General features: G+C 63.2%; 105 protein-coding genes and 2 tRNA genes (2 of these 107 cut by a window edge). 53 read left to right on the top strand and 54 right to left on the bottom strand.

What is annotated here, in order from left to right:
* Positions 1–759, top strand: partial view of an MBOAT family O-acyltransferase gene (locus tag BMZ70_RS14515; RefSeq protein WP_092275477.1) — the 3' portion only. The gene continues 654 nt to the left of window position 1, outside the view; only the last 759 of its 1,413 coding nucleotides appear in the window; its start codon lies beyond the left edge, outside the window; the stop codon is at positions 757–759.
* On the opposite strand, the gene BMZ70_RS14520 is transcribed toward BMZ70_RS14515, so the two are convergent.
* The 3 genes from BMZ70_RS14520 to BMZ70_RS14530 are packed head-to-tail and all read right to left on the bottom strand — an operon-like array spanning position 740 to position 3,748.
* Positions 740–2,398: a glycosyltransferase 87 family protein gene (locus tag BMZ70_RS14520; RefSeq protein WP_092275480.1), complete on the bottom strand. Its 1,659-nt coding sequence runs from the start codon at positions 2,396–2,398 to the stop codon at positions 740–742. The genes BMZ70_RS14515 and BMZ70_RS14520 overlap by 20 nt on opposite strands.
* A gap of 8 nt (positions 2,399–2,406) precedes the next feature.
* Positions 2,407–2,811: a GtrA family protein gene (locus BMZ70_RS14525; protein ID WP_092275483.1), complete on the bottom strand. Its 405-nt coding sequence runs from the start codon at positions 2,809–2,811 to the stop codon at positions 2,407–2,409.
* Positions 2,804–3,748, bottom strand: coding sequence for a glycosyltransferase family 2 protein (locus tag BMZ70_RS14530; protein ID WP_373922493.1), 945 nt, complete (start codon positions 3,746–3,748; stop codon positions 2,804–2,806). Before BMZ70_RS14530 ends, BMZ70_RS14525 begins: the two co-directional genes overlap by 8 nt.
* A 126-nt stretch (positions 3,749–3,874) precedes the next feature.
* On the opposite strand from BMZ70_RS14530, the gene BMZ70_RS14535 reads away from it, so the two are divergent.
* A complete protein-coding gene (locus tag BMZ70_RS14535; RefSeq protein WP_092275489.1) occupies positions 3,875–5,617 on the top strand; it encodes a radical SAM/SPASM domain-containing protein in 1,743 nt (580 codons plus the stop codon).
* A 55-nt stretch (positions 5,618–5,672) separates the two neighbouring features.
* Here BMZ70_RS14535 and BMZ70_RS14540 read toward each other — a convergent pair whose 3' ends face one another.
* Positions 5,673–7,151 carry a DEAD/DEAH box helicase gene (locus BMZ70_RS14540; RefSeq protein ID WP_092275492.1) on the bottom strand — a complete coding sequence of 493 codons (1,479 nt, stop codon included), beginning with the start codon at positions 7,149–7,151 and terminating at the stop codon, positions 5,673–5,675.
* A gap of 149 nt (positions 7,152–7,300) precedes the next feature.
* On the opposite strand from BMZ70_RS14540, the gene BMZ70_RS14545 reads away from it, so the two are divergent.
* The gene (locus tag BMZ70_RS14545) at positions 7,301–10,363 is read left to right on the top strand and encodes a ligand-binding sensor domain-containing diguanylate cyclase (protein ID WP_092275494.1); all 3,063 of its coding nucleotides are present in this window, start codon (positions 7,301–7,303) and stop codon (positions 10,361–10,363) included.
* Between the two features lie 15 nt (positions 10,364–10,378).
* Positions 10,379–10,540, top strand: a complete 162-nt coding sequence (locus BMZ70_RS14550; protein WP_092275497.1) for an oxidoreductase-like domain-containing protein — start codon at positions 10,379–10,381, stop codon at positions 10,538–10,540.
* A 32-nt stretch (positions 10,541–10,572) separates the two neighbouring features.
* On the opposite strand, the gene BMZ70_RS14555 is transcribed toward BMZ70_RS14550, so the two are convergent.
* Both BMZ70_RS14555 and BMZ70_RS14560 read right to left on the bottom strand, forming a co-directional pair.
* Positions 10,573–12,276, bottom strand: coding sequence for a methyl-accepting chemotaxis protein (locus BMZ70_RS14555; protein ID WP_092275500.1), 1,704 nt, complete (start codon positions 12,274–12,276; stop codon positions 10,573–10,575).
* Positions 12,277–12,481: 205 nt separating this feature from the next.
* Entirely contained in the window at positions 12,482–14,734 is a 2,253-nt protein-coding gene (locus tag BMZ70_RS14560; protein WP_092275503.1) for a TonB-dependent receptor, read from the bottom strand.
* 119 nt (positions 14,735–14,853) lie between these two features.
* Here BMZ70_RS14560 and BMZ70_RS14565 point away from each other — a divergent pair, with 119 nt between their 5' ends.
* Entirely contained in the window at positions 14,854–15,171 is a 318-nt protein-coding gene (locus tag BMZ70_RS14565) for a hypothetical protein (protein WP_092275506.1), read from the top strand.
* An 8-nt stretch (positions 15,172–15,179) separates the two neighbouring features.
* Here BMZ70_RS14565 and BMZ70_RS14570 read toward each other — a convergent pair whose 3' ends face one another.
* Both BMZ70_RS14570 and BMZ70_RS14575 read right to left on the bottom strand, forming a co-directional pair.
* The gene (locus BMZ70_RS14570) at positions 15,180–17,033 is read right to left on the bottom strand and encodes a putative bifunctional diguanylate cyclase/phosphodiesterase (RefSeq protein ID WP_229205412.1); all 1,854 of its coding nucleotides are present in this window, start codon (positions 17,031–17,033) and stop codon (positions 15,180–15,182) included.
* A gap of 533 nt (positions 17,034–17,566) precedes the next feature.
* The gene (locus BMZ70_RS14575) at positions 17,567–18,172 is read right to left on the bottom strand and encodes a LysE/ArgO family amino acid transporter (RefSeq protein WP_092275509.1); all 606 of its coding nucleotides are present in this window, start codon (positions 18,170–18,172) and stop codon (positions 17,567–17,569) included.
* An 87-nt stretch (positions 18,173–18,259) separates the two neighbouring features.
* Between BMZ70_RS14575 and BMZ70_RS14580 the strand changes: the two genes are divergently transcribed.
* A complete protein-coding gene (locus BMZ70_RS14580) occupies positions 18,260–19,150 on the top strand; it encodes a LysR family transcriptional regulator ArgP (RefSeq protein WP_092275512.1) in 891 nt (296 codons plus the stop codon).
* On the opposite strand, the gene BMZ70_RS14585 is transcribed toward BMZ70_RS14580, so the two are convergent.
* The 3 genes from BMZ70_RS14585 to BMZ70_RS14595 are packed head-to-tail and all read right to left on the bottom strand — an operon-like array spanning position 19,119 to position 21,253.
* A complete protein-coding gene (locus tag BMZ70_RS14585; RefSeq protein WP_092275515.1) occupies positions 19,119–19,775 on the bottom strand; it encodes a lysoplasmalogenase in 657 nt (218 codons plus the stop codon). The genes BMZ70_RS14580 and BMZ70_RS14585 overlap by 32 nt on opposite strands.
* Complete coding sequence (locus BMZ70_RS14590; protein WP_092275518.1) at positions 19,772–20,866, bottom strand: class I SAM-dependent methyltransferase; 1,095 nt, start codon at positions 20,864–20,866, stop codon at positions 19,772–19,774. Before BMZ70_RS14590 ends, BMZ70_RS14585 begins: the two co-directional genes overlap by 4 nt.
* 21 nt (positions 20,867–20,887) lie before the next feature.
* Positions 20,888–21,253 (bottom strand): DUF5710 domain-containing protein, encoded by a 366-nt coding sequence (locus BMZ70_RS14595; RefSeq protein ID WP_092275521.1) that lies wholly within the window; start codon positions 21,251–21,253, stop codon positions 20,888–20,890.
* Between the two features lie 48 nt (positions 21,254–21,301).
* Between BMZ70_RS14595 and BMZ70_RS14600 the strand changes: the two genes are divergently transcribed.
* A complete protein-coding gene (locus BMZ70_RS14600; protein WP_092275524.1) occupies positions 21,302–21,934 on the top strand; it encodes a hypothetical protein in 633 nt (210 codons plus the stop codon).
* Here BMZ70_RS14600 and BMZ70_RS14605 read toward each other — a convergent pair.
* The 3 genes from BMZ70_RS14605 to BMZ70_RS14615 form a co-directional block, all read right to left on the bottom strand.
* Complete coding sequence (locus tag BMZ70_RS14605) at positions 21,931–23,037, bottom strand: Gfo/Idh/MocA family protein (protein WP_092275527.1); 1,107 nt, start codon at positions 23,035–23,037, stop codon at positions 21,931–21,933. The two genes, BMZ70_RS14600 and BMZ70_RS14605, sit on opposite strands and share 4 nt — an antisense overlap.
* An 88-nt stretch (positions 23,038–23,125) precedes the next feature.
* Complete coding sequence (locus tag BMZ70_RS14610) at positions 23,126–23,872, bottom strand: anti-sigma factor family protein (protein WP_092275530.1); 747 nt, start codon at positions 23,870–23,872, stop codon at positions 23,126–23,128.
* Positions 23,872–24,357: an RNA polymerase sigma factor gene (locus BMZ70_RS14615; protein WP_092275533.1), complete on the bottom strand. Its 486-nt coding sequence runs from the start codon at positions 24,355–24,357 to the stop codon at positions 23,872–23,874. Before BMZ70_RS14615 ends, BMZ70_RS14610 begins: the two co-directional genes overlap by 1 nt.
* 89 nt (positions 24,358–24,446) lie before the next feature.
* On the opposite strand from BMZ70_RS14615, the gene BMZ70_RS14620 reads away from it, so the two are divergent.
* On the top strand, positions 24,447–25,724 hold the full coding sequence (locus BMZ70_RS14620) for a S8 family serine peptidase (RefSeq protein WP_229205413.1): 1,278 nt from the start codon (positions 24,447–24,449) through the stop codon (positions 25,722–25,724).
* A 100-nt stretch (positions 25,725–25,824) separates the two neighbouring features.
* On the top strand, positions 25,825–26,499 hold the full coding sequence (locus tag BMZ70_RS14625) for a hypothetical protein (RefSeq protein ID WP_092275536.1): 675 nt from the start codon (positions 25,825–25,827) through the stop codon (positions 26,497–26,499).
* Between the two features lie 61 nt (positions 26,500–26,560).
* Here BMZ70_RS14625 and BMZ70_RS14630 read toward each other — a convergent pair.
* The 7 genes from BMZ70_RS14630 to ybiB all read right to left on the bottom strand — a co-directional run bounded on the left by BMZ70_RS14630 (position 26,561) and on the right by ybiB (position 34,482).
* Positions 26,561–26,639 (bottom strand) — tRNA-Ile (locus BMZ70_RS14630).
* Positions 26,640–26,683: 44 nt separating this feature from the next.
* On the bottom strand, positions 26,684–28,927 hold the full coding sequence (rpoD, locus tag BMZ70_RS14635) for an RNA polymerase sigma factor RpoD (RefSeq protein ID WP_092275539.1): 2,244 nt from the start codon (positions 28,925–28,927) through the stop codon (positions 26,684–26,686).
* A gap of 432 nt (positions 28,928–29,359) precedes the next feature.
* Positions 29,360–31,156, bottom strand: a complete 1,797-nt coding sequence (gene dnaG, locus BMZ70_RS14640) for a DNA primase (protein ID WP_092275542.1) — start codon at positions 31,154–31,156, stop codon at positions 29,360–29,362.
* 87 nt (positions 31,157–31,243) lie between these two features.
* Positions 31,244–31,696 carry a GatB/YqeY domain-containing protein gene (locus BMZ70_RS14645; RefSeq protein WP_092275545.1) on the bottom strand — a complete coding sequence of 151 codons (453 nt, stop codon included), beginning with the start codon at positions 31,694–31,696 and terminating at the stop codon, positions 31,244–31,246.
* Positions 31,697–31,825: 129 nt separating this feature from the next.
* The gene (rpsU, locus tag BMZ70_RS14650) at positions 31,826–32,038 is read right to left on the bottom strand and encodes a 30S ribosomal protein S21 (RefSeq protein ID WP_008451879.1); all 213 of its coding nucleotides are present in this window, start codon (positions 32,036–32,038) and stop codon (positions 31,826–31,828) included.
* A gap of 139 nt (positions 32,039–32,177) precedes the next feature.
* A complete protein-coding gene (locus tag BMZ70_RS14655) occupies positions 32,178–33,383 on the bottom strand; it encodes a BaiN/RdsA family NAD(P)/FAD-dependent oxidoreductase (protein WP_092275547.1) in 1,206 nt (401 codons plus the stop codon).
* Between the two features lie 115 nt (positions 33,384–33,498).
* Positions 33,499–34,482: a DNA-binding protein YbiB gene (gene ybiB, locus BMZ70_RS14660; RefSeq protein WP_092275550.1), complete on the bottom strand. Its 984-nt coding sequence runs from the start codon at positions 34,480–34,482 to the stop codon at positions 33,499–33,501.
* A 76-nt stretch (positions 34,483–34,558) separates the two neighbouring features.
* Here ybiB and BMZ70_RS14665 point away from each other — a divergent pair, with 76 nt between their 5' ends.
* On the top strand, positions 34,559–35,617 hold the full coding sequence (locus tag BMZ70_RS14665) for a 3-deoxy-7-phosphoheptulonate synthase (protein ID WP_092275553.1): 1,059 nt from the start codon (positions 34,559–34,561) through the stop codon (positions 35,615–35,617).
* A gap of 8 nt (positions 35,618–35,625) precedes the next feature.
* Here BMZ70_RS14665 and BMZ70_RS14670 read toward each other — a convergent pair whose 3' ends face one another.
* On the bottom strand, positions 35,626–35,895 hold the full coding sequence (locus BMZ70_RS14670; RefSeq protein ID WP_229205414.1) for a hypothetical protein: 270 nt from the start codon (positions 35,893–35,895) through the stop codon (positions 35,626–35,628).
* A gap of 208 nt (positions 35,896–36,103) precedes the next feature.
* On the opposite strand from BMZ70_RS14670, the gene tsaD reads away from it, so the two are divergent.
* Positions 36,104–37,144: a tRNA (adenosine(37)-N6)-threonylcarbamoyltransferase complex transferase subunit TsaD gene (gene tsaD / locus BMZ70_RS14675; RefSeq protein ID WP_092275556.1), complete on the top strand. Its 1,041-nt coding sequence runs from the start codon at positions 36,104–36,106 to the stop codon at positions 37,142–37,144.
* Here the strand turns inward: tsaD and BMZ70_RS14680 are convergent.
* Both BMZ70_RS14680 and BMZ70_RS14685 read right to left on the bottom strand, forming a co-directional pair.
* On the bottom strand, positions 37,141–37,326 hold the full coding sequence (locus tag BMZ70_RS14680; RefSeq protein ID WP_092275559.1) for a hypothetical protein: 186 nt from the start codon (positions 37,324–37,326) through the stop codon (positions 37,141–37,143). The genes tsaD and BMZ70_RS14680 overlap by 4 nt on opposite strands.
* Positions 37,327–37,494: 168 nt before the next feature.
* Positions 37,495–38,439 carry a LysR family transcriptional regulator gene (locus BMZ70_RS14685; RefSeq protein WP_092275562.1) on the bottom strand — a complete coding sequence of 315 codons (945 nt, stop codon included), beginning with the start codon at positions 38,437–38,439 and terminating at the stop codon, positions 37,495–37,497.
* Between the two features lie 109 nt (positions 38,440–38,548).
* Between BMZ70_RS14685 and BMZ70_RS14690 the strand changes: the two genes are divergently transcribed.
* Complete coding sequence (locus BMZ70_RS14690; protein WP_092275565.1) at positions 38,549–39,400, top strand: oxidoreductase; 852 nt, start codon at positions 38,549–38,551, stop codon at positions 39,398–39,400.
* Here the strand turns inward: BMZ70_RS14690 and BMZ70_RS14695 are convergent.
* The 6 genes from BMZ70_RS14695 to ybaK all read right to left on the bottom strand — a co-directional run bounded on the left by BMZ70_RS14695 (position 39,397) and on the right by ybaK (position 43,905).
* Complete coding sequence (locus tag BMZ70_RS14695; protein WP_092275568.1) at positions 39,397–40,572, bottom strand: metal-dependent hydrolase; 1,176 nt, start codon at positions 40,570–40,572, stop codon at positions 39,397–39,399. The two genes, BMZ70_RS14690 and BMZ70_RS14695, sit on opposite strands and share 4 nt — an antisense overlap.
* Positions 40,573–40,863: a DUF427 domain-containing protein gene (locus tag BMZ70_RS14700; protein WP_092275571.1), complete on the bottom strand. Its 291-nt coding sequence runs from the start codon at positions 40,861–40,863 to the stop codon at positions 40,573–40,575.
* A 12-nt stretch (positions 40,864–40,875) separates the two neighbouring features.
* Positions 40,876–41,928 carry a sensor domain-containing diguanylate cyclase gene (locus tag BMZ70_RS14705; protein WP_092275574.1) on the bottom strand — a complete coding sequence of 351 codons (1,053 nt, stop codon included), beginning with the start codon at positions 41,926–41,928 and terminating at the stop codon, positions 40,876–40,878.
* A 95-nt stretch (positions 41,929–42,023) separates the two neighbouring features.
* Positions 42,024–42,671, bottom strand: a complete 648-nt coding sequence (locus BMZ70_RS14710; protein ID WP_092275577.1) for a DsbA family oxidoreductase — start codon at positions 42,669–42,671, stop codon at positions 42,024–42,026.
* A gap of 5 nt (positions 42,672–42,676) precedes the next feature.
* On the bottom strand, positions 42,677–43,288 hold the full coding sequence (plsY, locus tag BMZ70_RS14715; protein ID WP_092275579.1) for a glycerol-3-phosphate 1-O-acyltransferase PlsY: 612 nt from the start codon (positions 43,286–43,288) through the stop codon (positions 42,677–42,679).
* A 125-nt stretch (positions 43,289–43,413) separates the two neighbouring features.
* Entirely contained in the window at positions 43,414–43,905 is a 492-nt protein-coding gene (ybaK, locus tag BMZ70_RS14720) for a Cys-tRNA(Pro) deacylase (protein WP_092275582.1), read from the bottom strand.
* A 24-nt stretch (positions 43,906–43,929) separates the two neighbouring features.
* On the opposite strand from ybaK, the gene BMZ70_RS14725 reads away from it, so the two are divergent.
* The 3 genes from BMZ70_RS14725 to BMZ70_RS14735 all read left to right on the top strand — a co-directional run bounded on the left by BMZ70_RS14725 (position 43,930) and on the right by BMZ70_RS14735 (position 49,404).
* Entirely contained in the window at positions 43,930–44,904 is a 975-nt protein-coding gene (locus BMZ70_RS14725; protein WP_092275585.1) for an endonuclease/exonuclease/phosphatase family protein, read from the top strand.
* Positions 44,905–45,040: 136 nt separating this feature from the next.
* Positions 45,041–46,276, top strand: a complete 1,236-nt coding sequence (locus BMZ70_RS14730) for an efflux RND transporter periplasmic adaptor subunit (RefSeq protein WP_092275588.1) — start codon at positions 45,041–45,043, stop codon at positions 46,274–46,276.
* Positions 46,277–46,278: 2 nt separating this feature from the next.
* Positions 46,279–49,404 (top strand): efflux RND transporter permease subunit, encoded by a 3,126-nt coding sequence (locus BMZ70_RS14735; protein WP_092275591.1) that lies wholly within the window; start codon positions 46,279–46,281, stop codon positions 49,402–49,404.
* On the opposite strand, the gene BMZ70_RS14740 is transcribed toward BMZ70_RS14735, so the two are convergent.
* From BMZ70_RS14740 to BMZ70_RS14750, 3 genes are read right to left on the bottom strand one after another with little or no spacing between them, the layout of a single operon-like run.
* Positions 49,405–49,593, bottom strand: coding sequence for a hypothetical protein (locus tag BMZ70_RS14740; RefSeq protein WP_092275594.1), 189 nt, complete (start codon positions 49,591–49,593; stop codon positions 49,405–49,407).
* A 53-nt stretch (positions 49,594–49,646) separates the two neighbouring features.
* Complete coding sequence (xerD, locus tag BMZ70_RS14745) at positions 49,647–50,549, bottom strand: site-specific tyrosine recombinase XerD (protein ID WP_092275597.1); 903 nt, start codon at positions 50,547–50,549, stop codon at positions 49,647–49,649.
* Complete coding sequence (locus tag BMZ70_RS14750) at positions 50,525–50,989, bottom strand: methylated-DNA--[protein]-cysteine S-methyltransferase (RefSeq protein WP_229205476.1); 465 nt, start codon at positions 50,987–50,989, stop codon at positions 50,525–50,527. Before BMZ70_RS14750 ends, xerD begins: the two co-directional genes overlap by 25 nt.
* Positions 50,990–51,595: 606 nt before the next feature.
* Between BMZ70_RS14750 and BMZ70_RS14755 the strand changes: the two genes are divergently transcribed.
* Both BMZ70_RS14755 and BMZ70_RS14760 read left to right on the top strand, forming a co-directional pair.
* On the top strand, positions 51,596–52,240 hold the full coding sequence (locus tag BMZ70_RS14755; RefSeq protein WP_207231504.1) for a TRAP transporter small permease: 645 nt from the start codon (positions 51,596–51,598) through the stop codon (positions 52,238–52,240).
* Complete coding sequence (locus tag BMZ70_RS14760) at positions 52,237–53,628, top strand: TRAP transporter large permease (RefSeq protein WP_092275602.1); 1,392 nt, start codon at positions 52,237–52,239, stop codon at positions 53,626–53,628. Before BMZ70_RS14755 ends, BMZ70_RS14760 begins: the two co-directional genes overlap by 4 nt.
* A 95-nt stretch (positions 53,629–53,723) precedes the next feature.
* Here the strand turns inward: BMZ70_RS14760 and BMZ70_RS14765 are convergent, their stop codons facing one another.
* On the bottom strand, positions 53,724–54,710 hold the full coding sequence (locus tag BMZ70_RS14765) for a TRAP transporter substrate-binding protein (RefSeq protein ID WP_092275605.1): 987 nt from the start codon (positions 54,708–54,710) through the stop codon (positions 53,724–53,726).
* 129 nt (positions 54,711–54,839) lie between these two features.
* On the opposite strand from BMZ70_RS14765, the gene BMZ70_RS14770 reads away from it, so the two are divergent.
* From BMZ70_RS14770 to BMZ70_RS14790, 5 genes are all read left to right on the top strand, one after another.
* Positions 54,840–56,861 (top strand): PAS domain S-box protein, encoded by a 2,022-nt coding sequence (locus BMZ70_RS14770; RefSeq protein WP_092275608.1) that lies wholly within the window; start codon positions 54,840–54,842, stop codon positions 56,859–56,861.
* The gene (locus tag BMZ70_RS14775; protein WP_092275611.1) at positions 56,862–57,449 is read left to right on the top strand and encodes a response regulator transcription factor; all 588 of its coding nucleotides are present in this window, start codon (positions 56,862–56,864) and stop codon (positions 57,447–57,449) included.
* Positions 57,450–57,471: 22 nt separating this feature from the next.
* Positions 57,472–58,308, top strand: a complete 837-nt coding sequence (locus BMZ70_RS14780) for a CPBP family intramembrane glutamic endopeptidase (RefSeq protein ID WP_092275613.1) — start codon at positions 57,472–57,474, stop codon at positions 58,306–58,308.
* Between the two features lie 175 nt (positions 58,309–58,483).
* Positions 58,484–58,996, top strand: a complete 513-nt coding sequence (locus tag BMZ70_RS14785; RefSeq protein WP_092275615.1) for a DUF4142 domain-containing protein — start codon at positions 58,484–58,486, stop codon at positions 58,994–58,996.
* Between the two features lie 15 nt (positions 58,997–59,011).
* The gene (locus BMZ70_RS14790) at positions 59,012–59,479 is read left to right on the top strand and encodes a DUF421 domain-containing protein (RefSeq protein ID WP_092275617.1); all 468 of its coding nucleotides are present in this window, start codon (positions 59,012–59,014) and stop codon (positions 59,477–59,479) included.
* 474 nt (positions 59,480–59,953) lie between these two features.
* Here BMZ70_RS14790 and BMZ70_RS14795 read toward each other — a convergent pair whose 3' ends face one another.
* The 5 genes from BMZ70_RS14795 to queG are packed head-to-tail and all read right to left on the bottom strand — an operon-like array spanning position 59,954 to position 65,248.
* Positions 59,954–60,421, bottom strand: a complete 468-nt coding sequence (locus BMZ70_RS14795; protein WP_130300768.1) for a TFIIB-type zinc ribbon-containing protein — start codon at positions 60,419–60,421, stop codon at positions 59,954–59,956.
* A 2-nt stretch (positions 60,422–60,423) separates the two neighbouring features.
* The gene (arr, locus tag BMZ70_RS14800) at positions 60,424–60,879 is read right to left on the bottom strand and encodes an NAD(+)--rifampin ADP-ribosyltransferase (protein WP_092275623.1); all 456 of its coding nucleotides are present in this window, start codon (positions 60,877–60,879) and stop codon (positions 60,424–60,426) included.
* 14 nt (positions 60,880–60,893) lie between these two features.
* A complete protein-coding gene (locus tag BMZ70_RS14805; RefSeq protein WP_092275626.1) occupies positions 60,894–62,651 on the bottom strand; it encodes a DUF885 domain-containing protein in 1,758 nt (585 codons plus the stop codon).
* Between the two features lie 44 nt (positions 62,652–62,695).
* Positions 62,696–64,114, bottom strand: coding sequence for a GGDEF domain-containing protein (locus BMZ70_RS14810; RefSeq protein ID WP_092275629.1), 1,419 nt, complete (start codon positions 64,112–64,114; stop codon positions 62,696–62,698).
* A 42-nt stretch (positions 64,115–64,156) separates the two neighbouring features.
* Positions 64,157–65,248, bottom strand: coding sequence for a tRNA epoxyqueuosine(34) reductase QueG (queG, locus tag BMZ70_RS14815; RefSeq protein ID WP_092275631.1), 1,092 nt, complete (start codon positions 65,246–65,248; stop codon positions 64,157–64,159).
* Positions 65,249–65,305: 57 nt separating this feature from the next.
* On the opposite strand from queG, the gene tsaE reads away from it, so the two are divergent.
* The 3 genes from tsaE to BMZ70_RS14830 are packed head-to-tail and all read left to right on the top strand — an operon-like array spanning position 65,306 to position 67,971.
* On the top strand, positions 65,306–65,791 hold the full coding sequence (tsaE, locus tag BMZ70_RS14820; protein ID WP_092275634.1) for a tRNA (adenosine(37)-N6)-threonylcarbamoyltransferase complex ATPase subunit type 1 TsaE: 486 nt from the start codon (positions 65,306–65,308) through the stop codon (positions 65,789–65,791).
* Positions 65,755–67,119 (top strand): N-acetylmuramoyl-L-alanine amidase, encoded by a 1,365-nt coding sequence (locus tag BMZ70_RS14825; RefSeq protein WP_092275637.1) that lies wholly within the window; start codon positions 65,755–65,757, stop codon positions 67,117–67,119. The genes tsaE and BMZ70_RS14825 overlap by 37 nt, the downstream gene beginning before the upstream one ends.
* A 12-nt stretch (positions 67,120–67,131) precedes the next feature.
* Entirely contained in the window at positions 67,132–67,971 is an 840-nt protein-coding gene (locus tag BMZ70_RS14830) for a D-hexose-6-phosphate mutarotase (RefSeq protein ID WP_092275640.1), read from the top strand.
* Here BMZ70_RS14830 and BMZ70_RS14835 read toward each other — a convergent pair.
* The gene (locus tag BMZ70_RS14835) at positions 67,968–68,984 is read right to left on the bottom strand and encodes a carbonic anhydrase (protein WP_092275643.1); all 1,017 of its coding nucleotides are present in this window, start codon (positions 68,982–68,984) and stop codon (positions 67,968–67,970) included. The two genes, BMZ70_RS14830 and BMZ70_RS14835, sit on opposite strands and share 4 nt — an antisense overlap.
* A 138-nt stretch (positions 68,985–69,122) precedes the next feature.
* Complete coding sequence (locus BMZ70_RS14840; protein ID WP_092275646.1) at positions 69,123–69,767, bottom strand: VTT domain-containing protein; 645 nt, start codon at positions 69,765–69,767, stop codon at positions 69,123–69,125.
* A gap of 91 nt (positions 69,768–69,858) precedes the next feature.
* On the opposite strand from BMZ70_RS14840, the gene BMZ70_RS14845 reads away from it, so the two are divergent.
* Genes BMZ70_RS14845 through miaA form a run of 3 tightly spaced genes read left to right on the top strand, consistent with a single transcriptional unit; the run spans position 69,859 to position 73,685 of the window.
* Positions 69,859–70,770: a peptidylprolyl isomerase gene (locus BMZ70_RS14845; RefSeq protein WP_092275649.1), complete on the top strand. Its 912-nt coding sequence runs from the start codon at positions 69,859–69,861 to the stop codon at positions 70,768–70,770.
* Between the two features lie 7 nt (positions 70,771–70,777).
* Positions 70,778–72,736 carry a DNA mismatch repair endonuclease MutL gene (gene mutL / locus BMZ70_RS14850; protein WP_092275652.1) on the top strand — a complete coding sequence of 653 codons (1,959 nt, stop codon included), beginning with the start codon at positions 70,778–70,780 and terminating at the stop codon, positions 72,734–72,736.
* Between the two features lies 1 nt (position 72,737).
* Positions 72,738–73,685, top strand: a complete 948-nt coding sequence (gene miaA / locus BMZ70_RS14855; RefSeq protein ID WP_092275655.1) for a tRNA (adenosine(37)-N6)-dimethylallyltransferase MiaA — start codon at positions 72,738–72,740, stop codon at positions 73,683–73,685.
* Positions 73,686–73,692: 7 nt separating this feature from the next.
* Here the strand turns inward: miaA and BMZ70_RS14860 are convergent, their stop codons facing one another.
* Positions 73,693–74,097, bottom strand: a complete 405-nt coding sequence (locus BMZ70_RS14860; RefSeq protein WP_092275658.1) for a VOC family protein — start codon at positions 74,095–74,097, stop codon at positions 73,693–73,695.
* A gap of 150 nt (positions 74,098–74,247) precedes the next feature.
* On the opposite strand from BMZ70_RS14860, the gene BMZ70_RS14865 reads away from it, so the two are divergent.
* The 7 genes from BMZ70_RS14865 (at position 74,248) to BMZ70_RS14895 (ending at position 83,333) form a co-directional block, all read left to right on the top strand.
* Positions 74,248–74,324, top strand: a tRNA-Met gene (locus BMZ70_RS14865).
* A gap of 432 nt (positions 74,325–74,756) precedes the next feature.
* A complete protein-coding gene (locus BMZ70_RS14870) occupies positions 74,757–74,990 on the top strand; it encodes a hypothetical protein (protein WP_092275661.1) in 234 nt (77 codons plus the stop codon).
* Positions 74,981–75,409, top strand: a complete 429-nt coding sequence (locus BMZ70_RS14875; RefSeq protein ID WP_092275664.1) for a PIN domain-containing protein — start codon at positions 74,981–74,983, stop codon at positions 75,407–75,409. The genes BMZ70_RS14870 and BMZ70_RS14875 overlap by 10 nt, the downstream gene beginning before the upstream one ends.
* Before the next feature lie 282 nt (positions 75,410–75,691).
* Complete coding sequence (locus BMZ70_RS14880) at positions 75,692–78,544, top strand: TonB-dependent receptor (RefSeq protein ID WP_092275667.1); 2,853 nt, start codon at positions 75,692–75,694, stop codon at positions 78,542–78,544.
* Between the two features lie 3 nt (positions 78,545–78,547).
* Positions 78,548–79,678, top strand: coding sequence for a glycoside hydrolase family 88/105 protein (locus BMZ70_RS14885; protein ID WP_229205415.1), 1,131 nt, complete (start codon positions 78,548–78,550; stop codon positions 79,676–79,678).
* Between the two features lie 13 nt (positions 79,679–79,691).
* On the top strand, positions 79,692–80,981 hold the full coding sequence (locus BMZ70_RS14890) for a DUF2264 domain-containing protein (RefSeq protein ID WP_092275670.1): 1,290 nt from the start codon (positions 79,692–79,694) through the stop codon (positions 80,979–80,981).
* Positions 80,982–83,333 (top strand): beta-galactosidase, encoded by a 2,352-nt coding sequence (locus BMZ70_RS14895; protein ID WP_092275672.1) that lies wholly within the window; start codon positions 80,982–80,984, stop codon positions 83,331–83,333. It abuts the gene before it with no gap.
* Here BMZ70_RS14895 and BMZ70_RS14900 read toward each other — a convergent pair.
* Positions 83,330–84,091 (bottom strand): AraC family transcriptional regulator, encoded by a 762-nt coding sequence (locus BMZ70_RS14900; protein ID WP_092275675.1) that lies wholly within the window; start codon positions 84,089–84,091, stop codon positions 83,330–83,332. The genes BMZ70_RS14895 and BMZ70_RS14900 overlap by 4 nt on opposite strands.
* Positions 84,092–84,183: 92 nt before the next feature.
* Here BMZ70_RS14900 and BMZ70_RS14905 point away from each other — a divergent pair, with 92 nt between their 5' ends.
* The 6 genes from BMZ70_RS14905 (at position 84,184) to BMZ70_RS14930 (ending at position 91,830) form a co-directional block, all read left to right on the top strand.
* Positions 84,184–85,116, top strand: coding sequence for a 4-hydroxyproline epimerase (locus BMZ70_RS14905; protein ID WP_092275678.1), 933 nt, complete (start codon positions 84,184–84,186; stop codon positions 85,114–85,116).
* Entirely contained in the window at positions 85,116–86,222 is a 1,107-nt protein-coding gene (locus tag BMZ70_RS14910; RefSeq protein WP_092275681.1) for an NAD(P)/FAD-dependent oxidoreductase, read from the top strand. Before BMZ70_RS14905 ends, BMZ70_RS14910 begins: the two co-directional genes overlap by 1 nt.
* Entirely contained in the window at positions 86,215–86,478 is a 264-nt protein-coding gene (locus BMZ70_RS14915; protein WP_092275684.1) for a (2Fe-2S)-binding protein, read from the top strand. The genes BMZ70_RS14910 and BMZ70_RS14915 overlap by 8 nt, the downstream gene beginning before the upstream one ends.
* The gene (locus tag BMZ70_RS14920; protein ID WP_092275687.1) at positions 86,475–87,737 is read left to right on the top strand and encodes an NAD(P)/FAD-dependent oxidoreductase; all 1,263 of its coding nucleotides are present in this window, start codon (positions 86,475–86,477) and stop codon (positions 87,735–87,737) included. Before BMZ70_RS14915 ends, BMZ70_RS14920 begins: the two co-directional genes overlap by 4 nt.
* Before the next feature lie 86 nt (positions 87,738–87,823).
* Complete coding sequence (locus BMZ70_RS14925; RefSeq protein ID WP_092275690.1) at positions 87,824–90,574, top strand: DUF3857 domain-containing protein; 2,751 nt, start codon at positions 87,824–87,826, stop codon at positions 90,572–90,574.
* 20 nt (positions 90,575–90,594) lie between these two features.
* Positions 90,595–91,830 carry a DUF2059 domain-containing protein gene (locus BMZ70_RS14930; RefSeq protein ID WP_130300766.1) on the top strand — a complete coding sequence of 412 codons (1,236 nt, stop codon included), beginning with the start codon at positions 90,595–90,597 and terminating at the stop codon, positions 91,828–91,830.
* Position 91,831: 1 nt separating this feature from the next.
* Here the strand turns inward: BMZ70_RS14930 and BMZ70_RS14935 are convergent, their stop codons facing one another.
* The 6 genes from BMZ70_RS14935 to BMZ70_RS14960 form a co-directional block, all read right to left on the bottom strand.
* Complete coding sequence (locus tag BMZ70_RS14935) at positions 91,832–92,824, bottom strand: LacI family DNA-binding transcriptional regulator (RefSeq protein WP_092275696.1); 993 nt, start codon at positions 92,822–92,824, stop codon at positions 91,832–91,834.
* Positions 92,825–92,895: 71 nt separating this feature from the next.
* Positions 92,896–93,966 (bottom strand): aldose epimerase family protein, encoded by a 1,071-nt coding sequence (locus BMZ70_RS14940; RefSeq protein ID WP_092275699.1) that lies wholly within the window; start codon positions 93,964–93,966, stop codon positions 92,896–92,898.
* A complete protein-coding gene (locus BMZ70_RS14945; RefSeq protein ID WP_092275702.1) occupies positions 93,966–95,360 on the bottom strand; it encodes an MFS transporter in 1,395 nt (464 codons plus the stop codon). The genes BMZ70_RS14940 and BMZ70_RS14945 overlap by 1 nt, the downstream gene beginning before the upstream one ends.
* Positions 95,361–95,510: 150 nt before the next feature.
* Positions 95,511–96,770 carry an MFS transporter gene (locus tag BMZ70_RS14950; protein ID WP_092275705.1) on the bottom strand — a complete coding sequence of 420 codons (1,260 nt, stop codon included), beginning with the start codon at positions 96,768–96,770 and terminating at the stop codon, positions 95,511–95,513.
* Positions 96,771–96,840: 70 nt separating this feature from the next.
* Positions 96,841–97,161 carry a thioredoxin family protein gene (locus BMZ70_RS14955; protein ID WP_092275708.1) on the bottom strand — a complete coding sequence of 107 codons (321 nt, stop codon included), beginning with the start codon at positions 97,159–97,161 and terminating at the stop codon, positions 96,841–96,843.
* Positions 97,158–97,976, bottom strand: coding sequence for a ChaN family lipoprotein (locus BMZ70_RS14960; RefSeq protein WP_229205416.1), 819 nt, complete (start codon positions 97,974–97,976; stop codon positions 97,158–97,160). The genes BMZ70_RS14955 and BMZ70_RS14960 overlap by 4 nt, the downstream gene beginning before the upstream one ends.
* A 285-nt stretch (positions 97,977–98,261) precedes the next feature.
* Here BMZ70_RS14960 and BMZ70_RS14965 point away from each other — a divergent pair, with 285 nt between their 5' ends.
* Complete coding sequence (locus BMZ70_RS14965) at positions 98,262–98,621, top strand: PEP-CTERM sorting domain-containing protein (RefSeq protein ID WP_092275714.1); 360 nt, start codon at positions 98,262–98,264, stop codon at positions 98,619–98,621.
* Between the two features lie 56 nt (positions 98,622–98,677).
* Here the strand turns inward: BMZ70_RS14965 and BMZ70_RS28355 are convergent, their stop codons facing one another.
* Complete coding sequence (locus BMZ70_RS28355) at positions 98,678–98,845, bottom strand: hypothetical protein (protein ID WP_165403470.1); 168 nt, start codon at positions 98,843–98,845, stop codon at positions 98,678–98,680.
* A 17-nt stretch (positions 98,846–98,862) separates the two neighbouring features.
* The gene (locus BMZ70_RS14970; RefSeq protein ID WP_092275717.1) at positions 98,863–100,443 is read right to left on the bottom strand and encodes a sensor histidine kinase; all 1,581 of its coding nucleotides are present in this window, start codon (positions 100,441–100,443) and stop codon (positions 98,863–98,865) included.
* Positions 100,444–100,563: 120 nt separating this feature from the next.
* Here BMZ70_RS14970 and BMZ70_RS14975 point away from each other — a divergent pair, with 120 nt between their 5' ends.
* Together BMZ70_RS14975 and BMZ70_RS14980 are read left to right on the top strand one after the other, a co-directional pair.
* Entirely contained in the window at positions 100,564–100,911 is a 348-nt protein-coding gene (locus tag BMZ70_RS14975; RefSeq protein ID WP_092275720.1) for a hypothetical protein, read from the top strand.
* A complete protein-coding gene (locus BMZ70_RS14980; RefSeq protein WP_092275723.1) occupies positions 100,904–101,761 on the top strand; it encodes an HDOD domain-containing protein in 858 nt (285 codons plus the stop codon). The genes BMZ70_RS14975 and BMZ70_RS14980 overlap by 8 nt, the downstream gene beginning before the upstream one ends.
* Before the next feature lie 61 nt (positions 101,762–101,822).
* On the opposite strand, the gene BMZ70_RS14985 is transcribed toward BMZ70_RS14980, so the two are convergent.
* Positions 101,823–102,158: a hypothetical protein gene (locus tag BMZ70_RS14985; RefSeq protein WP_092275726.1), complete on the bottom strand. Its 336-nt coding sequence runs from the start codon at positions 102,156–102,158 to the stop codon at positions 101,823–101,825.
* A gap of 216 nt (positions 102,159–102,374) precedes the next feature.
* On the bottom strand, positions 102,375–102,698 hold the full coding sequence (locus BMZ70_RS14990) for a hypothetical protein (RefSeq protein ID WP_092275728.1): 324 nt from the start codon (positions 102,696–102,698) through the stop codon (positions 102,375–102,377).
* Between the two features lie 93 nt (positions 102,699–102,791).
* On the opposite strand from BMZ70_RS14990, the gene BMZ70_RS14995 reads away from it, so the two are divergent.
* The 9 genes from BMZ70_RS14995 to BMZ70_RS15035 all read left to right on the top strand — a co-directional run bounded on the left by BMZ70_RS14995 (position 102,792) and on the right by BMZ70_RS15035 (position 112,297).
* Positions 102,792–103,907 (top strand): PhoH family protein, encoded by a 1,116-nt coding sequence (locus tag BMZ70_RS14995; RefSeq protein WP_092275731.1) that lies wholly within the window; start codon positions 102,792–102,794, stop codon positions 103,905–103,907.
* The gene (ybeY, locus tag BMZ70_RS15000; RefSeq protein WP_092275734.1) at positions 103,891–104,358 is read left to right on the top strand and encodes an rRNA maturation RNase YbeY; all 468 of its coding nucleotides are present in this window, start codon (positions 103,891–103,893) and stop codon (positions 104,356–104,358) included. The genes BMZ70_RS14995 and ybeY overlap by 17 nt, the downstream gene beginning before the upstream one ends.
* A 93-nt stretch (positions 104,359–104,451) precedes the next feature.
* A complete protein-coding gene (locus BMZ70_RS15005) occupies positions 104,452–105,336 on the top strand; it encodes a CorC family transporter (protein ID WP_092275737.1) in 885 nt (294 codons plus the stop codon).
* On the top strand, positions 105,336–106,907 hold the full coding sequence (gene lnt, locus BMZ70_RS15010; protein ID WP_092275740.1) for an apolipoprotein N-acyltransferase: 1,572 nt from the start codon (positions 105,336–105,338) through the stop codon (positions 106,905–106,907). The genes BMZ70_RS15005 and lnt overlap by 1 nt, the downstream gene beginning before the upstream one ends.
* Positions 106,908–106,987: 80 nt before the next feature.
* Positions 106,988–107,893 carry a glycine--tRNA ligase subunit alpha gene (glyQ, locus tag BMZ70_RS15015; protein ID WP_092275743.1) on the top strand — a complete coding sequence of 302 codons (906 nt, stop codon included), beginning with the start codon at positions 106,988–106,990 and terminating at the stop codon, positions 107,891–107,893.
* A 15-nt stretch (positions 107,894–107,908) separates the two neighbouring features.
* Positions 107,909–110,017: a glycine--tRNA ligase subunit beta gene (gene glyS, locus BMZ70_RS15020; RefSeq protein ID WP_092275746.1), complete on the top strand. Its 2,109-nt coding sequence runs from the start codon at positions 107,909–107,911 to the stop codon at positions 110,015–110,017.
* A gap of 15 nt (positions 110,018–110,032) precedes the next feature.
* Positions 110,033–110,599 carry a D-glycero-beta-D-manno-heptose 1,7-bisphosphate 7-phosphatase gene (gene gmhB / locus BMZ70_RS15025; protein ID WP_092277871.1) on the top strand — a complete coding sequence of 189 codons (567 nt, stop codon included), beginning with the start codon at positions 110,033–110,035 and terminating at the stop codon, positions 110,597–110,599.
* 52 nt (positions 110,600–110,651) lie between these two features.
* On the top strand, positions 110,652–111,344 hold the full coding sequence (locus tag BMZ70_RS15030; protein ID WP_092277872.1) for a lysophospholipid acyltransferase family protein: 693 nt from the start codon (positions 110,652–110,654) through the stop codon (positions 111,342–111,344).
* 5 nt (positions 111,345–111,349) lie between these two features.
* The gene (locus BMZ70_RS15035) at positions 111,350–112,297 is read left to right on the top strand and encodes a YgjP-like metallopeptidase domain-containing protein (RefSeq protein WP_373922516.1); all 948 of its coding nucleotides are present in this window, start codon (positions 111,350–111,352) and stop codon (positions 112,295–112,297) included.
* Positions 112,298–112,486: 189 nt separating this feature from the next.
* On the opposite strand, the gene waaA is transcribed toward BMZ70_RS15035, so the two are convergent.
* Positions 112,487–113,326, bottom strand: the 3' portion of a protein-coding gene (gene waaA, locus BMZ70_RS15040) for a lipid IV(A) 3-deoxy-D-manno-octulosonic acid transferase (RefSeq protein ID WP_092275749.1). It continues 441 nt past the right edge of the window; 840 of the gene's 1,281 nt are visible here — the last part of the coding sequence; the start codon falls outside the window, past its right edge; its stop codon occupies positions 112,487–112,489.

Genomic DNA, 113,326 nt, shown 5'->3' on the forward strand with positions numbered 1-113,326 from the left:
GGCATCTACCGTCCCGGCGCTGAACTGAGCGCCTACTCGGCGTGGCTGGGCGCGGCCTGCTATTCGTTCCAGATCTATTTCGATTTCTCCGGCTACACCGACATGGCGATCGGGCTGGCGCGCATCATGGGCTTCCGCTTCCCGCGCAACTTCAACCGTCCGTACGCGGCCGCCAGCATCACCGAATTCTGGCAGCGCTGGCACATGACGCTGTCGCGCTTCTTCCGCGACTACGTCTACATCCCGCTGGGCGGCAACCGTGGCAGCGCCTGGCGCACGTATCGCAACCTGATGGTGGTGTTTGTGCTGTGCGCACTGTGGCACGGCGCCGCCTACACCTTCCTGGCGTGGGGCGTCGGCCACGGCCTGCTGCTGGTGCTGGAACGCGCCGGCTGGCTCAAGCTGGACAAGCTGCGCCTCGGCAGCCTGCCGGTGTTCGTGCTGGCGACCTTGCTGTGGGTGCCGTTCCGCGCGCCGACGCTGGCGCAGGCCGGCCAGGTGCTGCACGCGATGTTCGGCGGCGCACCGGCGTGGCTGCCGCACGACCGCATGCTGGCCGATCCGAAGGTGATGTTTGTGCTGGCGCTGGCGGCGCTGGTCTGCCTGCTGCCGGACCGTAGCGCGCTGCGCACTTACCAGGCCAGCTTCCGCCTTGGCGCCACGCCGCTGATGACGGTGTACTGCCTGGCGCTGTACGTGCTGTCCTGCATGGCCGTGGTCGAAGGCGGCTTCAACCCGTTTATTTACTTCCAGTTCTAGGCGGCTGCACCGGGCACAACTGGTAAGGATGCTGGTTGGTGCCCACGGCGGCCTGATACTTCACGCAGTCGGCCGGATCGAAAGTGATGCCGTAGCGGCCCAGCACTTCCTGCGCGGCCGGCCAGATCTTCTGGTTGTCGCCCTCGGCCTGCAGCATCACGTAGAACGGGCCGCGGCGCGCGGCCATCATCTCCAGCGCCTTGGCGCCATAGGCGGCCGACTCGGGGAAGCCGCCACCCAAGGCGACAAACGCCAGGCGGTCCGGGAACAGCGGCACCAGCCAGCTCATCGGCGGATCGCCGTGCACGGTGAAGATCATGTTTTGTTCAGGCTCGGGCAGCGGCGGCAATTGGGCCGTGGTCGGCGTGCGGGTCCAGCCGCCGTGGCCCCAGGAGGCGCCGGGGAAGGTCGCCACCGTGGCCAGCAGCAAGGCCCAGGCCGCCACATGGCGGCCGATGGCGGCAGGCATCAGGCGCTGCAGCGCCAGCCACAGCGCCAGCGGCGCCAGCAGTTCCAGCGGCACCAGGTAGCGGTAGATGCCGAACAGGTTCAGCCAGACCAGGTAGGACAGGCCGAAGAACAGCAGCGCATAGCCGGCCGGGCGTTCCAGCTTGCCGGCCGGGCGCTGGCCGGCGATAACGTCGCGCAGCAGGCGCACTGCCAGCGCCACGCCGGCCAGGTAGACCATCGGCCAGATCAGCTGGGTCAGCGCGATCTCGATCACGCGCTTGGAGTTGTAGCTGAAGATGAACGGCCACAGCAGCTTTTCAGCGATGCCCTTCGGAATCCAGCCGGTATCGCCGATGCCGATCGGCGCGGCCAGCGGCGCCTTGAAGATGTTGTTAAATTGCGGGAACAGCGGATTGCCGAAGGTGTGCCACATGCGCCAGTACCAGTGGCCGGCGCTGACGGCGATGCCGGCCAGCGTGCCCAGGCCGAACACGAACGCCAGCCGGAAGCGCAGCCAGAACGCCGCCGGCACGCCGAACAGCGCCAGGCACAGCGCCAGCGCATACATGGCGTTGGTCAGCTTGAGGCCGGTGCCGAAGCCGGCCAGCAGCCCGGCCAGCGCCACCGCGCGCCAGGCCGGCGCCCCGCCCTGCAGCAGCAGCGGCCAGGCGCGCAGCACCAGCAACAGCGCGCCCAGCACGGTCAGCGCGATCAGGTTGTCGCCCATCGTGTTGCCGAGTTCGGACAGGAAGCCGGGACCCAGCGTGCCAGCCAGCGCCAGCAGCAACGCCGCGCGGTGCGACTGCGGCGGCAGCAGGCGGCGTGCGATGGCGGCCAGCAGCACGAAGTTCAGGCCGTGCAGCCAGCCCATCACGAAGCCGGTCGCCGGCGCCGGCAGCACGGCGTTAAGGCCGTAGTACAGCAGGTCGATGGTGGGGTTGAAATAACTCTGCCACTGGCCAGGCGCGAGGTCGTAGCCGATCTTGCCGTGCACCAGCGCGAACGGGTTGTACAGGTGGTAGTTGTGCAAGTCCCAGTTGTCGTCCTGGCCGTACAGCAGGGACAGCAGGCCAAACAGCACAGGCACCAGCAACAGCGCGCGCGCCAGCACCGCCGGGCGGTCCAGGGCGCGCCAGGCCGATGCAACGGTGCGCTCGAAGGAAAGCAGGGAGCGTCGTAGCAGCATCATGAGAGCAATCAGGTTCGTTGGAAGACCAGCAGCTTGGCGCTGACGAAGTTGAGCAGCATGCCGGCCAGCGAGCCGGCCGCCACCGCCAGCAGCGGCGTCACGCGCCACGGCGGCAACATCAGCACGCACAGCACCGACACCGCATAGTTAATGGCGCCGCCGCCCAGCATGGCGCCGAGGTAGCGGACAAATTCACGCAGGCTGGGCGCAGGCGGCGGATGGCCGGCGCTGGCAAAGGTGTAGCGGCGGTTGATCAGCCAGGTCAGGGTGACCGCGCACAGGAAGGACAGCAGGCGCGCCGGATACAGCGACAGGCCGGCGGCCAGTGCCAGGTAAAACGCCAGCGCGTCGCACGCCAGGCCGGCAACGCCGGCCACAGCAAAGCGCAACAGCTCGCGGCGGGTTTTACTCATGGTGCGGCGCCGGGCCCGGAATGGCGAGGTAGGCGAAGCGTTTTTGCTCGATGCGGCCCTTGGTCACGGTGTCGAGGATCAGGCCGCAGGACAGCAGCACCACCCCGAACAACGACAAGCCGGTGCACAGCACGGCGGTCGGCAGGCGCGGCACCAGCCCGGTCTGCAGGAAGGTCTCCAGCAGCGGCAGCGCCAGGCCGGCGGCGGCCAGCATGCACAGGCCGGCCAGCAGCGAGAAGAAGTGCAGCGGCTTTTCGTTCTTGAACAGCTTGGTGATCATCCACAGGATGCGGATGCCGTCGCGGTAGGTATTGAGCTTGCTGACCGAGCCTTCCGGGCGGGCGCCATAGCGCGTCGCCACTTCCGCCACCGGCATGCGCAGTTCCAGCGCGTGCACGGTCAGCTCGGTTTCGGTCTCGAAGCCGGCCGCGTGGGCGGCAAACGACTTGGCGTAGCGGCGCGAGAAGATGCGGTAGCCGGACAGCATGTCGGTGAAGGTATTGCCAAACACCACGCTGACGCAGCCGGTCAGCAGCTTGTTGCCGAAGCGGTGGCCGAAACGGTAGGCTTCCTGCTCGTCGGTAACGCGGGTGCCGACCACCATGTCCAGGCCTTCGGCCACCAGCTTCTCGGCCAGTTGCGGCGCCACGCTGGCGTCATAGGTGTCGTCGCCGTCGACCATGATGTAGATGTCGGCGTCGACATCGGCGAACATACGGCGGATCACATTGCCCTTGCCCTGCAGTGGCACGCTGCGCACGATGGCGCCGGCCTGGCGCGCGGCGGCGATGGTGGCGTCGCTGGAATTGTTGTCGAACACGTAGACGGCGGCCTGCGGCAGGCAGGTGTTGAAATCACGAACGATATTGCCAATGGTCAGGGCTTCGTTATAGCACGGCACGATGACCGCGATGCGCTGGTTGCTAAGTATGCTCACTTGAATATGCCGTACCGTAAAATGGAGGAAAACCAAAGCGCGCATTATACCTTGCCGGCCCCTGGCTTATAATGTCGATAAGTAACCATCGGTAACCACCGTCCCTCGATCCCATCCGCACGCTCCATGATTAAAATCCATCCGCAATCCGAGGCCGCCGCGCCCGAGGCCCTGCCCGTCACGCCGCGCCAGCCGGTGTTCATTCCGCCGCAGGCCTACGACATTGTGCCGCAGGTGTTTTTCCTGGAGCTGACCAACCACTGCAATATGCACTGCACCTTCTGCCCGTCCGACTACCTGAAAAAGGACCGGGCGATGGCCGACGACACGCAGGCGGTCCAGTTCATCGAGCAGGTGCGCGACCTCGACATGAAGCGGCCGATCCAGTTCAGCGTGCTGGGCGAGCCGCTGCTCAACAAGAAGATCTACAAATACATCGACCTGTGCGAGCAATACGAGATCGAGGTTTACCTGATCAGCAATTTCGCCATCCTCGACGCCGAGCGCGCGCGCAAGGTGTTCCATCACCATAACGTGGCGCTGGTGCTGAGCCTGCAAACCCCGACCGAGGACAGCTACCAGCGCCTGCGCGGCTACGACAAGCTGACCTTCGACCAGTACTTCGACCGCATCTACCCGGCGCTGCGCGAAAAATTCATCCAGGGCAGCCGCTCGCGGGTGGAGATCCACGTCACCTCGACCTCGAACATGCGCGCCGACGCCGCCATCCAGTCGGACTTCGAGCTCGATATGTGGGACGCCTTCTCGCCCGACGAGAAGACCGCCTTCGTCACCGGCCTGCTGGACCGCTTCGACGGTTTCGCCGCCGAACTGCGCGCCGAATTCCCGGAGCAGTTCGAGGCCGAGCACGCGCGCAGCCTGCAGCAGTACGCCGAACAAATCGGCAGCGGCCACCTGGCCGCCACCCGCGCCACCGTGCCGCCCGACGCCGCCGACCTGATCGAGGAGCGCTTCTGGGGCTATATGTTCGCCCCCAACTGCTTCATCCGCTTCAAGACCTTCGGCATGTGGACCAAGGAACCGTCGTTCATGCAGACCTTCCTGCCCAAGCAGTCGCTGACCTACGTGGAGGAACGCACCGAAGCGCTGGACTGCGCGATGGCGCACAATGTGGCGATGCTGGCCGACGGCCAGCTGTCGCTGTGCTGCCTCGACTACGAAGGCGAAATGGGCCTGCCGAATCTGCGCGAGATGCCGCTGGTGGAGCTGCTGACCGACAGCAAGCGCACCGCCATCGCCAAGGATGCGATGCAGACCGAGGTCTGCCGCCGCTGCCAGGGCACCATGTTTGTGTTCGACACCGAGCCGAACCAGGACACCCAGGCGCCCGTCACCAAGTTCGGGCGCGGCTGGCATGCGTACGAAGCGGAACTGGGCGGCGCCGGCGGCCGCTGGTCCAGCGGCCACGCGCTGTCCTACTTCTACGCCCGCGCCGGCGCCGACACGCTGGCGCTGCGCTTCCTCAGCGTGCACGACTCGGCCCTGCCCTGCCGCGCCGAACTGCGCCGCTACGATCCGGCGACCAAGGAATTCGGCGCGGTCGAACAAACCTTGCCGTTCTTCGGCAAGCAAAACGAAATCATCGAGGTGGCGCTGGCGGCCGCGTTTGAAGCCGGCCAGTTGTACCGTATCGACCTGCACGCGCCGACCTTCGTGCCGGCCCAGCAGAACGGCGGCGGCGACCAGCGCGAGCTGGGCCTGGCGGTGCTGTCGACGCGGGTGCTGCAACGGCCTGCGCCGGCAGTGCAGGCCGCACCGCCAGCGCCAGTCGCCGAGGTGGTGGAAAACGCGCCCGCCCCGGCCAGCCGCAGCCGCTTGCGCAGCTGGCTGGGCAAATACCTGGGCTAAAACGCAAGCCCGGGCCCCCAAAAAAAAAGCAGCCGCAAGGCTGCTTTTTTTCTGCTTACTGCTTGGGCGCGCCGCCCAGCAGGAAGGCCAGCTTGGGCTTGGCCTTGGTGATGCCGCCGCCAACGGCAGGCGCGGCCGCCACCGGCGCGGCGGCCTTGGTCGGTTCATACGGCTTGAGGAACCACGGGTCGACTTTCTCGCGGCGCGGCGGGCCGCCTGCGCCCAGCGAGCGCGGTGGACGCTCGGCCGAACGGCCGGCCGGGCCACGGCCCATGTCTTCGGCGCGGCGCGGACGGCGTTCGCCGCGCTCGTCGGCGAAGGTCGGCGCCGGGCTGAAGCCTTCCGGCTCGACGCGCTTGATGGTTTGCTTGATCAGTTTCTCGATGTCGACCAGCAGGCGCTCGTCCTTGTCCGAGTACAGCGAGATGGCGTCGCCCGAGGCGCCGGCACGGCCGGTGCGGCCGATGCGGTGCACATAGTCTTCGGCGTTGTACGGCAGGTCGTAGTTGATCACGCACGGCAGGTCCGAGATGTCGAGGCCACGGGCCGCGACGTCGGTCGCCACCAGGATGTCGATCTCGTTTTTCTTGAAGGCGTCCAGCGCCGCCATGCGCTCTTGCTGGCTGCGGTCGCCGTGGATGGCGACCGCCTTCATGCCTTCGCGCTCCAGTTCGCGCGCCAGGCGCGAGGCGCCGAGCTTGGTGTTGGAGAACACGATCACCTGCTTCAGCTCGCGCTGGCGCAGCAGGTGCGCGATCAGCGCGTGCTTCTGGTTCTCGGCGACTTTGTACACCACCTGGGTGACAGTGTCGGCGGTCTTGTTGGCGCGCGCCACTTCGATCGTGACCGGGTCGTTCAGGAAGGTGTTGGCCAGTTTCTTGATCTCTGGCGAGAAGGTGGCCGAGAACATCAGGTTCTGGCGCTTCTTCGGCAGCAGGTTGATGATGCGCTGCAGGTCCGGCAGGAAGCCCATGTCGAGCATGCGGTCGGCTTCGTCCATGACCAGCATCTGCACCTGGCCCAGGCTGATGTTCTTTTGCTCGACGTGGTCCAGCAGGCGGCCCGGGGTGGCGATGACGATTTCCACGCCGGCCTTCAGGATCACGGTCTGCGGCTTCATGTCCATGCCGCCGAACACTTCGGTGGCGCGCAGCGGCGTGTGCTTGCAGTAGGCTTTGACGTTCTCGGCCACCTGCACCGCCAGTTCGCGGGTCGGCGCCAGGATCAGCGCGCGCACCGGGTGGCGCGCCGGCGAGGTGCTGGCGCTGGCGTGCGGCAGCAGCATCTGGATGATGGGCAGCGAGAAGCTGGCGGTCTTGCCGGTACCGGTCTGCGCCGCGCCCATGACGTCGCGGCCTTGCAGCAGCACCGGAATGGCCTGAGCCTGGATCGGCGTCGGGTGCTCGTAGCCTTGCTCGGTCAACGCACGCAGGATGTTCGGCGACAGGCCGAAATCGGCGAAACGGACTTGTGCGGGCGCTTCGGCGGCGGCCTGCTCTGGAATGGTCGGGGTGATGATCTCGGTATCGGACATAATGTGGACGGATGGTGAAGCGCCGTAAACTATACCCTAATTTCTGGCAACTGCGCTAAAAAACGGCAGCCCAACCCCAGCTTTTATCACGAAACCCTTGCATCAATGGCATGTATAATAGTTTTTTTGATTAGAAACAAGATGAATCCGTGCGCCGTTTTTTGTTGCTATGCCTGCTGCTGGCGGTAAGCCTCGCCAGCGCCGCCCCCGCCCCCTCGCTGCGCTTTAAAAAACTCGGCCCGCTGGGCGGCGACGAGCCGTCCATGCTGTCGCTGATCCAGGACCGCAAGGGTTTTGTCTGGGTCGGCACCCACACCAACGGCCTGTACCGCTACAACGGCTACCAGTCGGTCAAGTACATCAACAACCCGGCCGATCCCACCAGTCTGCCGCACGACCGCGTGTCGGCCATCTTCGAGGACAACAAGGGCCGCATCTGGGCCGCCACCCAGAACGGGCTGGCGCGCTTCAATCCCGAGACCAACAACTTCACCACCTTCAGCACCGAGCAGGCGCCCAAGAACCACCGCATCGTCAAGAACATCATCAGCGACGGCAAGGACGGCTTGTGGATCGGCACCTGGGGCGGCCTGCAGCACTTCGATCCCAACAGCGGCCGCTTCGACGCCGTCTACTTCCACGACGAGAAAAACCCGGACAGCCTGGCCAGCAACGACCTGAACGCGCTGGCGCTCGACGCCAAAGGCGGCCTGTGGATCGGCACCTGGCCGGGCGGCATGGATTACCTGGCGCCCGGCGCGAAAGTGTTCAAGCACCACCAGGTCGACCCGGCCGCCAAGCCGGACGCCCGCGTCAACATCGTGCGCGCGCTGCAGTTCGATCACAGCGGCGCGCTGTGGATCGGCACCGAGTCCGGCGTGATCCGCTGGGACGGCAAGAGCGACTGGGACACGCGCAAGGCCATCCCCTCGCCCTACAGCCGCATCACCAATTTCGGCATCGACAACAAGGGCGTGCTGTGGTGTACCACGCTGTCGGCCGGCCTGCTGCGCTGGAACGAGCCCAACGGCGAGTTCGACCAGTTCGTGCACGCCGCCGACGATCCCTACAGCCTGCCCGGCGACAATCTGCGCGCGGTGATGCAGGACCGCGGCGGCATGCTGTGGATCGCCTCCTTCACCGACGGCATCGCGATGGCCAACCTGAGCAGCGAAGGCTTTACCCGCCACGTGCCGTTCCGCATCGACACCCGTTCGGCGCCGGCCAGCAATGCGCTGCTGAGCCTGGCGCGTGCGCCCAACGGCAAGATCTGGCTGGGCGGGAATGTGGGCATGAGCTTGTACGATCCGGTCACCAGCAGCGTGCTGCGCAGCTACCGCGCCGACGACAAGACGCCGGGCAAGCTGTCGCACTCCATCGTCTACAGCATGTACCAGGACGAGGACGGCAAAGGCCCGCTGTGGCTGGGCACTTCGAACGGCCTGAACCGCCTTGACACGCCGGACAGCCCGTTCCAGGCCATCCACTTCGGCAATACCGCATCCGACTACATCAACGCCATCGCGCCCGGCGCCGGCGGCGTGCTGTGGCTGGCCACCGGCAACAGCCTGATCCGCTACGAGATCAAGACCGACGCCCGCAAGATTTACTACAACGATCCGCAGGACCCGAGCTCGCGCAGCGTCAACGGCACTTCGGCGGTGCTGGAAGACCGCCAGGGCCGCGTGTGGGCCGGCTCGGAATGGAATGGCGGCGGCCTCGACCTGCTCGACCCGGCCAGCGGCAAGTTCCGCCACTTCCGCCACTCGACCAAGACCACCGGCAGCCTGAGCGACGACAACATCGTCAGCCTGCATGAAGACCCGCAGGGCCGCATCTGGGTCGGCACCGCCAAGGGCCTGGACCTGGTGGTGTTCAAGCCGGACGGTTCAATCAGCTTCAAGTCCTACGCGGCGGCCGTGCGCGCCGCCAAGATCCTCGCCATCCAGCACGACAGCGACGGCAAGATCTGGTGCTCCACCCTCGCCGGCCTGTACCGGCTGGATCCGGACAGCGGCAAGGTCACGCTGTTCACCGCCTCCGACGGCCTGACCGAAGGCTTCACCGTCAACTCGTCGGCGCTGGGCGCGGACGGCACGCTGTACTTCGGCGGCGTGCACGGCATGACCGCCGTGGTGCCGGCCAAGGTCAAGACCAGTTCGGTGCCGCCGCAAGTGGCGATCACCGACATCACCGTGTTCAACCACTCGCTGCAAAACGGCCAGCCGGCCGAGAACGTCAAGGCCGAGGGGCCGGTCACCTCGCCGACCGCGCTGACCTTGTCCTCGCAGGCGTCGGTGTTTGCGCTGGAATTCGCGGCGCTGCACTACACCGAGCCGTCGGGCAACCGTTACTCCTACCAGCTGCAGGGTTTCGACCGCGACTGGGTGGAGACCGACGCCAGCCACCGCACCGCCAGCTACACCAACCTGAATCCGGGCAAGTACGTGTTCCGCGTCAAGGCGGCCAACCATCTGGGCGTGTGGAACGAGCAGCCGGCCACCTTGCACATCACGATTACGCCGCCGTTCTGGCAGCGCTGGTGGTTCCGTTCCGGGCTGGCGGCGCTGGTGGTCGGCTCGCTGGCACTGGCGTACAAGACCCGCATCAACCGCCTGACGCGTCACCAGACCGAGCTGGAACAGACGGTGGCGGCGCGCACGGCGGAACTGGAAGAATCCAACCGCAAGCTGGCCGCGCTCAGCACCACCGACGGCCTGACCGGCGTCAGCAACCGCCGTGGTTTCGACCTGGCGCTGGAAGCGGAATGGCGCCGTGCCGCGCGCACCGGCCAGACCCTGGCGTTGGCCATGCTGGATGTGGATTACTTCAAGAAGTACAACGACCACTACGGCCACCTGGCCGGCGATGCGGCCTTGCGCACGGTGGCGGAGTTGATCACCACGCATGGGCGGCGCACCAGCGACATCGTGGCGCGTTATGGCGGCGAAGAGTTCGCGCTGCTGGCGGCGGCCACCGATGCGGCCGATGCGTTCGGGGTGGCGGAAGAGATTTGCGCCGAGCTGGCGCGGCGGGCGCTGCCGCATGAGCAGTCGCCGTTTGGTATCATGACGATCAGTATTGGCGTGGCGGTGCTGGTGCCGACCGAGGACACCTCGCCGCAAGACCTGGTGCAGCTGGCCGACCGCGCCCTGTACCGCGCCAAGGAAAAAGGGCGGAACATGGCGCTGTTGGCCATGCCGCCGATGTGAGAATGTAAGAATGGTATGAACGACGACGATCCAAAACCGCAACCGCCGGAGCCGCCCGGTCCGGACGATTGCTGCCACAGTGGCTGCACTTTTTGCGTAGATGACCTGTATCAGGAAGCGCTGGACAAATACCGCGCCGACCTCGCGGCGTGGCAAGCGCGCAACCCCGCCCCATGAACCACGTCATTCCGGCGAAGGCCGGAATGACGCTAGAAGGCTTCCCACTCGTCGCCGCCGACGGTTTCTTTCACCGGTTTCTTCAAGGCTGGCCGCGCTGCGGCCGGCGCTTTCACGCTGGCCACCACGGCCTTCGGCACCGATGGCTTGCGTGGCGCGGCTGGACGCGGTGCAGATGCTTGCGCTGACGCCAGCAGCTTGAATACACTCACCACCTGGCTCAGTTGCGCGGCCTGATCCTGCATCGACTCGGCCGCCGCAGCCGCCTCTTCCACCAGCGCCGCATTCTGTTGCGTCACCTGGTCCATCTGCACAATCGCGGTATTGACCTGCTCAATCCCTGCGCTCTGCTCCACGCTGGCCGACGTAATCTCGCTCATGATGTCGGTCACCCGCGTGATGCTGGTGACTATCTCGTTCATAGTCTCGCCAGCCTGATTGACCAGCACCGATCCATTCTCCACCTTCTCCACCGAATCGCTGATCAACAGCTTGATATCCTTGGCCGCCGCCGCCGAGCGATGCGCCAGGTTGCGCACCTCGCTGGCCACCACCGCAAAGCCCCGGCCCTGCTCGCCGGCACGCGCAGCTTCCACCGCCGCATTCAGCGCCAGGATATTGGTCTGGAACGCAATCCCGTCGATCACCGAAATAATGTCCACAATCTTGCGCGACGATTCATTGATCGACGCCATCGTGCCCACCACCTGCCCCACCACATCACCGCCCTTGAGCGCGATGCCGGACGCCGATTGCGCCAGCTGGTTGGCTTGCCGCGCATTGTCGGCATTCTGCTTGACGGTGCTGGTCAACTCCTCCATTGAGGACGCGGTCTCTTCCAGCGAGCTGGCCTGCTGCTCGGTGCGTGAAGACAAATCCTGATTACCGCTGGCGATCTCCGAGGAAGCCGTGGCGATGGTATCCGTGCCATGCCGCACCTGGCTCACCAGATTCTGCAGGTTGCCGGTCATGTCCTTGAGCGCCTGCATCAGCTGCCCGGTTTCGCAGGCGCTTTTCACATCAATCGACAGCGTCAGATCGCCGTCCGCCACATTGCGCGCCAGGGACACCGCCTCCTGCAACGGCGCCGCCACAATCTTCGCCACCCACATCGCCAGCACCATGCCGATGCCAATATTGATCGCCAACAGCACGATCGACGTCATGCGCGCACTGCTGTAAATCTCCGACGCCGCATCGCTGGCGGCATCGCCGCCGTCCACATTGAGTTTGACCAGCTTGTTCACCGCCTCGTTGATGACACCCAGCGCCTTGGCCGAGGTGCCGCTGGCCACGTCGCGCGCTTCGACTTTCTTGTTGGCGCGCGACAGCTCGATCATCTTGGCGTGATCCACCATGAAAGCCTGAAAGCCTTTGTCAAAATCGGCGGCAACGACTTTCTCTTCCGGGCTGGAAATCAGTTTTTCGTAGGTGTCGCGGGTCTTTTTGAGGATGATCAGCGTATCGTCCATACGCTTTTCGTAGTCGGCCATCTGGGCCGCGTCCTCGTTGAGCAAATGCGCCAGTTCCCAGCGCCGCATGTCGCCCACGGTGGCGCGCAATTCCAGCACCGCGCGCACGCTCGGCATCCAGTTCTCAGCCAGGTCGGTGGAGGCTTGGTTGACCCGGTTCATCGACATCATGTTGCTGACGCCCAGTACCAGGGTCAACAGCAACACGGCGCCGAAAGACACGATCAGTTTGGTGGCTATTTTCAGATCGTAAAACCATTTCATGGCTCATCTCCTGATAGCTGCAGCTGGTCGTCCAGTATGCAACTATCAGGAGCGCCATGCCAGCGCCACGCTGTTGCTGTGTTGTCCGAGCAACAGCGCACTTCCGTCATTCGGCGAAGGCGGACGGTCCGCCGCTGCGGTCCATGCTGAGTATGTTCCTGGCCAGCGTTCTATGGACCCCGGCCTTCGCCGGGGCGACGGCAACTTACAGCTTGCCGTTCAGCGTGATAAACACCTGGCGCGGGGCGCCGGTCAGCAGGGTTTGCGCGGTGCCGTTCGGGTCGCTGGCCTGGAAGCCGTTGGTGCCGATCGAGCTGATGTACTGCTTGTCGAACAGGTTGGTGACGTTGACTTGCAGCGACAAATCTTTCACGAAGCCCAGCGATTTCAGCTTGTAGCCCGCCGACAGGTTGGCCAGCCAGAACGATGGCACGCCGCCGTCATTCAGGTAGGTGTAGTAGCGCTTGCCGGTGTACTTGCCGCCGGCGCGCGCGAACCATGCACCGCCTTCATACGACAGCTCGGTGTTGAACAGCTGGCGCGGCGCGTCGACCACGGTCTTGCCGCTGACCGCCACCAGCGTGGTGCCGTCCATGTAGTTCGACTTGCACTTGGAATCGTTGAAGGTGGCCGAGTTGAACCAGCTGATTTCGCGGTTGAACTTCCACACTGCAATCGCCTCCACGCCCTTGGTGTCGACCTTGCCGACGTTGACCAGGGTCGACGGGCAACCGAGGATGCCGGCGCAGGTGGCCACGCTCAGCTGGCGGTCGTCGAAGCGCGCGCTGTACACGGCCAGCGAGCCTTGCAGGCTGTCGCGCTTGAAGCGGTAGCCGAGGTCGACGTTGACCGAGGTTTCCGGTTTCAGGTTGGCGATGCCGGCGTTGTAGGCCGCCTGCGTCTGCGAGAACGGGCCGGTCACGCCCGGCTGGTGCGCGCGCATGTTTTTCGAGGCCGAGCCAAACACTTCATCGTCGCTGCTGACGGCGTAGTTGAAGCCCGCTTGCGGCAGGAAGTTTTTCTTGGCGCTCAGGCTGCCGGCGGCGCGGCTGCCGACCAGGTTGCGCGCCTGGATGTCCACTTCCAGCGACTTGAAGCCGGCGTTCAGTTTCAGCTTGCCATCCATCAGCGACAGCGCATCCTGCAGGTAGTACTGCGAGGTGGTGGTGATGAAGTTCTGCTTCCAGTCGGTGGCGAACGGCTTGGACAGGTAGTACATGGTGTCGGCCGGGCCGGTCACGCCGTAGTAGTTGCGGCTGGCCGTGTGGTTGTTACGCTCGCCCCACAGGCCGGCGCTGATGGTGTGGTCGCCGATGTCCCAGGTGACATCGCTGGTGACGCCGTCGCGGCCGATGCTGTACTCGGTGGTGCGCAGCGAGATCGGGTTGCTGGCGTCGGTCTTCACGTACGGCGTGTACCAGTGGCCCTGGCCTTCGTTGTCGTGGTGGTAGATGGTGGTTTTCAGGTCCACGTTCGGGGTCAGGCGCAGGTCCAGCGTCAGGCCGCCGATGGTGTCCTTGCGCAGGCCGCCGGCCGAGTAGTAAGCATCGTCCAGGCTGTTGACGCCGCCGGTGAAGATGCCCTTGGCGGCATTGACGGCACGCTGCCAGTCAGGCTGGTAGTTGTCCCAGTCGTAGCCCAGGCGGCGCACCATTTCCAGCGACACGTCCTGATAGTCGACTTCGCGGCGGTCGGAGTAGTTGACGAAGCCGGTCAGGCTGTTGTCGCCGAAGTTGAAGACAAAGCGCGAGTTCAGCTGGTCCTGGTTCTGGTCGCCTTCGCCCTTGGTTTTTTCGGTGCGCTGGCGGGTGCCGCTGATGTAGGCCTTGAACACGCCGTTGATCAGGCCGGTATCGACGCGGGCAAAAGTGCGCGAGGTCGAATCGCTGCCGAAGGTTTGCGCGAAAGTCAGGCCGCGCTCGTTGGCCGGGGCCAGCGTGAAGAATTGCACCGTGCCGCCGAGGTTGCTCGACGAAGCAGTACCCAGCGCGCCCGCGCCTTGCGACACCGACACGCTGCCGATGTTTTCCGACGAGATGGCGCGGCTGATGTGCAGGCCGTTGTTGTTACCGTAGGTCATATCGCCAAGCGGGATGCCGTCCAGCGTGAAGCCCAGCTGGTTCTGGTTGAAGCCGCGAATGCTGAAGCGGGTCGACCACTCGTACGCGCCGAACGGATCGGCCGACTGGAAGTTCACGCCCGGCAGTTTTTCCAGCACCTTCAGCGGGCTGGTGCCCGGCAGCGATTCGGCCAGGTCGGCCTTGTTGATGTTTTGCACCTGGCGCGACTGGCCGCGACCGGTAATCTCGATCGATTGCACAGGACCGGCCATCGCGCCGATGGCGGCGCTGTCGTCTGCTGCCGTAGCAGCAGCGGCCGGATCGGCGGCGTAGGCGTGGCAGGCCAGTGCTTGCAGGATCAGCAGGCACAAAGGTTTGAGGAGTGGACGCTGTGGCATGGCAGTTGTTCTTTCTTGCTGGGTTAGTGGAAAATCAACTCGCAAGATTGTAGGAACAACATGTGACGATGCGATGACGCCGCCGTGACATCTTGATGACACTGCAGTAAGATGCCAGCATGATGCGATCAATTTCACTGATATTGGCCGCAGCGCTGGCCCTGCCGGCGCTGGCGATCGACCGCCCCTTCCCCGCCAATATCTTGCGCGGGAAATTCACGCCCGGCTATTTCCCCGATATCACGCTGGATGGCAAAGCGCGCCAGTTGTCGCCCGCTGCGCGCATTTTCAACGAAGATAACCGCATCGAGATGCCGGCCGCCGTGCGCGGCAAGGATCTGGTGGTGAACTACACCGTGGACAGCATGGGCCATATCGACCGCATCTGGATCCTCACCGCCGAAGAAGCGGCGCAGAAAGTGCCCTCGGCTAAATAGCCAGGTAACTAAATCGCGAAGTCGCTGTAGGGCGCCGGCGCGATACTGGCCCGCGCGCCGGCAAAGCGCAGCAATTCGTCCGGCGCGACTGGCCGGGCGATGTGGTAGCCCTGCAGGTAATGGCAGCCCATCTTCTCAAGAATCGCCGCCTGCCCCGCCGTCTCCACCCCTTCCGCCACCAGTTGCAACCCGAGGCTGTGGCCCATCGCGATGATGGCGTGCACCAGACTGTTGCTGCGCTCGCTGTGCTCGATGTCCATCACGAAGGCGCGGTCGATCTTCAGCGTGTTGAGATGGAACTGGGTCAGGTAGCTGAGCGAGGAATAGCCGGTACCGAAGTCGTCCAGCGAAATGCCCACGCCAAGCGCACGCAGCTGGGCCAGCACGGCTTGTACATTGGCCGCGTCCTCGATCAGCACGCGCTCGGTCAGTTCCAGCTCCAGCTGGTGCGGCGACAGCTGATTGCGGATCAGCGCCTGCGACACCAGCGTGACGAAATCCGGCGCCGCCAGCTGCCAGGCCGAGACATTGATGCTGATGGTGGCATCGTCCAGCGCACTCTGCTTCCACTCGCCCATCTGGCGGCACGCCTGTTCCAGCACCCAGGTGCCGAGCGCGATAATCATGCCGCTGTCTTCCGCTACCGGGATGAAGCGGTCCGGCGGCACCGGGCCCAGCAGCGAACTATTCCAGCGCAGCAGCGCTTCGACCTTGGTCAACTTGCCGGTGTGGGAGTTGGTAATGGCCTGATAAACCAGATGAAACTCGCCGGCCTCGATAGCGCCGCGCAGGGCGCCGTCGATCACCAGGCCATCCTTGGCGGCGGCATTCATGGCGTCGTTGAACACGCGCTGCTCGCCACGGCCGGCTTTCTTGGCCTCGTACATGGCGATGTCGGCGTTGCGAACGAGGCTTTCGCTATCGCTGCCGTGCAATGGATAGTAGGCGATGCCGACGCTGGCCGTGACGCTGATGGCGTGATACGACAGCTCGAAGCCCCGGCCCATCGAGGCGATGATGGCGCTGGCGCAATCCGCCGCCATCTGCGCGGCGGTTCCGGGCGACAGGTCGGGAATGACCACGATGAACTCGTCGCCGCCGAAACGCGCCAGCACGTCGTCCGGACGCAGCAGTCCGTGCAGGCGGCTGGCGGCGGTACGCAGCAGTTCGTCGCCGGCGGCATGGCCGAAGGAATCATTCACGCGTTTGAATTTGTCCAGGTCAATGAACAGGATGGCGCATTCGCGACCGTCTTTGTCGGCCCGGACCAACTCCTGCTCCAGCCGGGCCGTCAGCGCGTGACGGTTGTAGAAACCGGTAACCGGGTCGATGCGGGCGGCCTGGTACAGCAAATCGTCTTTCTTTTTGCGCTCGGTGATATCCAGTAACTGGACCAGCGCGAACAACTGGCCGCGCTCGAAGTAAGGCGAACCCAGCATCTCAACCGGCAGACTGTTGCCATTACACAATTTCACCACAGCGGTATCGGACAACGGGAACTGCGTGCCTACGGCTTCGAAGCGGCGGAAATAATGGTCGGCCATGTCGCGCGTCAGGTTCGGCAACAAATCGCAGACATGCAGGCCGATGAGCTCTTGAGCATTATTAAAGCCGAGCAATTTTGCACAACGTTCATTAGCGATCTGCACAAATCCGCGCCGGTCGCGGATCAGGAAACCGTGGCTGAGGCTGTCGATGGTGCGACCATAACGTTGCTGGATTTCGTCCAGAACGGCGTAGGCCAGGCCCAGCATCGACAATACTTTCAGGAAGCTAGTGACGTTGAACCAGATGATGAACCAGTCCGGACTAAAATTGGCAGCGCTTAATAAATTAAATCCTCCGCGCAGAATCAACGTCACGCCAAGTACACGGTAATGATTTTGCACGCTGACCAGCTTCCAGCCGGCCCAAACCATCACCAGGCCTAACGCGCTGACACTGCCTGGAATTAACCAGGCATTATTCCAACTCCACAGAATATAGAATATCCCGCTGCCGAATAAAATACCCGGCGCCAGCCAGCGAATTTGATAGGCGCGTAATTGACCAATAAAGAACCGGGTGCCGGCCCAATAACCTGCCATGCCAATGGCGAGCGATAAAGCGCAGAAATAAACGCGCCAAGGCAGAGTGAATAAATCGGCGCCAACCAGCCATAACGCACTGCCGCAAATAACCGAAAATTGTGCTACGCCCCAGCAAAGCGCGTGCTTTTCCTTGCGCTGCATTAGCCAAAGGAAAATGAGTATGGCACTCAACATGGCGTCGGCGGAAAACTCCACCACCATCGGTATGAAATAGCCTGGATCTGCGTTCATGGCTCCATTGTACGGCGGATCCCGGCTTTTCATGCTAAAAATTGGCACGTACTTGCCACTTTTTAGCTTGTGCGCTACAGAAACAGCGAGATTGCAAGCGTCCACATGACCACAGCGATAATCGCGTCGAGGATTTGCCAGGCGCGCGGGCGGGAGAATACCGGCGTCAAATAACGTGCGCCAAGACCGAGGCTGCTAAACCATATCGCCGATGCCAACATTGCGCCCAAGGCAAAATACAGACGGCCATTTCCGGCTTGCTGCCCGCCGATCGAACCTAATAACACCACGGTATCCAGATAAACATGGGGATTTAATAAACTGAATGCCAGCATGGCGGCGATCACGGCACGGCGATCCGGCGCGGCATTATTCTCCCCGGCCACCATCGCCGACGGATTAAATGCCGAACGCGCTGCGCGCAAGCCGTACCAGAATAAGAAGCCGGCGCCGGCGATTTTAATCCAGAATAACAACGATGGAGCTTCAGTGATTAACTGGCCCATGCCGGCTACACCGGCGGCAATTAAAACCACGTCGCACAAAATACAAATCGCAATACAAGTGAGCACGAACTCGCGCTTCAATGCCTGCCGCAGCAAATACGCATTTTGTGAACCAATGGCAACTATCAAACTGCCGCCGAGGCCGATGCCTTTCAAAAAAGCGCTGACTTCCATGACCTTCTCCGTGCGAAAAAACGCCAGATTACGGCCTGCGCATAGATAAGTATAATTAATCTTATTTGCCAAATATTAGGTGCGCTAATGAGTCGCGTGGACTACCGGGGACTGGCGGCGCTCGACGCCGTGATCGATTATGGCAGTTTTGACAAAGCCGCCGCCGCGCTGGCGATCACTCAATCGGCGGTGTCGCAGCGCATCCGCATGCTGGAAAACAGCGCCGGCGAGTTGCTCATCGTGCGCAGCCAACCGCCCTCCCCGACCGAAGCCGGGCAGCGTTTGATCGCCCATTACCGGCAGGTGCGGCTACTGGAATCGGCGCTGGACAAGCGTCCCGGCGACGCCGAATCACGGCCGGAAATCGCCATCGCGGTCAACGCCGACAGCGCCGCGACCTGGCTGCAGGAAGCCGTCACCCCGTTAATGGCGAACGGCGACTGCATGCTGCAGATCCGCCTCGACGACCAGGACCACACGCTAAGCATGCTGCGCGAAGGCCGGGTTTTCGGCTGCGTGACCAGCGAAACCGCCCAGGTGGCCGGCACCACCGTCACGCCGCTGGGCAAGATGCGCTATTTTTGCGTGGCCAGCCCGGCGTTTGCCGCGCGCTGGTTCCCCGACGGCGTCACCGCGCAAGCCGTCCAGCACGCCCCGGCCATGAATTTCGACCGCAAGGACATGCTGCAAACCCGCTTCATCGCCCAGCGTACCGGCTACACCGGGCGCTACCCGCACCATGCTTTGTCCAGTTCAGACGGCTATGTGCGTTTTATCGAGGCGGGATTGGGCTATGGCATGTTGCCGATCCAGCAATGCGAGCGGCAATTACGCGATGGCACGCTGATCGACCTCGCGCCGGGCGACTGGCTGGACGTGCCGCTGGTCTGGCATATGTGGGATATCCAGACCCCGTTCACGCGCGCATTGTCCGACAACTTGATCGCTACTGCGCGTAAGTGGCTGATTTCGACCTGACCGACAGTGCAATCAGATACAGCGCCGCGTAATAGGTGCCCAGCACCAGCAGCGCCGAGGCCGGCACCGGGGCGTGGAATTTGTTATAGGCCAGCGTGGTGTCGGAAATCAGAAATGCGATGCCGCCGCCGGCCGCCAGCTTGCCGTCCGCCGTGCCGAGGCTGAGGCCGCGCGACACGGCTTGCGCCGTCATCGCCACCAGGCACAGCATGTAAGCCACGACCGGGATCTGCAAGCCCTTGCCCACGCCCGGCCACAGCACCACCAGATTGGCCAGGCTTAGCGCCAGCAGCAGGATCAGCGGCAAACGTTTGCCGAACAGGGGCGCATCGCGCGTGAACGCACGCAAAAAGAACAAATGCGCGATCAGGAAACTGGCCAGGCCCAGCTCGAAGCCCAGCGTCATCGGCAACATCAGGAACACATCGCCAAACAGCGACAGCAGCAACGCCGCCAGAATGGCCTTGCGGTATAGCGGCTGGCCGTCGCCTGTGGCGCGCCATACCATGCCCCACACCAGTATGGTGGTCAGCGGCTTGAACAGGTAGTGCAGCCAGATCGCCTCGCCGCCCAGCGCCGAACCCGTTATCGCCAGCAGCGCCGACGCCAGAATTGCCCAACTCATGTACCGCCTCCTGTCATTGCCGCCAAATCTTCCCGCACGCGGGCCTCCCACGCGTCCGCGTCCGGCTGGTGCAGATAACGTGCTTCCGACGCCGGCTCCGTCATCGGCGGACCGACGCGCTGGTAAATCATCACGCTGGTCCAAGACAGGGTGCCCGGCGCATGCGATTGCAGCAGCCGGAACGCCGGGTGCTTGATCGGATAAGTGGTGGTGCTGACCAGCGCGCCCTCCGGCAACTCGCGCGCCAGCTTGTCGCTGATAGCGTCCATCAGCGGCCCGAAACAGGTGCTGTACAGGAACACCAGACTGGCGCCGCGCACATCGACCTTGAACATATCGTTTTCCAGGAACAGGATGCGCGAGCCGAGTTCCAGCAGGTGGCTGCCAGTCGCCATCACGCCGGACGGCAGGCGCAGCGGGGTTTCCAGCTTCAATTGCTCGGGCAAGGCGGCCAGTCCCTGACGGGCCAGCGTCAACAGGCGCACCAGCCGCTCCTGCGCCAGCCGATGGCGGTAGTTCAGCAATTCCACGCCAATGCAGCGCACGAACGGCAGGGTCAGCGCGGCCGTCATCACCACCTTGCCGAGGCCGCTGCCGAGGTCGACCATGACGCCGCCGGGCGGCAGGAACGGTTTGACGGCATCGAAGTAGTTGTCCAGCTCGAAGCGCTGCATTTCGCCGTAGATCAGACCGCCCTCCTGGATCAGCCAGTCGCGGATCTCGGCGTCGCCGATCTCGTCCAGCTGGCGGAAGCCGGGCAGCGGCGCCAGCTTGGGCAGCATGCCCATCGGCATGATACTGGCGGGCAGGTTGCCGATCATCACGCTCAGGTGCGGACGCAGGCGCTGCAGCAGGTAATCGTGGCGCGCCGGTTTTTCCAGGCAGGCGCGCAGCGCGAAGCCGATTTCAAGGAAAGGCAGGAAAGGTGAATCCGGCGTCAGGTCCAGCGTGGGGCGGGCGTGCGATTCGCCGCCCTGCACACTCTGCAACAGCGCCTCGAAAATATCGGCCGGCTGACGGAAGCGCTGCACCGCCACGGTCGGGCGATCCTCGGTGCGAAAGATGGGGGGCTGCAGGGTAGAGCTATCCATCTGCACGAGGATAAAGGAAGCCTATGCGGGCCGCAATGGCTTTAGCATCTTTGCAACATCGTCGTAATGCGCCTGCCAGCCGGAACTGGCCAGCTTGGGCGCACACACCGGGCAGGCGGCGAACGGATCGCAGTCGTGCTCCAGCTCGAGATAGTAGCGGCCGATGACCGGTTTGCCGGCGTAGGAATCCGTCATCACCGGGCGCGACTTGAGCGAGGGCTTGGCCACGGCTGGCACGAAATCGGCGCCGCCCGGCGGCAGCCAGCGCTCGAACGCTTCGACCGGCTTGCCATCCGGCACATACCACGACTTGCGCTCACTGTTCCAGCGCGCGCCGAGCGCCTTGGCTTCTTCTTTTTCCGCGAACGGCACTTTTAAAAACATCATCTTGGATCACTCCTTGCTGCGAGAGTGCCATTATCGGACAATATCGCCATGCCTACCATAGAACCACTGACCCTCACGCTGGCCGAACTGGCCGAGCGCTGGAACATGAGCCCGCAGCAAGTGCTGGAATCCCCGCACGCGCTGCCCATGTATTTTTACTTTGACGGACTGGTGTTCGACTTCAACGACAAATGGCACCGCGCCAACGGCGACGCCAGCGTGCTGCAAGCGCTGGAGCAGCACAAGACACGCCTGTCGACGCTGGAAATCGACCTGCAGCGACAGACCATGCACAAGCGCGGCCTGCTCAAGCTGACCCAATGGGAAGAAGCGCTGAGCGATGAAGAACTGCAAAGCCAGCAGACGGAAGCGGACCGGCTGACGGAAGAAATCCCGCAACTGACCGAGCAGCTCAAGCAGCGCCGCGAGGAACGCCAGCGCCGCGTGCGCAACGGCCTGCTGCGCGCAGCGCCGCGCACTGTGGCCGAAATCGCCAAGCGCGGCCAGGTGCGCTTCCCGCAATTCGCCTACATGCCGCATCCGGCTGAAGGCGAGCACGGCATCGCCGCCGGCGCCGTGGTGGCGCTGGAAGATGGCTTCCCGCTGAAGGAATTCCTCGGCGTGGCGGACCTGGTGGCGTCGATGGCCGATGTGCGCCTGGCCGAGGACAGCGCGACTTAAACCAGCGCGATACGTTTCTGCTCGCGCGCCGAGCGATACACCGCCTCGATGATGCGGATATCGCGCAAGCCCTCTTCGCCCGCCACGATCGGCTCCTTGTTGTTGATGATGCACAGCGACAGGTGGTCGAGCTGGCCGGCCCACTGGGTGGCGCCCGGTCCCGGCGGCGGCGTCACCGGATTGCTGCGGTCCTGGCCGACCCATAGCTTGTTGCCGTCGTAGCGCGTGCCCGGCTCCATATCGATGCGGCCCTTGTCGCCCACCAGCAGCACGTGGTTCTGGTTGGCGCTGTACATCGACATGCAGGAGCCGATTACGCCGGACGGGAATTCCAGCTGGAACTCGATCATGTCTTCCACTTCGCGGAAGCGCGGGTCGTTGCGGTCGGTGGTTTCCTTGGCGTAGACCGCGATCGGCTCCTCGCCCGTCATGTAACGTGCTGCGTTCAGCGCGTAAATGCCGATATCCATCAGCGAACCGCCGCCGGACAGGGCTTTCTTCAGACGCCAGGCATTCGGGTTGCCGGCCGTGAAGCCATGCTCAGAGCGGAAATAGCGCAGCTTGCCGATCGCGCCGGAACGCGCCAGGCGCACCGCTTCCAGGTTGTAGGCTTCAAAGTGGCAGCGGTAGCCGATCATCAGCTTCTTGCCGGCCTTTTTGCAGGCGGCAATCATGGCTTCGCACTCGGCCGACGACACCGCCATCGGCTTCTCGCACATCACGTGCTTGCCGGCGGCGGCGGCGCGGATGGTGTACTCGGCGTGCATCGACACCGGCAGGCAGACGTAGACGATATCGATGTCCGGATTGTCCTTGATGCTGTCGAAATTCTGGTAATTGTAGATGCTGCGCTCCGGCACGCCGTACTCGGCGGCCACGCGCTTGGCTTTGACCGGATCGCCGCTGACCAGCGCCACCAACTTGCTGTGCTGGCAATTCTTAAACTGCGGAATGATCACGCCCAGGCCATACACGCCCAGCCCGACAATCGCATAGCCCAGCTTGCGCCCCGGCGTGGCGGCCCTCGCCGGCAAGCCCACCGCCGCCATTGTGATAGCGCTACCAGTGGCAATTGCCAGATCCCGTCGATTTTTATTGATCATTCCTGTCTCCTTTGGTTTGTCATGCTAATACCGGCAATTTTAATGTATCTGCAAACAAAAAACCGCGACGCGCAATCAGAATGATGAATCAATGCGCAGGCTTGGCCTGCCAGTCACGCCGCAAGGCGTCCTGCTCGCCTTGTGCATCGAGCGCCTGGCCGGCGATCCGGGCATCGATCGCGTCGAGCACCGCTGGCGGCATGGCGCTGCCGGCCTGCCGGTATTCGCCTGTGGTGGCACTCGCCGCCTCGGCGATCACCGGCACCTGCCAGGCATTGCCGTTGCGGCAGGCCAGGCCGGCCGTGTCGTTCATGATGAAGCTGCGGCACAACGAACCATCCTTGGCGGCAAAGCTGACGCCGATGCGCACCGCGCCTTCGCTGGCTGCCGGTTGCTGCGACAGCGCCGTCGCCAGCGCCCCCTGGGCCACCAGCTTGCCACCTGCGCCTTGCGCCACCGTCAAGGCCGCATCGCCACCGGCACCGTCTGCCATGCTGCCAACCAGGACGCCGACCGCCAGCGTGGCCGCGATCGCGCCCCACTCCGGCCACGACCAGCGGCGCGGCGGCGCCGCAACCCGCTCCGTGCGCGCGGCGCGCGCCGCATTCAAATCGGCTACCTTGCCCGGCAAAGCCGCCGCCGTCAGCGCCGGCGGCACCGGTTCATCGAGGACGGGGGCGAACGCCGCAAACACATCCGAGCGCAAGGCCTGATGCTCTGCCACACGTTCGGCCAGCGCCGGATCGGCATCGACGGCGCGTTCGATCTCGGCGCGCTCGGCGTCGTCCAGCTCGCCGTCGGCGTAGGCCATCAGGGTTTCATCGGAAAATTTCATCACACCTTCCTTGCTTGATCGGATAACAGTTCCTGCAGCGCCGTACGGGCCCGCACCAGGCGGCTGGTCAACGTGCCGATGGGAATCTCCAGCACTCCGGCAGCCTCCTTGTAAGGCAAGCCGTCGACCAGCACCAGCGCCACCACCATGCGATGCTCGTCCGACAGGCGGCTGACCGCCTGCTGGATCGCCATGCGCTGCTGGTGTGCCTCGGCGAAATCATCGCCCACATGCTCACCCGCTTCCTCCGGCGCGAACACCGCGTCGCGCCGCATGCGCGAACGCACCTCGTCTATCCACGCATTCTTCATGATGCGGAACAGCCAGCTGTCCAGCCGTGTGCCCGGCTGCCATTGCTCGCTACGTTCCAGGCCCCGCTCCACTGCGATCTGCACCAGGTCGTCCGCATCCTCACGGTTGTACGTGATGGTGCGGGCGAAGCGGCGCAGGCGCGGCAGCAAGGCGGCTATCTCTTGTTGGATCATGGTTATCCAGTAAACGACACAGCGAGGGATTTTAATCCCTGTCCCAAACGTTTATTCGTCATACAGTCTCTTGCTTATACTATCTCATCATGCCGATACGATCGTTACTTGTTGCCACCATCTGCCTGCTGGGCACCGCCGACGCCAGCGCCCAGCTGCGCCTGCCAAATCTGCCGCTACCGCAACTGCCGCTCAATACGCCGCTGCTGCGCGATACCGGCCGGCTGCTGGACCGCACCGACGTTGGCAACCTGGTCACCTCGCGTCTGGAACAGGTCGCCGGTCTGCTACGCCAGCACCGCGATCTGCTGGAAGCCGATCCACGCGGCGAAGCTGTGGTGCGGCATGAAATACTGGCGTGGTCGCCCAGCGAGGCGGGTCTGGCCGCCGCCCGTGCCGCCGGGCTGGTCATCGTCGACGCGCAAGCGGGAGCCTCCACCGTGGTAATGCGCGTACCCGGCCAGCTGGATACCGCCGCCATGCTGGCACGCTTGCGCGAGCTGGATCCAGATGGCGTCTACGACTTCAACCATATCTATACGGGCAGCGCTGCGCAGCCGGCGGAGCAGCCAGCCGGTGGCGCGCAGGCCTTGCCGCACGCGGCCAACGCCCTCAAGGTCGGGCTGGTCGACAGCGGCATCGCGCGCGAACATGAAGTTTTTGAACGTGCCCGCATCCTGCCGTGGGGCTGCGACGGCAAGGATCATCCCAGCGCCCACGGCACGGCGGTGGCCGCGTTGATGGTCGGGCGCTCCGATCGTTTTCGCGGCGTGGCGCCGCAAGCAGCCTTGTATGCGGCGGACATTTATTGCGACAGCGCGACCGGCGGTTCGGCCTCACGCATCGCGGCGGCGCTGGACTGGCTGGCGCGGGAACAGGTGGCGGTAATCAATCTGAGCCTGGTGGGACCGCCCAACCAGATCCTCGAGCGGGTGGTGGCCGGCATGATCAAGCGCGGGCACCTGCTGGTCGCGGCGGTCGGCAACGATGGCCCGGCGGCGGCGCCGCTGTATCCGGCCAGCTATCCGGGCGTGGTGGGCGTCAGCGGTGTCGACAAGCGCGGCCAGCCGCTGCCGGAAGCGGCGCGCGGGCCGCAAGTGATGTTTGCGGCGCCGGGCAATCAAATGGTCAGTGCCGCCATCGGCAGCCAGCCATACCGCACCGTGCGCGGCACCTCGTTCGCGTCGCCTATCGTGGCGGCATTGCTGGCCGATGGCTTGCGCCAGCCCTCGCCTGCCGGCGCCGCGCAGGCGCTGGCCACAGCAATGAAAAGCGCAGCCGGCAACGCGTCCGGCGTGCCAAATCCCGAGGTCGGCTATGGCGTGCTGGGTGCGGCGCATCGCGTCGATCCGTCGGCCTTCCGATAATTTTTAAAAAATTTTCAGGGCCGTGGATTAAACCGTTGAGCCCAGGCGTTTTCCTTGTAAGCGCTGCAGATGGTCTGCGGCGGACATTGAGGAGAACATCATGAAAAACGTCACCATCGCCAAACAATTGCTGATCGCCCTGTCCATCGGTGTAGCCTGCTCGGCCCACGCCCAATTGCTGGGGCGCGGCGGCCCGGTTGGCGGCATGATCGGCGGCGCCGGCAACTTCGGCGGACAACTGAGCGGCATGGGCAACATCGGCGGCAACGGCGCACTGCTGGACCGCAGCCGCTCCGCCAGCAACCTGATCAACACCGACGAACTGCGCCCCAATCGCAACGCTGACAAGGCAAACAGCAACGCCCAGTCCGTCACGCCGACGCCGGCGCCTAAGCAAAATGGCCTGCTGAGCGGCGTCACGGGCAGTGGTAGCGGCAGCGGCAACGCCCAGGCCTCGGCCGGCGCTGATAGCGGCGATATCAGCCAGGTAGCAGGCAGCGCCCTGCAAGGCGCACGCAGCAGTGCGGCCCCGGTCCGCGATGGCGCCCAAGCCCAGGTGGATAACACCCGCAGCTATGCCCAGTCGAGCATGGCAAACGCATCCGGCGCCGCCAAGGGCAGCAAACAGGCTGCCACCAGCGGCGCGCGCAGCACCACAGAGGCGGCAACCGCGCTGCAGCCGGCGGTCAATGCCAGCGGTTCGGCATCGGGCAACGGTTCAGCCAATGGCGCCGCCAAGGGTACGGCGACCGGCAACAGCTCGCAGCCAATCTGAACAGCTCTCGGCCAAGCAACAAAAAAGGACTTAGGTTTTCACCTAAGTCCTTGATTTGTATTGGTAGGCCCTCGCGGAGTCGAACCGCGCACCAAAGGATTATGAGTCCTCTGCTCTAACCAAGCATGAGCTAAGGGCCCGAAGAACACGGGAGCATATAGGCTCCCCCTACCCCAGTCAAGCCTTAGTTGCCTTCGAGGAAACTCTTCAGCTTGTCGGAACGGCTCGGGTGACGCAGCTTGCGCAAGGCTTTGGCTTCGATCTGGCGGATGCGCTCGCGCGTCACGTCAAACTGCTTGCCCACCTCTTCCAGCGTATGGTCGGTTGACATTTCGATACCGAAACGCATGCGCAGCACTTTGGCTTCGCGCGGGGTCAATGAATCGAGCACGTCCTTGACCACGCCGCGCATCGAGGCGTGCAGGGCCGCGTCGGACGGCGCCAGGGTGTTGTTGTCCTCGATGAAGTCGCCCAGATGCGAATCGTCGTCGTCGCCGATTGGCGTCTCCATCGATATCGGCTCTTTGGCGATCTTCATGATCTTGCGGATCTTGTCCTCTGGCATTTCCATCTTGATGGCCAGCGTGGCTGGATCCGGCTCCGCGCCCGTCTCTTGCAGGATCTGGCGCGAGATGCGGTTCATCTTGTTGATGGTCTCGATCATGTGCACCGGAATCCGGATGGTGCGCGCCTGGTCGGCGATCGAGCGCGTGATGGCCTGACGGATCCACCACGTCGCATAGGTCGAGAATTTGTAGCCGCGACGGTATTCAAACTTGTCCACCGCCTTCATCAGGCCGATGTTGCCTTCCTGAATCAAGTCGAGGAACTGCAGGCCGCGATTGGTGTATTTCTTGGCGATCGAAATCACCAGGCGCAAGTTGGCCTCGGTCATTTCGCGCTTGGCCTTGCGCGCCTTCATTTCACCGGCCGCCATCTGGCGGTTGATGTTGCGCAGGTCCGGCAGCGGCAGCACCACGCGCGCTTGCAGGTCGATCAGACGCTGTTGCAGCTCTTTAATGGTCGGGATGTTGCGGCCCAGGATCGCGCTGTAGGCGTGACCGGCAGCCACTTCGCCATCCACCCAGTCCAGATTGGTTTCATTGCCCGGGAAGACTTTGATGAAGTGGGCGCGCGGCATGCCGCACTTGTTCACCGCTACGTCCAGGATTTGCTTCTCGATGTGGCGCACTTCGTCCACCTGGCCGCGCAGGGTGTCGCACAGCTTTTCGACCACCTTGGCGGTGAAGCGGATGCCCAGCAGCTCTGCCGAGATCGCTTCCTGCGCTTTCACGTAGGCTTTCGAGTTGTAGCCTTCCTTCTCAAAGGCGCGGCGCATTTTGTCGAATTGCAGGGAGATGACGTCGAATTTCTCCAGCGAGGCGTTTTTCATCGCCTCCAGCTGTTCGGCCGAGTAGCCGGCCGCAGCGCCGGATGGGCTGGCTTCTTCCTCTTCCTCTTCTTCCTCTTCTTCCTCGTCTTCTTCTTCCTCGTCGTCGTCGGACGAAGCGGCGGCCGGCGCCGGCGCGGCGTCTTCGTTCTCGTCGACCAGGCCGTCGACGATTTCATCGATCTTGATTTCGTCGGCGCGGATGCGGTCGGAGGCGGCAATGATTTCGGCAATCGTCACCGGGCAGGCGGAAATCGCCTGGATCATGTCTTTCAGGCCGTCTTCGATGCGCTTGGCAATTTCGATCTCGCCCTCGCGCGTCAGCAGTTCGACCGAACCCATTTCACGCATGTACATGCGGACCGGGTCGGTGGTACGGCCGAAATCGGAGTCGACGGTGGACAGCGCCGCTTCGGCAGCGGCCTCGGCTTCGTCATCGCTGGTAACGGTGGCAACATTGTCGGACAGCAGCAACGTTTCGGCATCGGGCGCGTGCTCGTAGACGGCAATGCCCATGTCGTTGAAGGTGCCGATGATGCCTTCGATCGCTTCCGGATCAACGATGTTGTCCGGCAAGTGGTCGTTGATTTCGGCATAGGTCAGGAAACCGCGTTCCTTGCCGAACTTGATCAGGGTCTTGAGTTTCTGGCGGCGACGCTCGAGTTCTTCCTCGGTCGCTTCCGTATCGGACGAGAAGGCGTCCTTGAGCAGGGCCTTTTCCTTGGCCTTGCGGTCCTTGGCCTTGGCCTTGTCGACCGCCTTGAGCTCGGCGCGTTCGACCGCGTTCAGCGCGGCGACTTCGTCGTTTTCAGGCTGGAATTCTTTCGGTTTGCGCCCGCGCCGGCCCGGCACTTTGACCGAAGGCAGCACATAACCCGAGGTGTCGATCGCGGCCAATGCAGCCGCATCCGTGGTCTGATTGACCGCTGGCGGTTGGCTGGCGACGCGCGTCTCCGGCTTGTCCGCCGTCTTCGCGGATTTTGCGCTTACTTTAGTCGGCTTTGCAGCCGCTTTGGATTCAGGTTTCTTGATTGGCACAGGCGCTTTCGATTACGGATAAAGTTTCGATCCCTCGGGGATCACTACGTCTTCGAACTTGCCGACTACACAAGTCCGACAATACTACGACTTACTTATACCTAGGTCAGGCCGACCAAGCCTACAGCGAATTCGAAAGAATTCTACTGCATCAGACACGTGCGTGGGGGCAAGAAACCGTGACTCGGTTAGGAAGCAAACAGACTCGTTGCTTAACCAAAGCTGGCCCTGGCCGCCGACACCCGTCCATCCGCGTCGATCAAGAGCCTAACTCACTGAAAACAAACACACTCTGAACAGAAAAACGATGCCAAAAATTACAACACTTAGCGTTTTATTATAGCACGTCACTTTTCAATTTCCAGAGGGAAGACCGGCGCCTCTCCCTCTGGAATAGTGACAGAAACATTACGTCACAAACCCGCGACAACTTTAGCGGTTCGGCAACTCCGTCTGCGCCTCGCGCAACAGCTGATCTTGCTGCGCCGTCAACTCACGGTAGCGCACACCGATCTCGTCCGAGGTCAGGCCCGAAGCGAACAACTGGCTCAACTCCTGCTTGAGCGCATCGGTCTTGACCTGGCGGATCGCCGCCCGCAGCACCAGCCGCTCGGTATCGCGCTCGGACTCCGGTTCCTTGACGATTTCGCTGATGATGCCGTCGTACTCGTCACCCTGCGACTTCAAATGCTGCGCAAATGCTGCGAAAGTGCCGCTTTCACCCAGCATCTGCGCCGAAGCGACCAGCTGCGCCAGACGCTCGGCGGCTTCGGCGCCGAAGAACTGGAACGCCGCCAGCGCAGACGCGTCGACTTCCAGCGCCAGCGCCGGGTGCGCCACCAGCAGGCGCACGATCTGCAATTCCAGCCCTTTCGGCTGCGGCCGGCCGCTTTTCGGCGGCGCGATCTTGGCCGGCGCGGTCGGCCTCGACAGCTCGAACAGGGACTCGATCTCGTAAGTCGAGGTCAGGCTCACCTGCGCCAGCGCGTGCACGATTTGCAGGCGCAGCGCGGTCGGCGTCATCGCCTGCAGCATCGGCTTGGCGTCGAACTGGGCGCGCGCCCGGCCTTCCGGGCTGCTCATATCGTGCTCGCCGACCGCTTCCTTGATCAGGAATTGCGACAGCGGCATGGCCTCGTGAATCTCTTGCTCGAACGCTTCCTTGCCGTAAGCGCGTACATAGCTGTCCGGATCGTGCTCGGTCGGCAAGAACAGGAACTTGATGGTCTTGTTGTCCGTCACATGCGGCAGGCAGGCTTCCAGCGCGCGCCGTGCAGCGCGGCGGCCGGCCTTGTCGCCGTCGAAACTGAAGATCACCGTGTCGGTCTGGCGCAACAGTTTTTGCACGTGATTGGTGGTGCAAGCCGTACCCAGCGTCGCCACCGCCTGCGGGAAGCCCATCTGCGCCAGCGCCACCACGTCCATATAGCCTTCCGTCACCAGCACATAACCCGCATCGCGGATGGCCTGGCGCGCCTCGAACAAGCCATACAGCTCGTGACCCTTTGAAAATAAAGGCGTTTCCGGGGAATTCAAGTATTTCGGCTCGCCGTGATCGAGTACCCGGCCGCCGAAGGCGATCACCTGCCCCTTGGTGTTTTTGATCGGGAACATGACGCGTTCGCGGAAGCGGTCGTAGCGTTTCTTGTTGCCGCCGTCCTCGTCCACCTTGTCGATCACCAGGCCGGACTCGGCCAGCACCACGGCATCGTAGTCGGGAAATACGGAACGCAGGTTGTCCCAGCCGGCCGGCGCGTAGCCCAGGCCGAAGCGGGCGGCGATTTCGCCGGTCAGGCCGCGGTTTTTCAGGTAGGCGATAGCGTTGGGCGCGCTGCGCAGTTGCAGCTTGAAGAAATCGCTGGCGCGCGTCATCGCGTCGGTCAGCGCCATCGTCTGGGCCTGCATCTGGGCGCGCTGCGCCGGCGGAATCTTGTCATCCTGCTCGGGCACCACCATGCCGACGTTTTGCGCCAGTTCTTTGACGGCATCGACAAAGCCCATGCCGGAATATTCGATCATGAAGCCGATCGAGGTGCCGTGCGCGCCGCAGCCGAAGCAGTGGTAGAACTGCTTGGTCGGGCTGACCGTGAAGCTGGGCGACTTTTCATTGTGGAACGGGCACAGGCCCATGAAGTTCGCGCCGCCTTTTTTCAGCTGCACATAACGTCCGACCACGTCGACGATATCGACGCGGTTCAGCAAATCGGCGATAAAAGATTGTGGGATCACTGGGCTGGACGGTCTTGTTATTAATCAGACTATACCGCCGCAGCCGATGCGTTTTGACGCACATCAAACTGCGGCGGCGGGACTTGCTTAGGCTGCTGGCGACAGCGCTTTTTTGACCAGCGCGGACACCACTGTCATGTCGGCGCGGCCGGCCAGTTTCGGCTTGACGATGCCCATCACCTTGCCCATGTCCTGCGGACCAGCGGCGCCCGAGGCGGCCACGGCGGCAGCCACTTCGGCGGCGATTTCCTCGTCCGACAGGCCGGCAGGCATGTAGGCTGCCAGCACCGCCAGTTCGGCTTTTTCAATGTCGGCCAGGTCGGCGCGGCCGCCGGCTTCGAACTGGGTGATCGAATCCTTGCGCTGCTTGATCATTTTTTCCACGATGGCCACGGTTTGCTCATCGCTGACTTCGATCTGCTCATCCACTTCCTTGCGCTTGATTTCAGCCAGGATCAGGCGGATGGTCGCCAGACGGCCTGCTTCCTTGGCGCGCATGGCGGTTTTCATGTCTTCGGTGATTTGTGCTTTCAAGCCCATGACGTTTCTTTCGGAAAATAGTGGAGTAAAAATGCGAAAACCCGCACGGGCTCGAAAGCCGGAGCGGGTATTCTCTTAGATGCCGCTAAACACAACCGGCGTGCGCCAGGTTGGCCTGCGTAAGCAATCTTAGAAGAGTTTTTTCGGCAGCTGTTGGCTGCGGATGCGCTTGTAGTGACGCTTAACAGCAGCAGCCAGCTTGCGCTTGCGCTCTGCGGTTGGCTTCTCGTAGAACTCGCGTGCGCGCAGTTCGGTCAGCAGGCCGGTTTTTTCGATGGTGCGCTTGAAGCGACGCATTGCGACTTCGAACGGCTCGTTTTCTTTAAGGCGAATAGTGGTCATGTAAATTCAAACCGTTGGAGGTTATAGGGAGACAGAGACTATAGCAGCTTTTTCCGGAAAATGGAAGCCCGTGGCCGCTGAACACAGCCTGTTATGCGGCTTTCCTAGGAAAAACAACAACGTGCAGGCCGCCAGTATATCAAACTGCCTGGCCCGCCGCCACACCTGAAGCCCAAGCCCACTGGAAGTTGTAGCCGCCCAGCCACCCGGTCACATCGACAGTTTCACCGATGAAATACAGGCCCGGGACCTTGTTTGCCATCATGGTTTGCTGCGACAGCTCGCGGGTGTCGATGCCGCCGCGTGTGACTTCGGCCTTGCGGTAGCCTTCGGAACCGTTGGGGATCAGGCTCCACTGGTTGATGGCGGCGCCCAGCTTGCGCAGTTGCGCATCCGGCATGTCGGCCAGGCGGACGTCCAGCGCGAAGCCGTGCGCCAGCAACAAGCCTTCGGCCAGGCGCGCCGGCAGCCATTGCGCCAGCACATTGCCCAACTGCTTCTTGATGGTGCCCTTGCCTTCGATCAGGGTTTGCGCCAGATCCAGCTCCGGCAGCAGGTTGATGATGATCGGCGTACCGGGCTGCCAGTACGAGGAAATTTGCAGGATCGCCGGACCGGACAGGCCGCGATGGGTGAACAGCAAGTCTTCGCGGAAGCGCGCGCCGGTCGGGTTGCGGCCTTTCAGCGAGCCGGTTTCCACATCCACTTCCAGCGCGATGCCGGACATTTCAACGAAGGGCGCCCACTGTTCGGCGTCGAAGGTCAGCGGCACCAGCGCCGGGCGCGGCTCGACCATGCGCAGGCCGAACTGGGCGGCAATGCGGTAGCCAAAGTCGGTGGCGCCGATTTTCGGGATCGACAGGCCGCCGGTGGCAATCACCACGCTGCTTGCTTCGATCGGGCCGCTGTCGGTTTCCAGCACGAAGCCTTCGTCGGCTTGCGCCAGCGATTCCACCTTGCACGGCATGCGCCAGTGGACGTCGCCGCCGGCGCACTCGTCTTTCAGCATCTCGATGATCTGTTCGGCGGAATCGTCGCAGAACAATTGGCCGCGATGTTTCTCGTGGTAGCCGATGCGGTGTTTCTTCACCAGCGCGACGAAGTCCTGCGGCGTGTAGCGCGACAAGGCGCTCTTGCAGAAGTGCGGGTTCTCCGACAGGAAGTTGGCCGGGCCGGCGTTGATGTTGGTGAAGTTGCAGCGGCCGCCGCCCGAGATGCGGATCTTCTCGGCCAGCTTGGCGGCGTGGTCGATCAGGACCACGCGCAGGCCGCGCTGGGCGGCCGTGGCCGCACACATCATCCCGGCCGCACCCGCGCCGATTACCGCTACATCAAACTTTGCCATGTCATTCCCGTCAGTTAGCTACCCGTCGTCCCGGCGCAGGCCGGGACCCATAGAACCTATGCACACGCATAATTGGGCCCCGGCCTGCGCCGGGGCGACGCGAAAGGGCGAGATTTTACGCTATCGGCTCGCTCACATGCTGGCGCGAGGCCACGGTGCGCGAAACCAGCAGGCACTGCGCCACCTGTTCGGCGATCGGCGGCGGCACCGGCACCGCGCCGTCCAGCACCGACTTGATCCACGCAGCGGTAGTAGCCGCATCCTTGTTTTCCGGCAGCAGCGGCAGCTCACCGACCAGCGTCTGCTTGGGTACCAGCGTGGTGCGCAGGCCGCCGTGGAACCAGTCGATCTGCTGCGCCTTGTTGGCATTGGCCACCGTCTCGCCTTCGGTGCCGCGCATCAGGAAAGCATCGCCGCGCTCGTGCGGAGCCGCAGTGGTGAAATATTCGCCCAGCATTTCCAGGTATTCCGGATGCGTGTACGACACCAGCCGCAACGCCGGCCCGGCAAACGGCTGCATAATTTTGACTAACGTATGCGTCGAATTGCGCACCCCGAGGATGCGGCGCAAGGACAGCATATGCGCCAGCTTGGGCGCCATCGTCTCGATGGTGATGAAGGCCGGCTTGCCCTGCGACATAGACTCCTCCGCCTCCGAGCGGTGGCGCGCCGCCGGCACGCCCAGCTCGGCAAACACCTCCGCCGTCGCCACGCGGCCGAGGTCGGTCGCCACGCCGTGCACCAGCACCGGCACGCCCTCGCGCGCCAACAGCATGGCCAGCAACGGCGTCAGGTTGGCCATCTTGCGTGCGCCGTTGTAGGTCGGGATCACCACCGGGGCGAACTGGCCGGGCGGCGCGTTGAACGGCTCGAACGCCGCCTCGGCCGCGTCGAGGAAACCGGCGATTTCCTCCACCGACTCGCCCTTGATGCGCATCGACAGCAAAATGCCGCCCAGCTCCAGATCGGACACGCGGCCGTCCAGCATGGCTTGGTACAGGTCATGGGCGTCGTCGCGGGTCATGCTGCGCGCGCCGTTCTTGCCGCGACCAATTTCTTTGATGAAACGTGCGGCTGGGAAGGGTTCAAATGTGGTCATGGCGCCAAGCTTAAACCACCGGGGCGCATTTCGGCTACACTATCTGGCTCCCGAAAATGAAACTACTGTAGAGATCATGATTTCCCCAGACATTGAAAACGTCAACGTCACCTCGTTTGGCGCGATGCCGTCGCCGGAAGCCTTGCACAGCAAGCTGCCGCTGACCGACCTCGCCTCCGAGACCGTGATGCAAGGCCGCGAAGCCCTGCGCAACATCATCGACCGCAAGGACAAGCGCCTGTTCGTGGTGGTCGGCCCCTGCTCGATCCACGACCCGGTGGCCGGCCTGGACTATGCGCGCCGCTTGAAGGCGCTGCAGGCCGAAGTGGCCGACACCATGCTGCTGGTGATGCGCGTGTATTTCGAAAAGCCGCGCACCACCACCGGCTGGAAGGGCTATATCAATGATCCGGACATGGACGATTCGTTCCGCGTCAACGTTGGCATGGAAAAGGCGCGCCAGTTCCTGCTGGACGTGTGCGAGCTGGGCCTGCCAACCGCCACCGAAGCGCTGGACCCGATCTCGCCGCAGTACCTGGGCGACCTGATCGCCTGGACCGCCATCGGCGCCCGTACCACCGAATCGCAGACCCACCGCGAAATGTCGTCCGGCCTGTCGACTCCGGTCGGCTTCAAGAACGGCACCGATGGCGACATCAGCATCGCCATCAACGCCATCCTGTCGTCGGCGCACCCGCACTCCTTCCTGGGCATCAACGCACAGGGCAATGTGTCGATCGTGCGTACCCGTGGCAATGCCTACGGCCACGTGGTGCTGCGCGGCGGCGACGGCCGTCCGAACTACGATTCGGTGTCGATCGCGATTGCCGAACAGGCGCTGGCCAAGGCCAAGCTGCCGGCCAATCTGGTAGTCGACTGCTCGCATGCCAACAGCTACAAGAAGCCGGAGCTGCAACCGCTGGTGATGGCCGACGTCATCCACCAGATCGTGCAGGGCAACAAGTCGCTAGTGGGCGTGATGATTGAATCGAATATCGTTGGCGGCAACCAGAAGATCCCGGCGGACCTGAGCCAGCTGGTGTACGGCTGCTCGGTGACCGACGGCTGCATCGACTGGGACACCACCGAAAAGATGCTGCGCGACGCGCACCAGCAGCTGAAGAACCGCCCATAATCAGTAACTCAGTAGCAGTAAGCCACCAGACTGGTGGCCACGCCAAACTGCCCCGCCAGCGCCGCCTCGGCCCTGCTGGCGGGCGCACTCAGTTCATCCAGGTCGAGATAGACCTTCGTCCCCTCCACCTTCACCGAGTAACGCCGCGCGCGATCACTTTCGAGCACCGCATGCACGCTCTCTTCGCCGGTGCGGAACAGCGCCACACCCGGCAGCTCTTGCCACGCCAGCCCGCGCGGAATGAGGCGCACGCCATCGCCCAGCGGTACATCCTTCAATTTGCATATCAGCTTCCAGTGTCTGTCCATCGCCATACCCTCCCCTGCCCGCAGAGAAGCAAAAGCGATGCCACTCAAAACACGTGAAAATCCTGTCCATTTGGCAAAAAATCGCACCCGGCCAGTGCATGCCGGCGCGGCGCTGGTGCATGCTTGCACGCCATTTCCATTACAATGGCGGATTCCCCTTTTGATTTCTGCTGCTTCCATGATCGTTCTTGGCGTTGAATCCTCCTGCGACGAAACCGGCCTGGCCCTGTACGACACGCAACACGGCCTGCTGTCCCACGCCCTGCATTCGCAGGTCGCCATGCACGAGGAATACGGTGGTGTGGTGCCCGAGCTGGCCTCGCGCGACCACATCCGCCGCGCCATCCCGCTGCTGACGCAGACGCTGGAAAGCGCCGGCAAATCGCTCACCGACATCGACGCCATCGCCTACACCCAAGGCCCTGGCCTGGCCGGCGCGCTGCTGGTCGGCTCGTCGGTGGCGTGCAGCCTGGGGCTGGCGCTGGACAAGCCAGTGCTGGGCGTGCACCACCTCGAAGGCCACCTGCTGTCGCCGCTGCTGGCGTCGGAGCCGCCGGAATTCCCGTTCATCGCCCTGCTGGTGTCGGGCGGCCATACCCAGCTGATGCGGGTGGACGGCGTCGGCCAGTACACCCTGCTGGGCGAAACGCTGGACGATGCGGCCGGCGAAGCATTCGACAAGTCGGCCAAGCTGCTGGGCCTCGGTTATCCGGGCGGCCCGGCGATTTCGCGCCTGGCGGAATTCGGCGATCCGGCCGCCTACAAGCTGCCGCGCCCGATGATGCACACCAAGGATTTCAATTTCAGCTTCTCCGGCCTGAAAACGGCGGTGCTGACCGTGGTGAAGAACCACGAGGAAAAAATCATCGCCAACATCTGCGAGCAGGACAAAGCCAACATCGCGCGCGGCTTCGTCGACGCGATTGTGGAAGTACTGACCGCGAAATGCGTGTCCGCGCTCAAGCACACCGGCCTGAAGCGGCTGGTGATCGCGGGCGGCGTGGGCGCGAACGCCCAGCTGCGCGCCTCGTTGAACGCGGCGGCAGCCAAGAAGAAGTTCAAGGTCTATTACCCGGAACTGGAGTTTTGCACCGATAACGGCGCAATGATCGCCTTCGCCGGGGCCATGCGTTTGATGATTAACCCGGACGCGGCGAAGAAAGATTACTCGTTCAATGTGCGGCCACGCTGGCCGCTGGACGAGCTCAGAGTGATCTAACTCTGGGCGAACGCCATCCCGGCGAGGACGGCCAGGCCGACCAGCGGGATCAGGTATTTGGCCTTGCCCTTGCCCAGGCTGATACCTTGAGCGGCAATGCGTTCGCTACGCAGGCGATGTTCATCGGCCGGCGATTCGTGTTGTACTGCGGTCTTGTTGTCTTTTTCAGTTACGGTATTCATAACAGCCTCCATAGTCATCGATCTTCTTCCTTTCTGGAGAGCAATGCAATTGTTGTGCCAACCAATTAGGCGGAAAGTGGCCTATACAGCTTGATTTTAGGTGCTTTTGTGGCGAAGTAGCCACACAGTACAACGCATCAGGCACCAATTCCGTGCACACACGCACCTTCATGTGGTTGATTTTTTCTTGCTAGTATAGACAGCCTGGCGCTGCGCCTGAAGCAGCACCGGCGCCCGCTCGGCCATGAAATCGATGAAATGGCGCACCCGCAGCGGCATCTGCGTGCGTTGCTGGTAGTACATGAAAACGCCGTTGTTGGCGGTGATGGTGGGCGTCAGCAGCGGCACCAGCGTGCCGCTGGCCAGCGCGTCTTCGATCATGAACACCGGCATCTGGCCGATCCCCAGTCCGCTCAGCACCGCCGTCAACTCCCCCTCCACCGTATTGAAACTGGCCACCACCGGCACGTCCTGATAGACCGTGGCGCCGTCGATGTGGAATTCCCACGGCATCAGGCGCCCGGTGCTGGGCCGGCGGAAACCGGTGCAGCGGTGCGCGGCCAGATCGCTCACCTTCTTCGGCGTGCCATGCCGCTCAAGATAAGACGGCGCGGCACAGGTCAGCAGCGCAATGTCGCCCAGCTTGCGCGAAATGAGATTGCGCTCGGGCGGACTGCCGGCGCGGAAGCCGACGTCGATCTTGTTCTCCACCAGATCGGTGAAATGGTCGTCCAGCTGCATGTCGAAATGGGCGCCGGGGTAGCGCTGCTGGAACGCCGGCAGCAACGGCACGATGATGGCGGTGCCGATCGACATGGGCGCAGCCACGCGGATCAGGCCGTCCACCTCGAGCCGGCTGCCCTGGATCTGGTCAAGCGCATCATCCAGCAGGCGCATGCCGGGCTGGGCCAGCTCGAACAAGCGCGTGCCCTCGTCGGTCAGGCTGAGGCTGCGTGTGGTGCGGTGGAACAGGCGCACGCCGAGGTGATCCTCCAGCTGCCGCACCGCCTTGCTGACCGCTTGCGGCGTCAGGCCGGCATCCACCGCCGCCTGGCTGAAACTCCTGGCGCGCACCACGCCGATGAACAAACTGACGACCCGGGCTTTATCCATGTTATTTACAACCAAAAGGTGAAAATCAAACAGCTTTCGTATGGCTAGTGTAGCAGGTGATGGAAGCCTAAACTGGGCTCCATCAACTCACCTCGAAAGGAAAAGCATCATGAACAAAGTATGGTTTATCACCGGTGCATCGCGCGGCTTCGGCGTACTGACGGCACAAAAAGCACTGGAACGTGGCGACTTCGTGGTGGCCACCGCACGCGATCCGCAAACCGTCATCGCCGCGCTGGGCGAGCATCCCAACCTGCTGGCGTTGCGCCTGGACGTGAAGCTGGAAGCCCAAGCCATCACCGCCGCGCAGCAAGCGGTGGCGCGCTTCGGCCGCATCGACGTGTTGGTCAACAATGCCGGCTACGGCCTGCTGGGCGCGGTGGAAGAAGCCAGCGCCGAGGAAGTGCGCGCGCTGTACGAGACCAACGTGTTCGGCCTGCTCAACGTCAGCCGCGCCGTGCTGCCAGTGATGCGCAAACAAGGCAGCGGCCACGTGATGAACATCTCGTCAGTGGGCGGCTATTCTTCCTATGCCGGCTGGGGCGTGTACGGCTCGACCAAGTTTGCGGTGGAAGGGCTGAGCGAGGCGATGGCGATTGAACTGGAACCGCTGGGCATCAAGGTGACAGTGGTAGAGCCGGGATTCTTCCGCACCGACTTCCTCGACGCTTCGTCGCTGGTGGCCACGCGCGACCGCATTGATTCTTACGCCGCCACGGTCGGCGTGATGCGTGACTTCGCGGCCGGCGTCAACCACGCGCAGCCGGGCGATCCGCTCAAGCTGGCCGGCGCTCTGCTGCAACTGGCCGACAGCGCCACGCCGCCGACCCGCCTGCAACTGGGCTCGGACACGGTGCAGCGCGTGCGCGCCAAAAACCAGTTCGTGGAAAAAGAGATGGCCGAATGGCTGGACGTCGCGCTCTCCACCGATCACGACGACGTTTTGAAACAGGCCGCCTAAAACAGGTCGGCGCGCGGGTAACTCCATGCCGGCACACCTTGCGGGCATGGAGTTTTTTCGTCCACGTGCAGCGAGGTGAAGTTCCCGCGCGGGGTGGTGGCAAAGCGGTAGTCGGACAGTACGCCATCGGCCAATATAGGCATGCGGCCGAAGCGCAGCCAGGCATCGACGTGGCAACTGTTGGCTTTCAGCGCGCGCAGTTCCTGCAAGCTGCCGCTGACACTCTGCGTCCGCTCGCGCAGGCCCGCCGGGCAAGCTTCCGCAGCCAGCCACGCCGGCGCTGCGCTGGCCACACCGCGCTGCAAGCGGTACTGCGTGCCATTGCTCTGCATGCTGACGTAGGCCCAGCACAGCGGCTGCGACGGGAATGCCGTCATCGCCACATCCAGCACCCGCGCGGATGGATCGATGCGCTGCAAGTCCGCCGTCACGAGCGCCCTGCCTGCATGCGAGGCCACGCCCTGCACCGCGATGAACGCCACGCTGACGCCCAGCGCCAGCAGCAAACCCGCGCGTCCCTGCTCGCCAGCACGCCACTGCGCGAAGCCGCAAGCCGCAGCAATCAGCAACAGCGCCGCAAACGACATCCATCCGAGATATTCGCGCGCAGCAAAGAACACCAACGCCGCGAACAAAGCCAGCAGCCCGGCCATGCGCAACCAGCGCCAGCGCATGATGAGCGCCATCGGCACACCAATCGCCACCCAGAATAGCGGCTCGATGATGAACACCATGTCGCCATATAACCAGCGCCCATCGAACGGATACCACGGATGCACGCCATACGAATTGGTGAAGTCCATCAGCAGGTGCAGCGCCAGGCCGAGGCCTATGCTCAGCGTCAGCCCAAGCCGCGCCGGGCGACTGGCACGCAGCAATGAGCGCGCCGACGGCCAGCAAAGCCACAGCAGCGCCGCCAGCAGCAAGGCCTGCGGCACGGCCCACAGCACCGTATGTGTATGCCCGCGATGGTTAAGCAGATAGCCCAAAGGATCAGGCAGCAGCTTGGTCAGGAACAGATCGAGGTCAGGAAAATTGCTGGCCAGCGCGCACGCCACCAGCAGCAAGCGATGCCGCACACGCTGCGACAGCGCGTCCGCCTCCGCAGGCAGGCTGCGGTGCACCACTTCGCCAACACCAAATCCGATAATGCTGTGGGTGATGTTATCCAACTAGCGCTGCACCTCGACGCCGCGCCAGAAGGCCACGTGGTCCTTGATCTGCGCCGCCTTCTCGGAAGGCTCCGAGTAGTACCACGCGGCGTTCTCGTTGATCTTGCCATCCACGTTCAGCGAGTAGTAGCTGGCCAGGCCTTTCCACGGACAGCGCGAGGTATGGCTGCTGGCCTGCAGGTATTCCCGCTTGACGCTGGCAGGCGGGAAGTAGACGTTGTTTTCCACGATTTGAACCTGGTCGTCGCTCGCCTGCGCGATGACGACCCCATTCCAGATAGCAGTAGGCATGACCACTCTCCTTTATTCGGACCCGCACTCCACACGATTACGGCCTGCGTGCTTGGCGCGGTACAACGCGGCATCGGCCTGTTGCAGCAGGCTGTCCGCATCGTTGATTTCCATATGATTGAACGCACCCACGCCGATGCTGGCCGTCACCTGGAACTGGCGCGCGCCGGCGCTGTGCAGCAACGCTTCAATTTTAACGCGTAGATTTTCCGCCAGCTTGCACGCGCCGTCCACCGGGGTGTTCGGCAAGACGATGCACAGCTCTTCGCCGCCGTAGCGGCTCGGCAGGTCGATCACGCGCAGGCTCTCGCGCAGCATGCGGCCGATGTTGGCCAGCACCTGGTCGCCCACCATGTGGCCGTATTCATCGTTGACCTTCTTGAAGTGATCGACATCGATCATCAGCGCGGACAGCGGTGAGCGGAAACGGCGCGCGCGCGCCACTTCAAACTTCAGCCGGTGCTGCAGCGAGCGCCGGTTGTGCAAACCCGTCAGATCATCGGTGGTGGCCAGCAGTTCCAGCTCGCGCACCGCCGCTTCCAGGCTGCGCTCATTGGCGCGCAGTTCGATCAACGCCATCACCTGGCGCGCCAGCCTGGCCAGCGTGGTGCGCTGCGCCTCGCTCAGGCGGCCCGGCTTGGTGTCCAGCACGCACAGGGTGCCGATGGCATGGCCGTCCGACGACGACAGCGCCACGCTGCTGTACATGCGCATGTGCGGCGCGTTGACCGTCAGCGTCATGTGCGCGGTGCGCGGGTCTTCGGCGAGATCGGGAATTTCAGTAACGGCATCGCCCAGCACGGCCAGCGAGCAATAGCTCTCGCCGCGCGGCAGTTCGCCCAGCTGCATGCCGGCGCAGGACTTGATCCAGACGCGCTCGGCGTCGACCAGCGAGATGAAAGCGTAGGGGACTTCGCAGACTTGCGCCGCCAGCTCGGTGAGGAAGCTGAAATCTTCGCAGGCGGGGGTGTCGAGGATGTGATAACGATGCAGCGCAGCTAAACGGAACTGGTCAGCCTGCGGACGAGCGGTAATCAGCGTGTGAACTTTTTCTACGGCCAGCATGGGCCTCCCTGAGTAATTGACAAGATTCTTATCATTTTTACCCAAGGAGTGTATAGCAAAACAAGATCGCGCAAGGCGACTTTTTACGCTGCTTTTTACGTTTTCGTCATAATCTCGCGCAGCGCGCGTTCAAACACTTCCGCCGGCTGGCCGCCGGAAATCAGGTGGCGCTCGTTGATGATCACGGCCGGCACCGAGTTGATGCCGTGGCGCTGGAAGAACTGCTCGGCCTCGCGCACTTCCGGGCCATACTCGCCCGTATGCAGCACCTGGCGCGCCGCGTCCTTGTCCAGCCCCACTTCGCCGGCAAGGTAGATCAGCACTTCATGCGCGCTCGGATCCAGGCCTTGGGTAAAGTAAGCCTTGAACAGCGCCTGCTTCAATTCCTTCTGCTTGCCCTGCAAGCCGGCCCAATGCAGCAGGCGGTGGGCGTCGAAGGTGTTGTAGATACGGCCGCGCTTGTCCATCGCGAAATCGAAGCCGACTTCGGCGCCGCGCGCGCGGATCATCTCGCGCGCCTGCTGTTGCTGTTCGGCGGTCGAACCGTATTTCTCGGTCAGGTGCTCGCCGATGTCCTGCCCTTCCGGCGGCATGTTGGCGTTCAGCTCGAATGGCTGGAAGTGGATGCTCACTTCGGCGTCAGCGCCGATGTTGGCCAGCGCCTTGTCCAGCGAGCTCAGGCCGATGGCGCACCACGGGCAGGAGACGTCGGAGACGAAATCGATTTTGAGAGGAGTTGCCATTTTATTTACTTGCCTTTCGCTTTGCTGCCGATGCGGCTCTCCTTGCCTGCGATCAGGTTGGAGATATTTTTGCTGTGACGGAACACCAGCAGCGCGCTCATGGCAAACACGGCGAACAGCTGCGGCTCCACGCCAAACAACAATCCATAATAGAACGGCGCAAACACTGCCGCCACCAAAGCTGCCAGCGACGAATAACGGAATGCAAACGCCACGGCCAGCCACGTCACCAAGGTGGCGACGCCCAGCCAAGGATTCAAGCCCAGCAGTACACCGGCCGCCGTCGCCACACCCTTGCCGCCGACAAAGCGGAAGAATACCGGCCACAGGTGGCCCAGGAACACGGCGATCGCCACCAGCGCGATGGTCGCATCGCCGATATTCAGCTGCGGCGCAAAATGGATCGCCAGCCACACCGCCAGCCAGCCTTTGACGGCATCGCCGATCAGGGTAGCGATGGCTGCGCCTTTGTTGCCGCTTCGCAACACATTGGTGGCGCCCGGGTTTTTCGAACCATAGGTGCGGGGATCGGCCAGGCCGAACAGCTTGCTGCTGACGACGGCAAACGAGATCGAGCCGATCAGGTAGGCGGCCACGGTCATCCAAACAGTATTCATCTTTTCCTCAAATTATTGTTATCTAAATTCGGGGTCAGAGCCGACAATCGGACATTCGCGCACGAAATGTCCGATTGTCGGCTCTGACCCCGAATTTGCAGCCGACGAATATACACTGCCGCGCCTTACTCGGCCAGAGCGCAGTGTACCGCCTTGGCGTTGAGCAGCTCGGTCAGCACCTGGGGCTTGATGCCCACCAGGTAGCCGCGCCTGCCCCCATTGATATAAATCGTTTCCAGCGCAAGGATGCTATCCTCCACATACACCGGCATGGTCTTCTTGGTGCCGAACGGCGAAGTCCCGCCGATCATGTAGCCGCTGTGGCGCGACGCCACTTCCGGCTTGCACGGTTCAACGGACTTGCAGCCGATGTTGCGGGCGAGATTCTTGGTCGAGACCTTGCAATCGCCGTGCATCAGCACAATTAAGGGTTTAGCGGCTTCGTCCTGCATCACCAGCGTCTTGACCACGTGGTGCTCGTCGACGCCCAGTTCGCGCGAAGACACGCCGGTGCCGCCGTGCTCCTCGTAATCGTAGGGGTGCTCGGTGAAGGCCACCTTGTGCTTGCGCAGCAGCTGGGTGGCCGGGGTTTCGGAGATGTGCTCTTTTTTCGCCATGATCGGTTCGGGGAGTTGTCCATTATGCAGCAGGAAATTCGCTTTGCTACTTTCAATGTATGCAATCTTTCCCAGCCTGGGGCGAAATTGTACGACAATCTGGCGCCCCTGACCGAGGCCGAGTACGAAGCGAAAGTCGCCTGGACCGCGCAACAGCTCGATGCGCTCGATGCCGATGTGATCGGCCTGCAGGAAATCTTCTCCCTGCCCGCGTTGCGCGAGGTGCTGGCCAAAACCACCCGCTACCGGGAAGCCACCCTGGCCGGCTTCGAACCGCCGCCCGATCCCGTCACCGGCGCACCGCGCCTGACGCCGGAAGTGGCGCTCATTACACGCCTGCCGCTGGCGGCGCCGCCGCAAGCCTACATCGTCTTCCCCGACGGCGTGGCCCTGCCCGAAGGCAGCCGCGACGCCGACCGCTTCGCGCGCGCGCCGCTGCATGTGCAGGTGGTGCTGCCGAACCAGCAGATTGCCGACGTGATCGTGATCCACCTCAAATCCAAGCGCCCCGACTACCGCAACGGCGACGTCGGCGACGACCCGATGCTGCATGCGCAAGCCAACCTGCGCTCACTGATCCGGCGCGGCACCGAGGCGGTGGCCTTGCGCGCCCTGCTCAGCGCGCTGGACAAGGAACAGCACCGCCCGCGCGTGGTGCTGGGCGATTTCAACGACACGGTGGACGCCGTCACCACCCACATCGTGATGGGCGCCGGCAAGGCCTGCGAGCCGGGCGAGGAATTGCGCGGCCAGCTGTTCGACAGCCGCCAGCTCCAGCCCGGCGGCGACGGCGGCTACACCGACGGCGGCTACACCATCACCCACGACAGCCGCCTGATGACCATCGACCATGTGCTGGTGTCGGAGGAATTCCACCCGGCCTCGCCCCGCGCGGTGGGTGAAGTGCTACAGGTCAGCTACCTGAACGCCCACCTGCAGCCGCAGCTGCCGGAGGCGTCCGACCACGGCCAGGTGCTGGTAACCTTGTCCATGTACTAAGCATGTACTAAGTTTCATCCCATCTCGTTTTTCTGCATTTCAGGCGTGTTTTTACACCGCCTATCGCATTTCGCTGGCTGTCGCCCTTGCAACATCCTAAAGTGACACCATGCGCAATCCACACTAGAAAAACGATATGAAACTTGAAACCCTTCCCCCGTACACCCAGCCTACCGTGCGCAGCAAACGCTGGCGCAAGCCGGTAGCCGTTCTGATTGTGGTTGCGCTGGCCGGCGGCGGCTGGACCGTCTGGCACGGCAAGCAAGCCGCACCTGCCCAGGCCGCTGCGCCCGCCGCGCCTGCGGCTGCAGCCAAAGAGAAGAAAGACGTTTTCGAATTGTCGACCGGCGATATCGCGGCGGTCGACGCCCGTTCACTGGCGGTCAGCTTGCCCCTCTCGGGCTCGCTGGCGCCACTGAGTTCGGCCACCATCAAGTCCAAGGTTTCGGGCGTGGTGGAAGCCACCACGCTGCAGGAAGGCATGGCGGTGCACGCCGGCCAGGTGCTGGCCCGCATCGACCAGGCCGACCTGCGCGCGCGCCTGCAACAGCAGCAAGCCATGCTCGATGAAGCGCAGGCCAAGCTGGCGATGGCGACCAAGAACGAAGCCAACAGCCAGGCCCTGCTCAAGCAGAAATACATTTCGCAAAACGCCTATGACTCGACCCAGAACTCGGTTGACCTGGCGCGCGCGGCGGTGAAGTCGGCGGCAGCGATGGTGGAAATCGCCCGCATCGCCCTCAACGACGGCGTGATCAAGGCGCCGATCGATGGCGTGATCAGCAAACGCCACGTGCAGGCCGGCGAAAAGCTGGCGCCGGACATGGCGGTGTACAGCATCGTCAACCTGTCCGAGCTGACCCTGGAAGCGCAGGTGCCGGCGTCCGAAGTGCCGCGCGTGAAAGTCGGGCAGGATGTGAAATTCCGCGTCGACGGTTTCGCCCAGCGCGAATTCCACGGCAAGGTGGCGCGCATCAATCCAGCCACCGAAACCGGCTCGCGCGCGATGCTGGTCTACATCGCCGTCAAGAACGATGACAGCGCGCTGCGCGCCGGCATGTTCGCCAAGGGCAGCATCGTCACCGACCGCTCGGCGGTGGCGCCGGTGGTGCCGCTGGCAGCAATCCGCAGCGACAAGGATGGCAAACAGATCGTCTACAAGGTAGAACAAGGCAAGCTGCTGGCGCAGCCGGTCAAGATCGGCCTGCGCAATGAAGAGGAAGGTTACGCCGAAGTGCAGGAAGGCTTGCAGCAAGGCGCGCACGTCATCATCTCGCGCCTGGACAGCCTGAAGCCCGGCGCTGCGGTCAAACTGCCGGCCGCGCCGCCACCATCGGCGCAAGCGATGACCGCTGAACCGGCGAAGGGCTGATCATGTGGATCACTAAAGTCAGCATTCAGAACCCGGTGTTCGCCACGATGGTAATGGTGGCGCTGATGGTGCTGGGCCTGTTCTCGTATCGCGGCCTGGGCCTGGAAGCGATGCCGAACGTCGAGATTCCCGGCGCCGCCATTGAGGTGCAGTATCCGGGCGCCTCGCCGGAAGCGGTGGAAAACGATATCACCCGTCCGATCGAGGAAGCGGTCAACACCGTCAGCGGCATCAAGACGCTGCGCTCCAACTCGTGGGAAGGCCGCGCCGGCGTCTACATCGACTTCGAACTGTCGGCCGACATGGACCGCGCCATGCAGGACTTGCGCGACAAAGTGGCGCAAGTGCGGCCGCGCTTCCCGCGTGAGGCCAAGGACCCGTTCATCATCCGCTTCGAAGGCGAGAACGCGCGTCCGATCGCGCAGATCGGCCTGACCGCCAGCGAACACTCGCTGCGCGAACTGTCGACGCTGGCCGACCAGATCATCGCCAAACGCTTCCAGGGCGTGGCCGGCGTTGGCCAGGTGCGCGTCAACGGCATGACGGCGCGCCAGATCCTGATCCAGCTGCGCCCTAACGACCTGACGGCGCAAGCGGTCGGCGTGGACGAAGTGCTGAACGCGATCCAGAACACCAACACCAACCTGCCGGCCGGCTTCATCAGCTACGGCGCCAGCGAACGGCTGGTGCGCGTCGAAGGCAAGATGAAGGATCCGCGCGACTTCAACAAGATCATCGTGGCGCGCCGCGCCAACGGGCCAGTCTATCTGGAGCAAGTGGCCACGGTGGAAGACGGCGCGCAGGAAGAGCTGTCGATCTCGCGCATCAACGGCAACCGCGCCGTCACGCTCGACATCACCAAGGTGCAGGACGCCAACGTGGTGGAAGTGGGCCGCCGCATCCAGCAGGTCGCCGCCGACCTGAAGAAAACCCTGCCGTCCGATATCAAGGTCGAAGTGCTGAATGACGAATCGCTGAAGGTGCAGGCGCAGCTGGACAACGTCAAGAAAACCATCATCGAAGGCGCGGTGCTGACGATGGTGATCGTGTTCTTCTTCCTGCACTCGTGGCGCTCGACCATCATCACCGGCCTGACGCTGCCGATCTCGGTGCTGGCCAGCTTCATCGCCATGAAGGCGTTCGGCTTCACGCTCAACTTCCTGACCCTGATGGCGCTGTCGCTGTGTATTGGCCTGCTGATTGACGATGCGATTGTGGTGCGCGAGAACATCGTGCGCCACCTCGGCATGGGCAAGAAGCACCGCCAGGCGGCCGAAGACGGCACCAACGAAATCGGCCTGGCCGTGATGGCCACCACCTTTGCGATTGTGGCCGTGTTCATTCCGGTGGCATTCATGGACGGCATCATCGGCCGCTTCTTCCTGCAATTCGGGATTACCGTGGCGGTGGCGGTGCTGGTGTCCTTGTTTGTCTCGTTCACGCTGGACCCGATGCTGTCGTCGGTGTGGCCGGACCCGGTGCAGGACCGCTTCAAATACCTGCCGTGGCTGGGCCGCTTCATGCACTGGCTGGAAGGCGGCGTGGAGTGGCTGCACAAAGTGTACGGCAAGGTGCTGGCACTGGCGCTGCGCTGGAAGAAGTCGACGCTGCTACTGGCCTTTGCGCTGTTCGCCGGCAGCATCCTGCTGGTGCCGCGCATCGGCGGCGAGATGATGCCGGAGCAGGATAACGGCTGGGTCAACTTCCTGGTCAAGACCCCGGTCGGCTCCAGCCTGGACTACACCAACAACAAGGTGCATCAGGTGGAAGCGGCGCTCAAGGCCTTCCCTGAAATCGACAGCGTCATCGCCGTGGTCGGCACCTGGGACGGCCGCAACACCGCGCAGATCGACATCAAGCTAAAGGACCGCAAGTTCCACGCTCGCCGCACGCAGCAGCAGATGGAGGCAGCGATCCGCGCCCGCCTGAACCAGATCGCCGGCATCACGCTGACGGCCGGCATGAAGCCGATCTTCATCGCCATCCTCGGCACCGACGAAGCCAAGCTGGACGACGTCGCCCATCGCCTGATGGAGAAGATGCGCAAGATCAAAGGCCTGGTCGATCTGGAATACAGCCAGGAAGGCGCCAACCCGTCGACCAACATCAAGATCAACAACGAGCTGGCCAGCGACCTTGGCCTGACTACGCAGCAGATCGGCGCCGCCCTGCGGCCGTTCGTGGCGGGTGACACCACCTCGCACTTCCTGGCCGCTGATGGCCAGAACTACGAAGTCAACGTGCAACTGCCGAAATCGGGCCGCCAGAAAGTGACCGACCTGGCCGACCTGTCGCTGGCGTCGAGCAAGCTGGGGCCTGACGGCCGTCCGGTGATGGTGCCGCTGCGCCAGGTGGTGGACTTCGTGCCGGCCTTCAGCCCGCAAGTGCTGAAGCGCCAGGCGCTGCAACGCCGCGTGGCGGTGTACGCCAGCACCGAAGGCCGTCCCGGCGGCGACGTCGACAGCGACGTGAAGAAGGCCATGAAGGAAATCGAACTGCCGTCCGGCGTGCGCTTCGACGTCGGCGGCAATGCGCAGGAGATGGAACAGTCGATGACCTCGGCCATGATCGCGCTGGGCATCGCGGTGATCTTCATCTACCTGGTGCTGGCTTCGCAGTTCGGCAGCTTCCTGCAGCCGGTGGCCATCATGATGTCCTTGCCGCTGTCGCTGATCGGCGTGCTGGTGGCGCTGCTGGTGACTGGCAGCACGCTCAACATCTTCTCGGTGATTGGCTTCATCATGCTGATGGGCCTGGTGACCAAGAACGCCATCCTGCTGGTGGACTTCACCAACCACGCGCAGAAGGAAGGCCAGAGCCAGCACGAAGCGCTGATGACGGCCGGCCAGGTGCGCCTGCGCCCTATCCTGATGACGACGCTGGCGATGGTGTTCGGTATGCTGCCAATGGCGATCGGCATGGGTGAAGGCGGCGAGACGCAGGCCCCGATGGGCCGCGCGGTGATCGGCGGGGTGCTGACCTCAACCCTGCTGACGCTGGTGGTGGTGCCGGTGGCCTATACCTACCTGGACAGCCTCGGCAAACGCTGCGCGCGCTTCTTCAAGCGTCATCACGAAGAAGAGCACGGGCTGCACGAAGTGAAAAAAGAAGAAGCCGAAGTGGCTTAATCAGTTCTCGTCATCATCATCGTTGCGGGCGAGGCCGGAAACCTCGCCCTCGGCGAGATCCTCCTCGCCCTCCTGGGCCAGCCCGGGATTGTTCTTCAACTCGGCCTTGCGCCGGGCTTTCTCTTCCTGCTTTTTCTTCTTTTCCAACTCCCGCTGCCGCTTTTCATACGCGAAGTTCGTTTTGGCCATTTGCCCACTCCTCTTTAAAAGCGTTGCCCTGCCTTCATTATGACGCAAGTTCCTCAACCACGAGGATGATGTTGCGCATGCAAATGCTTCAAACGCTCGCGCGCGACGTGGGTGTAGATTTGCGTAGTTGAAATATCGGAATGCCCCAATAACAATTGCACAACACGCAAGTCAGCGCCGTGGTTGAGCAAATGTGTGGCAAACGCGTGGCGCAGGGTGTGCGGTGACAGCGGCGCTGTGATGCCGGCCTTCAGGGCATGTTTTTTAATCAAGACCCAGAACATCTGCCGCGTCATGCCGGAACCGCGCCCGGTGACGAACAGGGCGTCGTCCTGCTGGCCGTTGAGGATGACGCCGCGCGCCTCCTTCAAATAGCGCTCCAGCCACGATCGCGCCTGCGCGCCGAACGGCACCAGCCGCGTCTTGGCGCCCTTGCCGGTGACGCGCAACACGCCATCGTTCAGGCTCAGCTCCAGCAGCTTGAGCTCGACCAGCTCGGACACCCGCAGGCCGCTGGCGTACATCAATTCCAGCATGGTGCGCTCGCGCAGGCCTAATGGGGTATTGACGTCCGGCGCGGCCAGTAAAGCCTCCACCTGCGCCTCGCTCAGGGTGTGCACGAAACGCTGCGGCTGCTTGGCGGAAGCCAGTTTCAGGCTGGGATCAGCCTCGATGCGCCGCTGCCGCAGCAGCATCTGATAAAAGCGCTTGATCACCGACAGGCGCCGGTTGGACGAGGTGGCCTTGCCCTGCTCGTGGCGCGCCGCGATATAGCTTTCGATATCGTGCGCCTGCACCGCCAGCAAGCCATCGACCTGCGTGCGCTTTTGCTCCAGCCACTGCACGAACAGGCGCATGTCGCGCCGGTAGGCTTCCAGCGTGTTCTTGGACAGCCCGTCCTCCAGCCACAGGCTGTCGCAGAACTCGTCGATCAGAGCAAGGTTGTCTGCTGCCATGCGTACTCGCTCGAACCTTCATGCGCCAGCAGCCAGCGCTTGATGCCCAGCAGGTAGCCGTTGGGATCGTCGCTGTTGGAGAAGCCGCCCAGGCCGCCTGCTGCCGTCACCCGGTGGCACGGCACCACGATCGGGAACCAATTGGCGCCACAGGCCTGCCCCACCGCGCGCGGCGCCGAGCCGATGTGTTTGGCCAGCTCGCCGTAGGTGCGCATGCTGCCGCGCGGGATCGAGCTGATCGCCGCCCACACTTTTTGCTGGAACTCGGTACCGGCGCGCTTGAGCGGCAAGGTAAATTGGTAATCGGCATTGGCGCAGTATTGCTCGACCTGGTAGGCCGCCAGTTCGGCGGTCGCATCCTGCGGCGCCTTTGCCTCAAAATGGGGCGGCAGGTAGCACATCTCGGTTACCACGCCGGCGGCCGTCCGTATCCCTAGCATGCCGAAAGGCAGGGCGAGAATGGCGGAAAACAGCTCGCTGCCTTGTTGTATTTTGTTCACAGTTGCTTGCACCAAAAAGTTGTCTCTATGCACCATTATGTTGCATCCCTGCTACAGCAAAAATGCCACAGTGTTTCTATTGTAATTGGCGCGGGCAAAAAAAAAACGCACCATCTGGTGCGTTCTCAAATCCTGCTTCACGTTCCCGGTCGCTTGCCTGGTTCCGTAGCACGCTTGTGGCGGCTTGCAGACCCTATAACAGCGACATTCTGTAAAACGTGTGTCTCCTCAATCTAGTGCCGGTATTGGTTACCGTTTCTATACACACTCCCCACTTACAATTCTTTGCTACCGGGCTGCATATCGTTATGCACGTTTCCCTGAGAGCGACGCCATCATAACGCAACCCCTCCGGTTTTTCGCAAATTTTTTGAGTTCGACGGACGGACTATTTGAGGCATAAACAAAATACTCGGCAAACCAAAAAAGTTGTGGTAAGCCCCTGGCATGCGACTTAGTAGTACCCCTTATTGCCACATTGTCACCACGCGGATAAGTTATCTAGAATGCTGGATTTCCCAGTGCCAATAAAACCTAGAGACACCTATGCTGACCAAACTACTAGATCATCTGGAGGAGTGGATCATCACCTTCCTGATGGGCGGCGCGACGCTCATCATCTTCCTCTCCGTGGTGCACCGCTACGGCACCGGCCTGCCAATACCCTACGTCCAGGATTACCTGCTGTCGCTGCACTTTGAGTGGGCACAGGAACTGGCCATCATCATGTTCGTGTGGATGGCCAAGTTCGGCGCCGCCTACGGCGTGCGCAAAGGCGTGCACGTGGGCGTGGACGTGCTGGTCAACCGCATGCCGCCGGAGTGGCGCCGCTTCACGGTGCTGCTGGCGATCGGCTGCGGCACCCTGTTCACCGGCATCGTCGGCACGCTGGGCCTGACCTTCGTGTGGGAGAACGGCATGCACCACGCCACCTACACCCTGCTCGGCTGGGACGCCTCCGACGTACCGGAAGGCCCGACCACGCCGGACCTGGAATGGCCAACGTGGTTCATCTACTCGGCTGTGCCGCTGGGCTCCTACCTGATGTGCTTCCGTTTCCTGCAAGTGGGCTGGACCTTCCTGCGCCACGGCGAGTTGCCGCATCATGACGAATCGCACGTCGAAGGCCTCGATGACGACGACCACGACGAACTGTTTGCCGCCGCCCCGGCGCATGGAGGTGCACGATGAGCGGCGCCGTCACCATGCAGGGCATCGAGCCCTGGAGCAAAAAGAAAGCCGGCACTATCATCAGCGTGATCGCCGGCATCCTGCTGGCCGTGTGCATATTAGGCGGCAAGGTCGGCATCGTGTTCGCGCTGCTGATCCTGCTAATGCTGACCGGGATCCCGGTCTCCATCGCGCTCGGCCTGACGGTGCTGATGTTTATGTACCTGCTGACGCAAGTGCCGGTGGAAGCGGTGGCGCTGAAACTCTTCAGCGGCATCGAGAAGTTCGAGATCATGGCCATCCCGCTGTTTATTTTGGCCGGTAACTTCCTGACCCACGGCGGCGTCGCCAAGCGCATGATCGCCTTTGCCACCAGCCTGATAGGCCACTGGCACGGCGGCCTGGCGCTGGCCGGCATCATCGCCTGCGCCATGTTCGCGCTGGTGTGCGGCTCCTCGGTGGCGACGGTGGTGGCGATCGGCTCCATCATCCTGCCGGCGATGGTCAAGCAGGGTTACCCGAAACACTTCGGCGCGGGCGTCATCATCACCGCCGGCTCGCTGGGTATCCTGATGCTGCCGTCGATCCCGAAAGTCATCTACGCAATTTCGACCAACACCTCGATCGGCGCGCTGTTCCTGGCCGGCCTGTTCCCCGGCATCCTGCTGACCGTGATGTTGTGTGGTACCACCTGGGTGCTGGCCAAAAAGAACGGCTACCCGCGCATGCGCAAGGCCGGCTGGAAGCAGCGCTGGACCGCGTTCCGCAAGAGCGTGTGGGGCCTGATGCTGGTGGTGATTATCATCGGCGGTATCACCAAAGGCATCTTCACGCCGACCGAAGCGGCGGCCATGAGCGCGGTGTATGCGTTCCTGATTTCGGTGTTCGTCTACCGCGACATGCCGCTGTCGAAAACGCCGGAGGTGCTGAAGAAATCGGCGGCGCTGTCGGCCATGCTGTTGTACATCATCACCAACGCCGTACTGTTCTCGTTCCTGATGGCGCACGAGAATATCCCGCAGGCGATGGCGGACTGGATCCTGAACAAGGATCTTGGCCAGGCCGGTTTCCTGTTCTTCACCAACATCCTGCTGCTGTTGGCCGGTAACGTGATGGAGCCTTCGTCGATCATCCTGGTGATGGCGCCGATCCTGCACCCTGCCGCGATTCGTCTGGGGATTGACGCCGTCCACTTCGGCATCATGATCGATGCGAACATGGAAGTGGGCCTGTGCCACCCGCCGGTGGGCCTGAACCTGTATGTCGCGAGCGGTATCTCGAAGATGAGCATCTCGGAACTGACCGTGGCAGTGATGCCGTGGCTGATTACGATGCTGGTGTTCCTGGTGATCGTGACCTACTGGCCGGGACTGTCGCTCTGGCTGCCCAAGGCGATGGGCCTGATGTAGCACGCTCGTCGTCCCGGCGAAAGCCGGGACCCATACTGAGTGTGCCTTGCTGCGAACGTTCTATGGGTCCCGGCCTGCGCCGGGACGACAACCGATTATTTAGCTGCTTCCTTGTTGATCGCCGAGATCAGCTCCTTACCAATACGGCCTTCCATCTGCTGGTGCACCGGCAGCAGTGCCTTGCGCCAGTCGGCTTGCTCTTTCACGCTGAGGGTGTAGATCTCAGTCTTGCCGGCTTTCTTGATCGCTTCCAGCGCCAGGTCGTTGTCGCGTTGAGCAATCGCCTTCTCGAAGGTGGTGGCATCCTTCATCGCCTTATCCAGCGCGGTGCGGATATCGGCTGGCAGGCCGTCCCAGAACTTCTTGTTGACGATCACCGCATAGCCCAGGTAACCGTGATTCGACACGGTCACATACTTCTGCACCTCGTGCATCTTCTGGGTGTACATATTCGACGGCGGATTCTCGGTGCCATCCACCACGCCGGTTTGCAGCGCCTGATACACCTCGGAGAACGCCAGCACCTGCGGGTTCGCACCCAGCGCGCGCATCTGCGCGTCCAGCACCTTGGACGACTGGATACGCATCTTCAGGCCTTTGAAGTCGGTCGGATTGCGCAGCGGCTTATTCGCCGACATCACCTTGAAGCCGTTATCCCAGAACGCCAGGCCGGTGATGCCCTTCGGTTCCAGCTTCTTCAGCAGCGACTTGCCGATTTCGCCTTCGGTCACGTTGTACAGCGCCGTCTTCGACGGGAAGATGTACGGCAGGTCGAAGGCTTCAAACTCCTTCACGCCCAGCGGGCCGAATTTGGCCAGCGATGGCGCCAGCATCTGCACCGCGCCCAGCTGCAGCGCTTCCAGTTCTTCCTTGTCCTTGTAAAGCTGGCTATTTGGATACACCTCGACCTTCACGCGGCCATTGGTGGCCTTTTCCGCCAGTTGTTTGAAACGCTCTGCGGCCTGGCCCTTCGGCGTATCGGTGGCCACCACGTGGCTGAATTTGATGACGATAGGCGCTTGCGCGTATGCGTTGAAGCTCAGGGCCGCGCTCAGGACGAGCAGGACGGGTTTCAGTTTCATGAAGTCTCCTGGTGGGTTTAAAGTTACACTATTCTTCTATTCTGAACGATTGTTATAAATAGCTGCAAGGGCGGCAAGTGTGGATAACCACAATGGCCGCCCCATCACGACAAGCTACCCTGATCGCCCATGACATCTGCCCATTCTACCGCGCCTGTTGCCTCTGCCGCGCGCCGCCGCCCGCACTCCAGCACCTCGCTGCGCTGGCTGCTGCCTATCGTGCTGGTGTTGTTTTTCCTGGCCATCCTGATCTGGCTACCGTGGCAGGCGCGCCAGATGGAGAGCAACGAGCGCCAGGAGCAGCTGATCGCCGATACGCTGTGGGTCGAGCAAACCATCCGCTTCCAGCTCGGGCGCGATGAAGAGAGCCTGCGCGCGCTGGGCGTGGAAATCGCCACCGGCCACCTGACGCCGGCGCAGCTGCACGAGCGCATGGCGCGCCTGCTGAAGAATGGCCACGAATTGCTGCGCGTGGTGTGGCTCAAGCCGGACGGCCAGTTAGTGGGCAGCAGCGATCCGCTGGCCGCGCCGGTGGAACTGTCGCCGGCCTCCAAAGCCACCGCCGAAATCACGCGCAAGACGCGCCGGCCGATGTATACCCAGCCGGAGGCGCAAACCCACATTTCGGCAGCCGCGCCGTCCGCCGTGCTGATGGACTACCACGTGCCGCTGTTCCGTGGCGACGAATATCTGGGCGACCTGGTTGCCACCTACCAGACCAGCGCCCTGCTCGAGGAAATGGTGCCGTGGTGGTTCGCCCAGGATAATCAGGTGTCGCTGGTGGATCGCGACGACAAGGTGCTGGCGCGGCGCGCGGCGGCCGGTCCGGGCCACGGCGTCTACACTCACAAGCGCGCGCTCGACCTGCCCGGCGCCTCGGTCACGCTGGTGACGGACAGCGTAAAGAGCGAACCGCAATTGCTGCCCAACCTGCTGGTCGGTTCGGTAATCGTGCTATCGCTTGGCTTGTTATGGAGCCTGCTCGCGCTGTGGGGCCACATCTCGAAACGCCTTGCGGCGGAAGGCGCGCTGCGCCAGCAAATGTCGTTCCGCACCGCGATGGAAAATTCGCTGGTGACCGGCTTGCGCGCGCGCGACCTTGAAGGCCGCATCACCTATGTGAATCCGGCGTTCTGCCAGATCGTCGGCTATCCGGCCGAGGAAATCGTCGGCAAGCTGCCGCCCATGCCCTACTGGGCGCCGGAAGCGATGGCGGAATACCAGACGCGCTTTGCCAACGTCCTGGCGGGCAAGGTCACACCGCAGTTCGAAACCTTCTTCCTGCGTCCGGATGGCGAGCGCGTGCCGGTGCTGGTTTTCGAAGCGCCACTGGTCGACAACGACGGCAAGCAGACCGGCTGGATGGGCTCCATCCTCGACATCTCGGACCGCAAGCGCATCGAAGAACTGAACCGCCAGCAGCAGGAAAAGCTGCAAGCCTCGGCGCGCATGGCAACGATGGGGGAAATCGCCTCCATGCTGGCGCATGAACTGAACCAGCCACTGGCCGCGATTTCCAGCTACACCACCGGCGCACTCAATGTGCTGGAGCGCGAAGGCCCGGTCGACTGCGCCATCCTCAAGCCGGCGCTGGAACAGGCAGGCGCGCAGGCGCAGCGGGCCGGCCAGATCATCCGCAGCGTGCACGAATTCGTGAAGAAGCGCGAACCGCTGCGGCAGCAAGTGGGCATCGCCTCGCTGCTGGACAGCATCCGCGCGCTGATCGAACTGCAGGCGCGCCAGAGCTACGTCTCGTTCCGCGCCGAGATCCCGGCCGACCTGCCGCCGGTGCGTGCCGACCGCGTGATGATCGAGCAGGTGCTGCTCAACCTCACCCGCAACGGCATCGAGGCGATGCAGCACGTGCAGCCGCAGCGCCGCGTCCTCAACGTGGTGGCGTCCTACGACGAAGCCACCGCGCAAGTCAGCGTGGCGGTGATCGATCATGGCCACGGCATCCCGGACGAAGTGGCGCAGCGCTTGTTCTCGCCGTTCTTCTCGACCAAGGCGGAAGGCATGGGCATGGGACTCAACATCTGCCGGACTGCGATAGAATTCCACGGCGGCGCGCTGACCTTCCGCGCCAACCCCGAAGGCGGGACCATATTTACGTTCGTGCTGCCGGCGGCAACGAACCTGGAGACACTATAAATGCTGCATATCGTTGACGATGAAGCGGTCGTGCGCGACTCACTGAGCTGGCTGGCCACGTCGCGGGCGATTCCCGCGCGCGCCTACGAATCGGGCCTGCACTTCCTCGCGCAGATCGGCAACGGCGCCTTCGACGTCGATGGCGACTGCGTGCTGCTCGACGTGCGCATGCCGGACATGAACGGCGTGGCGGTATTCGACCAGCTGCTGGCGCGCGGCGTGGCGCAGCGCATGCCGGTGATCTTCCTGACCGGCCACGGCGACGTGCCGATGGCGGTGGATACGCTCAAGCGCGGCGCCTTCGACTTCTTCGAAAAACCGTTCAACGACAACCAGCTGATGGACCGCGTACAGGAAGCCCTGGCGACTTCGCGCCGCGCTGGCGAAACCGCCGCCGTGCATGCGCGCCTGGCCACGCTGTCGGTGCGCGAGCGCGAAGTGCTAGACCTGATCCTGGCCGGCAAAATGAACAAGGTGGTGGCCGACCAGTTGGGCATCAGCATGCGCACGGTGGAAGTCCACCGCGCCCACATCTTCGACAAGATGCAAGTTAAAACTGCCGTGGAGCTTGCCGGTTTGCTAAAATAACAAAAAAGCAACTGGAGAGCACATGAGCAGCACGCAGCACGTCATTCCGACCGTCCCAAGCTTCCGCAATCGTTTCTTCTCGCATCCCATCACGCGCATGGTCTTCGGCGTCATCGCCGTGCTGGCGCCGATTACCATCACCATGATCCTGGCCGACATCCTCGTGCCCAAGCCGCTGCGCGTGGGCGGCTGGCCGTTCCTGCTGGCGGCGGCCATCAGCGTGTTGAGCTATCGCTGGTTCGTGCGCCGCACCGAATCCGGCCGCGCGCTGACCGAACTGGCGCTGCCTGGCGCGGCGCGTGAAGCGGGCCTCGGCGTGGCGCTCGGTGCCGGGTTGGGACTGGCCGTGGCCGGCCTGCTGGCGATGGCCGGCGCCTTCCACATCACCGGCAGCAACGACTGGCACATCATGCTCAAGACCCTGCCGGAGCAAATGATGGTGGCGATGTTTGAAGAACTGATCTTCCGCGCGGTGCTGTTCCGCCTGATCGAGCAGCGCTGGGGAACGCGCGCGGCGCTGGTGTCATCGTTCGTACTGTTCGCGCTGGCACACATGTCCAACGAGGGCGTGAGCGTACTGGCCGTGGTCATCACCGGCGTGGCCGGCGTGGCGCATAGCGCCGCCTACCTGTTGACGCGCCGTCTGTGGCTGCCGATCGGCCTGCACCTCGGCTGGAACTACCTGTACGACGGCTTGTTTGTGGTACCGGTGTCCGGCCACGCCGCGCGCGGCTGGCTGCAAGTCAGCATGCCCGGCCCCGAATGGCTGAACGGCGGCGCCTACGGCGTCGAAGCCTCCGCCGCCACGCTGCTGATCTGGACCGCCGCCGCCCTCTTCCTCCTGCGCCGCAAACAATAAATCCCACCTGCGCCCGCTTGAGTTACCTCAAGCGGCGTGACGTGCTGATTTTTTGCCAGTGATCGAGCGTTATGCCAAAAATCGGTACGCTGGCACACGGTGCTGCTGGCGCGCCAGCGTTACAGTCACTGCAGACTTCCGTTAAACACCTTTACGCCAAATTGGAGATAACGACATGAAGACTGCACACGTTGCCACCGCATTGATCGTCGGCGCCATTGCCGCGCCATTCGCTTCCGCCCAGACCGCGATCAGCAAGGCCGACTCTGATCGCCTAATCGCCATCGCCCAGGCCAACATCGCCGAAATCGCCACCGGCAAACTGGCCGTCGAGAAAAGCAGCAATAGCGACATCAAACAATTCGCCCAGATGATGATCGACGATCACAGCAAGGGATTGGCCGATACCCAGAAACTGGCCGCCGCCGAGAACGTCACCCTGCCAACTGAGCCAGACGACGCCCACAAGCAAATCGCCGCCGAACTGAAGCAGCTGTCGGGATCAGCATTCGATAAAGCTTATGTCAGCAAGGCGGGCGTGCAAGACCACGTCAAGGTTCACGCAGCCTTGAAAAACGACATCGCCAACGCCAAAGATGCCGACGTCAAAGCCCTGGCCAGCAAACTGGAACCGATCGTCGCCCATCATGAAGCAATGGCCAAGAAACTGGACGCCGCCTCCCGCTAAAATCGGAGCACGTCCATGTTCGATATTGACCTGCCTTGGTGGGAATTCGTCTTGCGCGGCGCAATCGTGTATTGCGCCTTGCTGGTACTGGTGCGCGTCTCCGGCAAACGCACGGTGGGACAATTCACGCCCTTCGATCTACTGGTAGTGATGTTGCTGAGCGAGTCCGTGTCCAATTCCCTCTCGGGTGGAGATGATTCGATTACCGGAGGACTGCTGATCGCAGGCACGCTGGTCGCGTTGAACATCACAATGGCCGCCTTGTCCGCGCGCAGTCCGAAACTCGCGAAGTTGATCGACGGCGAAAGTGTGCTGATCGGCCGGGATGGGAAAATTTTCTACGACGTCGCCAAACGCAGCCGCATAGCAGAAAGCGATATCGAACAAGCGCTGCGCGAAGCAGACGTAGAACTCAGCGAAGCGCGCTGCATTTTCCTCGAAGCCGACGGCACGATCACGGTCCTGAAAAAGAGAGACACCTAGGCTGGTGCCCGCTCACTAAACCTTCTGATCGTAGAAATCAAACTCTATGTCCGCAGCCCGAAGCCGAGCGTAGATATCACTCCCGACCATCCAACCCGCAGGCATAGTTTCTCTAAGTCGCAAAGTATGGTCGAGATAAACTTGCTCTTCACGGGAGATCACAACAACCCGGAGGTGCGCTGCAATAAATTTTGCGACGTCATCGATTGACCGATTCGCAGCAAATAATCGATGACATTCATGGCAAATGAAAACTCGAGGAACAACATGCTCTCTGTGAACCGCACCTTTGCGAGACTGCCCCACCGTGATGAGCTTGTTAGAAATTAACGGTTCGATGAGCAAACGCGTGTCAGAACTTCCTGTCTCTTCCCACATACAGTGCATGCAGGATGCAATGCGAAGGCAAGAACGCAGTAGCATTTCATCCGCAGTGAATTTTTGGGATATATGACTAACCATAGCTCCGGAGACCTAATCGGTCAGCTTGCCGATGGCTTCGATGATCTCGGCAGACAATTCCAGGATGTCTCCGATGCCATCAAGCGTGTTGAAAGCATCGGGGCTGCTTAAGCCGAATGTGCCCTGCGTAGCCGCCAATCCCGGCACGACGCCTGACAAATCCGTTTGCTTGGGTGGCCCCACCATGTCCAGCAGGCGGACCCATTGGTCATGGCTTAGCCAAAGGTTCAGGCACTGAGGGCAAGCGCACATGGCAACACCTTTGTAGTCCAGTGTCATCATCGCTTGGGAATCTGCAGGGCAAGGGCCAACGTCTGCGACACCACCCTGCTGCTTGTGCATTTTCAACGCTGCATAAGCATGCACGTCCCGCAATAGCTTCCCGCTGAGCGCAACGCCAGAGCATTGCACGCAGCGGTGAACCTGATAACCGTCGACGCTATCCATCAGCAATTCAGAATGATCAACTGGACACAGCATATTTAGTCCTCGATCGCAGCCAGGCCGTTGCGCATTTTTTCTTTGAGGCTGTCGAGCATCAGTTGCAGCACTTCAGGCGGATGCCCCTGCCAGTCCTGCACTTCACCCACGATCTTTAAGGGATGACGGGTACGGTAGGATTGCGTGGGGTTGCCGGCAAACCGTTTGTTGGTCAGGTTGGGATCATCCTCGAAGGGGCCCGTAGCTTCGACGATGTAGATGCGGCCGCGCTCCTCCATGCCGGCCAGCGCGGTGGCTAATTCCGCCCCCCACACCGCCGGCTCCAACAGGGCACTGAAATACACGTTGTTTGAAATCCGCCCCGCCTCGAAATTGGACGCGAATCCCGGCACCAACAGGTCGCCTACCTTAAGATCGTATTTCGTACCATGATAGAAAGGCCCTTTCAGGTCGCCGCAATTCTCATACGTGACTGGCACCCAATCCTGATTGTTCATACGTACCTCCGCGATTAGCCCTTCTGCTTGGCGATCCACTCGTCGACGACTTTTTCCAGCACCGACAGCGGCACGTTGCCGGTTTCGAGCACGGTGTTGTGGAAGCCTTTGATGTTGAATTTGTCGCCCAGGGCTTTCTCCGCTTTGGCGCGCAGGTCGAGGATGCGGATCATGCCGATTTTGTAGGCGCACGCCTGGCCCGGCATCACCACGTAACGATCCACTTCCGCCGGCGGAATGCCGTAGTCGATGCCTTGCTGGCGCGTCCATTTCATCGCGTGCAGGCCGGTGTCCACCACCAGGCGGCGCGCGCGGAACAGTTCTGCATCCAGCTGCCCCAGCTTGCCCACCACGTCATCGCCATACCAGCCGTTTTCCGACGCCAGCTGTTCCGCATACAGCGCCCAGCCTTCGCCATACGCCGAGCCGACGCCGAACACGCGGTCGCGGCGATAGCGCGGCAGGCCGGTGTTCTCCTGCTGCAGCGCCACCTGGAAGTGGTGGCCCGGCACCGCTTCGTGGTACACCAGCGTGCGCATGCCGACGATGCGGAACTCAGGCCCCGGCATCGGCGCCCAGAAAATGCCAGGGCGCGTGCCATCCTTGGCCGGCCCGGTGTAGTGCGCCGCCGCCGTCTTCTCGGTGAACAGCGGCTCGCGCCGCACTTCCACCGGTGCTTTCGGCACGTTGTCGAACAGGGTTTTGGCGCGCGCCTCGGCGTCACGCATGATGGCGTCATAACGCGCCAGCAGTTGCGGACGCGGATCCGCTTCCTTCGGCTGCTGGTCTTTCTCCAGCTTGGCCATGCGCTCCTTGATGCTGCCGTCGGCGTAGCCAATCGACACCAGCAAGCCGTTCATCTCCTTCTCGATGCGCGCCACTTCCAGCTGGCCGATCTCGTGGATCTGCTGCGGGGTGTAGTCGGTGGAGGTCATCTGGCGCAGCACCACGGCATACGCTTTGTCGCCGTTCGGCAGGCGCCACAGTCCCGCATCGTTGTTCGTGTGCGGCAGCTGTTCCTGCAGCAGCGCGCGGGTGCGCTGGAATACCGGGATGATGGACTGCTTGACGATGGCCGTGGCATCGGCCGTGAATTTGGCCTGGTCTTCCGCCGATACTTCCTTCACATTGGCCATGCGCTGCACCAGCGAGGCCACGAACACATTGCTCTCCGGCGTGCCGTCCAGGAAGCGATCGAGCTGGCCAATGGACGCTTGCGTGATAAAGGTCGGCATCAGGATGCCGCGACCGGCCGCGCCGCGTGCCTGCACGATGCCGGTATCCATCTTGCCCGCCACCGCTTTCAGGCGCACCAGATAGTTCTCGATATCGCGGCGATTGCGGATCGGGTGCTGCTGCGACAGGAAGTTCACGATCTGCACATGCAGGCCGGTGAACTGGTTGAACACGAAGTTATAGTCGCGGTACTGGTACGCGTCGACCGTGCCCTGCAAACTCCACGCGATGGTGGCGGCGCTGGCGCGCTGCTGCGGCGTCAGTTTCGACTGGTCGATCTTGGCCAGTTCCGCCAGCGATTTCTTCGCCGCCGCCACTTCGGCGGCGCGGAACACCACGGTATTCGGCGTCAGCTTGCGGTCCAGGCCATCCTGCTCTTTGGCGTCGAAGTACTGCTTTTGCGTGGCTTGTTCCGGGTCGTTGCGCACCTTGGCGTTGGCGACCTTGTCGGCCCAATCGTCAAAGGATACGGCTTGCGCAGCGAGGGTGAGCGATGCGCCAGCCAGCAGCGACATGAATCTAATTGAAGTTTGCATCTCATGGGCCTTTGTAAGGAAAGAACCCAACGAGTGTAGCCCACTCAGGCGAGGTTCTCAACCGCCGGAACATCAAGTTCGGTGCGATTGCGGCCGCCCTGCTTGGCGCGGTACAGCGCCTGGTCGGTGCGTGACAGCCAGCGCTCGCAACTGGCGTCGTCGTCGCGCACTGCGGCCACGCCCAGGCTCACGCGCATCTGGAAGCTGTGGCCATCATGCTTGACGACCGAGGCTTCCACTTCCTCGCGCAGGCGTTCGGCAAAGGCATGCGCGCCGCGCAGGCTGGTATTCGGCAGCACGATCAGGAATTCCTCGCCGCCGTAGCGCGCCGCAGAATCGACCGTGCGCGCCACCGACATAATCACGCCGGCCAGCCGGCGCAAGGCAGCGTCGCCGGCCGGATGGCCGTATTTGTCGTTGATCTGCTTGAAGTGGTCGATATCGAGCATCACCATCGACGCGCTATGCCCCGAGCGCTGGGTGCGCTGCCACTCGGCCGCCAGCCGGCGGTCGGCTTCGCGCCGGTTCAGCAATCCGGTCAGGCCGTCGGTGATGGCCAGCTTCTGCACCTCGGCCAGCAGCGCATCCTGCGTCTGCTGCCAATGCAGGAACAGCTGGTAGCCGAAGAAGGCGATGAACAGCACGATGACCACGAACACCCAGTAGAAGATCCACATGGTCTGGCGCAGCGCATCGAGGTTGACCTGCGCATCGGCCAGGCCGGTGGTGGCATAACCGTAGGTCAGCACGCCCAGCGTGACGGAGGCGAGCAGGCCAAGCAGGGTTTTGCGCGAGCGGATGCGCGTCTCGCGCAGCAGCTGCGGATGGGCGTCCTGCCAGCGCCGGATGCGCGGCCACAGCGCCGCCATCACCGGTCCGACCAGCACCACGCTCTGCACGAAGGCGCCCAGCCACCAGCCCTGCCACACCGGCAGCACGGCGGTGCGGTCGTAGCCATTGGTGTAGCTCCAGATCAGCGCACCGCTGGAACCGAATACGGCGGCCACGAAGGACTGCTGCACGTAGAACAGCAAGTCGGTCAGGCCGCGCAAGTCGCGCCGCATGGCGGTGGCGCGGTAGCCGATCACCATCACCGCAAAGCCCAGCGGATTGGCAAGACCGAACAGCAGCGCCCATGACAGCGGCATGCCGGCGTACAGCGCCAGCGACACGGTGGCGCAATAGGCGGGAATGGCGCCCCACCACCAGCCCAGCGTGAGCGTGAGCAGCAGGCAAATCAGCAGCGGAGGATAAACGGTGAGGTAGACGGCGACGCCGCCGAATTCAAACGGGATGCCGGACCAGCCCCACACCACACTGCCGATGCCCAGCCATACGCACAGGGCGAGCAGTGCCAGCCAGCCGCCAAACAGGCCGGCTTTCTGCCCAAGGCTGCCATTGCGCCACAGGCGCGAGGGTGAGAGCTCCCGGTATTGTGGAGTGAGCGCTTCAGGTTTGGACAAAACATTCCCCTTTGTTGTCCAAAATATTATACCGCCGTTGTCCTAGACGGAATGACAGGCCAGCGCCCACTCCACATGTTCGCGCACCAGGGACGACGGATCGTCGCGCCGCGCCAACAGTGCCGTCACGATAGCCGCATCGCCCTTGGCCCCGGCCGCCGCCGCGTTGCCCAGGCCGACCGCCAGGTTGCGCAGCCAGCGTTCATGGCCGATGCGGCGTATCGGACTGCCTTCCATCTTGCGATTGAACTCCTCTTCGCTCCACGCGAACAGCTCCACCAGCGAGGCGTGGCCCAGTCCATGCCGTTCGTCGAAGTCCGGCAGCACCGCGCGCTGCGCGAATTTGTTCCACGGACAGGCGGTCTGGCAATCGTCGCAGCCGTAGATACGATTGCCGATCAACGGCCGCAGCTCGACCGGAATGGCGTTTTTCAGTTCGATGGTCAGGTAGGAGATGCAGCGCCGCGCGTCCAGCTTGCCGGGACCGAGAATGGCTTGCGTCGGGCAAGCCGTGATGCATGCCGAGCACTGGCCGCAGTGGGCGCCGGTCGGCTCATCAATCGGCAGCGGCAGGTCGACCAGGAACTCGCCCATGAAGAACATGGAGCCGGCAGTGCGCGACAGCAGCAAGGTGTGCTTGCCGCGCCAGCCCAGGCCGGCCTTCTCGGCCAGCGGCAGCTCCATCACCGGCGCCGAGTCGGTGAACACGCGGTAGCCGAAGTCGCCGATCTGCGCTTTCACCTTGTCGGCCAGCTGCTGCAGGCGGGCGCGCAGCACCTTGTGGTAGTCCCTGCCGCGCGCGTAGACCGAGATGACGGCGGCATTGGGATCGGTCAGGCGTGCCTGCTCGCGGTCCTTCCAGTCGTTTTCCGTGTCCCTCGGCAGGTAGTCCATGCGGGCGCTGACCACGCGGATGGTACCCGGCACCAGCTCGGCGGGACGGGCGCGTTTCATGCCGTGGGCGGCCATGTAGTCCATTTCGCCGTGCATGCCGGCGTCCAGCCAGGCCTGCAGGCCGGCTTCGGCGTGACTGAGGTCGACGTCGGTGATGCGGATTTCGGCAAAGCCGAGTTCTACGCCCCAGCGCTTGATGCTGAGGGCGAGTTCGGCTAAATTGGTTTGATTGAGGGACATCGGGCGCGGGCTAGAAGGTACAATGGCTGGCGATCCAACCAACCGTTATTTTATTCGATGCAGCACTTCACAGCCCATCTCCACGACGAAGAAGGCACAGCCGCCCTGGGCGCGGCGCTCGCGCGCGCGCTCGCGCCCGGCCTGGCGATCCACCTGCACGGCGACCTTGGCGCCGGCAAAACCGCCCTCACCCGCGCCCTGCTGCACGCCGCCGGCCATACCGGCACGGTGAAAAGCCCGACCTACACCCTGTCCGAACCGTACAGCATCCAGCTCGACGGCCGCGCCGTCAGCGTGATCCACTTCGACTTGTACCGCATGGCCAGCGCCGAGGAATTCCTCGACGCCGGCTTCCGCGAAGACTTCAACGGCGATAACATCTGCATCGTCGAATGGCCGGAAAAGGCCGACGGCGTGCTGCCGCCGCCGGATCTTAACGTGGTGCTGACTGTGGCCGGACACGGTCGTGATGTAGAATTGCAGGCGTCGACCGCCCTGGGTAACTCATGCCTTCAACGCCTCAAATTCGCGCCCAACATGTGAGCCGCCGCACCGTCCTGAAGGCCGGCGCCACCCTGCTGCTTTCCGTGCTTGCTCCCCTGCGCGCCTATGCCGCGCAAATTCTCGCCGTGCGCGTATGGCCGGCCGAGGACTACACCCGCGTCACGCTGGAAAACGATACCGACCTCAAAGCCACGCACTTCATCGTCAAGGACCCGGAGCGCATGGTGGTCGATATCGAAGGGCTGGAGCTGAACCCGACGCTGAAATCGCTGGTCGCCAAGATCCAGTCGAACGACCCGTACATCAAGCAGGTGCGCGTGGGCCAGAACCGGCCCAACGTGGTGCGGCTGGTGTTCGACCTGAAAGAGGAAGTCACGCCGCAGGTGTTCACGCTGGCGCCGGCCGGCAACTACAAGCACCGCTTGATTTTCGACCTGTATCCGAACAAGCCAATCGATCCGATCGCCGCCATGATCGAAAAAGGCGACTGGACCGATCCGGCGCCGGAAACTGGCGCCGCTGCCGCTGCCGTTGCGCCAAAGCCGACGCCGAAGGAGCAGCTCGCGGAGCTCAAGCCCGACCTCAAGGCCGAGCCGCGCGAAGAGCTGAAGAACGAACTCAAAACCGCCGAGAAATTCGACAAGAACGGCAAGCTGGTACGCATGATCACCATCGCGCTCGATCCGGGCCACGGCGGCGAAGATCCCGGCGCCTCCGGCAAGAACGGCAGCCGCGAGAAGGACATCGTGCTGTCGATCGCCAAGCGATTGAAAGCCAAGCTGGAAGACGTCCCGAACATCCGCGTGATGCTCACGCGCGATGGCGACTACTTCGTGCCGCTTGGCACCCGCGTGGAAAAGGCGCGCAAGGTGCAGGCCGATTTGTTCGTCTCGATTCACGCCGACGCTTTCGTGCAGCCGACCGCGCGCGGTTCGTCGGTGTTCGTACTGTCGGAAAAAGGCGCCACCTCGTCGGCGGCGCGCTGGCTGGCCGATAAAGAAAACCTCGCCGACACCATCGGCGGCGTCAACGTCAAGAACCACGACAAGCAACTGGCTAGCGTGTTGTTCGACCTGTCCACCACGGCGCAGATCAACGACAGCATGAAGCTGGGCCGCTCCGTGCTGGGCGAAATCGGCGGCATCAACCGCCTGCACAAAGGCTCGGTCGAACAGGCCGGCTTCGCGGTGCTGAAAGCGCCGGACATTCCGTCCATCCTGATCGAGACGGCCTTCATCTCCAACCCGGAAGAGGAAGCCAAGCTGCTCGATGAGGCTTACCAGAACAAGCTGGCCGATGCCATCGTCACCGGCATCCGCCGTTATTTCGCAAAGAATCCACCGCTGGCAAAGAACCGGCTTACTTAAAACGAGAGCAATATGGCTGTAGTAACGATGACCGAATACGGCGCCCTGCCCGCCGCAAGCCTGACCGCCGCCGACGGCGCACAGATCACCGCCTCCCTGTTTGGCGCACACCTGCTGTCATGGAAAACCGCCGACGGCAAGGAGCGTTTGTTCGTCAGCTCGCAAACGCCGCTGGACGGCAGCAAGGCGATACGCGGCGGCGTGCCGGTGATCTTCCCGCAATTTAATGTGCGCGGCCCCGGCCTGCGCCACGGCTTCGCGCGCGTCAGCACCTGGCGCCTGACCGGCAAGGGCGGCGACGGCGGCAGCTCCTACATGGAGTTCAGCCTGAATCAAAACGACCTGTCGGCGGAACACGCGCAGGCATGGCCGTACGCGTTTGAACTGACGCTGCGCTTCACGCTGCACGGCGATGCGCTGGAAATGGACTACACGGTGCACAACAGCGGCGCGCAGGATTTCCCGTTCGGCGTGGCGCTGCACACCTACTACGATGTCGGCAATCTGGACGCCACCAGCATCAGCGGCCTGCAGCACCAGCAGTACACCGACCATCACCAGCAAACGCGCACGCAGGAATATCCTGCGCTGCACTTCACCGAGAAGCACGACCGCCTGTACCAATCCACGCCGTCGCTGACGCTGAACACGGCCGACGCCACGCTACGCCTGGAGCAGCAAGGGTTCAGCGAATGGGTGGTGTGGAATCCGGGCCAGGACGACGCCAAGGCATTGGTTGACCTGGCCGATGAAGAATACCTGCGCTTCGTGTGCATCGAACCGGCACGCGTCGACCAGCAGCCGCTGGCGGCCGGTGCCAGCTGGACCGGCAAGCATACGATCGCGGTTTAATTCGACTCTTTGATGATGCGGCCGGAACCCGGCTGCACCGGGCGCGCGTTCAGCGGATACAGTCGGCTGAACAGCGCCATTTGCTGCGGCGAAGCCTGCACCGGCTCCTTCATCACAATCCACAGCACACCCTCTTGGCATGGCGGCGTGGTCATCGATCCCATGAAGGTGTAGTAGTCGCGACGCGCCGGCAGCAGCTCGAGCGGATCGAGCACGGTCGACGGCGCGGCGGTATCGTATTTTTCCAGCGGCAGGTTATTCCACACGGTCTGGATCACCGGCTGCGGCTTGCCGCGTTCCAGCAGCAGCGCCAGCATGGCGATATGGCCTTCCGCATCCTTGTGCACCAGGTGCACCACCATCTCGTAACCCTTGCCGTTGATGCGCTCTTCCGACGGACGGTGGAAGTGGAACTGCACCAGCTCATACATGCGGTTGCCGACGTTGAGGAAGTTGCCGCTGCCGACCATCACCTGCACCGTCTTGCCGTTGTCCGTTACATTGAACGAGGACGGATGGTAGTCGAAGCCGATCTGCTCCAATTCTACTTTCATGCCGTCGCGGATATCGATCGGCGACTGGCGGTTGCCGGTGCCGCACTTGGCCCACGCCGGATTGATGGTGCCCCAGTTGGCCGGGCCGTTCTCGCCTTCATACGACCACACATTGCTGTACACCTTGGGCTTGGCCGCTTCCTTGGCCGCATGAGCAGCGGCGTCCTTCTTGGCCTTGGCCGCCGCCGCCACGCGCGCGGCCTGGTTGGCGCGCATGATGGCCAGCCGTTCCTGGATCTTGGCCGACAGGTCGGCCTCGGCCTGCGCCTCCTGCTCGCGCTGGCTCAGCTTGCGTGCCGGGCCGGAGGCCGACGCGCCGGCCGCCGCCGACGATCCCACGCCCGCAGCACCGCCCACGCCGGTCTTCATCGACGGCGAAATCAGCGGATCGCTGGCCGCCCCGCTGGCTGCGCTAATGACGCAGCAAGAGGCAAGCAGGGGAAGGAAGAAAGCGCGCATGGGTATCCAGAATGAACAATTACATTCTGGTTTACGGATGCTTTTGGGAAAAACTTGAGAGGGGATGGCCGCGCGGGATGAAATTTCTTTGCAAATCGTCACGCTGCGGCGGCCGCGCAGCGTGGATTCATGCGGGTTTCAGCGGCGTTGCAGGCGGCGCGACAACTTGTACACGCCCCCCAGCGCCATCGGCACCACGGCCACGCCTACGCCGACCAGCACGATCTCGGTCAGGTGGTCGCGCACGATAGGGATGTTGCCGAAGAAGTAGCCGGCGGTGGTCAGCAGCAGCACCCACAGGATGGCGCCGGTGAAGTTATACAGCTGGAAGCGGGCAAAGGTCATGTCCGACACGCCGGCCACGAACGGCGCGAAAGTACGCACCACAGGCACGAAACGCGCCAGCACGATGGTCTTGCCGCCGTGTTTTTCAAAGAAATCGTGGGTTTTCTTGAGGGCGTCCTTGTTGATCCAGCGGTAGTCGTGGGTGAACACTTTCTGCCCGACCTTCTCGCCGATCCAGTAATTGACGGTGTTACCGGTGATGGCCGCCGTGGTCAGCAGGAACATCAGCAGCGGCAAGTTCATCTCGCCGACCGCGCACAGGGCGCCGGCGATGAACAGCAGCGTATCTCCAGGGAAGAAGAACAGCACCACCAGGCCGGTCTCGGCAAAGATGATGGCGAACAGAACGACGTAAATCAGCGTCCCGTATTGTTGGATCAGCACTTCGAGAGTTTTGTCGACATGCAGGAGCATGTCAAAAAATTGCATAAAATCCATATTCTTCCTATAAAGTGTGCGCCGGAATCATACACCACTGACGTACGTCGTCGGTAGTTTACAATGCCTCGACTAACCTGGGAGAGTTTGAATGGCTATTATCCGTAGCTTGTGCGTTTTATCCCTGTCTGCGCTGGCCGTGGTTGCCCACGCCGCCGACCTGCCGGTGCGCAAAAGCGCCAGCGAGATCGTCAAACAGTCCAAGCCGTCCGACTGGCGGCCGCTGGACCCGCAAAATACCCTGTACATGGAGCTGCCAACCGGCCGCGTGGTGATCGAACTGGCGCCGGACTTCGCGCCGCTGGCCATCGCCAATATCAAGACGCTGGTCAAGGAACGCTATTTCGACGGCCTGGCGGTGAACCGCTCGCAGGATAACTACGTGGCCCAATGGGGCGACCCGAACGCCGAGACCAGCCCGAAATCGCTGGGCAGCGCCAAGGCCAAGGTGCCGGGCGAGTTCTCGGTGCCGATCTCGAACGACAAGCGCTTCGTGCGCCAGAAGGATTTCGACGGCTATGCGCCGCAGATCGGCCACTCGAACGGCTTCCCGGTCGGACGCGATCCCAAGGCCGGCACCACCTGGCTGGCACACTGCTACGGCATGGTCGGCGTGGGCCGCGACAACGATACCGACAGCGGCAGCGGCGCCGAGCTGTATGCGGTGAACGGCCACGCGCCGCGCCACCTCGACCGCAATATCACCGTGGTGGGCCGCGTAGTGTCGGGCATGCCGCTGCTGGCGACCCTGCCGCGCGGTGGCGAGACGATGGGCTTCTACGGCCCGAAAGAAGCGCGCACGCCGATCATCTCGGTGCGGCTGGCGGCCGAGGTGCCGGAAGCGGAACGCAGCCATCTGGAAGTGATGCGCAGCGAGGCGCCGATTTACCAGAAAGTGATCGAAGCGCAGCGCAATCGCGGCGGGCCGTGGAATAAATACGCGGCCAACTACGTAGAGCTGTGCAACGCCACAATCCCGGTGCGGGAAGCGCCCAAGTTATAATCCCGGGATGAACGCGCCAGATACCTCCGCCCACGCCCCACGCCCTATCCAGGCCCTGCCTGACCAGCTGATTTCCCAGATCGCCGCCGGCGAGGTGGTGGAACGGCCGTCGGCAGTGGTCAAGGAACTGCTGGAAAACGCGCTGGACGCGGGCGCCACGCAGATCACCGTGCGGCTGGAGGAAGGCGGCGTGAAACGCATCGCCATCACCGACAATGGGCGCGGCATTCCGCCGGAGCAGATGCCGCTGGCTTTGGCGCGCCATGCCACCTCCAAGATCGCTTCTTTGCAGGATCTGGAAAACGTCGGCACGCTGGGCTTCCGTGGCGAGGCTTTGGCTTCCATCGCCTCGGTGGCGCAGGTGACCATCACCTCGCGCACCGCCGATGCGGCGCATGCGTGGGAAATAGAAGGCTCGCACCTGGCCACGCCGACGCCGTCCTCGGGCGCGCTGGGCACCACCATCGACGTCAAAGACCTGTACTACAACACGCCGGCACGCCGCAAATTCCTCAAGTCCGAGCAGACCGAATACGGCCACTGCGCTGAAGTGGTGCGCCGCATTGCGCTGGCGCGGCCGGACGTGTCGTTCTCGCTGACCCACAACGGCCGCACGGTCGATCACTGGAACACCAGCGAAATCGCGCGCCGCAGCGCGCAGATCCTGGGCGATGGTTTTGCCGAGGCGCGTCTGCCGGTGGATGAGACCATCGGCCCACTGCGCCTGCACGGCTACATTGGCTTGCCGACCGCCTCCAAGGCGCGCGCCGACGGCCAATTCTTCTACGTGAATGGCCGCTTCGTGCGCGACAAGGTGCTGGTGCACGCCGTCAAAGCGGCTTACCAGGACGTGCTGCATGGCGACCGCTTCCCGTCGTACGTGCTGTCGCTGGACATGGACCCGGCGCTGGTCGACGTCAACGTGCACCCGTCGAAAATTGAAGTGCGCTTCCGTGATGGACGCGCGGTGCACCAGTGCGTATTCCACGCCGTGCAGCGCGCGCTGGCGCAAACCTCGGCCACCTCGCACGGCAGCGTGCCATCGCCATTGCCGGCGGCCGATAGCCTGAATACGACGCCGGTATGGCGCGGCGAGCAGACCTCGTTCGGCCCATTGCTGGCGCCCGACTACGCGCCAACCTTCTCGCCGTCGCCATTCGGCTCGCGCAGCGCGGACACCGGCAGCGTCGGCACCAGCTACATGCCGCCGCGCTTCACCGCAGAAGGTGGTGTCGCCCAGAGCACCGAAAAATACGGCGCCCTGTTCCGCAATGACGACAGCCCTGTCCCGCTCGCGCGCAACGAATCCGACATGGCGCTGCCGCAGGCCAGCAGCTTCACCGTCTCCTCGGCCGCGATGGCGCAGGAAGAATTCCCGCTCGGCTTCGCACTGGCACAGCTGCACGGCATCTACATCCTGGCGCAGAACGCCAAGGGCCTGGTGCTGGTCGACATGCACGCCGCGCACGAGCGCATCTTGTACGAACAACTGAAGAACGCCTTGAACAGCCGTGTGGCCGGCGAAGAAATGCAGGTGCAACCGCTGCTGATCCCGATCACCTTCTATGCAGACGCAGTGGAAGTCGGCACCGCCGAAGAGCATCAGGAAACCTTGCAGGCGCTGGGCTTCGACATCGCCGTGCTGTCGCCGACAACGCTGGCCGTACGCTCGGTACCAGTGCTGCTGAAAAACGCCGACGCCCAGACGCTGGCGCGCGACGTGCTGCGCGACGTGCGCGAATTCGGCGGCTCGCGCGTACTGATCGAGCGCCAGAACGAACTGCTCGGCACCCTCGCCTGCCACACCGCCGTGCGCGCCAACCGCATCCTGTCGCTGCAGGAAATGAACGCCCTGCTGCGCCAGATGGAAATCACCGAGCGCGCCGACCAGTGCAACCACGGCCGCCCGACCTGGGTGCAGGTCGAAATCAACGCCCTCGATAAGCTCTTCCTGCGCGGTCAATAACATGAGTACCAAACCACTGGCCGTCGCCATCATGGGCCCGACGGCATCGGGCAAAACCGCCTCCGCGTTGGCGATTGCGGAACGCATCCCATCCGAAATCATCTCGGTCGATTCCGCGCTCGTGTATCGCGGCATGGACATCGGCACCGCCAAGCCGACGCGCGAAGAGCTGGCCGCCGTGCCGCACCACCTGATCGATATCATCGACCCGCTGGACTCGTACTCGGTGGCGCAATTTCGCAAGGACACGCTGCGGCTGGTGGAAGAAATCAACGCGCGCGGCAAGCTGCCGCTGCTGGTCGGCGGCACCATGCTGTACTTCAAAGGCCTGGCCGATGGACTGGACGACCTGCCCGGCGCCGATCCCGCAGTGCGCGCCGCGCTGGATGAGGAAGCGGCCCGCCTCGGCTGGCCCGCCATGCACGCGCGCCTGGCCGCCGTCGATCCTGAAACGGCAGCGCGCCTTGCGCCGGCTGACTCGCAACGGATCCAGCGCGCGCTGGAAATCCATACCCTGAGCGGCAAGCCCATGTCCGAACTGCTGGCGCTGCGCGAGAAAACCGAACTGCCGTTTGATCTGCTGTCGTTCGCGCTGGAGCCCTCCGACCGCGCCGTGCTGCACAAGCGCATCGCGCGCCGCTTCGACATCATGCTGGAAGAAACGCCACAAGGTAACCTGATCACCGAAGTGGAAGCGCTGCGCAAGCGCGGCGACCTGCACCTCGGCCTGCCGTCGATCCGCTGCGTTGGTTATCGCCAGGCATGGGAATACCTCGACGGCACCATCGACTACGCGACGATGCGCGAGACCGGCATCATCGCCACGCGCCAGCTGGCCAAACGCCAGTTGACGTGGCTGCGCTCCATGCCTGAGCGCGTGGTGCTCGACTGCCTGGGGCCGAATCCGGCCGGCGCCATGCTGGCGCAGATCGCCGAACGGCTGGGCTAGGTAGCCATTACTGCTTGGGCGGCTCGCCGCTCATGTGCACCAGTTCCCACAAGTGACCGTCCAGGTCCTGGTAGCCGTGGCCGTACATGAAGCCGTGATCCTGCGGCTCCTTGTAGGCGCTGCCGCCAGCCTCGATAGCCTTGGCGACCATCGCCTGCACAGCCGCGCGCGACTCCAGCGTCAGGCACACCAGCACCTCGGTCGAAGTGCGCGCGTCCACCACCGGTTTCGGCGTAAACTCCTTGAAGCGGGTCTCGGTCAACAGCATCACATAAATATTCTCGGCCACGATCATGCAGGTGGCGCTCTCGTCCGTGTAGTTCTGGTTGAAGCTGTAGCCGAGATGCGTGAAGAACTTGACCGACTGCTGCAAGTCACGCACCGGCAGGTTCACAAAGATATTGGTTGCCATGTCGCCCCCGTTAAAAAAATGTTCACATCGCAGAATACCAATATGCCAACGTTTTGACGACGGGAGCACGATAGCAGTCACTTTTTCAAAAAAAGTAGCGCCGCTTCCTTGACAGCATAGGCCTCAGCCACGATAATGCTGGGCGTTGCAGGTGATATAGCTCAGCTGGTTAGAGCACAGCACTCATAATGCTGGGGTCGGTGGTTCAAGTCCACCTATCACCACCAAAATTCCAAAAGCCGTAAATCGCCCTAAACGATTTACGGCTTTTTCCTTTTCCTAGCTACGCCAAGGTCGGCAAGCCACTGCGAAGTCGACGTGGTAATGCTCGGTATGGGCCACGCGCAGTTCTGAGCAGCCTCTCCGTCAGGACAGGATCAAAAATCACACGGACCAAGCCTACTGACAATCCAGCCTGGTGCGTTTTATGCGGCCGCATGGCCCCGCCCTTGGCCAGGCCAGTCTCGCCATAGACAAATTTCTTCTGCGGTGCAGTTTGCTCCAGTGAGTGATACGCTTCGAGCACCACCTCGCTCAACTTCCTCCTTGCCTTGGGTGTCCCGTTTTGTACCACACCTGCGCCAGATCAAACTGATCGCCGCCAAGCAGCGAGACAATACCCTCTTCCCATACCGCGCTAAACTAACGACAGGAGGTGCATGATGAACGACCGACCTGAGCAATGGGACTGGCCAGAACCAGTCCAGGACGAAATATCCCCAGAAGACTTGGCCATGATCGTCCAGGAAATGAAAAAAAGTCCCGGGTATGAAGAAAGACGTGCGCGCCGGATGGCGGCGTTGAAAGAGATCTTCGGCTTGTGGGCTGAACGTACTGACATCCCCAAGGACGGCCTGGAGTACCAACGCATGATGAGGGCGGAATGGGAATAGTCCTGTTTGATACTAATATCCTGATCGACGCGCTCCATTCACACCAGGAAGCTTATACCGAACTGTCCTCCTGGGACACGCCTGCGATTAGCGCCATCACATTTGCAGAACTCTATGCAGGCGCCGGCCCCGTTGAAGCACTAAATATCAGGAAGCTCATAAAGCGCTTTGATTTTGAAGTGATCCACACAGATGATCTGATCATGATGCTTGCAAGCTCACTCCGGCGCGCAAGTGTTCGCAACCAGCGCAAGATTGCGCTTCCCGACGCCATTATCATGGCGACCGCGCAAGCTCACCGCCTCCTGATCGTCACTCGCAACAAGAAGGACTTCAAAGGACAAAATGTGCGGATTCCCTATGAACTGGAAACCGTCACCACCACCCGCGTGATTAACGTCCGGCCCCTGCTCACGTAGGTTTTTTTCCACAAGTCGCTATAGAAAATTTGCGTTGGCCTATACGAAGTCGGCATACCAGAGGGGGCAAATGATCAGCTTATTGATTGTTTCCACTCTATTCATGTGAGCAAAAAGCTCTCCTCATAGATAAGTTAAGTTTGCACCCGGCGTCGTAATACCTCCACAGGTCGATAAAACGTTTTCCTTAATGTATTGCGAGCGTTGCTCGAAGTGTTTAGTCTTGGATCTGACAGGTCATCAGACAACCTGCACCTCCCAGAACTAACCACTGAGGAATATATGAAAAAGAAAATACTGGAGACCCTGGTTCCGCTCGCGCTGGCGGCCATGTATGCGCCGGCGGCACTGGCCCAGGACGGCGCCAAGGAGCAAGGTCCGACCGCAGCCCCTGCCGACGATCCCGGCACCACCGTGGTGGTCACCGGCTTCCGTTCCAGCCTGCAGAAAGCGCTGAACCTGAAGCAGCAGGCGATCGGCGTACGCGACTCGATCGTGGCCGAAGACATCGGCAAATTCCCCGAGGCGAACGTGGCCGAATCGCTGCAGCGCGTGCCCGGCGTGATCCTGAACCGCGACGAATCGTCCGGCGAAGGCCAGCGCATCTCGATCCGCGGCCTGCCGACCGAATACTCGGTCACCACCCTGAACGGCGCGCCGGTCAACACCACCTCCACCGCCACCATCGGCTCGGCCGCGCGCGGCTTCAACTACGACGTGTTCGCGTCCGAACTGTTCGGCCGCGTCGACTTCTACAAATCGCCATTGGCCGAACTGACCGAGGGCGGCCTCGGCGGCGTGGTCGACCTGCAAACCCCACGCCCATTCGACAATCCGAAGCGCACCATCCGCTACGGCCTGACCGATACCTACAACACCGCCTCCAAGCACAATGACCCGAACGGCTTCGTGCTGTACTCGAACACCTGGGACAACCTCGGCTTCCTGATCGGCGCCTCGCACTCGGGCAGCATCAACACCCGCTCCGGCTTCGAGGCCACCGGTGGCTACAACAGTTCCTTCAACGGCAGCCAAAGCCCGGTCAAGGGCAACTTCGCGCTGGCGCTGGACTTCGACAGCCCGCTGGCCAACCTGGGCAGCTACACCAAGGACCAGGTGGCGAAAGCCTTCCTGCCGCGTATCTACCGCTTCTATGGCTCGCAGAACGAGCGCACGCGCGATGGCCTGGTGTCGTCGGTGCAGTGGAAGACCTCGACCCTCAATGTCAGCCTGGATACCATGTACTCCAAGCTGGAAAACACCCGCGCGGAACAGCTGTTCGGCATCCTGGTGCGCAGCACTGCCACCACCAACCGCAATGCGCCCATCGGCGCATCCGGCAACAACGGCATCATCCCGCTCAACGTCAAGATCGATCCGGCCACCAACCTGCTGACCGGCACCTTCGGCAACACCACCTACAACGCGGGCGCCGGCTACTCCAAGGACGAAACCAAATTCGGCTACGGCGCCCTGAACGCCAGCTGGAAGGCCAGCAGCAAGCTGACGCTGAGCGGCCAGGCCAGCCTGAATCAAAGCACGGCCACCAGCGCCAACGGCCAGCTGTCCGGCTACATCTACGGCGCCACCTCGACCATCGACTATGGCGACGATCACGTCTACCCATCGATCTCTTCGCCGACCAGCTACACCGATCCAAACAGCTGGAGCGGCTTCACCATCAGCAGCGGCAAGACCAAAGAAACCGACAAGGGCAAGCAAGCGCGCGTGGCCGCCGATCTCGATTACGACCTGCCCGGCGGCTGGACCGGCCACTTGAAGACCGGCCTGACCTACGTCGCCACCATCAAGGGCGTGGACAAACGCAATGGCACCGCGCCGGCTACCACCAAGCTGAACTCCATCGGCGCGGCAGGCCTGCGCAGCGCCATGACTTCGCAACTGCCGATCGATAATCTCGACTTCGGCGCCGGCTGGCCGCACAGCTGGGCGACCTGGAACAGCAACTACTTCTACTCGCAGTTCGATCCGGAGGTGTACAGCAATGCCTCGACCTTCCAGCCATCGCAAAGCTTCGGCGCGGAAGAAGATGTGAAGACCGCCTTCGCGCAATCGGACTTCAAGGGCGAGATCGCCGGCCATGAACTGCGCATCAACGCCGGTGTGCGCTACTCCAGGACTGAGACCAAGATCGACAACTTCAAGCAGAAGGGCACGAGCCTGGTCTACTCGCCGAATCACGAGCAAGGCTCCTACAGCAACGTGCTGCCCGCGATCAGCAGCGCCTTCGACGTGACGGATAACCTGATGTGGCGCGCCTCGTGGGGCAAGACCATCACCCGCGCTTCGCTGTCCATCATCGCGGCGCAGACGGTGATCCCGAATCAGTTCGACACCACCGCCACCTCGGGCAATCCTAGCCTGCGTCCGCAGCAATCGAAGAACCTGGACACCAGCCTGGAATGGTACTTCCAGCCCGGCAGCATGCTGTCCGCCGCCGTGTTCCAGAAGAAGCTGACCGACGCCACCGTCGCCAACACCCGCGTGGTGACCTTCGGTTCCCTGGGCCTGCCGGATACGGCGCTGGGCCCACTGTTCCAGGACGCGAACGGCCACGTCGATCCTAACCTGGCAATGACGCTGAAGACCTACACCAACGCCGGCGAGCAAACGCTGAAAGGCTACGAGCTGGCTTACCAGCAGGCCTTCAGCTTCCTGCCTGCGCCGTGGAACGGCTTTGGCGCTCTGGCCAGCTACACCCACATCAATCCGTTCAACAGCACGCCGTGGATTACCAATGCCGGCAAGGTGATTAACGTGAACTCGGTGCCGAAGTACGCCTACAGCACCACCATCTACTTCGAGCAGGGTCCGTGGGCGGCGCGCATGTCCTACAACTACAAGGACAAGTCGCTGCACGGCGACAGCCCGCGCAACCTCGGTGATGACTTGATCCGCTGGCGCGCAGGCCGTGGCTACCTGGACGCGAACGTCAGCTACAAGATCAGCGAGAACCTGGAACTGCGTATCGATGCGCTCAACCTGAGCAACACGCTGGCGTATGATTACTTCGAAGACGCCAGCGGCAAATACGGCAGCGGTAAAAAGACGCGCATGGACTATGCCAAGTATGATGGCCGCACGATCAAATTCGGCATCCGGGGGAAACTCTAAACTATGATGAAACGACTCTACGCCGCCACTTTGCTGGCGGCTAGCCTGGCCGGCTGCGCTTCGGCGCCGCCGGCAGTCGACACCTCCGAACAGGAGGTTGTCGGCATTATGAACAAGGTCAATAACTACTGGCAGCAGCGCGAGCCGGCGCAGAAGTGGGCGTTCTGGGATATCGCCGCCTACCACACGGGGAATATCGAGGCCTACCGCATCACCGGCAACAAGGCGTGGCTCAAATATTCCCAGGACTGGGCGGAGCACAACCAGTGGCAAGGCGCCAAACAGACCGACAAGAGCAAGTGGAAGTACCAGTATGGCGAGACCGACGATCATGTGATGTTCGGCGACTGGCAGATCTGCTTCCAGACTTACGCCGACTTGTACCAGCTCGATAAAGATCCGAAAAAAATCGCCCGCGCCCGCGAGGTGATGGAGTACCAGATGAGCACTCCGAACAAAGACTACTGGTGGTGGTCGGATGGCTTGTACATGGTGATGCCGGTGATGACCAAGATGTACCAGATCACGGGCAATAAACAGTATCTCTCCAAGCTGTACGAATACTTCGATTACTCGAACAGCATCATGTGGGATAAGGACGCGCAGCTGTACTACCGCGATGCGCGCTACGTCTATCCCAAGCATCAAAGCGTGAATGGCAAGAAGGATTTCTGGTCGCGCGGCGATGGCTGGGTATTCGCCGGTCTGGCCAAGGTGCTGCAAGACCTGCCGATGGATGATCCGCACCGCACCGATTTCGTGCTCAAGTTCCAGCAGATGGCGCAGGTCTTGAAGAAGGCGCAGACCGAAGACGGCTACTGGACCCGCAGCCTGCTCGATCCGCAACATGCGCCCGGACCTGAAACCAGCGGCACGGCGTTCTTCGTGTACGGCTACCTGTGGGGCATCAATCACGGCCTGCTGGACCGCGCGGAATACCTGCCGGTGGTGCGCAAGGGTTGGCGCTACCTGAGCACCACCGCACTGCAAGCCGATGGCAAGATCGGCTACGTGCAGCCGATCGGCGACCGCGCGATTCCGGGACAGGTGGTGGATCAGAATTCGACCACGGCGTTCGGCGTCGGCGCGTATTTGCTGGCGTCCTCGGAGCTGGTGCGCCTGCTGCGTCATTAATAACGGAGACTGAATGGAACGACGGAATTTTATCCAGGCGCTCGCCGCCGGCGCCGCAGCCGGCGGCATCGCGGCGACGCAGGCCGCTAACGCTGCAACCGCAGCAACCGCAGCAACGACTGGCGCGGGTGGCGCCAGCGGCGCCGAAGCCCGCGCGCAGCTCGCGGCGCTGGCGCAAAAAATGTCCGAGCCGGTGCTGGTCAACATGGCCGCCGGCACGCTGAAAAAGAACTTCGCACTGGAAGTCAGCCCAACCTGGGACGGCCGCGACAAAGGCGTGGCCTATCTTGAATGCTTCGGCCGCCTGATCGCCGGCATCGCCCCGTGGCTCGCCCTGCCCGACGACGGCACACCGGAAGGCCGCACGCGCAAGCGCCTGCACCAACTGGCGCTGCAAAGCTACACCAACTCGGTCGACCCGGCGAGCCCTGACTACCTGTCATGGAAAGTCCCCGGCCAGACGCTGGTCGACTCGGCCTACTTCACCAACGCCCTGATGCGCACACCGCAAGCACTGTGGGATCCGCTGGATGCGAAGACCAAGCAGCGCATCATCGCCGAAATCAAATCCCTGCGCCGCATCGAACCACCCTACATCAACTGGATGCTGTTCGCCGCCATGAACGAAGCGTGGCTGATGTCCATCGGCGAAGAATTCGACCCGATGCGCATGAACGTCGCCATCCGAAAAATCAACGAATGGTACGTCGGCGACGGCTGGATCAAGGACGGCGAAGCCTTCCACTTCGACTACTACAACGCCTTCGTCATGCATCCCATGCTGGTTGAAATCCTCGACGTGCTGGATGCGAAAAAAGGCGCCTTCTGGAACGGCAAGCCGGAAGAGCTGCGCGCGCAAGCGATCAAGCGCATGCAGCGCTACGGCGAACACCTTGAGCGCTTCATCGCCACCGACGGCAGCTTCCCGCCGATAGGCCGCTCGCTCACCTACCGCACCGCCGCCTTCCAGCCACTGGCGCTGCTGGCCCTGCGCAAGCAACTGCCGCAAACCCTGCCCGAAGGCCAGATCCGCGCCGCGCTGCAAGCCGTGCATAAAGCCGTATGGAACGCGCCGTCCAACTTCACCAAGGACGGCTACCTGACCATCGGCTTCGTCGGCCATCAGCCGGAGCTGGGTGACTGGTACTCCAACAACGGCAGCATGTACATCGCCTCCGCCAGCCTGCTGCCACTGGGCCTGCCCGCCAGCGACAGTTACTGGACCGCGCCCGCGCAGGACTGGACCCAGAAGAAAGCCTTCGCCGGCGCGCGCTTCCCCAAAGACTACCCAGTGAACTACTAAATGACGATCACCTCCACATCCCGCCGCCGCATGCTGCGCGGCGCTGGCGCAGCTACGATAGGTAGTTTGCTGCTGCCGCTGTCCGCACAAGCGGCAGCGCGCTTCACCATCGGCGAAACCGACTTCCTGCTGGACGGCCAGCGACTGCAAATCCGCTGCGGCGAAATGCACTTCGCCCGCGTGCCGCGCGAGTACTGGCAGCACCGCCTGAAAGCGATCAAGGCGATGGGCCTGAACACCGTCTGTGCCTACCTGTTCTGGAACTACCACGAGTGGCGCGAAGGCCGCTTCGATTGGCAGGGCCAGCGCGATGCCGCAGAGTTCTGCCGCCTCGCGCAGCAGGAAGGCCTGTGGGTGATCCTGCGTCCGGGCCCGTATGCTTGCGCCGAATGGGAAATGGGCGGCCTGCCGTGGTGGCTGTTGAAGCAGCCCGGCGATGCCTTCCTGCGCACCCGCGATGCCAACTTCGTACAGCCTGCACGCCGCTACATGAAGGAAGTAGGCCGCATACTCGGTCCGCAGCAGATCACGCACGGCGGCCCGATATTGATGGTGCAGGTCGAGAACGAATACGGATTCTTCGGCGAAGACCTGTCCTACATGCGCGAGATGCGCGGCATGCTGCAGGATGCGGGTTTCGACGTGCCGCTGTTCCAGTGCAACCCGACCAATGCGGTGGTCAAGTCGCACATCGACGGCTTGTTCAATGTGGTGAACTTCGGCAGCGACCCGGTGGCCGGCTTCAAGGTGCTGGACCAGGTGCAGAAAGGCCCGCGCATGTGCGGCGAATACTACTCCGGCTGGTTCGACACCTGGGGCGCGCCACACCGTCGCGGCTCAGCCAACGGCGCCGTGGCCGATATCCAGACCATGCTGAAGATGAACGGCTCCTTCAGCCTGTACATGGCGCACGGCGGCACCAGCTTCGGCCTGTGGGGCGGCTGCGACCGTCCGTTCCGTCCCGACACCAGCAGCTACGACTACGACGCGCCGATCAGCGAAGCCGGATGGACCGGCGAGAAATTCGCCGCCTACCGCGATGGCATCAAGCCTTTCCTGCAGGCCGGTGAAACACTGCCACCCGCGCCGGCGCCGAATCCGCTGATCGCCATCAAGCCATTCGCGTTGAAGGAGTCCTGCGCCGTCGCCGACGCACTGCCGGCGAACATTATCCGCGCCGTGTCGCCACTGCCAATCGAGCAGTACGACATTAGCCGTGGCCTGGTCTCGTACCGTGTCACGCTGCCGGCCGGTCCTGCCGGCACACTGGAAGCGGCCAAGGTGCGCGACCTCGCGTGGGTCAGCATCGATGGCAAGCAAGTCGGCACGATGGACACCCGCTACCGCCGTTTCAGCGTCGACCTGCCCGCGCGCAGCAAGCCTGCCGTGCTGGAGATTCTGCTGTACACCATCGCGCGCGTGAACTTCGGCGTCGAGATCCACGACCGCAAAGGCCTGCATGGGCCGGTGCGTTTCAACGGCCAGCCGCTGGAAAACTGGGAAATCCGCGCCATCGATTTCGACGCCGACGGCGTGCTGCCGCCGCTGACATGGAAGACCGGCCGCACGCAAGGCGCAGCCTTCTGGCGCGGCAGCTTCGACGCCGCACAAACCGGCGACACCTTCCTCGACATGTCCGGCTGGGGACAAGGCATCGTCTGGATCAACGGCCGCTGCCTCGGACGCTACTGGAGCATCGGTCCGACGCAGACCATGTACCTGCCCGGCCCGTGGATCAAACAAGGCCGCAACGAAGTCGTGGTGCTGGACCTGACCGGCCCACGCAGCGCGCGCATTGAAGGCGTGAAGGCGCCCATCCTCGACAAGCTGCGCCCGGAACTGGACCTTGCGCGTCCGCCGAGCAAAGTGAAGCCGGCGCTGGAAGGCGTCAAGCCGGCGCAGGAAGGCGAGTTCGCGCGCGGCGCCGCCGTACAGGATGTGATGTTTGCGCAGCCGCTGAAAGGCCGCCAGTTCTGCCTCGAATCACTGGACGCCTTCGACGGCAAGCAATACGCCGCCGTGGCCGAACTGGCGCTGCTGGGCACAGATGGCAAGCCGCTCAACCAGTCCAACTGGACCATCGCCTACGTCAGCAGCGAGGAAGCGACCAAGGAAGACGGCGGCGCCCTCAACGCCATCAACGGCCAGGCCACCGACCACTGGCACACCGCCTACAGCGGCAGGGCCGCCACCGCGCCGGGCAGCAAGCACCCGCACCGCATCATCATCGACCTCGGTCGTGAAGACGTGGTAGCCGGCATGCGCTACACGCCACGCCAGGGCCCGGAAGGCGTCACCGGTCGCATCAGGCACTATCGCGCCTACGTCGGCGAAAAGCTGGTGAAGGGTTAAGTCTCCGCCTTGCGCCCAGCGGCTATCTGCCGGAACTGGCTGGGCGTGAGGCCGGTAGTGGCCTTGAATTGGCGGGTGAAGGCGGAGTGGTCGCCGTAGCCGCAGGCTTGCGCGATTTCGGCCACGCTGGCGTCGCCGCCCAGCATGCGCGAAGCGGCGTCCACGCGCGTCTGGATAATCATCTGGCGCGGCGTCAGGTGGAAGATGCGCAGGAAGTAGCGCTCGATCTGCGCCACCGACATGTTAGCGATGCGCGCCAACTCCGGCAGCTGCAAGGGCTGGCCGTACTGTTCGTGAATCACACTCACCGCCGCCGCCACCTTGCGGTAGGCGGGATTCTTCTTGTCCGCCATTGCGAGGTCGCGCGAGATGCCGGTCAGGCCGATGATGCGGCCATGCTTGTCGCGCAGCGCGGTCTTGCGCGTCAGGCACCAGCCGGGATCGCGGTTGGGGTACAGATGTAGTTCCAGCTGGTCTTCGATGTCGGCATCGCCGCCCAGTACCGCCATGTCCTGCGCCAGATAAGTCTGGCCGAACGGATGGGCAAACACCTCCGCCGGGGTGCGCCCGATCAGCGCCGACTTGTGCCGCTGGCCGCAGCGCTGCACCAGGGTCTGGTTGACCACCACATAGCGTCCCTCGAGGTCCTTGACGAAGAACACCACGTCCGGCAAGGCGTCAAACAACCCTTCCGCAAAAAAGGGATCGGCGATATCGGCGCCGATTGCACGGCGCATGCTGTCGTTGTCTTTAACCATGCGCCTTATTGTGCACCATTATGCAGATTTCGTCACCCATCGTGCGCAGGCGGTGCAAGACAGGCCGCTACACAAAGCCTAAGATTTATGGCATGAAAACCATCTCCATCATCGATTCCCACACCGGCGGCGAACCTACCCGCCTGGTCACCGCCGGCGGTCCGGAACTGGGCAATGGTCCGCTCAGCGAGCGCGTCGCCCTGCTGCGCGCCGCCCATGACAATTTCCGCTCCGCCGTGGTGTGCGAGCCGCGCGGTTCGGACGTGCTGGTGGGTGCCCTGCTGTGCGAACCGCACGCCCCCGATTGCGCAGCCGGCGTTATCTTCTTTAACAACGTTGGCTATCTGGGCATGTGCGGCCACGGCACCATCGGCCTGGTGGCCTCGCTGGCCTTCATGGGCCGCATCGGGCCGGGACGCCATCGTATCGATACGCCGGTGGGCGTGGTGGAGGCGGAACTGCATGCCGACGGCAGCGTCACCGTGGACAACGTGGCTTCCTACCGCAGCCGTGCCGCCGTCACCGTCGAGGTGCCGGGTTACGGTCCGGTCACCGGCGACATCGCCTACGGCGGCAACTGGTTCTACCTGGTCGCCGACCACGGCATGGAACTGGGCGTGCGCAATGTGGACCTGCTGACCAGCTACACCGTAGCCATCACCAAGGCGCTGGCCGACAACGGCATCACCGGCGACAACGGCGCGGTGATCGACCACATCGAACTGTTTGCCGACTCGCGCACCGGCGCCGACAGCCAAAGCTTCGTGCTCTGCCCCGGCAAGGCCTACGACCGCTCGCCATGCGGCACCGGCACCAGCGCCAAGCTGGCCTGCCTGGCCGCCGACGGCAAGCTGGCCGAAGGCGCGATCTGGAAACAGGAAAGCGTCATCGGCAGCGTGTTCGACGCCTCTTACCGCCTGCGCGACGGCCAGCTGCTGCCTAGCGTACGCGGCAAGGCGTGGGTCAATTCGCAGGCGCAGCTGATCCTCGATCCAACCGATCCATTCGTGTGGGGCATCCGCTGATGAGGAATGCCGAGGTAATCGTCATCGGCGCCGGCATCGTCGGCGCGGCGTGTGCGGATGCGCTCAGCGAGCGCGGCGTACGCGTGGCGATTATCGAGCAGGACATCCCCGGCGGCGGCGCCACGGCGGCCGGCATGGGCCACCTGGTGGTCATGGACGACAACGCGGCCGAACTGGCGCTGTCGGCCTACTCGCTGTCGCTGTGGAAGGACCTGGTGGGCGACCGTCCGCAGCGCCATGAGTACAGCGGCTGCGGCACCATCTGGGTCGCCGCCGATGAAGAAGAAATGCAGGCCGCGATGGAGAAGGCGCAAACCCTGTCCGGCCACGGCCTGCTGTGCGAGATGCTGACGCCCGCCGCGCTGTATGCGCGCGAGCCGCAGCTGCGCGCCGGCCTGGCCGGCGGCCTGCTGGTGCGCGGCGATGGGCTGGTGTATCCGCCCAAGACCACCCGCATCCTGCTGGATCGCGCCATGCGGCGCGGCGCCGTCACCAAGCGCGCCACTGTGACGACAATCGAAGACAACTGCGTGGTGCTGAGCGACGGCACTCGCCATCTGGCGCAGCACATCGTGCTGGCGGCCGGCGCGCGTTCCAGCGCCCTGCTGCCCGAGCTGCCGATCCAGCCGAAGAAAGGACACCTGGCCATCACCGACCGCTATCCCGGCTTTGTAAAGCACCAGCTGGTGGAGCTGGGCTACATCAAGAGCGCGCACGCCGCCAGCGGCGATTCGGTGGCCTTCAATTTGCAGCCCCGCCCTACAGGGCAGATATTGATCGGCTCCTCCCGCCAGTTCGACACAATCGATCCTGCGGTGGAGCCGGCCATGCTGCAGCGTATGCTGCGCCATGCAACCAGCTTCACGCCGCGACTGGCGGAGCTGAACATCGTGCGTACCTGGACCGGCTTCCGCGCCGCCACGCCGGACGGCCTGCCGCTGATCGGCCCGTGCGCCGCAAGGCGCGGCTTGTGGCTGGCTACCGGCCATGAAGGCTTGGGCATCACCACCTCGCTGGCCACGGCGCAGCTGCTGGCCGCACAGATACAGAACGAAAACTCGCGCATCCCGTTTGCGCCGTACCTGCCGGGACGCTTCCATGCCTGACCAACTGATTAACCTCTGCATCGATGCGCGCAGTGTCAGCGTGCCGTCCGGCGTGACCGTGGCCGCCGCGATTGCCATGAGCGGCAGCGGCGTCACCCGCCTGTCTGTCGGCGGCGCGGCGCGGGCGCCATTGTGCGGCATGGGCATCTGCCAGGAATGCCGCGTCACCATCAACGGCCGCGCGCACCAGCTGTCGTGCCAGACCTTGTGCGCCGACGGCATGCACGTGGTCACCGCCAGCGAGGTGGCGGCATGAAGCACTTCGATGTATTGATCGTTGGCGCCGGCCCTGCCGGGTTGGCGGCGGCGCATGCCGCGATGTCGAAAGGCGCGCACGTCGGCATCATCGACGACAACCCGCTGGCCGGCGGCCAGATCTGGCGCGGCGGTCCCGAACAGCAAGCCGACCCGCGCGCACCGCAGCTGTGGCACGCCTTGCAGCGGGCCGACAACGTCGAATTCCTGCAACAGACGCGCGTGATGTATGCACCGGAACCGCACCACCTGCTGGTGCAAACGCCGGACGCCGCGCATACGCTGCACTACAAAAAACTGATCCTCGCCACCGGCGCGCGTGAACGCCTGCTGCCCTTCCCCGGCTGGACGCTGCCCGGCGTCACCGGCGCCGGCGGCCTGCAGGCGCTGTCCAAAGGCGGCTATCCGCTGGAGGGCAAGCGCGTGGTGGTGGCGGGCAGCGGGCCGCTGCTGCTGGCGGCGGCCGCCACACTGAAGAGCAAGGGAGCGCACATCGTCGCCATCATCGAGCAAGCCAGCACACCGGCGCTGGCCGGCTTTGCGTTTGGCCTGCTGGCCACGCCGTCCAAGATCACGCAAGCGCTGCAACTGGCGTCGCAGCTGCGCGGCGTGCCTTACCTGCGCAACAGCTACGTGCATTCGGCGCACGGCGACGGCACGCTGCAATCGATACAGGTACAGCGCGGCGTGGCGCGCGACCAGGAAACCCTGCAATGCGACTACCTCGCCTGCGGCTACGGCCTGCTGCCCAACGTGGAACTGGCGCAGGCGCTCGGCTGCGCCACCGCCCGGCGCGATGGGCAGACCGCAGTGACGGTCGACGAATGGCAGCAAACTTCGGTGGAAGACGTCTACTGCGCCGGTGAAGGCACCGGCATTGGCGGCGTCGACCTGGCACTGGCCGAGGGCCGCATTGCCGGCCTGGCCGCCAGCGGCGACCGGGCGCAAGCCAGGGAAGCCTTTGCCCGCCGCGCGGGCTGGCGGAAATTCGCCGCCCGCCTGGCGCGCGCATTCGCACTGCGTCCCGAACTGCGCACGCTGGCTGGCGACGACACCGTCGTCTGCCGCTGCGAAGACGTGTGCCACGGCGAGCTGCGCACCCACACCGCATGGCGCAGCGCCAAGCTGCAAACACGCTGCGGCATGGGCCCGTGCCAGGGCCGCATCTGCGGCGGCGCCACCGAAATCCTCTACGGCTGGCGTCCCGACGCCGTGCGCATGCCGATCTCGCCGACGCGCATTTCCAGCATCATCGACTAATTTGATTACAGGTGAGAAAACGAGAGAGTATTGGTGAATTTATAAGGTAAAATTTCTTAATTGAAATTTTTGCTGCCAGATCACCAATGCCCAAGCACCTTCGCCTGTTGTGCGCCTGCCTGTTCTCCTCCGTTCTCTGCGCCGTGCCGGCGCCGGCCCAGCCCACCACCTCGGCCGCCACCCGCAGCGTGCAAATCGCCGAAAGCGCGTTCACGCGCGGCGATGCGGCGCCGGCCTGGGTCGACGATCTCCGCGAACTGCCGGCGGCGATGAAGGCGCCGCTGTCGATGCGACTGTCCGACGTCCAGTTCTACGTGGCGGACCAGCCCACCGTCTACATCCACCGCGCGCTGACGGCCAACGAAGCGGCCAGCCTGTCGGCGCTGGGCCAGTTTGAAATCAGCTTCCAGCCCGAGTACCAGCGCGTGCAGCTGCATAGCCTGCGCCTGCTGCGCGGCGGCCAGGTGATCGACAAACTGAAGGCGGCCGACATCCGCTTCCTGCAGCGCGAAACCAGCCTCGATCAGGGCCTGTATTCGGGCGCGGTGACCGCCGCCATCGTCACCGACGACGTGCGCGTGGGCGACACGCTGGACATTGCGTACTCGCTGATCGGCGACAATCCCGTCTTCGGCGGAAAATTCTACGACGCCGCCTCGTGGGACAGCACGGCGCCGGTGAGCCTGCGCCGGGTGACGCTCAACACGCCGCAGGGACGCACCATCTACCATCGCATGATCGGCAAGGGCGACGCCGTCAAGCCGGTCGAAACGCTGCGCGACGGCCGCCGCATCCTGCGCTTCGAAGCGCGCAACATCGCCGCGATTCTGGGCGAGCCGTATGTGCCGACCGACGTGCACGGCCACCGCTTCATCCAGTTCTCTGAACTGAACCGCTGGCGCGACGTCAGCCAGTGGGCGACCGCGCTGTTCGATACCGGTCCGGCCGGTCCCGCGCTGGACGAAGCGCTGCGCGAGGCGCGCAAGGCCGCCACCGTGCAAGACAAGGTAGGCAAAGTGCTGGAGTTCGTGCAGAACGATATCCGCTACCTGTCGCTGTCGATGGGCGAGAACTCGCACCGCCCCTATCCGCCGGCGCAGGTGCTGCAGCGCCGCTACGGCGACTGCAAGGACAAGACCCTGCTGATGGTGACCATGCTGCGCGCGCTCGGCGTCGAAGCGCAGCCGGTGCTGGTCTCGACCAGCTCGAAGAAAGGACTGGACCAGATGCTGCCTAGTCCCGTGCTGTTCAACCATGCCATCGTGCGCGCGCGCGTGCAGGACAAGACCTACTATTTCGACCCGACCCGCCTGGGCCAGTACGGCAAACTCGATCGCATGGGGCAAGTGCATGCGGGCGCGCAGGTGCTGGCCATCGCCGCCGGCAACGACGCGCTGGAAACCATCCCGCTGCCGGCCGATCCGGAACTGTACACCGACCAGCGCAGCGAGCGCGTGGTGGTCGCCGCCGCCGACAAGCCGGCCGAGATGCAAGTGCACAACGAATACGCCGGCACCGACGCCGAATTCCTGCGGGTGCAGCTGGCCAACCTGTCCACGGCGCAGCTGCGCAAAGGCTACGAAGCCTCGATGGGCCGCCGCTACACCGAATTCGCGCTGCTGGATGATCCGAAGATCAACGATGACCGTGTCAATAATCGCCTCAGCATCGACCTGCGCTACCGCATCGACAACTTCATGGAAAAGGAAACCGAAGGCTGGAAGGTGCGCTACCTGCCGGTCAACCTCACCGACCAGCTGTACGTACCCGACGTGGCGCATCGCGAGCTGCCGCTGGCGGTGCCCAATGCGCCGGCCATCCACCTCTACAACTTCGACGCCACGCTGCCGCCCGATATCGATGCGCGCTACTCGCCGTCGCAAACCAGCATCGCCAGCGACGCCTTCACGCTAACCAAGGCGCTCAACTTCAGCGGCCGCGAAGTCAACCTCAAGCTGCGGCTGCAGGTCACTGCCGACCGCGTGGCGGCGCCGCAGGTGCCGGAGTTTGTCGGCGCCGCGCGCAAGATGAATGAAGCCATCCAGACCAGCCTTTACGTGCGGCCGAACGTGGTCAAGCCGGCCAATGCGGTGGACTTCGCGCAGCAGGTTCAGGACCGCATCAACGCCGCCATCAAAGCCACCAGCAAAGTGATCGGCGATGCCGCGATCACCGGCCAGGATGCTGGCGGCGCCTTGTGTGAACGGGCGCGCGCCTATTCCTGGCAAGGCAAGCACGCCGAGGCACTGAAGGACGCCAACAAAGCGCTGCAAGGACAAAACACCTCGCCGGACAAGCTGCTGTGCCGCGCGGAGGTCAACTTCGGCGCAGGCAATTTCAAGGAGAGCGCCGCCGACTACGCGCGCGCCACGGCACTGGGCGCCGGCGACGACGGTGTCTGGCTGCGCAAAGGCTGGGCCGATCTGTATCAGGGCAACAAGCCGGAAGCCCTGAGCGACTTCACGCGCGCCGGCAAAGCCGCCGACGATCCGCTGCTGCGCATGCGCGCCCTGATCTGGCTGGCCATGAATGGCGCAGCCGTCGACGCGCCAGCCGCCGGCAGCAGCGACGTGCCGCTGGCTGAAACCTGGCTGAGCGCCGCGCTGCACATGTTCAAAACCAGGCAGTCGGCCGAGCCGATGCTGCGCCAGGCCAGCCACGACGGCGTCAATGGACTGGAAGCACGCCTGACCGAAGCCTATTTCTACGCCGGTAAAGCCAGTGCGCTGGCGCAGGACAAAATGAAAGCGCGCGTTTACTTCCAGCGCGCGATTGAGAAGGGTGCTGTCAGCAGCAGCTACTACCGGATGGCGGTGCTGGAACTGGCGCGCCTGTAATGATCATGAAGGGAATCACGATGAACAAAATCGCTTCACCCCTGCTGCTGTGCGGCGCGCTGTCGCTGGCGTTTGCAGCCGGTGCGCAAACCGCCGCGCCCAGCGCCAACAGCCCGTTCATCGCCACCGCGCCGGCCGCTCCGCTGCTACTGCCCGGCGTTGAGCAACTGGCGGCGGCCAGGCGCATGCTGCAGGCATTCGGCATGCCCGCCCTGCTGCGCCATCAGCTGGGACGAGCGCCCACCACCGATCCGGAAGTGGCGCAACTGCTGCAGCACATGAGCCGCAATGCGACCGACGCTGAAATCTGCGATACGTTTGCGCCGGCCTACGCCCGCTACACCACCACGCAGCAGCTGGACCAGCTGACCGCCGCTTACAGCACGCCGCTGGGACGCCGCCAGGTGCAGGCGCTGCTGGCCAAAGCCGGGGTCGAAGGAGCCAAAGCGCAAATCTTCACGCCGGCGGAACAGGCGGAGATACGCGCTAGCGACCAACTGCCGGCCAACAAGATCTTCGAAGGCAAGCGAATCCAGATCGCCGCCGACATCACTGCGGCCACGCAGCGCTGGCGCGGCGCCTACCACGCCAGGCTTATGCGGCAAGCCACCACGCAAATGGCCGCGTTCCGCGAGGTGGTCTCCAGCCGCAAGCAGGATGATCCCGAGCCGAAGTTCAATTACCAGCGCACTGGGCTTGCCACCCTCGACCGCGCCATCATTGCCATGTCCGACCACCTGATCTCGGTCAGCAACGCCGGCGTTGCCATGAACCGGGACCTGATCAGCTACGGTGCGGAACACATGCTCGATAGTGACCGGCTGGTGTCGGCCAAGGGCATTGCTGCCAGCAAGGCAGCGCTGGTCAAGACCGACGAGCGGGTCGAGCGCTACCTGCGCGCGCTCGACGGCCTGCAGGGCCTGTACCGCCAACGCCTGGCGGACATCATGAAAAACACCAGCACACCGGACGCGATGGACAAGGCCATTTCGAACGACTACGAACTGCTGCTGCGGCTCGGCGAAAACCAGCGCGCGCAAACGGAGCTGGCAGGACGCATACTCGATTTCGCCCAGTCCCGGCTGGGCAAGGTGCGCGTGGACCAGCAGCGCATGGTGTTTGAAGACGACGCCGACGTCCAGCTGTACAACACCCTGCTTGAGCAGCGGCGCAAGCTGCTGGCGGAATTCGCAGACATCACCAGGCGCCCGGCATCGGTGGCCTCCAGCGACCAGCCCACCGCCGCTACGCGCTGAATCAGCTGCGCTTGACGGTGGAGCCGCGCAGGATCAGCTGCGGCTCGATCATGGTGGTGGTCGGCGGCGCCTTGCCGTCGATGGTGGCGATCAGTTTTTCCATCGCCACCGCGCCCATGCGTTCGCTCTGCAGGTCGACCGTGGTTAAAGGCGGAGAAGTGTATAAACCGTATTGAATATTATCGAAGCCGGCCACCGACATGTCTTCCGGCAGCTTGAAGCCCAGCGTCTGCGCGGCTTTCATGAAGCCCAGCGCCATCAGGTCGTTGTAGCAGATCAGCGCATCCGGATGCTCGGCGCCCAGCATGATCGACGAGCAGACACGTTCGCCCTCGGCCGACGTCGGCGCTTCGCCTTCGTAGACGGTCAGCTCCAGCCCCTGCGCCGCCAGACATTCGCGGATGCCGCCCAGGCGCTCTTCATCGCGGCGCGAACGCGGGAAGCTCAGGTAGGCGATGCGCTTGTGCCCCAGCGACACCAGGTGGCGCGTCAGCATGTAGGCGCCGCGATGGTCGTCGCTGATCACCCAAGGGATTTCCAGCCGGTTCAGGCGGCCGAAGAACACCAGCGGCTTGCCCAGCTCCGTCATCCAGTCCATTTCGGATTCCAGCATGCGCGAGAACACAATCATGCCGTCGACGCGGCGGCTCAGCGCTTCCAGCAGCGGGCGTTCGCGGCCCGGATTCTCTTCGGTGTCGACCAGCAGCAGCGTGTAGCCGTGCGCCAGCGCCACGCGGTTGGCGCCCTTGACGATGCTGGTGAAGTGCGGATTGCTCACATCCAGCACCGACAGGCCGATGCTCTTGGTGCGGCCGGTGATCATGGACGCGGCCAGCGGGTTGGAACGGTAGCCCAGTTTCGCAATCACTTCCGTGATGGTCGCTTCTACGGCTGGCGAGAATCGCTGCGCGCCGTTGACGAACTTGGAGACGGTGGCGGTAGACACGCCGGCAGCGGCGGCCACGTCACGGATGGTTGCTACGTTTTTTTTCATGTTGAGACGGTTGGAATGCAAAGGCGCTTACAGCACCAAAGCGGCCATCTTATCATGAGGACATCAGGTGTCTAGTCGGCTGCAAAGCGGAAGCTGGTCATGGAGCGGAACACCTGCCCCGGATACAACGCCGTGGTTGGGAAGTTGGCGTGGTTGGGGCTATCCGGCAAGTGCTGGGTTTCAAACGCGAAGGCGCCGTAGCGCTGGTAGGCCACGCCTTCGCTGCCGGTCTCGCTGCCGTCAAAGCCGTTGACGGTGTACAGCTGGACCGATGGCTCGCTGGTGCCGACTTCCATGCGGATGCCGCCGCCGTGCACCACGGCGACCGGAGCATACGCCCCGGCCGGCTTGGTCAACAGCAGGCTGTGGTCATAGCCGCCGGCCACCGACGGCAGGCGCGCGTGCACGCTGGCGGCACGACGGAAGTCGAACGGCGTGCCGCTCACGTCCAGCATCGCACCGGTGGGGATGCGCATGGCGTCGGTCTCGAGATAGCGGTCCGCAGCGATCTGGAAGCGATGGCCCTGCAGCGTATTGGCTGCGGCGCCGGCCAGGTTGAAGTAAACGTGGTTGGTCAGGTTGAGTACCGTCGGCGCGCTGGTGGTGGCCTGATACTCGATGCGGAATTCGTCGCGCTGGCGCAGCAGGCGATACGTCACGGTGACGTCCATCGCGCCGGGGAAATTCTGGTCGCCGTCTGGACTGTGCAGACGGTAGATGGAGCCGATCGATTCCTTGTCGGCGAAGTCCTGACGCTTCCACACACGCTTGTCGTAGGGATCGGGATCGCCATGCAGCGCCGTGCCACGGCTGTTGGTCGCCAGCTGCACGGTCTTGCCGTCCAGCGTGTAGCGTCCTCCCGCGATACGGCCGGCGTAGCGGCCGATGATGGCGCCGTAGCGGCCGCGCGTTTTTTCAAACGCGGCCAGATCGGGCAGCGACAGGATCACGTTGCGTCCGGCTACCTGCGCTTGCACCAGCGTGGCGCCGTAGTCGATATACGCCAGCTTCATGCCGCGCGCATTTTCCAGTGTCACCTTTTCCACCGGCTGGCCGGCTTGCGTCACGCCGTACGCTTCCACGCGGATGCCCGCGTGGGCGGAAGCGGCGGCCAGCAGCGCGGCCAGAAGTAAGAGGCGCATCACAGGTCGGTGATTTCCTTGTGGCGCGGCACCAGCGCCTTCATCACGATCCACGCGGCCAGGTATGCCAGCGCGCAGATGCCGAACATGATCATGTAGCCGGTGTGGATATCGTTGACGGTCTTGTAGTAGTCGAACACCCAGCCACCGAGCTTGGTCAGCAGCACGCCGCCCAAGCCGCCGGCCATGCCGCCGATGCCGATCACCGAGGCCACCGATTTTTGCGGGAACATGTCGGACACGGTGGTGAAGATGTTCGCCGACCAGGCCTGGTGCGCCGAGGCGCCGACGCCGATCAGCAGCACTGGAATCCAGTAGCTGATCGCGCCCAGCGGCTGCGCCAGCAGCACCACCAGCGGGAAGAAGGCGATCATCAGCATGGCTTTCATGCGGCCGTCGTACGGCGCATAGCCGCGCGCCATGAAGTAGCTCGGGAACCAGCCGCCGCCGATGGAGCCGATCATGGTCATGCTGTACAACACGGCCAGCGGAATCACAATCGCTTCGCCCTTCATGCCGTACTGCGCCGACAGGTAGGTCGGCAGCCAGAACAGGAAGAACCACCACACGCCGTCGGTCATGAATTTGCCGAAGGCGAAGGCCCAGGTCTGGCGATATTTGAGCAGCTGGAACCACGATACTTTCTTCGCCGGCTCGCCCTCAACGGCGGCCACCGGGACCGGCGCGTCGCTGCGGATGTAGGCCAGTTCGGCGGCCGACAGGCGCGCTTGCTTTTCCGGTTTGTCGTACAGCCACAGCCACACGCTCATCCAGATAAAGCCCAGCATGCCGATCATGATGAAGGCCGCTTGCCAGCCCCAGATCGCGGCCAGCACCGGCACCGAGATCGGCGCCAGGATGGCGCCGACGTTGGCGCCGGAGTTGAAGATGCCGGTGGCGAAGGAGCGTTCTTTTTTCGGGAAGTACTCGGCGGTGGCCTTGATGGCGGCCGGGAAGTTGCCGGCCTCGCCCACCGCCAGCACCGCGCGCGAAATCATGAAGCCGACGATGGACGGCACCGCCGCCACGCCGAACAGTCCAAGCACACCGGCAGCGGCGACGCCCACCGGCACCGAGGCCGCGTGCAGCAACGCGCCCAGCGACCAGACGGTGATCGCCACCACGTAGGCGGCCTTGGTGCCGATCTTGTCGACCACGCGGCCGGCAAACAGCATCGAGATCGCGTACACGAACTGGAAGGCGGCGGCGATGTTGGCGTAATCGGTGTTACTCCAGCCGAATTCCACCGACAGGGCCGGCGCCAGCAGGCTCAGGACCTGACGGTCCAGGTAGTTGACGGTGGTGGCAAAAAACAACAGGGCGCAGATGGTCCAGCGGTATTTACCGACGGATTGGGCCACCGCTTGCGCATTGACAGGCTCGCTCAGGTTCATGGCATCACTTATTGTGTGTTTATGGTGATGATCTCTCGGTCTCCACGAGATCATGCTTTAGTCGTATGTCATCGTACAACCATAAAACGGAGGGAGCAAGCAAAATCATGTGCTTACTCACCGACCGTTGTACGATGACTAGGGTAGACCTTACTTCGTCTTTACCAAAAGCAATGCAATCAGGCTGATCAGCGCGGCGCCCGACAGGTAGTAGCCCACGTACTGCAGGCCGAGGTTGGTCGCCAGCCAGGTGGCGGCGTACGGCGCCAGCGAGGCGCCCAGGATGCCAGCCAGGTTGAAGGTCAGCGAGGCGCCGGTGTAACGCACTTCGGCCGGGAACAGCTCGGACAGGATGGTGCCCAGCGGGCCGTAGGTCATACCCATCAGGCCCAGGCCCAGCGACAGGAAGAAGGTGACTTGGGTGGCGTCGCCGGAACCGAACAGCGGCGCCATCGTCAGGCCGAACACGGCAATCGCAGCCGAGACCCAGATCAGGGTGGTGCGGCGGCCCTTGCGGTCGGCCCATATGGCCGAGAACGGAATCGTCAACGCGAAGAACAGCACCGCGAACAGTTGCAGGATCAGGAAGTCCTTGCGCGAGAATTTCAGCGCGCTGGTGCCCCAGCTCAGCGCGAACACCGTCATCAGGTAGAACAGCACGAAGGTGGCCAGCGCGATCAGCGTGCCCAGCACCAGCACGCGGCGATGGTCGCGCCACACTGTCAGCACCGGCACCTTGACGCGCTCGTTCTTGTCGAGCACTTTCTGGAAGTCCGGCGTCTCATGGATTTTCAGGCGGATGTACAGGCCGACAATCACCAGCAGCGAGCTGGCCAGGAACGGGATGCGCCAGCCGTAGCTGAAGAACTCGGCATCGCTCAGCACCTGGCTCAGCAGCAGGAAGATGCCGCCCGACAGGAAGAAGCCGATCGGCGCGCCCAGCTGCGGGAACATGCCGTACCAGGCGCGCTTGCCCGGCGGCGCATTCTCGGTGGCCAGCAGCACCGCCCCGCCCCACTCGCCGCCCAGGCCCAGGCCCTGGCCAAAGCGGCACAGCGCCAGCAGGGCCGGCGCCAGCGTGCCGATCGAAGCATAGGTCGGCAGCAGGCCGATCACCACGGTGGAGACACCCATCGTCAGCAGCGCCGCCACCAGCGTGGCCTTGCGGCCGATACGGTCGCCGAAGTGGCCGAACACGGCCGAGCCCACCGGACGGGCAAAGAACGCAATGGCAAAGGTGGCCAGCGATTGCAGGGTGGCGGCAGCGGGATCGCTGGCTGGGAAGAACAGCTTGGGGAACACCAGCACGGCAGCGGTGGCGTAGATGTAGAAGTCGAAGAACTCGATCGTGGTGCCGATCAGGCTGGCAAACAAGACGGTGGCCGCCGAATTGGTCTTGGGCTGACTCATGCTGGACGCTCCTGCTGATTGTGGTGTGCGGGCCATCATACACACCACATTGCCGGATTGCCAAGCTTGGTTAGTGGTCTATTTGCGCCAGCGCGGCCGAAATGTCGTCTGCTTTCAACGGCCGCACCAGCCGCGCCACCTCCTGGCCGTCGCGCAGGAAGATCAGGGTCGGCCACAGCTTGACCCGGTACGAACGGCCCAGTGGCCGGCCCGGGCCGTCCTCGACCTTATAGTGGGCCACGCTGTCGCGGCCGGCAAAAGCCTCGGCCAGCGGCGCCTGCGCCGCCATGCAGTGGCCGCACCAGTTGGCGCCGAACTCCAGCAGCACCGCACCGGCCAGCGCGTCGACCTCGGCGCGCGGCGGCGCTTCGGGAATGTAGCGTGTCTTCATTTCTTTACCTGTTTGCATGGATCGTCGCGGGTTTGCGGCGCCAGCAACTGGGTGCTGTCGTAGCGGCCGGCGTCCTCGCGGTTCTCGACAAAGCCGACGCTGCGCACGGTCAGCGCCGGCGTCACCTGCCTGAGCCAGTAGCCGACGCCGACATCCTTGCGCACGTGGCCGTTACCGGCGATCAGCACCACGTCTTTCGGCTGCTGCTCACGGATGATACGCGCCATCCAGATATCGCGCGCCACTTGTGCGTTGACCATGCCGCCGACCATCATCTCCGGCAGCATATTGCAATGGCCGGCGACGATTTCCTGCTGCTGGGCGGCGGCCAGCGCGGCCGGCAGCGGCTGGTCCAGTTTGTAATCCTTGACGCCCTGCGGGTCGAAGCTGGACGCCACGCCGTCACGCACCACGCGCGAGGCGTCGGCGCGCGACAGGTTGCCTGCCACCAGCGGCAGCTGGTAGGTGAGCGCCAACTGGATCAGCGGGTAATACAGTTGCCAATCCCAGCGGCCGCCGCCGGCCACGCGGATCAGGCACTGGGCGTCCAGGCAGCCTTTTTGCCCTTTGGTCAGCAGATCCTGGTTTTCGCGGTCGAACTGTTCCATCACGATCACCGGGCGCCAACCGGCCTCCACGCGCTGACGCAACAGCTCGTAGCGCAGCCGGTGGCCCTGGGCGTTGTCATGCACCTCGCCCAGCAGCAGCACCTGCGGATTGCCCGCCTCCAGCAGGCCGGGGGCCGGCGTGGCGGCCGGTTTGCCGCTGCTGGCACAGCCGGCAGCCAGCACAGCAGTAGCGAGCGCCGCCGTCAATCGAATTCTGGTCCTATATGTGGAAACGATCTGATTCGCGAAAGTGTGCATAGAATTGTGTTGTTGGCAGTTTGAATATCATCTGCGCCACTGGCAAACTGCCGGCGGGTGTTGTTGCGGCGCAAAATTACGTTGTCACCAAAGAAAAAGAGATGGCAAATTATTACTTAGTGTGATTTAATATCGGAACGGAAGCAAGTCTCAGGTAGCTGCTCCGTGAGTTTATAGTTTACGCATTAAACCGGCCTTAACATCCTGTCCCAAAAAAGAATGCAGGAGTAAATCGTGAAAGTTGTATCCTTGATCTCATCAGCATTACTCGCCTTAAGCTTTGCCGGCGCCGTACAGGCCAAGCCTGCCGCACCGGCCACCGATAGCAATGTTGCACCTGCAACAATTGTACTCGCACATTGCGAAGCCAACGATCCTGCGCCATGCGGTATCAGCAATACCCCGTCTGCCGCTAAAGCCAGCGACGCCGACCAGAACACCTTATCGACAGCAGATCCAAAGCAGCAGACGCAAGCCGAACCAGCCACGCCGGTTCCGGAACCACAAACCTTCGTCATGCTGATGCTGGGTTTGGTTGTACTGGGCTTCGCTTCGCGTCGCCGCCAGGGCTCGGAAAAATTCACAGACGAATAAATCAGTTTTCCAGCCTCACCCGCTAAAAAAATCCCGCTGCTTGAGCGGGATTTTTTTTACAGGCAGACCGAGCGGATATTGCTGAGCGCGACCCCGTGCGCAACGGCGCGCAGCACGCAGCCCAGCTTGTGCCAGCCGTCCTCGGTTCCCACCACTGCCAGCATAGCCAAGGCCACGCCCACGGCAAGCAGAATCAGCAGGCCTTTGATCGCCTCTTTGTCCATCTTGTGATTGTAGCCGCTCAGGCGTGCAGGCGGGAGTCGGCGTGCAAGGTGTTCTCATCGGTCGGCGTCACGCACGGCATGCGCAGCACGAAGCTGGCGCCCTGGCCCAGCACGCTGGACACGGTGATGCTGCCGCCGAACTGCTTGGCAATCAGATTGAACACGATGTTGAGGCCGAGGCCGGTGCCGCCCTGCCCGCGCCGGGTGGTGACGAACGGGTCGAACACCTTGTCCAGCATGTCGGGCGGGATGCCCTTGCCGTTATCGGTCACCTGCATCTCGATCCAGTCGCCCTGCAGCGCCACGCCGATCACGATGCGGCCCTCGTCGTCCGGATCGAAGGCGTGCTCGACGCAGTTGAGCGTGAGGTTGGTGATGACCTGCGCCAGCGCGCCCGGATAGCTGTCCAGCATCACATCCGGCGGGCAGGCGATGCTGACCGTGATGCGGGTCTTCTTCAGCTTGGGCTGCAGGCTGGACACCACCTCGTTGATGTAGTCGCGCAGCTCGAAGCGGCGGCGCGCCTCGCTGACCTGGTCGACCGCGATCTGCTTGAAACTGTGGATCAGGTGGGCGGCGCGGTAGGCGTTGTTCATGATCAGGCGCGTGCTCTCGGAGGCCGTCTCCAGGTAGCGCGTGATATCGGATTTCTTGATGTTGCCGCCCTCGACCGAGGCCTGCACCTTCTCGGTGGCCTCCATCAGCACCGAGGCGCTGGTCAGCGCGATGCCGACCGGGGTGTTGATCTCGTGCGCGACGCCGGCCACCAGCCCGCCCAGCGAGGCCAGCCGTTCGGCCTGCAGCAGCGATTCCTGGGTGCGGCGCAAATCGTCCATCGCCTTGGCGGTCGCTTGCGCCGACTTGCGCGCCTCGTCCTCGGCCTCGCGGATGCGCTGGATGTTGGACTTGATCTTGCGCTGGATGGCGTTGAAGCCGCGGATCACCTCGCCCAGTTCATCGTGGCGGCTGTCCGGCAGCTCTTCCACTTCATCGCTGCCGCGCGTGGCCAGGTCGAACAGGCCGTCGCGCAGGCGCTTGAGCGGATCGAACACGATCCGCAGCGACAGCGCCAGCGCCGCCACCAGGATCAGGTCCAGCAGCAGCACCTCGGTGACCTTGCGGCGCACCTCGGCCGCCAGTGTGGCGTCGATTTGCGCGCGGCTGAAATTGACCACCACCCGGCCCACGATCACCGGCTTGAGGGCGGCGCCGGCCGCGCCGGAATCGCGGTACGCCAGGTCGGCCACCACCGGCGTGCCGCCGACCGCAGCGTCGTTTTCAATCGAGGAAATGGTGCCGTTCTCGTTGCGCAGCTTGCCGGAGAACAGGCCGACCGAGGTGTCGTAGACGCGGATGGAGACCAGCTCGGGCGGCATCATCTCGGCTGCCACGATGTTGTCGACCTTGGCCTTGTCGAGATCCCACAAGGCCGACGGCAGGCTGGTTTGCAGGCGGGTCAGCACGCCCTGGCGCAGGCGCTGGCTGCTGACCTCGAGTTCATGACCGAGGCTGTATTGGGCATAGGTGCCGGAGATCCCCAGCACCAGGGTGACGATGACCACAAAAAGCAGCGTCAAGCGGCCTTGAATACCAAACATCTAGCGATCTCCCGACGACATGGATTGGACGGCGACGCCCCAATGTACGGTATGGGCTGCGTCTTGGCAAGACAATGGTAATATCAAGAAATATAGTTCAGGAAGCAAGCGGGAGGCGGCATGGCAGGGAATTATCATCAACTGGCGCTGGCGGAGGTGCGGCCGGGCATGGTCTTGTCCGACGTGCTGCTCGACGTCCAGGGCAATGTACTGCTGCCGCAGGGCACGGTGCTGACCGAGGCCATGCTGGCGCTGATGCCGCGCCACGGCATCTCCATCCTGCCCATCGCCAGGGACGAAGTGACGCCGGAAGTGGTGGCGGCCACGCTGCAGCACCACGAGGCGCGCATCGCCCAGCTGTTCCGCAAGAACGATCCGGACAGCGGCAGCGACTGGGCCACGGCCACGCTGCGCCGCTTCGTCACCGACTTCCGCCTGGGTGTAGAGGAGACGCCGGAACATGAGTAACCCAAGCAATTCGACGCTGAGCTACGACGACGTGGTGCGCACGCTGGACGACCTGCCGTCGCTGCCGGCGGTGGTGATGGAACTGCTCAACAGCATCGACCAGGAGGACGTCGACATTTCGGTGCTGGCCAAAAAGGTGTCGCACGACCAGGCGCTGACCGCCAAGACCCTGCGCCTGGCCAACTCCTCGCTGTACGGCTTGCAGGTCAAGGTCACCACCATCCAGCAGGCGATTACCTTCCTCGGCTTCCAGACCACGCGCAACCTGATTACCGCAGCGGCCGTCACCGGCTGCTTTGTCGAGGGCCACTGCCCCGGTTTCGACCACAAGGCCTTCTGGCGCCACTCGATCGCCACGGCGGCCTGCGCCAAGGTGCTGGCGCGCCAGATGCGCTTCAACCAGGACTACGCCTTCACCGCCGGGCTGCTGCACGACATCGGCCGGCTGGTGCTGGTGTCGTGCTTCCCGCAGCAGTACGCGGCCGCCATCGCCTACCGTGCCGAGCACGACTGTTATTTGCTGGATGCTGAGCGCACGGTGCTGGGCGTCGACCATGTCGACGCCGGCCTGGCGCTGGCCGAGCACTGGAATTTTTCCGACACCATGCGGCTGGCCATCGGCGGCCATCACGAGCCGGAGGCGCAAGGCGCCGGCTTTTTGGCGGCCATCATCCATGTGGCCGATGCCATCGTGCACGCGCTCGATCTGGCGCAGGTGCAGGACGACCTGGTGCCGCCGGTCTCGACCGTGGCCTGGACGGCGCTGGGCCTCGACGAGGAGGTTTATCTGCAATTGTTCCGCGAGACGGAGTTGCAGTATGAAGAAATCTCTATGGTGCTGCTAACCTGAAGTGGCGGCCTGCCGCACCGGCGTCATGCGCGGTACGGCAGGCGCGGGCGCTGGGCGCGCATCAATGGGCCGCGAATCCGGCGTCGGCTTTCTTATCCATTGGGCGGTCTTCCGGTTTCGGGCGGCCCTGGGCGTCGGACAGGCGGTACTTGGTGCGGCGGTCGCCCATCAGGTCGCGCAGGTCGCGGATGCTCATGCCGGTCACTTCGTGCATGCGGATCAGCAGCGAGGCGCCGACCGGCAGGCGGTGGTGGCGGATCTTGCTGATGACCGGTGGCGCGACTTCGAGCAGGCGCGACAGCGCAGCGTCATTTTTCAGCTGCATCTTGCCAAGCAAGATGTCGAGCAGGTGGTTAGGGTTGTAGCTTTCCTGGGATGCAAGTGCATGATGTGCCATGATTTTCCTCATTGGTTTGGGTGAACAGATAGTGCTGGCCTGAACTTAAGCAAGACTTAGCGTTTCCGCTTGCTATTCGTGCAAGATACCAGCGCACACCGGGCTAAGATTGTTCGGCATCAATCAGAGGCTAGAAACCTTAGCAACAATGCTATTTCATCACACAGGACCAGAGGGTGTCGCACGCAAGAAATAAATGCGTGGCAAATGCGGGATTCAGGCGGTGGTGTCGATATTGCGGCCGAGCGTCTTCTGGTTGTCGCGGCGCTGGGTATCGGCTTTTTTGTCGGCTTGCTGGGCGGCGCGGCGGTCGGCGGCGGCCGCAGCATCGTTGTTGCGCGCTTCGGCGCGGTTGGATTCGGTGTTTTCCTTGATGCGCTGCTTGATTACCGCGCCATCCTTTTCGGCACGGTTGTTTTGCTCGGCGCGACGCGAGTCCGCCGACTGCTCGCTACGCTGTTCGGCACGCCTGGCGCGGGTCTCGCGCAAATTTTGCTCCGCCGGATCGGGCCGGGGCGCGTTGGTGATGTTGATGGCCATAGCTCTACTGTAGAGCAAAGGCGCTATGGACGGCAAATTACGATAAACTATCGCCTGTGCCGGTCTACGGCCCTCTCTCCTAAAAGCATTCCATTGAAAACCAAGACCCCAGTCCAGCCGCACTACTTCGTCCCGGAGCCGCTCGATAACGCGCGCCTGGCCCATTTGTGCGGCCCGCTCGACGAAAACCTGCGCCAGATTTCCGCCGCGCTGGACGTCACCATTTTCCGCCGTGGCGAAAAGTTCATCGTCAGCGGCCACAATGCCGAACGCGCAGTCGAAATCCTCGACCATTTCTACGCCGTCGCCAACAAGATCGTGCCGATCGAGGAAGTGCAACTGGCGCTGGTCGAGCAGCGCGCCAACATGCACGCCGCGAACATCGCCGCGCTGGCGCCCGAGCCGGTCGACGCCGACGACGCTGCGCCGGCGGCCCGCGCCGCCAAGCCGCGCAAGATCGAACCGGTGCCGGGGGTCGAGATCGACATCAACAGCCCGGTGCTGAAAACCCGCCGCGCCGACCTGCGCGGCCGCACGCCGCACCAGATCCGCTACCTGCGCAACATCCTCGAACACGACATCAGCTTCGGCGTCGGTCCGGCCGGCACCGGCAAGACCTACCTGGCGGTGGCGTGCGCGGTCGATGCGCTCGAGCGCGACGCGGTCAAACGCATCATCCTGACCCGCCCTGCGGTGGAAGCAGGCGAACGCCTCGGCTTCCTGCCGGGCGACCTGACGCAGAAGGTCGACCCGTACCTGCGTCCGCTGTACGACGCCCTGTACGACCTGCTCGGCTTCGACCGCACCCAGAAAATGTTCGAGAAACAGGTGATCGAGATCGCCCCGCTGGCCTACATGCGCGGCCGCACCCTGAACCACGCGTTCGTGATCCTGGACGAGGCGCAGAACACCACGGTCGAACAGATGAAGATGTTCCTGACCCGCATCGGCTTCGGCAGCAAGGCCGTGGTCACCGGCGACGTTACCCAGGTCGACCTGCACAAAAGCCAGAAAAGCGGCCTGGTGGACGCCATCCAGGTGCTGAAGGACGTGCGCGGCATGGCCTTCAGCCACTTCAACAGCGAAGACGTGGTGCGCCACCCGTTGGTGGCGCGCATCGTCGACGCCTACGAAACCGCCCACAACCACGAAGCGGAAATCGCTCCCCTACTCAAAGCCACGGCTCTCAAAAATGTCCGCAAAAAATAAACTGACGCTGTCGGTGCAGTACGCCGATCCCCGCCTGCAGGAAAGCATCACCCGTCCGATGATCCGCAAGTGGGTGCAAGCGGCGCTGTTCGCGCCGGCCGAACTGACCATCCGCTTCGTCGACGCCGAAGAAGGCCAGGCCCTGAACCGCGAGTATCGCGGCAAGGACTACGCCACCAACGTGCTGACCTTCGCCTATAACGAAGGCGAAGAAGAACTGCCGGAAGACGCGCCAACGCAGGCCGACATCATCCTGTGCACCGACGTGCTGGAAAAGGAAGCGGCCGAGCAAAAGAAAACCGTGGAAGAGCACGCCGCCCACCTGATCATCCACGGCGTACTGCACGCCCAAGGCTATGACCACATGGACGACGAGGAAGCGGCCGAAATGGAAGGCATCGAAACCGAACTCCTCGCCGAACTCGGCTACGCCGATCCCTACGCCGAGTGATGCAGGCAGGGCATGTTTTTTTGACAAAAACGGCCCCGCCTTCCTATTTGGTGTATCCTATGCCTCTTCGAAACAACCGGCTTTACGCCAGCTATGCAAGAGCACTCTAGTAGCGTCAAGACTGACGCTAAACCCCACAGGTCATTGTTTGAACGACTGACCGCCCTGATTTCCCCAGAGCCCGAGAACCGCTCGGAGCTGCTCGAAGTTCTGCACGACGCCCACGAACGCAACCTGATCGACGCCGACGCCCTGTCGATGATCGAGGGCGTGTTCCAGGTGTCCGACCTGTCCGCCCGCGATATCATGATCCCGCGCTCGCAGATGGACGTGATCGACATCTCCAAGCCGATTGAAGAATGGCTGCCCCTGGTGCTGCAAACCGCCCACTCGCGCTTCCCTGCCATTGAAGGCGAGCGCGACAAGGTGATCGGCATCCTGCTGGCCAAGGACCTGCTGCGCTACTACGCCGAAGAAAGCTTCGACGTGCGCGACATGCTGCGCCCGGCCATTTTCATCCCGGAATCGAAACGCCTGAACGTGCTGCTGCGCGACTTCCGCGCCAACCACAACCACATGGCCATCGTGGTTGATGAATACAGCGGCGTGGCCGGCCTGATCACCATCGAAGACGTGCTGGAACAAATCGTCGGCGACATCGAGGACGAGTACGATTTCGACGAGGAAGAAGACAACATCCTGTCGATCCGCGAGGGCCAGCACGGCCCGCGCTGGCGCATCAAGGCGCTGACCGAGATCGAACAGTTCAACGACGAGCTGGACACCGCCCTGCCCGACGACGACGTCGACACCATCGGCGGCCTGGTCTCCAAGCACCTCGGCCGCATGGCCCACAAAGGCGACGTGTTCGACTTTGAAGGCCTGCGCTTCGAAGTACTGCGCGCCGACGCCCGCCAGATCCACGTGCTGACGGTGGAAAAACTGCCGCCGGCCCCAGACCACGGCGACGACGCATAATGCGTTTTCGCCGCACCAACCCGAACGATCCTCCCAAGCCGCAACGCTCGACCCGAGGCCGCATGCTGATCACCGGCCTGGCCGGTGCGCTGTGCGTGTTCGCCTTCGCGCCGTTCGGCTGGTGGCCGCTGGAAATCCTCGGCCTGGCCACGCTGTTCTACCAGGTCCTGCGCAGCACCAGCACCAAAGCCGCCGCGCTGATCGGCTGGGCCTTCGTCACCGGCTGGACCGTCGCCGGCGTGCACTGGCTGTACGTCTCGATGCATACCTACGGCGGCATGCCTGCACCGCTGGCCGCCTTGGCCGTGCTGCTGCTGGGCGCAGCGATGGGCCTCTACGGCGCACTGGCGATGGGCTCCGCATGGTGGCTGCGCCAACGCTGGACGCTGCCGCTGCCGGCCGCCAACCTGCTGGTCTTCCCGGCCGTGTGGGCGCTGTTCGAATGGGTACGCGGCTGGCTGTTTACGGGCTTCCCGTGGCTGTCGTCCGGCTATGCCCACAACCACAGCCCGCTGGCCGGCTTCGCGCCGGTCATCGGCGTGTACGGCCTCGGCTGGCTGGCCGCCGTGATCGCCGGCGCTCTGCTGTTGCTGCTGCACCGTACCCGCCCGCGCGCGGCCGGGCTGGCGGTGGCCATCTGCGTGGCCGGCGTCGGCCTGAGCTTCCTGCAATGGACCTACCCAGAAGGCAAGCCGATCTCGGTGCGCCTGCTGCAAGGGAATATCCCCCAGGACGAGAAGTTCAACGGCGCCAAGATCGTGTCGAACATGAAGCTGTACCAGGAGGCCATCACCGCCGCCCCGGCCGACCTGATCGCCACGCCGGAAACCGCCATCATCACGCTGCAGCAGCAACTGCCGCCGGACTACCTGCCCGGCATCGCCCAGTTCCTGAATAAAACCAACAGCAACCTGATCCTCGGCATCTTCACCGCCGACAGCCAGACCGCCTATTTCAACAGCGTGATCGGCATTCCGGCCAAGCTGAACTCGGGCTACTACCGCTACGACAAGCACCACCTGGTGCCGTACGGTGAGTTCATCCCATATGGCTTCCGCTGGTTCGTCAACCTGATGTCGATCCCGCTGGGCGACATGACCAGCGGCCGCGAGATCCAGCCGGCATTCGCCATCAAGGACCAGCGCGTGCTGCCCAACATCTGCTACGAAGACTTGTTCGGCGAAGAGATCGCGGCCCAGCTGAATCACCCGGCGCAGGACCAGAAGCCGGCCACCATGCTGCTCAACACCTCCAACCTGGCCTGGTTTGGCGACACCATCGCCATTCCCCAGCATTTGCAGATCTCGCAGATGCGCACGCTGGAAACCGGCCGCCCCATGCTGCGGGCGACCAATACCGGCGCCACCGCCATCATCAATGGCGAAGGCAAGGTGGTACAGCAACTGCCGGTGAACACCTTCGGCGCCCTGGCCGCCAGTGTGCAGGGCATGGGCGGCAGCACGCCGTACATCCTCTGGGGCAACAAGCTGTTCCTGGCCCTGACGCTGCTGTCGCTGGCAGGGGCATGGTTTGGGGCCCGGCGCTCAAAAAACCAGCCAAAAGCCGCTTAACCCGCTAAAATCATCGCTTTAGCGAAACTGCAACCGCGCGCTCGACGGCTTAGCCCGGGCGCGCCACCGACGATTAAAAGATGCTGACATTTCAACAAATCATCCTGACCTTGCAAACCTACTGGGACAAGCAAGGCTGCGCCCTGCTCCAGCCATACGACATGGAAGTCGGCGCCGGCACCTTCCACACTGGTACTTTCCTGCGCGCGATCGGCCCTGAGCCTTGGCGCGCCGCCTACGTCCAGCCGTCGCGCCGCCCGAAAGATGGCCGCTATGGCGAGAACCCGAATCGTGGCCAGCACTACTACCAGTATCAGGTGGTGATGAAGCCGGCGCCGGAAAACATCCTCGACCTGTATCTGGGCTCGCTGGAAGCGCTGGGCCTGGACCTGAAGCAGAACGACGTGCGCTTCGTGGAAGACGACTGGGAATCGCCAACGCTGGGCGCCTGGGGCCTCGGTTGGGAAGTCTGGCTGAACGGCATGGAAGTGACCCAGTTCACCTACTTCCAGCAAGTCGGCGGCCTCGATTGCAAGCCGGTGCTGGGGGAGATCACCTACGGCGTTGAACGTCTGGCCATGTACCTGCAAGGCGTCGAGAATATGTACGACCTGGTGTGGACCACCTGGGAAGAGAATGGCGAGACCAAAACGCTGAAGTACGGCGACGTCTTCCACCAGAACGAAGTGGAGCAATCGGCCTACAACTTCGAGCACTCCAACACCGAGCTGCTGTTCTCGCAGTTTAACAACCACGAATCGGAAGCCAAGCGCCTGATCGAAGCGCAGCTGACGCTGCCGGCCTACGAGCAGATCATGAAGGCCTCGCACAGCTTCAACCTGCTGGACGCGCGCGGCGCCATCTCCGTGACCGAGCGCGCCGCCTACATCGGCCGTGTGCGCGCACTGTCGCGCCTCGTGGCGCAGGCTTACTACGATTCGCGTGAGCGCCTCGGTTTCCCGATGCTGCCTGCCGTTGCTGAATAAAACGATATAAACGATATGACTCAAACTCTGCTCATCGAACTGCTGACCGAAGAACTGCCGCCGAAGGCGCTCGCCAAACTGGGCAAGGCTTTCGCGGACGGCATCGTCAACGGCCTGAAATCGCGCGACTTCCTGGAAGCCGACAGCGTCGCCACCGCCTACGCCACGCCGCGCCGCCTGGCCGTGTCCATCACCAAAGTACGCGCCGTGTCGCCGGACAAATCGATCCGCGAAAAAGTGCTGCCGGTCTCCGTGGCGCTGGATGCCAACGGCAACGGCACCCCGCCGCTGGCCAAAAAGCTGGCTGCACTGGGCTTCCCGAACCTGACCGTGGCCGATCTGGAACGCGCGCAGGACGGCAAGGCCGAAAGCTTCTTCTACACCTACACCGCCGCCGGCAGCGCGCTGCAAGCGGGCCTGCAAGCGGCGCTGGAAGACTCGGTCGCCAAGCTGCCGATTCCAAAAGTGATGAGCTACCAGCGTCCGGACGGCGCCACCGTACAATTCGTGCGCCCGGCCCACGCGCTGGTGGCCCTGCATGGCGATGCCGTGCTGCCACTGACCCTGTTGGGCCTCACCGGCGGCAACGTCACCGAAGGCCACCGCTTCCTGACCGCACCAGGCCAGCGCGCCGTCACCATCGCCAACGCCGATGCTTACGCCGCCACCCTGAAAGCGCAAGGCAAAGTCCTGGCTTCGGTTGAAGACCGCAAAGAACAAATCCGCGCCGAACTGCTGGCCAAGGCCGGCGCCGACACGGTGCTGATGCCTGAATCGCTGCTGGACGAAGTATCCGCGCTGGTCGAATGGCCAGTCGTCTACGAATGCAAGTTCGAAGACGAATTCCTGGCCGTGCCGCAGGAATGCCTGATCCTGACCATGCAGACCAATCAAAAGTACTTCGCGCTGACCGACACCAACGGCAAGCTGCGCTCGCGCTTCCTGATCGTCTCCAACATCGCCACCGACACGCCGGCCGCCATCATCGGCGGCAACGAGCGCGTGGTGCGTCCGCGCCTGTCCGACGCCAAGTTCTTCTTCGAGCAAGACAAGAAGAAAACCCTGGAATCGCGCCTGCCGCTGCTGAAGAACGTCGTGTACCACAACAAGCTGGGCACGCAAGCAGAACGCAGCGACCGCGTGACCGCGCTGGCCGGCGCCATCGCCGCCAAGCTGGGCGCCGACGTTGCGCTGACCGAACGCGCCGCGCGCCTGTCGAAGGCCGACCTGCTGACCGACATGGTGGGCGAATTCCCTGAGCTGCAAGGCATCATGGGCACCTACTACGCCCGCAACGACGGCGAAAAAGAAGACGTCGCGCTGGCCGCATCGGAACACTACCAGCCGCGCTTCGCCGGCGACGCCCTGCCATCGACCGTGACCGGCACCGCCGTGGCACTGGCCGACAAGCTGGAAACCCTGGTCGGCATCTGGGCCATCGGCCTGCAGCCGACCGGCGACAAAGATCCATTCGCACTGCGCCGCCACGCGCTGGGCGTGCTGCGCATGCTGATCGAGAAGCGCCTGTCGCTGTCGATCTCCGGCCTGCTGGCCGACGCTGCGAAACAATTCACCTCCGTGGCCGGCTTCAAGGATCCGACCGCCGACGTGGCAGCCTTCATGCTGGACCGCCTGCGCGGCATCCTGCGTGAGCGCGGCTTCTCGGTCAACGAGATCGAAGCCGTGGTCGCGCAGAACCCGGACCGCCTGGACGACATCGTGCAGCGCCTGGAAGCCGTACAAGCCTTCGCCGCGCTGCCGGAATCGGCCTCGCTGGCAGCGGCCAACAAGCGCATCACCAACATCCTGAAGAAGAACGAAGAAGCCCTGGCCGCCGTTGGCGAAGCGGGCGTCAACGTGGCGCTGCTGCAGGACGCCGCCGAGATCAACCTGAACGCCGCCGTGGTGCGCGTGCTGCCGGAAATCGACGCCGCCTTCAACCAGGGCGACTTCGCCGGCACGCTGAAAACGCTGGCACAGTTGAAAAACGAAGTCGACGCCTTCTTCAACGACGTCATGGTCATGGCCGAAGACGTCGCGCTGCGTAACAACCGTCTGGCACTGCTGTCGTCCCTGCACGGGATGATGAACCGCGTGGCCGACATCTCCAAGCTGGCGGTGTAAATGGGCGCGCCGTCCATGAAGCTGGTCATCCTGGATCGGGACGGCGTGATCAACCACGACTCGCCGGATTTCATCAAATCGCCGGCGGAGTGGATCCCGGTTCCCGGTTCGCTGGAAGCCATCGCCCGCCTGAACCAGGCTGGCTACCGCGTGGTCGTGGCGTCGAACCAGTCGGGCATCGCCCGCGAGTTCTTCGACATGACCATCCTCAACGCCATCCATCACAAAATGCACACGCTGGCGCAGCAAGTGGGCGCGGACATCGACGCGGTGTTTTTCTGCCCGCACGCGGCGGCCGACAACTGCGACTGCCGCAAGCCCAAGCCGGGCATGTTCACAGAAATCTCGCAGCGCTATAAAATCAGCCTGAAAGGCGTGCCTGTCGTCGGCGATTCGCTGCGCGACCTGCAGGCGGGCTATGTGAGCGGCTGCGTGCCTTATCTGGTCCTGACCGGCAAAGGCGAGAAGACCCAAGCCACCGGCGGCCTGCCGCCCGGCACGATGGTATTCCCGGACCTGTCGGCGATGGTCAGCCACCTGCTCAAAACCAGCACCCCGCCGGCGCCGCACGTCGCCGGTTAAACAGTTTTTGGAGTCTGCATTGTTCTTGCGTTCCCTGATCTTCACCCTCGTCATGGTGGTATCGACCATCATCTGGTCGCTCGTCTGCTTCGCGGCGGCGCCGCTGCCATACCGCCAGCGCTTCTACATCACCTCGCGCTGGAACGTGTTCATGATCTGGTGCCTCAAAGTGATCTGCGGGATCCGCTATGAAATCCGCGGCATGGAAAACCTGCCGGACGCGCCGGCCATCCTGCTGTCCAAGCACCAGTCGGCGTGGGAGACCATCTTCCTGCTGCCGCTGATGCCGCGTCCACTGGTGTTCGTGTTCAAGAAAGAGATCCTGTACATTCCATTCTTCGGCTGGGCGATGGCGCTGCTGCGCATGATCCCGATCGACCGCAAGCAAGGCAAGAACGCCTTCAAGGAAGTGGTCCGCCACGGCAAGCGCCGCCTGGCGCAAGGCCTGTGGATTATCATGTTCCCGGAAGGGACCCGCATCCCGGTCGGCAAAGCGGGCAAATACAAGAGCGGCGGCACCCGCCTCGCCATCGAGACCGGCGCGGTGGTGGTGCCGATCGCGCACAACTCGGGCGAGTGCTGGCCAAAAAATTCCTTCATCAAACGCCCCGGCCTTGTTACAGTATCGATAGGTAAGCCCATTTCGTCGGAAGGCCAGACGGCCGACGGCATGATGCAACAGGTGGAAAATTGGATAGAATCAGAAATGCGCGTCATTTCGCCCCACGCCTACAACGCTGGTTAGACGATCTGGCGACCGCAGTCAAACCTGCGTCGCCCGATCCGAATCAGCCGGACCTGTTTGGACGGGAGGCGTCGTCGCCTCCCAAGCCGGTGTACACCTCGCCGGTATGGTCGGTTCCTACGCCATCGCAGAAAACTCCGCCAGTCTCACCCTACGTCACGCCGCCGGAAACGGCAGTCCCCGTCAAGACGCGTCCTCTGGTTGCGCCGCCATCGAATCTGCCGCCGCGCCGCCAGTTGCTGGTGGGTGAATTCATCCTCGAATACGAATTGCGCCGTTCGACGCGCCGCTCGATCGGCTTCATGATCGACGACGACGGCCTGCGCGTGACCGCGCCCAAGCGCATCTCTATCGCCGAAATCGACGAGGCGATCCGCACCAAGCAGCACTGGATCCTGAGCAAACTGAAAGAGCGGCGCGAACGCCGCGCGGCGCGGCTGCAAAAGCCGCCGGTGGAATGGATCGACGGCGCGCAGCTGCCCTACCTCGGCGCTGACATCACCTTGCGGCTGCTGGTGGGCGGCCGCAATCGCAGCATCTACAACCCGAACACGCGCGAGCTGTGGATCACCCTGTTGCCGGGCGCCAGCGAGGAACAGCTGAAGCATCGCGTGCAGGTGTGGTACCAGCAGCAGGCAAAGACTTTATTCGAAGAGCGCCTCGACCTGTACGCAGGGCGCCTGGGCGTGCAATACCATTCGTTCGGCCTGTCGTCGGCCGGCACCCGCTGGGGCTCATGCACGGCGGACCGCAAGATCCGCCTGAACTGGAAGCTGATTCACTTCTCGCTGCCGCTGATCGACTACGTGGTGGCGCACGAGCTGTCGCACATCCTGGAGATGAACCACAGCCAGCAATTCTGGGACACCGTCGGCCTGATCTACCCCGAATACGAGGAAGCCAAAAACCTGCTGCGCAAGCGCTCGCAGGAGTTGCCAGTGTTGTTCCCCTAACTCAATTCAGGGTCAGCTCTGTCATTTGGACACGAACGACTCATGTTTGAGCAAAGTCAAGGCAACTTATCTATGTTGTGCTTCTAACTCGCTCAAATAAAAAATCTAGCACCTGATGTGCTAAATATCTGCATTGATATTTATCAAATATCATGCGCGCATGTCCAAATGACAGAGCTGACCCTGAATTTAAATTAGGTGCTGTAGCAGGGCCAGCGTGCGGCGGGTGGCGCCGCGGTGTTGATTGGCGAAGGATTGGGCGTTCAGGCCCATCGTTTGGCGGGCGCTGGCATCGTTCAGCAGGCGGGCGGCGGTGGCCATCAGGTCGTCGGCGTCGGCGATGCGCTGGGCGCCGCCGGCCGCCAACGCGTCTTCGGTCACCAGCTCAAAGTTGAAGGTGTGCCGGCCGATCAGGATCGGTTTGCCCAGCGCAGCCGGTTCGATCAGGTTCTGGCCGCCCAGCGGCATCAGGCTGCCGCCGACAAAAGCGATGTCGCAGGCGGCGTAGTAGGCGAACATTTCACCCATCGAATCGCCCAGCAGGACGTCGGCTTGCAGCACGCTGCCGTCCAGCGGCAACTGGCTGCGGCGCTGCACCTTGAGGCCGCGCGCGGCGATCATTTTTTCCACTTCGTCGAAACGCTGCGGATGGCGCGGCACGATCAGCAGCAGCACGTTGGCCGGCAACGTGGCGCGGGCGCTGTCAAACGCTGACAGGATCAGTTCTTCTTCGCCTTCGCGGGTGGAAGCGCACAGCAGCACCGGACGCTGACCGATGGCGGCGCGCAGTGCTGCACCGATGGCAAGCGCGGCTTCCGGCACCACTACATCAAACTTGATACTGCCGGTGATTTCCACGCGCTGCACGCCCAGCGAGCGCACGCGCTGCGCATCGGCTTCGGTTTGCGCGGCGACCAGCGAGATGCCGCGCGCGGCGTCCAGCAGCAGCGATCCAAGACGCGTGGCCTTGCGCAGCGAGCGTTCGGACAGGCGGGCGTTGGCCAGCACCACCGGCACTTTGCGCGCGTT

Origin of the sequence: Duganella sp. CF402 (assembly GCF_900109645.1) — a bacterium.
Taxonomy (GTDB): domain Bacteria; phylum Pseudomonadota; class Gammaproteobacteria; order Burkholderiales; family Burkholderiaceae_D; genus Rugamonas.

Coding starts and splice junctions, on each gene's coding strand:
- BMZ70_RS14520 (WP_092275480.1), bottom strand. CDS start 2,398: ATGATGCTGCTACGACGCTCCCTGCTTTCCTTCGAGCGCACCGTTGCA.
- BMZ70_RS14525 (WP_092275483.1), bottom strand. CDS start 2,811: ATGAGTAAAACCCGCCGCGAGCTGTTGCGCTTTGCTGTGGCCGGCGTT.
- BMZ70_RS14535 (WP_092275489.1), top strand. CDS start 3,875: ATGATTAAAATCCATCCGCAATCCGAGGCCGCCGCGCCCGAGGCCCTG.
- BMZ70_RS14540 (WP_092275492.1), bottom strand. CDS start 7,151: ATGTCCGATACCGAGATCATCACCCCGACCATTCCAGAGCAGGCCGCC.
- BMZ70_RS14550 (WP_092275497.1), top strand. CDS start 10,379: ATGAACGACGACGATCCAAAACCGCAACCGCCGGAGCCGCCCGGTCCG.
- BMZ70_RS14555 (WP_092275500.1), bottom strand. CDS start 12,276: ATGAAATGGTTTTACGATCTGAAAATAGCCACCAAACTGATCGTGTCT.
- BMZ70_RS14560 (WP_092275503.1), bottom strand. CDS start 14,734: ATGCCACAGCGTCCACTCCTCAAACCTTTGTGCCTGCTGATCCTGCAA.
- BMZ70_RS14565 (WP_092275506.1), top strand. CDS start 14,854: ATGATGCGATCAATTTCACTGATATTGGCCGCAGCGCTGGCCCTGCCG.
- BMZ70_RS14575 (WP_092275509.1), bottom strand. CDS start 18,172: ATGGAAGTCAGCGCTTTTTTGAAAGGCATCGGCCTCGGCGGCAGTTTG.
- BMZ70_RS14580 (WP_092275512.1), top strand. CDS start 18,260: ATGAGTCGCGTGGACTACCGGGGACTGGCGGCGCTCGACGCCGTGATC.
- BMZ70_RS14585 (WP_092275515.1), bottom strand. CDS start 19,775: ATGAGTTGGGCAATTCTGGCGTCGGCGCTGCTGGCGATAACGGGTTCG.
- BMZ70_RS14590 (WP_092275518.1), bottom strand. CDS start 20,866: ATGGATAGCTCTACCCTGCAGCCCCCCATCTTTCGCACCGAGGATCGC.
- BMZ70_RS14595 (WP_092275521.1), bottom strand. CDS start 21,253: ATGATGTTTTTAAAAGTGCCGTTCGCGGAAAAAGAAGAAGCCAAGGCG.
- BMZ70_RS14600 (WP_092275524.1), top strand. CDS start 21,302: ATGCCTACCATAGAACCACTGACCCTCACGCTGGCCGAACTGGCCGAG.
- BMZ70_RS14605 (WP_092275527.1), bottom strand. CDS start 23,037: ATGATCAATAAAAATCGACGGGATCTGGCAATTGCCACTGGTAGCGCT.
- BMZ70_RS14610 (WP_092275530.1), bottom strand. CDS start 23,872: ATGAAATTTTCCGATGAAACCCTGATGGCCTACGCCGACGGCGAGCTG.
- BMZ70_RS14615 (WP_092275533.1), bottom strand. CDS start 24,357: ATGATCCAACAAGAGATAGCCGCCTTGCTGCCGCGCCTGCGCCGCTTC.
- BMZ70_RS14620 (WP_229205413.1), top strand. CDS start 24,447: ATGCCGATACGATCGTTACTTGTTGCCACCATCTGCCTGCTGGGCACC.
- BMZ70_RS14625 (WP_092275536.1), top strand. CDS start 25,825: ATGAAAAACGTCACCATCGCCAAACAATTGCTGATCGCCCTGTCCATC.
- BMZ70_RS14645 (WP_092275545.1), bottom strand. CDS start 31,696: ATGGGCTTGAAAGCACAAATCACCGAAGACATGAAAACCGCCATGCGC.
- rpsU (WP_008451879.1), bottom strand. CDS start 32,038: ATGACCACTATTCGCCTTAAAGAAAACGAGCCGTTCGAAGTCGCAATG.
- BMZ70_RS14655 (WP_092275547.1), bottom strand. CDS start 33,383: ATGGCAAAGTTTGATGTAGCGGTAATCGGCGCGGGTGCGGCCGGGATG.
- ybiB (WP_092275550.1), bottom strand. CDS start 34,482: ATGACCACATTTGAACCCTTCCCAGCCGCACGTTTCATCAAAGAAATT.
- BMZ70_RS14665 (WP_092275553.1), top strand. CDS start 34,559: ATGATTTCCCCAGACATTGAAAACGTCAACGTCACCTCGTTTGGCGCG.
- tsaD (WP_092275556.1), top strand. CDS start 36,104: ATGATCGTTCTTGGCGTTGAATCCTCCTGCGACGAAACCGGCCTGGCC.
- BMZ70_RS14680 (WP_092275559.1), bottom strand. CDS start 37,326: ATGAATACCGTAACTGAAAAAGACAACAAGACCGCAGTACAACACGAA.
- BMZ70_RS14685 (WP_092275562.1), bottom strand. CDS start 38,439: ATGGATAAAGCCCGGGTCGTCAGTTTGTTCATCGGCGTGGTGCGCGCC.
- BMZ70_RS14690 (WP_092275565.1), top strand. CDS start 38,549: ATGAACAAAGTATGGTTTATCACCGGTGCATCGCGCGGCTTCGGCGTA.
- BMZ70_RS14700 (WP_092275571.1), bottom strand. CDS start 40,863: ATGCCTACTGCTATCTGGAATGGGGTCGTCATCGCGCAGGCGAGCGAC.
- BMZ70_RS14705 (WP_092275574.1), bottom strand. CDS start 41,928: ATGCTGGCCGTAGAAAAAGTTCACACGCTGATTACCGCTCGTCCGCAG.
- BMZ70_RS14710 (WP_092275577.1), bottom strand. CDS start 42,671: ATGGCAACTCCTCTCAAAATCGATTTCGTCTCCGACGTCTCCTGCCCG.
- plsY (WP_092275579.1), bottom strand. CDS start 43,288: ATGAATACTGTTTGGATGACCGTGGCCGCCTACCTGATCGGCTCGATC.
- ybaK (WP_092275582.1), bottom strand. CDS start 43,905: ATGGCGAAAAAAGAGCACATCTCCGAAACCCCGGCCACCCAGCTGCTG.
- BMZ70_RS14725 (WP_092275585.1), top strand. CDS start 43,930: ATGCAGCAGGAAATTCGCTTTGCTACTTTCAATGTATGCAATCTTTCC.
- BMZ70_RS14730 (WP_092275588.1), top strand. CDS start 45,041: ATGAAACTTGAAACCCTTCCCCCGTACACCCAGCCTACCGTGCGCAGC.
- BMZ70_RS14735 (WP_092275591.1), top strand. CDS start 46,279: ATGTGGATCACTAAAGTCAGCATTCAGAACCCGGTGTTCGCCACGATG.
- BMZ70_RS14740 (WP_092275594.1), bottom strand. CDS start 49,593: ATGGCCAAAACGAACTTCGCGTATGAAAAGCGGCAGCGGGAGTTGGAA.
- xerD (WP_092275597.1), bottom strand. CDS start 50,549: ATGGCAGCAGACAACCTTGCTCTGATCGACGAGTTCTGCGACAGCCTG.
- BMZ70_RS14750 (WP_229205476.1), bottom strand. CDS start 50,989: ATGCTAGGGATACGGACGGCCGCCGGCGTGGTAACCGAGATGTGCTAC.
- BMZ70_RS14755 (WP_207231504.1), top strand. CDS start 51,596: ATGCTGACCAAACTACTAGATCATCTGGAGGAGTGGATCATCACCTTC.
- BMZ70_RS14760 (WP_092275602.1), top strand. CDS start 52,237: ATGAGCGGCGCCGTCACCATGCAGGGCATCGAGCCCTGGAGCAAAAAG.
- BMZ70_RS14765 (WP_092275605.1), bottom strand. CDS start 54,710: ATGAAACTGAAACCCGTCCTGCTCGTCCTGAGCGCGGCCCTGAGCTTC.
- BMZ70_RS14770 (WP_092275608.1), top strand. CDS start 54,840: ATGACATCTGCCCATTCTACCGCGCCTGTTGCCTCTGCCGCGCGCCGC.
- BMZ70_RS14775 (WP_092275611.1), top strand. CDS start 56,862: ATGCTGCATATCGTTGACGATGAAGCGGTCGTGCGCGACTCACTGAGC.
- BMZ70_RS14780 (WP_092275613.1), top strand. CDS start 57,472: ATGAGCAGCACGCAGCACGTCATTCCGACCGTCCCAAGCTTCCGCAAT.
- BMZ70_RS14785 (WP_092275615.1), top strand. CDS start 58,484: ATGAAGACTGCACACGTTGCCACCGCATTGATCGTCGGCGCCATTGCC.
- BMZ70_RS14790 (WP_092275617.1), top strand. CDS start 59,012: ATGTTCGATATTGACCTGCCTTGGTGGGAATTCGTCTTGCGCGGCGCA.
- BMZ70_RS14795 (WP_130300768.1), bottom strand. CDS start 60,421: ATGCTGTGTCCAGTTGATCATTCTGAATTGCTGATGGATAGCGTCGAC.
- arr (WP_092275623.1), bottom strand. CDS start 60,879: ATGAACAATCAGGATTGGGTGCCAGTCACGTATGAGAATTGCGGCGAC.
- BMZ70_RS14805 (WP_092275626.1), bottom strand. CDS start 62,651: ATGCAAACTTCAATTAGATTCATGTCGCTGCTGGCTGGCGCATCGCTC.
- queG (WP_092275631.1), bottom strand. CDS start 65,248: ATGTCCCTCAATCAAACCAATTTAGCCGAACTCGCCCTCAGCATCAAG.
- tsaE (WP_092275634.1), top strand. CDS start 65,306: ATGCAGCACTTCACAGCCCATCTCCACGACGAAGAAGGCACAGCCGCC.
- BMZ70_RS14825 (WP_092275637.1), top strand. CDS start 65,755: ATGCCTTCAACGCCTCAAATTCGCGCCCAACATGTGAGCCGCCGCACC.
- BMZ70_RS14830 (WP_092275640.1), top strand. CDS start 67,132: ATGGCTGTAGTAACGATGACCGAATACGGCGCCCTGCCCGCCGCAAGC.
- BMZ70_RS14835 (WP_092275643.1), bottom strand. CDS start 68,984: ATGCGCGCTTTCTTCCTTCCCCTGCTTGCCTCTTGCTGCGTCATTAGC.
- BMZ70_RS14840 (WP_092275646.1), bottom strand. CDS start 69,767: ATGGATTTTATGCAATTTTTTGACATGCTCCTGCATGTCGACAAAACT.
- BMZ70_RS14845 (WP_092275649.1), top strand. CDS start 69,859: ATGGCTATTATCCGTAGCTTGTGCGTTTTATCCCTGTCTGCGCTGGCC.
- mutL (WP_092275652.1), top strand. CDS start 70,778: ATGAACGCGCCAGATACCTCCGCCCACGCCCCACGCCCTATCCAGGCC.
- miaA (WP_092275655.1), top strand. CDS start 72,738: ATGAGTACCAAACCACTGGCCGTCGCCATCATGGGCCCGACGGCATCG.
- BMZ70_RS14860 (WP_092275658.1), bottom strand. CDS start 74,097: ATGGCAACCAATATCTTTGTGAACCTGCCGGTGCGTGACTTGCAGCAG.
- BMZ70_RS14870 (WP_092275661.1), top strand. CDS start 74,757: ATGATGAACGACCGACCTGAGCAATGGGACTGGCCAGAACCAGTCCAG.
- BMZ70_RS14875 (WP_092275664.1), top strand. CDS start 74,981: ATGGGAATAGTCCTGTTTGATACTAATATCCTGATCGACGCGCTCCAT.
- BMZ70_RS14880 (WP_092275667.1), top strand. CDS start 75,692: ATGAAAAAGAAAATACTGGAGACCCTGGTTCCGCTCGCGCTGGCGGCC.
- BMZ70_RS14885 (WP_229205415.1), top strand. CDS start 78,548: ATGATGAAACGACTCTACGCCGCCACTTTGCTGGCGGCTAGCCTGGCC.
- BMZ70_RS14890 (WP_092275670.1), top strand. CDS start 79,692: ATGGAACGACGGAATTTTATCCAGGCGCTCGCCGCCGGCGCCGCAGCC.
- BMZ70_RS14895 (WP_092275672.1), top strand. CDS start 80,982: ATGACGATCACCTCCACATCCCGCCGCCGCATGCTGCGCGGCGCTGGC.
- BMZ70_RS14900 (WP_092275675.1), bottom strand. CDS start 84,091: ATGGTTAAAGACAACGACAGCATGCGCCGTGCAATCGGCGCCGATATC.
- BMZ70_RS14905 (WP_092275678.1), top strand. CDS start 84,184: ATGAAAACCATCTCCATCATCGATTCCCACACCGGCGGCGAACCTACC.
- BMZ70_RS14910 (WP_092275681.1), top strand. CDS start 85,116: ATGAGGAATGCCGAGGTAATCGTCATCGGCGCCGGCATCGTCGGCGCG.
- BMZ70_RS14915 (WP_092275684.1), top strand. CDS start 86,215: ATGCCTGACCAACTGATTAACCTCTGCATCGATGCGCGCAGTGTCAGC.
- BMZ70_RS14920 (WP_092275687.1), top strand. CDS start 86,475: ATGAAGCACTTCGATGTATTGATCGTTGGCGCCGGCCCTGCCGGGTTG.
- BMZ70_RS14925 (WP_092275690.1), top strand. CDS start 87,824: ATGCCCAAGCACCTTCGCCTGTTGTGCGCCTGCCTGTTCTCCTCCGTT.
- BMZ70_RS14930 (WP_130300766.1), top strand. CDS start 90,595: ATGAACAAAATCGCTTCACCCCTGCTGCTGTGCGGCGCGCTGTCGCTG.
- BMZ70_RS14935 (WP_092275696.1), bottom strand. CDS start 92,824: ATGAAAAAAAACGTAGCAACCATCCGTGACGTGGCCGCCGCTGCCGGC.
- BMZ70_RS14940 (WP_092275699.1), bottom strand. CDS start 93,966: ATGCGCCTCTTACTTCTGGCCGCGCTGCTGGCCGCCGCTTCCGCCCAC.
- BMZ70_RS14945 (WP_092275702.1), bottom strand. CDS start 95,360: ATGAACCTGAGCGAGCCTGTCAATGCGCAAGCGGTGGCCCAATCCGTC.
- BMZ70_RS14950 (WP_092275705.1), bottom strand. CDS start 96,770: ATGAGTCAGCCCAAGACCAATTCGGCGGCCACCGTCTTGTTTGCCAGC.
- BMZ70_RS14955 (WP_092275708.1), bottom strand. CDS start 97,161: ATGAAGACACGCTACATTCCCGAAGCGCCGCCGCGCGCCGAGGTCGAC.
- BMZ70_RS28355 (WP_165403470.1), bottom strand. CDS start 98,845: ATGGACAAAGAGGCGATCAAAGGCCTGCTGATTCTGCTTGCCGTGGGC.
- BMZ70_RS14970 (WP_092275717.1), bottom strand. CDS start 100,443: ATGTTTGGTATTCAAGGCCGCTTGACGCTGCTTTTTGTGGTCATCGTC.
- BMZ70_RS14975 (WP_092275720.1), top strand. CDS start 100,564: ATGGCAGGGAATTATCATCAACTGGCGCTGGCGGAGGTGCGGCCGGGC.
- BMZ70_RS14980 (WP_092275723.1), top strand. CDS start 100,904: ATGAGTAACCCAAGCAATTCGACGCTGAGCTACGACGACGTGGTGCGC.
- BMZ70_RS14985 (WP_092275726.1), bottom strand. CDS start 102,158: ATGGCACATCATGCACTTGCATCCCAGGAAAGCTACAACCCTAACCAC.
- BMZ70_RS14990 (WP_092275728.1), bottom strand. CDS start 102,698: ATGGCCATCAACATCACCAACGCGCCCCGGCCCGATCCGGCGGAGCAA.
- ybeY (WP_092275734.1), top strand. CDS start 103,891: ATGTCCGCAAAAAATAAACTGACGCTGTCGGTGCAGTACGCCGATCCC.
- BMZ70_RS15005 (WP_092275737.1), top strand. CDS start 104,452: ATGCAAGAGCACTCTAGTAGCGTCAAGACTGACGCTAAACCCCACAGG.
- lnt (WP_092275740.1), top strand. CDS start 105,336: ATGCGTTTTCGCCGCACCAACCCGAACGATCCTCCCAAGCCGCAACGC.
- glyQ (WP_092275743.1), top strand. CDS start 106,988: ATGCTGACATTTCAACAAATCATCCTGACCTTGCAAACCTACTGGGAC.
- glyS (WP_092275746.1), top strand. CDS start 107,909: ATGACTCAAACTCTGCTCATCGAACTGCTGACCGAAGAACTGCCGCCG.
- gmhB (WP_092277871.1), top strand. CDS start 110,033: ATGAAGCTGGTCATCCTGGATCGGGACGGCGTGATCAACCACGACTCG.
- BMZ70_RS15030 (WP_092277872.1), top strand. CDS start 110,652: ATGGTGGTATCGACCATCATCTGGTCGCTCGTCTGCTTCGCGGCGGCG.